The sequence below is a fragment of the Nocardia sp. NBC_00403 genome, from assembly GCF_036046055.1.
Taxonomy (GTDB): Bacteria; Actinomycetota; Actinomycetes; order Mycobacteriales; family Mycobacteriaceae; genus Nocardia.
On sequence record NZ_CP107939.1, the window covers coordinates 4652742 to 4764800 of the forward strand.

Annotated in this window: 104 protein-coding genes and 6 pseudogenes (1 of these 110 cut by a window edge); 46 read left to right on the forward strand and 64 right to left on the reverse strand. The window is 66.1% G+C overall.

Annotation, left to right across the window (positions count from 1 at the left end; genetic code table 11):
* Positions 1–207: 207 nt before the first annotated feature.
* The 3 genes from cysC to OHQ90_RS20605 all read right to left on the reverse strand — a co-directional run bounded on the left by cysC (position 208) and on the right by OHQ90_RS20605 (position 3967).
* Positions 208–2046, reverse strand: a complete 1839-nt coding sequence (cysC, locus tag OHQ90_RS20595) for an adenylyl-sulfate kinase (RefSeq protein WP_328399856.1) — start codon at positions 2044–2046, stop codon at positions 208–210.
* The gene (gene cysD / locus OHQ90_RS20600; protein WP_411999249.1) at positions 2046–2960 is read right to left on the reverse strand and encodes a sulfate adenylyltransferase subunit CysD; all 915 of its coding nucleotides are present in this window, start codon (positions 2958–2960) and stop codon (positions 2046–2048) included. The genes cysC and cysD overlap by 1 nt, the downstream gene beginning before the upstream one ends.
* Positions 2961–3079: 119 nt before the next feature.
* Positions 3080–3967: a helix-turn-helix domain-containing protein gene (locus tag OHQ90_RS20605; protein ID WP_328399858.1), complete on the reverse strand. Its 888-nt coding sequence runs from the start codon at positions 3965–3967 to the stop codon at positions 3080–3082.
* 117 nt (positions 3968–4084) lie between these two features.
* Between OHQ90_RS20605 and OHQ90_RS20610 the strand changes: the two genes are divergently transcribed.
* From OHQ90_RS20610 to OHQ90_RS20620, 3 genes are read left to right on the forward strand one after another with little or no spacing between them, the layout of a single operon-like run.
* Complete coding sequence (locus OHQ90_RS20610; RefSeq protein ID WP_328399860.1) at positions 4085–5248, forward strand: hypothetical protein; 1164 nt, start codon at positions 4085–4087, stop codon at positions 5246–5248.
* Complete coding sequence (locus OHQ90_RS20615; protein ID WP_328399862.1) at positions 5248–6024, forward strand: SDR family oxidoreductase; 777 nt, start codon at positions 5248–5250, stop codon at positions 6022–6024. Before OHQ90_RS20610 ends, OHQ90_RS20615 begins: the two co-directional genes overlap by 1 nt.
* A gap of 34 nt (positions 6025–6058) precedes the next feature.
* Entirely contained in the window at positions 6059–7228 is a 1170-nt protein-coding gene (locus OHQ90_RS20620) for a sulfotransferase family protein (RefSeq protein ID WP_328399864.1), read from the forward strand.
* Positions 7229–7352: 124 nt separating this feature from the next.
* Here the strand turns inward: OHQ90_RS20620 and OHQ90_RS20625 are convergent, their stop codons facing one another.
* Positions 7353–8027: a PaaI family thioesterase gene (locus OHQ90_RS20625; protein ID WP_328399866.1), complete on the reverse strand. Its 675-nt coding sequence runs from the start codon at positions 8025–8027 to the stop codon at positions 7353–7355.
* A 227-nt stretch (positions 8028–8254) separates the two neighbouring features.
* Here OHQ90_RS20625 and OHQ90_RS20630 point away from each other — a divergent pair, with 227 nt between their 5' ends.
* Positions 8255–8905: an HAD family hydrolase gene (locus tag OHQ90_RS20630; RefSeq protein ID WP_328399868.1), complete on the forward strand. Its 651-nt coding sequence runs from the start codon at positions 8255–8257 to the stop codon at positions 8903–8905.
* 35 nt (positions 8906–8940) lie between these two features.
* Here OHQ90_RS20630 and OHQ90_RS20635 read toward each other — a convergent pair whose 3' ends face one another.
* Positions 8941–9534, reverse strand: coding sequence for a TetR family transcriptional regulator (locus OHQ90_RS20635; protein ID WP_328399870.1), 594 nt, complete (start codon positions 9532–9534; stop codon positions 8941–8943).
* 21 nt (positions 9535–9555) lie between these two features.
* Between OHQ90_RS20635 and OHQ90_RS20640 the strand changes: the two genes are divergently transcribed.
* From OHQ90_RS20640 to OHQ90_RS20650, 3 genes and pseudogenes are all read left to right on the forward strand, one after another.
* Positions 9556–9924: a hypothetical protein gene (locus OHQ90_RS20640; protein ID WP_328399872.1), complete on the forward strand. Its 369-nt coding sequence runs from the start codon at positions 9556–9558 to the stop codon at positions 9922–9924.
* A complete protein-coding gene (locus OHQ90_RS20645; RefSeq protein WP_328399874.1) occupies positions 9921–10415 on the forward strand; it encodes a hypothetical protein in 495 nt (164 codons plus the stop codon). The genes OHQ90_RS20640 and OHQ90_RS20645 overlap by 4 nt, the downstream gene beginning before the upstream one ends.
* An 86-nt stretch (positions 10416–10501) precedes the next feature.
* Positions 10502–10803 (forward strand): annotated as a pseudogene (locus tag OHQ90_RS20650) (ABC transporter ATP-binding protein); the annotation flags it as partial.
* A gap of 246 nt (positions 10804–11049) precedes the next feature.
* Here OHQ90_RS20650 and OHQ90_RS20655 read toward each other — a convergent pair.
* Positions 11050–13071, reverse strand: coding sequence for a serine/threonine-protein kinase (locus OHQ90_RS20655; protein WP_328399876.1), 2022 nt, complete (start codon positions 13069–13071; stop codon positions 11050–11052).
* Positions 13072–13758: 687 nt separating this feature from the next.
* Between OHQ90_RS20655 and OHQ90_RS20660 the strand changes: the two genes are divergently transcribed.
* Positions 13759–14229, forward strand: a complete 471-nt coding sequence (locus tag OHQ90_RS20660; protein ID WP_328399878.1) for a tyrosine-type recombinase/integrase — start codon at positions 13759–13761, stop codon at positions 14227–14229.
* A 213-nt stretch (positions 14230–14442) separates the two neighbouring features.
* On the opposite strand, the gene OHQ90_RS20665 is transcribed toward OHQ90_RS20660, so the two are convergent.
* Positions 14443–14829, reverse strand: coding sequence for a winged helix-turn-helix transcriptional regulator (locus OHQ90_RS20665; RefSeq protein WP_328399880.1), 387 nt, complete (start codon positions 14827–14829; stop codon positions 14443–14445).
* Between the two features lie 101 nt (positions 14830–14930).
* On the opposite strand from OHQ90_RS20665, the gene OHQ90_RS20670 reads away from it, so the two are divergent.
* Positions 14931–15779, forward strand: coding sequence for an alpha/beta fold hydrolase (locus tag OHQ90_RS20670; RefSeq protein ID WP_328399882.1), 849 nt, complete (start codon positions 14931–14933; stop codon positions 15777–15779).
* A gap of 245 nt (positions 15780–16024) precedes the next feature.
* Here OHQ90_RS20670 and OHQ90_RS20675 read toward each other — a convergent pair whose 3' ends face one another.
* The 4 genes from OHQ90_RS20675 to OHQ90_RS20690 form a co-directional block, all read right to left on the reverse strand.
* Positions 16025–17383 (reverse strand): IS110 family transposase, encoded by a 1359-nt coding sequence (locus tag OHQ90_RS20675; RefSeq protein ID WP_328399884.1) that lies wholly within the window; start codon positions 17381–17383, stop codon positions 16025–16027.
* Between the two features lie 274 nt (positions 17384–17657).
* Positions 17658–18380 (reverse strand): DUF3558 domain-containing protein, encoded by a 723-nt coding sequence (locus OHQ90_RS20680; protein WP_328399886.1) that lies wholly within the window; start codon positions 18378–18380, stop codon positions 17658–17660.
* Between the two features lie 385 nt (positions 18381–18765).
* Positions 18766–19215 (reverse strand): hypothetical protein, encoded by a 450-nt coding sequence (locus OHQ90_RS20685; protein ID WP_328399888.1) that lies wholly within the window; start codon positions 19213–19215, stop codon positions 18766–18768.
* Positions 19216–19336: 121 nt separating this feature from the next.
* Positions 19337–20188: a transposase gene (locus tag OHQ90_RS20690; RefSeq protein WP_328399890.1), complete on the reverse strand. Its 852-nt coding sequence runs from the start codon at positions 20186–20188 to the stop codon at positions 19337–19339.
* A 130-nt stretch (positions 20189–20318) separates the two neighbouring features.
* Here OHQ90_RS20690 and OHQ90_RS20695 point away from each other — a divergent pair.
* Positions 20319–21455 (forward strand): annotated as a pseudogene (locus OHQ90_RS20695) (IS3 family transposase).
* Positions 21456–21837: 382 nt separating this feature from the next.
* Here the strand turns inward: OHQ90_RS20695 and OHQ90_RS20700 are convergent.
* From OHQ90_RS20700 to OHQ90_RS20715, 4 genes are all read right to left on the reverse strand, one after another.
* Positions 21838–22356 (reverse strand): zinc-binding dehydrogenase, encoded by a 519-nt coding sequence (locus OHQ90_RS20700; protein WP_328399892.1) that lies wholly within the window; start codon positions 22354–22356, stop codon positions 21838–21840.
* Positions 22344–22790 carry an alcohol dehydrogenase catalytic domain-containing protein gene (locus tag OHQ90_RS20705; protein ID WP_328399894.1) on the reverse strand — a complete coding sequence of 149 codons (447 nt, stop codon included), beginning with the start codon at positions 22788–22790 and terminating at the stop codon, positions 22344–22346. Before OHQ90_RS20705 ends, OHQ90_RS20700 begins: the two co-directional genes overlap by 13 nt.
* A gap of 358 nt (positions 22791–23148) precedes the next feature.
* Entirely contained in the window at positions 23149–23568 is a 420-nt protein-coding gene (locus tag OHQ90_RS20710) for a VOC family protein (RefSeq protein WP_328399896.1), read from the reverse strand.
* Positions 23569–23801: 233 nt separating this feature from the next.
* On the reverse strand, positions 23802–24425 hold the full coding sequence (locus OHQ90_RS20715; RefSeq protein WP_328399898.1) for a hypothetical protein: 624 nt from the start codon (positions 24423–24425) through the stop codon (positions 23802–23804).
* Positions 24426–24617: 192 nt separating this feature from the next.
* Between OHQ90_RS20715 and OHQ90_RS20720 the strand changes: the two genes are divergently transcribed.
* A complete protein-coding gene (locus OHQ90_RS20720) occupies positions 24618–24809 on the forward strand; it encodes an alpha/beta fold hydrolase (protein WP_328399900.1) in 192 nt (63 codons plus the stop codon).
* A gap of 19 nt (positions 24810–24828) precedes the next feature.
* Here OHQ90_RS20720 and OHQ90_RS20725 read toward each other — a convergent pair whose 3' ends face one another.
* From OHQ90_RS20725 to OHQ90_RS20740, 4 genes and pseudogenes are all read right to left on the reverse strand, one after another.
* Positions 24829–26154: an RNA polymerase sigma factor gene (locus OHQ90_RS20725; protein WP_328399902.1), complete on the reverse strand. Its 1326-nt coding sequence runs from the start codon at positions 26152–26154 to the stop codon at positions 24829–24831.
* Between the two features lie 15 nt (positions 26155–26169).
* Positions 26170–26526 (reverse strand): YciI family protein, encoded by a 357-nt coding sequence (locus OHQ90_RS20730; protein WP_328399904.1) that lies wholly within the window; start codon positions 26524–26526, stop codon positions 26170–26172.
* A 199-nt stretch (positions 26527–26725) separates the two neighbouring features.
* A pseudogene (locus tag OHQ90_RS20735) lies at positions 26726–27113 on the reverse strand (ABC transporter ATP-binding protein); the annotation flags it as partial.
* 318 nt (positions 27114–27431) lie between these two features.
* Complete coding sequence (locus OHQ90_RS20740) at positions 27432–27881, reverse strand: hypothetical protein (RefSeq protein WP_328399906.1); 450 nt, start codon at positions 27879–27881, stop codon at positions 27432–27434.
* Between the two features lie 202 nt (positions 27882–28083).
* Here OHQ90_RS20740 and OHQ90_RS20745 point away from each other — a divergent pair, with 202 nt between their 5' ends.
* The gene (locus OHQ90_RS20745) at positions 28084–28311 is read left to right on the forward strand and encodes a hypothetical protein (RefSeq protein WP_328399908.1); all 228 of its coding nucleotides are present in this window, start codon (positions 28084–28086) and stop codon (positions 28309–28311) included.
* Positions 28312–28328: 17 nt separating this feature from the next.
* On the opposite strand, the gene OHQ90_RS20750 is transcribed toward OHQ90_RS20745, so the two are convergent.
* The 5 genes and pseudogenes from OHQ90_RS20750 to OHQ90_RS20770 all read right to left on the reverse strand — a co-directional run bounded on the left by OHQ90_RS20750 (position 28329) and on the right by OHQ90_RS20770 (position 32563).
* A complete protein-coding gene (locus tag OHQ90_RS20750) occupies positions 28329–29867 on the reverse strand; it encodes a hypothetical protein (protein ID WP_328399910.1) in 1539 nt (512 codons plus the stop codon).
* Positions 29864–30196: a helix-turn-helix domain-containing protein gene (locus tag OHQ90_RS20755; protein ID WP_328399912.1), complete on the reverse strand. Its 333-nt coding sequence runs from the start codon at positions 30194–30196 to the stop codon at positions 29864–29866. Before OHQ90_RS20755 ends, OHQ90_RS20750 begins: the two co-directional genes overlap by 4 nt.
* On the reverse strand, positions 30193–31011 hold the full coding sequence (locus OHQ90_RS20760; RefSeq protein WP_328399914.1) for a tyrosine-type recombinase/integrase: 819 nt from the start codon (positions 31009–31011) through the stop codon (positions 30193–30195). The genes OHQ90_RS20755 and OHQ90_RS20760 overlap by 4 nt, the downstream gene beginning before the upstream one ends.
* A 437-nt stretch (positions 31012–31448) precedes the next feature.
* Positions 31449–31901 (reverse strand): annotated as a pseudogene (locus tag OHQ90_RS20765) (ATP-binding cassette domain-containing protein); the annotation flags it as partial.
* On the reverse strand, positions 31898–32563 hold the full coding sequence (locus OHQ90_RS20770) for a FadR/GntR family transcriptional regulator (protein ID WP_328412971.1): 666 nt from the start codon (positions 32561–32563) through the stop codon (positions 31898–31900). The gene OHQ90_RS20770 and the pseudogene OHQ90_RS20765, both read right to left, overlap by 4 nt.
* A gap of 247 nt (positions 32564–32810) precedes the next feature.
* Here OHQ90_RS20770 and OHQ90_RS20775 point away from each other — a divergent pair, with 247 nt between their 5' ends.
* Together OHQ90_RS20775 and OHQ90_RS20780 are read left to right on the forward strand one after the other, a co-directional pair.
* On the forward strand, positions 32811–34595 hold the full coding sequence (locus OHQ90_RS20775) for a 2-isopropylmalate synthase (protein WP_328399916.1): 1785 nt from the start codon (positions 32811–32813) through the stop codon (positions 34593–34595).
* 103 nt (positions 34596–34698) lie between these two features.
* On the forward strand, positions 34699–37044 hold the full coding sequence (locus OHQ90_RS20780) for a helix-turn-helix transcriptional regulator (protein ID WP_328399918.1): 2346 nt from the start codon (positions 34699–34701) through the stop codon (positions 37042–37044).
* A gap of 10 nt (positions 37045–37054) precedes the next feature.
* Here OHQ90_RS20780 and OHQ90_RS20785 read toward each other — a convergent pair whose 3' ends face one another.
* The 4 genes from OHQ90_RS20785 to OHQ90_RS20800 all read right to left on the reverse strand — a co-directional run bounded on the left by OHQ90_RS20785 (position 37055) and on the right by OHQ90_RS20800 (position 41319).
* Positions 37055–37576, reverse strand: a complete 522-nt coding sequence (locus OHQ90_RS20785) for a DinB family protein (protein WP_328399920.1) — start codon at positions 37574–37576, stop codon at positions 37055–37057.
* 126 nt (positions 37577–37702) lie between these two features.
* Positions 37703–38554, reverse strand: coding sequence for an alpha/beta fold hydrolase (locus OHQ90_RS20790; RefSeq protein ID WP_328399922.1), 852 nt, complete (start codon positions 38552–38554; stop codon positions 37703–37705).
* Positions 38554–39720, reverse strand: coding sequence for a 3-hydroxy-9,10-secoandrosta-1,3,5(10)-triene-9,17-dione monooxygenase oxygenase subunit (gene hsaA, locus OHQ90_RS20795; protein WP_328399924.1), 1167 nt, complete (start codon positions 39718–39720; stop codon positions 38554–38556). Before hsaA ends, OHQ90_RS20790 begins: the two co-directional genes overlap by 1 nt.
* 117 nt (positions 39721–39837) lie before the next feature.
* Positions 39838–41319 (reverse strand): FAD-dependent oxidoreductase, encoded by a 1482-nt coding sequence (locus OHQ90_RS20800; RefSeq protein ID WP_328412973.1) that lies wholly within the window; start codon positions 41317–41319, stop codon positions 39838–39840.
* 168 nt (positions 41320–41487) lie between these two features.
* Between OHQ90_RS20800 and OHQ90_RS20805 the strand changes: the two genes are divergently transcribed.
* Together OHQ90_RS20805 and OHQ90_RS20810 are read left to right on the forward strand one after the other, a co-directional pair.
* The gene (locus OHQ90_RS20805) at positions 41488–43938 is read left to right on the forward strand and encodes a PEP-utilizing enzyme (protein WP_328399925.1); all 2451 of its coding nucleotides are present in this window, start codon (positions 41488–41490) and stop codon (positions 43936–43938) included.
* Between the two features lie 52 nt (positions 43939–43990).
* Positions 43991–44914 carry a tyrosine-protein phosphatase gene (locus tag OHQ90_RS20810; RefSeq protein WP_328399926.1) on the forward strand — a complete coding sequence of 308 codons (924 nt, stop codon included), beginning with the start codon at positions 43991–43993 and terminating at the stop codon, positions 44912–44914.
* Positions 44915–45352: 438 nt separating this feature from the next.
* Here the strand turns inward: OHQ90_RS20810 and OHQ90_RS20815 are convergent, their stop codons facing one another.
* On the reverse strand, positions 45353–45535 hold the full coding sequence (locus OHQ90_RS20815; RefSeq protein WP_328399927.1) for a hypothetical protein: 183 nt from the start codon (positions 45533–45535) through the stop codon (positions 45353–45355).
* 446 nt (positions 45536–45981) lie between these two features.
* Here OHQ90_RS20815 and OHQ90_RS20820 point away from each other — a divergent pair, with 446 nt between their 5' ends.
* From OHQ90_RS20820 to OHQ90_RS20840, 5 genes are all read left to right on the forward strand, one after another.
* A complete protein-coding gene (locus tag OHQ90_RS20820) occupies positions 45982–46341 on the forward strand; it encodes a hypothetical protein (RefSeq protein WP_328399929.1) in 360 nt (119 codons plus the stop codon).
* 113 nt (positions 46342–46454) lie between these two features.
* The gene (atpB, locus tag OHQ90_RS20825; RefSeq protein ID WP_328412975.1) at positions 46455–47129 is read left to right on the forward strand and encodes a F0F1 ATP synthase subunit A; all 675 of its coding nucleotides are present in this window, start codon (positions 46455–46457) and stop codon (positions 47127–47129) included.
* Between the two features lie 44 nt (positions 47130–47173).
* Positions 47174–47431 (forward strand): F0F1 ATP synthase subunit C, encoded by a 258-nt coding sequence (locus OHQ90_RS20830; protein ID WP_328399931.1) that lies wholly within the window; start codon positions 47174–47176, stop codon positions 47429–47431.
* 6 nt (positions 47432–47437) lie between these two features.
* Complete coding sequence (locus OHQ90_RS20835) at positions 47438–47920, forward strand: F0F1 ATP synthase subunit B (RefSeq protein WP_328399933.1); 483 nt, start codon at positions 47438–47440, stop codon at positions 47918–47920.
* A gap of 15 nt (positions 47921–47935) precedes the next feature.
* The gene (locus OHQ90_RS20840) at positions 47936–48526 is read left to right on the forward strand and encodes a F0F1 ATP synthase subunit B family protein (protein WP_328399935.1); all 591 of its coding nucleotides are present in this window, start codon (positions 47936–47938) and stop codon (positions 48524–48526) included.
* Between the two features lie 336 nt (positions 48527–48862).
* Here the strand turns inward: OHQ90_RS20840 and OHQ90_RS20845 are convergent, their stop codons facing one another.
* Positions 48863–50458 carry an alpha/beta fold hydrolase gene (locus OHQ90_RS20845; RefSeq protein WP_328399937.1) on the reverse strand — a complete coding sequence of 532 codons (1596 nt, stop codon included), beginning with the start codon at positions 50456–50458 and terminating at the stop codon, positions 48863–48865.
* Between the two features lie 118 nt (positions 50459–50576).
* Positions 50577–51989: a xylulokinase gene (gene xylB / locus OHQ90_RS20850; protein ID WP_328399939.1), complete on the reverse strand. Its 1413-nt coding sequence runs from the start codon at positions 51987–51989 to the stop codon at positions 50577–50579.
* 107 nt (positions 51990–52096) lie between these two features.
* Here xylB and OHQ90_RS20855 point away from each other — a divergent pair, with 107 nt between their 5' ends.
* Complete coding sequence (locus OHQ90_RS20855) at positions 52097–52594, forward strand: hypothetical protein (protein ID WP_328399941.1); 498 nt, start codon at positions 52097–52099, stop codon at positions 52592–52594.
* A gap of 51 nt (positions 52595–52645) precedes the next feature.
* On the opposite strand, the gene OHQ90_RS20860 is transcribed toward OHQ90_RS20855, so the two are convergent.
* From OHQ90_RS20860 to OHQ90_RS20880, 5 genes are all read right to left on the reverse strand, one after another.
* The gene (locus OHQ90_RS20860; RefSeq protein ID WP_328399943.1) at positions 52646–53683 is read right to left on the reverse strand and encodes a glycoside hydrolase family 172 protein; all 1038 of its coding nucleotides are present in this window, start codon (positions 53681–53683) and stop codon (positions 52646–52648) included.
* Entirely contained in the window at positions 53680–54123 is a 444-nt protein-coding gene (locus OHQ90_RS20865) for a thioredoxin family protein (RefSeq protein ID WP_442941147.1), read from the reverse strand. Before OHQ90_RS20865 ends, OHQ90_RS20860 begins: the two co-directional genes overlap by 4 nt.
* A gap of 9 nt (positions 54124–54132) precedes the next feature.
* Positions 54133–55656 (reverse strand): FGGY-family carbohydrate kinase, encoded by a 1524-nt coding sequence (locus OHQ90_RS20870; RefSeq protein ID WP_328399945.1) that lies wholly within the window; start codon positions 55654–55656, stop codon positions 54133–54135.
* Between the two features lie 45 nt (positions 55657–55701).
* Positions 55702–57114 (reverse strand): L-fucose/L-arabinose isomerase family protein, encoded by a 1413-nt coding sequence (locus OHQ90_RS20875; RefSeq protein ID WP_328399946.1) that lies wholly within the window; start codon positions 57112–57114, stop codon positions 55702–55704.
* Between the two features lie 84 nt (positions 57115–57198).
* The gene (locus OHQ90_RS20880) at positions 57199–58077 is read right to left on the reverse strand and encodes a glycosyl hydrolase family 32 (protein ID WP_328399948.1); all 879 of its coding nucleotides are present in this window, start codon (positions 58075–58077) and stop codon (positions 57199–57201) included.
* Positions 58078–58738: 661 nt separating this feature from the next.
* On the opposite strand from OHQ90_RS20880, the gene OHQ90_RS20885 reads away from it, so the two are divergent.
* Positions 58739–60142, forward strand: coding sequence for a cellulase family glycosylhydrolase (locus OHQ90_RS20885; RefSeq protein ID WP_328399950.1), 1404 nt, complete (start codon positions 58739–58741; stop codon positions 60140–60142).
* 260 nt (positions 60143–60402) lie between these two features.
* On the opposite strand, the gene OHQ90_RS20890 is transcribed toward OHQ90_RS20885, so the two are convergent.
* The 3 genes from OHQ90_RS20890 to OHQ90_RS20900 are packed head-to-tail and all read right to left on the reverse strand — an operon-like array spanning position 60403 to position 63978.
* Positions 60403–61170, reverse strand: coding sequence for a tyrosine-protein phosphatase (locus tag OHQ90_RS20890; protein ID WP_328399952.1), 768 nt, complete (start codon positions 61168–61170; stop codon positions 60403–60405).
* Positions 61171–61228: 58 nt separating this feature from the next.
* Positions 61229–63406: a pyruvate, phosphate dikinase gene (locus OHQ90_RS20895; RefSeq protein ID WP_328399954.1), complete on the reverse strand. Its 2178-nt coding sequence runs from the start codon at positions 63404–63406 to the stop codon at positions 61229–61231.
* On the reverse strand, positions 63403–63978 hold the full coding sequence (locus tag OHQ90_RS20900) for a hypothetical protein (RefSeq protein ID WP_328399956.1): 576 nt from the start codon (positions 63976–63978) through the stop codon (positions 63403–63405). Before OHQ90_RS20900 ends, OHQ90_RS20895 begins: the two co-directional genes overlap by 4 nt.
* 87 nt (positions 63979–64065) lie before the next feature.
* Here OHQ90_RS20900 and OHQ90_RS20905 point away from each other — a divergent pair, with 87 nt between their 5' ends.
* Together OHQ90_RS20905 and OHQ90_RS20910 are read left to right on the forward strand one after the other, a co-directional pair.
* Complete coding sequence (locus OHQ90_RS20905; RefSeq protein WP_328399958.1) at positions 64066–64434, forward strand: hypothetical protein; 369 nt, start codon at positions 64066–64068, stop codon at positions 64432–64434.
* Positions 64435–64445: 11 nt separating this feature from the next.
* Positions 64446–64580 (forward strand): annotated as a pseudogene (locus OHQ90_RS20910) (HTH domain-containing protein); the annotation flags it as partial.
* A gap of 337 nt (positions 64581–64917) precedes the next feature.
* On the opposite strand, the gene OHQ90_RS20915 reads toward OHQ90_RS20910, so the two are convergent.
* Genes OHQ90_RS20915 through OHQ90_RS20930 form a run of 4 tightly spaced genes read right to left on the reverse strand, consistent with a single transcriptional unit; the run spans position 64918 to position 68986 of the window.
* Positions 64918–65736: an SDR family NAD(P)-dependent oxidoreductase gene (locus tag OHQ90_RS20915; RefSeq protein WP_328399960.1), complete on the reverse strand. Its 819-nt coding sequence runs from the start codon at positions 65734–65736 to the stop codon at positions 64918–64920.
* 13 nt (positions 65737–65749) lie between these two features.
* Entirely contained in the window at positions 65750–66481 is a 732-nt protein-coding gene (locus OHQ90_RS20920) for a glucose 1-dehydrogenase (protein WP_328399962.1), read from the reverse strand.
* A 51-nt stretch (positions 66482–66532) separates the two neighbouring features.
* Positions 66533–68209 carry a 3-oxosteroid 1-dehydrogenase gene (gene kstD / locus OHQ90_RS20925; RefSeq protein WP_328399963.1) on the reverse strand — a complete coding sequence of 559 codons (1677 nt, stop codon included), beginning with the start codon at positions 68207–68209 and terminating at the stop codon, positions 66533–66535.
* Positions 68210–68236: 27 nt separating this feature from the next.
* Complete coding sequence (locus OHQ90_RS20930; RefSeq protein WP_328399964.1) at positions 68237–68986, reverse strand: glucose 1-dehydrogenase; 750 nt, start codon at positions 68984–68986, stop codon at positions 68237–68239.
* A gap of 152 nt (positions 68987–69138) precedes the next feature.
* On the opposite strand from OHQ90_RS20930, the gene OHQ90_RS20935 reads away from it, so the two are divergent.
* The 4 genes from OHQ90_RS20935 to OHQ90_RS20950 all read left to right on the forward strand — a co-directional run bounded on the left by OHQ90_RS20935 (position 69139) and on the right by OHQ90_RS20950 (position 72563).
* The gene (locus tag OHQ90_RS20935) at positions 69139–70266 is read left to right on the forward strand and encodes an LLM class flavin-dependent oxidoreductase (RefSeq protein ID WP_328399965.1); all 1128 of its coding nucleotides are present in this window, start codon (positions 69139–69141) and stop codon (positions 70264–70266) included.
* Between the two features lie 134 nt (positions 70267–70400).
* Positions 70401–71189 carry a glucose 1-dehydrogenase gene (locus tag OHQ90_RS20940; RefSeq protein WP_328399966.1) on the forward strand — a complete coding sequence of 263 codons (789 nt, stop codon included), beginning with the start codon at positions 70401–70403 and terminating at the stop codon, positions 71187–71189.
* A gap of 10 nt (positions 71190–71199) precedes the next feature.
* Complete coding sequence (locus OHQ90_RS20945; RefSeq protein ID WP_328399968.1) at positions 71200–72204, forward strand: alpha/beta hydrolase; 1005 nt, start codon at positions 71200–71202, stop codon at positions 72202–72204.
* Positions 72201–72563, forward strand: coding sequence for a VOC family protein (locus OHQ90_RS20950; RefSeq protein WP_328399970.1), 363 nt, complete (start codon positions 72201–72203; stop codon positions 72561–72563). The genes OHQ90_RS20945 and OHQ90_RS20950 overlap by 4 nt, the downstream gene beginning before the upstream one ends.
* Before the next feature lie 151 nt (positions 72564–72714).
* Here OHQ90_RS20950 and OHQ90_RS20955 read toward each other — a convergent pair whose 3' ends face one another.
* Positions 72715–73311, reverse strand: a complete 597-nt coding sequence (locus tag OHQ90_RS20955; protein WP_328399972.1) for a TetR/AcrR family transcriptional regulator — start codon at positions 73309–73311, stop codon at positions 72715–72717.
* Positions 73312–73415: 104 nt separating this feature from the next.
* Between OHQ90_RS20955 and OHQ90_RS20960 the strand changes: the two genes are divergently transcribed.
* From OHQ90_RS20960 to OHQ90_RS20970, 3 genes are all read left to right on the forward strand, one after another.
* On the forward strand, positions 73416–73817 hold the full coding sequence (locus tag OHQ90_RS20960) for a nuclear transport factor 2 family protein (RefSeq protein ID WP_328399974.1): 402 nt from the start codon (positions 73416–73418) through the stop codon (positions 73815–73817).
* 215 nt (positions 73818–74032) lie between these two features.
* Positions 74033–76126 carry a TRAP transporter permease gene (locus OHQ90_RS20965; protein ID WP_328399976.1) on the forward strand — a complete coding sequence of 698 codons (2094 nt, stop codon included), beginning with the start codon at positions 74033–74035 and terminating at the stop codon, positions 76124–76126.
* Complete coding sequence (locus OHQ90_RS20970; protein WP_328399978.1) at positions 76123–77118, forward strand: TAXI family TRAP transporter solute-binding subunit; 996 nt, start codon at positions 76123–76125, stop codon at positions 77116–77118. The genes OHQ90_RS20965 and OHQ90_RS20970 overlap by 4 nt, the downstream gene beginning before the upstream one ends.
* A gap of 31 nt (positions 77119–77149) precedes the next feature.
* On the opposite strand, the gene OHQ90_RS20975 is transcribed toward OHQ90_RS20970, so the two are convergent.
* A complete protein-coding gene (locus OHQ90_RS20975) occupies positions 77150–77350 on the reverse strand; it encodes a hypothetical protein (RefSeq protein WP_328399980.1) in 201 nt (66 codons plus the stop codon).
* Between the two features lie 49 nt (positions 77351–77399).
* Positions 77400–78269, reverse strand: a complete 870-nt coding sequence (locus OHQ90_RS20980; RefSeq protein WP_328399982.1) for a helix-turn-helix domain-containing protein — start codon at positions 78267–78269, stop codon at positions 77400–77402.
* 103 nt (positions 78270–78372) lie between these two features.
* Between OHQ90_RS20980 and OHQ90_RS20985 the strand changes: the two genes are divergently transcribed.
* Positions 78373–79164, forward strand: a complete 792-nt coding sequence (locus OHQ90_RS20985; RefSeq protein ID WP_328399983.1) for an SDR family oxidoreductase — start codon at positions 78373–78375, stop codon at positions 79162–79164.
* Between the two features lies 1 nt (position 79165).
* On the forward strand, positions 79166–80233 hold the full coding sequence (locus OHQ90_RS20990) for an NAD(P)H-dependent amine dehydrogenase family protein (RefSeq protein ID WP_328399985.1): 1068 nt from the start codon (positions 79166–79168) through the stop codon (positions 80231–80233).
* Between the two features lie 208 nt (positions 80234–80441).
* Here OHQ90_RS20990 and OHQ90_RS20995 read toward each other — a convergent pair whose 3' ends face one another.
* From OHQ90_RS20995 to OHQ90_RS21005, 3 genes are all read right to left on the reverse strand, one after another.
* Complete coding sequence (locus tag OHQ90_RS20995; protein WP_328399987.1) at positions 80442–81491, reverse strand: aminotransferase class V-fold PLP-dependent enzyme; 1050 nt, start codon at positions 81489–81491, stop codon at positions 80442–80444.
* 114 nt (positions 81492–81605) lie between these two features.
* Positions 81606–82019, reverse strand: coding sequence for an SRPBCC family protein (locus OHQ90_RS21000; RefSeq protein WP_328399989.1), 414 nt, complete (start codon positions 82017–82019; stop codon positions 81606–81608).
* 29 nt (positions 82020–82048) lie between these two features.
* Positions 82049–82531, reverse strand: a complete 483-nt coding sequence (locus tag OHQ90_RS21005) for a nuclear transport factor 2 family protein (protein WP_328399990.1) — start codon at positions 82529–82531, stop codon at positions 82049–82051.
* Positions 82532–82784: 253 nt separating this feature from the next.
* On the opposite strand from OHQ90_RS21005, the gene OHQ90_RS21010 reads away from it, so the two are divergent.
* Positions 82785–83081, forward strand: a complete 297-nt coding sequence (locus OHQ90_RS21010) for a three-helix bundle dimerization domain-containing protein (protein ID WP_328399992.1) — start codon at positions 82785–82787, stop codon at positions 83079–83081.
* On the opposite strand, the gene OHQ90_RS21015 is transcribed toward OHQ90_RS21010, so the two are convergent.
* From OHQ90_RS21015 to OHQ90_RS21045, 7 genes are all read right to left on the reverse strand, one after another.
* Entirely contained in the window at positions 83054–84085 is a 1032-nt protein-coding gene (locus OHQ90_RS21015; RefSeq protein ID WP_328399994.1) for a zinc-binding dehydrogenase, read from the reverse strand. The genes OHQ90_RS21010 and OHQ90_RS21015 overlap by 28 nt on opposite strands.
* A gap of 28 nt (positions 84086–84113) precedes the next feature.
* The gene (locus OHQ90_RS21020; protein WP_328399996.1) at positions 84114–85319 is read right to left on the reverse strand and encodes an LLM class flavin-dependent oxidoreductase; all 1206 of its coding nucleotides are present in this window, start codon (positions 85317–85319) and stop codon (positions 84114–84116) included.
* Between the two features lie 34 nt (positions 85320–85353).
* On the reverse strand, positions 85354–86241 hold the full coding sequence (locus OHQ90_RS21025; RefSeq protein ID WP_328399998.1) for a VOC family protein: 888 nt from the start codon (positions 86239–86241) through the stop codon (positions 85354–85356).
* Positions 86242–86254: 13 nt separating this feature from the next.
* Positions 86255–87217: a ferredoxin--NADP reductase gene (locus OHQ90_RS21030; protein WP_328412978.1), complete on the reverse strand. Its 963-nt coding sequence runs from the start codon at positions 87215–87217 to the stop codon at positions 86255–86257.
* A gap of 59 nt (positions 87218–87276) precedes the next feature.
* A complete protein-coding gene (locus OHQ90_RS21035) occupies positions 87277–87504 on the reverse strand; it encodes a hypothetical protein (RefSeq protein WP_328400000.1) in 228 nt (75 codons plus the stop codon).
* Between the two features lie 11 nt (positions 87505–87515).
* Positions 87516–88658, reverse strand: coding sequence for a Rieske 2Fe-2S domain-containing protein (locus OHQ90_RS21040; RefSeq protein ID WP_328400002.1), 1143 nt, complete (start codon positions 88656–88658; stop codon positions 87516–87518).
* Positions 88659–88830: 172 nt separating this feature from the next.
* Positions 88831–89325 carry a flavin reductase family protein gene (locus OHQ90_RS21045; RefSeq protein ID WP_328400004.1) on the reverse strand — a complete coding sequence of 165 codons (495 nt, stop codon included), beginning with the start codon at positions 89323–89325 and terminating at the stop codon, positions 88831–88833.
* Positions 89326–89566: 241 nt separating this feature from the next.
* Between OHQ90_RS21045 and OHQ90_RS21050 the strand changes: the two genes are divergently transcribed.
* Positions 89567–90412 carry an IclR family transcriptional regulator gene (locus OHQ90_RS21050; protein WP_328400006.1) on the forward strand — a complete coding sequence of 282 codons (846 nt, stop codon included), beginning with the start codon at positions 89567–89569 and terminating at the stop codon, positions 90410–90412.
* Between the two features lie 857 nt (positions 90413–91269).
* Here the strand turns inward: OHQ90_RS21050 and OHQ90_RS21055 are convergent.
* The 4 genes from OHQ90_RS21055 to OHQ90_RS21070 form a co-directional block, all read right to left on the reverse strand.
* Positions 91270–92904, reverse strand: a complete 1635-nt coding sequence (locus tag OHQ90_RS21055) for an MFS transporter (RefSeq protein ID WP_328400008.1) — start codon at positions 92902–92904, stop codon at positions 91270–91272.
* A 433-nt stretch (positions 92905–93337) separates the two neighbouring features.
* Positions 93338–94756, reverse strand: coding sequence for an amino acid permease (locus OHQ90_RS21060; RefSeq protein WP_328400010.1), 1419 nt, complete (start codon positions 94754–94756; stop codon positions 93338–93340).
* Positions 94753–96054 (reverse strand): MFS transporter, encoded by a 1302-nt coding sequence (locus OHQ90_RS21065; RefSeq protein ID WP_328400012.1) that lies wholly within the window; start codon positions 96052–96054, stop codon positions 94753–94755. Before OHQ90_RS21065 ends, OHQ90_RS21060 begins: the two co-directional genes overlap by 4 nt.
* Positions 96042–97085: a GNAT family N-acetyltransferase gene (locus OHQ90_RS21070; protein WP_328400014.1), complete on the reverse strand. Its 1044-nt coding sequence runs from the start codon at positions 97083–97085 to the stop codon at positions 96042–96044. The genes OHQ90_RS21065 and OHQ90_RS21070 overlap by 13 nt, the downstream gene beginning before the upstream one ends.
* Before the next feature lie 905 nt (positions 97086–97990).
* On the opposite strand from OHQ90_RS21070, the gene OHQ90_RS21075 reads away from it, so the two are divergent.
* The 3 genes from OHQ90_RS21075 (at position 97991) to OHQ90_RS21085 (ending at position 101077) form a co-directional block, all read left to right on the forward strand.
* Positions 97991–98626, forward strand: a complete 636-nt coding sequence (locus OHQ90_RS21075; protein WP_328400016.1) for a PadR family transcriptional regulator — start codon at positions 97991–97993, stop codon at positions 98624–98626.
* A 73-nt stretch (positions 98627–98699) separates the two neighbouring features.
* A complete protein-coding gene (locus OHQ90_RS21080) occupies positions 98700–99953 on the forward strand; it encodes a bifunctional 3,4-dihydroxy-2-butanone-4-phosphate synthase/GTP cyclohydrolase II (protein ID WP_328400018.1) in 1254 nt (417 codons plus the stop codon).
* Positions 99954–100324: 371 nt separating this feature from the next.
* Positions 100325–101077, forward strand: a complete 753-nt coding sequence (locus OHQ90_RS21085) for an expansin EXLX1 family cellulose-binding protein (protein ID WP_328400020.1) — start codon at positions 100325–100327, stop codon at positions 101075–101077.
* A gap of 19 nt (positions 101078–101096) precedes the next feature.
* Here OHQ90_RS21085 and OHQ90_RS21090 read toward each other — a convergent pair whose 3' ends face one another.
* Both OHQ90_RS21090 and OHQ90_RS21095 read right to left on the reverse strand, forming a co-directional pair.
* A complete protein-coding gene (locus tag OHQ90_RS21090) occupies positions 101097–102788 on the reverse strand; it encodes an FAD-binding dehydrogenase (RefSeq protein ID WP_328400022.1) in 1692 nt (563 codons plus the stop codon).
* Positions 102785–103444: a TetR/AcrR family transcriptional regulator gene (locus OHQ90_RS21095; RefSeq protein WP_328400024.1), complete on the reverse strand. Its 660-nt coding sequence runs from the start codon at positions 103442–103444 to the stop codon at positions 102785–102787. The genes OHQ90_RS21090 and OHQ90_RS21095 overlap by 4 nt, the downstream gene beginning before the upstream one ends.
* A gap of 214 nt (positions 103445–103658) precedes the next feature.
* Between OHQ90_RS21095 and OHQ90_RS21100 the strand changes: the two genes are divergently transcribed.
* The 4 genes and pseudogenes from OHQ90_RS21100 (at position 103659) to OHQ90_RS21115 (ending at position 106736) form a co-directional block, all read left to right on the forward strand.
* The gene (locus OHQ90_RS21100) at positions 103659–104672 is read left to right on the forward strand and encodes a zinc-binding alcohol dehydrogenase family protein (RefSeq protein ID WP_328412979.1); all 1014 of its coding nucleotides are present in this window, start codon (positions 103659–103661) and stop codon (positions 104670–104672) included.
* Positions 104673–104901: 229 nt separating this feature from the next.
* On the forward strand, positions 104902–105564 hold the full coding sequence (locus OHQ90_RS21105; protein ID WP_328400026.1) for a cutinase family protein: 663 nt from the start codon (positions 104902–104904) through the stop codon (positions 105562–105564).
* Between the two features lie 97 nt (positions 105565–105661).
* A pseudogene (locus OHQ90_RS21110) lies at positions 105662–105904 on the forward strand (alcohol dehydrogenase); the annotation flags it as partial.
* A 169-nt stretch (positions 105905–106073) separates the two neighbouring features.
* Positions 106074–106736 carry a cutinase family protein gene (locus tag OHQ90_RS21115; protein ID WP_328400028.1) on the forward strand — a complete coding sequence of 221 codons (663 nt, stop codon included), beginning with the start codon at positions 106074–106076 and terminating at the stop codon, positions 106734–106736.
* Positions 106737–106826: 90 nt separating this feature from the next.
* On the opposite strand, the gene OHQ90_RS21120 is transcribed toward OHQ90_RS21115, so the two are convergent.
* Both OHQ90_RS21120 and OHQ90_RS21125 read right to left on the reverse strand, forming a co-directional pair.
* On the reverse strand, positions 106827–108875 hold the full coding sequence (locus OHQ90_RS21120) for an SDR family oxidoreductase (protein WP_328400030.1): 2049 nt from the start codon (positions 108873–108875) through the stop codon (positions 106827–106829).
* 341 nt (positions 108876–109216) lie between these two features.
* The gene (locus tag OHQ90_RS21125) at positions 109217–110923 is read right to left on the reverse strand and encodes a bifunctional metallophosphatase/5'-nucleotidase (protein ID WP_328400032.1); all 1707 of its coding nucleotides are present in this window, start codon (positions 110921–110923) and stop codon (positions 109217–109219) included.
* A 73-nt stretch (positions 110924–110996) separates the two neighbouring features.
* Here OHQ90_RS21125 and OHQ90_RS21130 point away from each other — a divergent pair, with 73 nt between their 5' ends.
* The 3 genes from OHQ90_RS21130 to OHQ90_RS21140 all read left to right on the forward strand — a co-directional run.
* Positions 110997–111269: a hypothetical protein gene (locus tag OHQ90_RS21130; RefSeq protein WP_328400034.1), complete on the forward strand. Its 273-nt coding sequence runs from the start codon at positions 110997–110999 to the stop codon at positions 111267–111269.
* Positions 111266–111673: a hypothetical protein gene (locus OHQ90_RS21135; protein ID WP_328400036.1), complete on the forward strand. Its 408-nt coding sequence runs from the start codon at positions 111266–111268 to the stop codon at positions 111671–111673. Before OHQ90_RS21130 ends, OHQ90_RS21135 begins: the two co-directional genes overlap by 4 nt.
* 172 nt (positions 111674–111845) lie before the next feature.
* Positions 111846–112059, forward strand: the beginning of a protein-coding gene (locus OHQ90_RS21140) for a GAF and ANTAR domain-containing protein (RefSeq protein WP_328400038.1). Its footprint extends 506 nt past the window's final position; only the first 214 of its 720 coding nucleotides appear in the window; it begins with the start codon at positions 111846–111848; its stop codon lies beyond the right edge, outside the window.

Sequence of the window (112059 nt, forward strand, 5' to 3'; positions counted from 1 at the left end):
GCAGCAGCGCGACCGCCTCGGCGAGGTCGGTGGAGTTGCTCGAGTATCGACGGCCAGCGGGCACTTGCGGGGCGGGTTCGGCTACGAGCGAGGTCATTTCGTCCACGGTTGGCCGTCGCACAACTGCGCATGCCAACCGTCGTACCAGTCCTTGCGGTGGCCGAGGCCGCCGGTAACGGCCTCTCAACGGCACGGGACATACAGCCGTCAGTCCAGACCAGCCAACGTGGCGAGGATGGTGGCGGCCATGGCGGCAGGATCCCCGTCGGCGGGACGCAAGACCAGCTCGGGATCGGTCGGTACGTCATACGGGTCGTCGATTCCGGTGAAGCCGCGGATCTCCCCGGCTCTGGCCTTGGCGTACATCCCCTTGGGGTCGCGGGATTCGCAGATCTCCAGCGGCGTGTCCACGAAGACCTCGACGAAGGCGATGCCCGCCGCTTCATGAGTGGCTCGTGCCCTGTCGCGATCGGCCTGGTAGGGACTGATCAGGGAAACCACCGCCACCACACCGGCTTCGGCGAACAGTCGGGCTACTTCGCCTACGCGGCGGACGTTTTCGACGCGATCCGCCGCGGCGAAACCCAGGTCGGAATTGAGACCGTGACGCAGATTGTCGCCGTCCAGCAGAAAGGCGGGGCGGCCCGCCGCGACCAGCCTGCGTTCGAGTTCCACAGCGACAGTGGACTTTCCGGATCCGGAGAGCCCGGTCAGCCAGACGGTCATGCCCTTGGTCGCACGCTCGTCGCGCCCGACAGCGGTGGAGTGCCAGACCACTCGGGAGGACGGCAGACTCGGTCCGGTGATCATGCCCGCGGCGACGGTGTTGTTGGTGGTTTCGTCGACGAGGATGAAACTGCCGGTGGTGCGGTTACGGCGATAGGGGTCGAACAGCAGCGGCTGCCGGGTGCGCAGCTGAATGCGGCCGATCTCGTTGAGCGACAGCGACTCCGCGGTCTCGTCGCGGTGCAGCGTGTTCACGTCGAGTCGGTAGTCGAGGGTGCGGATCTCGGCGGTGGCGGTGCGGGTGGTGTGCCGGATGGTGTAGGTGGCGCCGGGGGTCAGCTCGGACTCCTCGGTGAACCAGCACACCATGGCGTCGAGATCGCGACCGGCATGCGGCCGGTTGGCCGGGCGGCAGATGAGATCGCCACGCGCGATGTCGATTTCGTCGGTCAGCTGGATGGTGACCGCCTGTGGCGGGAACGCCTCTGTGACCGGGGTGCCGCCCGGCCCCCAGATCGCCGCGACGGTGCTGGTGAATCCCGAAGGCAGCACCGCCACTTCGTCACCGGGCTTGAACACCCCGCCCGCGACGGTGCCCGCGTAGCCGCGAAAGTCCTCGGCGTGCCTGCGGGTCACGTACTGCACCGGGAAACGCGCATCGATCAGATTGCGATCGGAGGCGATGTGCACCTCTTCCAGGTGGTGCAGCAGGGGGGATCCCTCGTACCACGGCATAGCGGTGCTGCGGTGCACGATATTGTCGCCGGTGAGCGCCGACATCGGGATAAAGGTGAGGTCGGCGACGTCGAGTTTGGTCGCGAACTGGGCGAATTCGTCGTGGATCTCTTCATAGCGTTCCTGCGACCAGCCGACCAGATCCATTTTGTTCACGCACAGCACCAGGTGTGGAATGCCGAGCAGGCTGGCGAGGAAGGCGTGCCGCCGCGTCTGCTCGACAATGCCCTTGCGGGCGTCCACCAGGATCAATGCGAGGTCCGCGGTGGAGGCGCCGGTGACCATATTGCGCGTGTACTGGATGTGGCCGGGTGTGTCGGCGATGATGAATTTCCGTCGGGGTGTGGCGAAATAGCGGTGCGCCACATCGATGGTGATGCCTTGTTCCCGCTCGGCGCGCAGGCCGTCGGTGAGCAGTGCCAGATCGGGGTAGTCGTCGCCGCGTTCGCGGCTGGTGCGCTCCACGGCGGCGAGCTGATCGGTGAAGATGGTCTTGGAATCGAAGAGCAGCCGCCCGATCAGGGTGGATTTGCCGTCGTCGACGCTGCCCGCCGTGGCGAGGCGCAACAGGGTTGTCGTCGTCATCAGAAGTAGCCTTCTCGTTTGCGGTCTTCCATGCCTGCCTCGGAAATCCGGTCGTCGGCGCGGGTCGCACCGCGTTCGGTCACCCGGGTCGCCGCGACCTCGACCACCACCTCGTCCGGGGTGGACGCTGTCGATTCCACGCATCCGGTGCAGGTCGCATCGCCGACCGTGCGGAAGCGCACCGTGCTGTCATAGGGCTGCTCGCCCTCGAGGAGTTCGAGGAAGCGGGTGTGTGCCAGCAGCATGCCGTCGCGCTGCACCACCGGGCGGCGGTGGGCGTAGTACAGCGGCGGCAGCTCGATCCGCTCGGCCGCGATGTAGTGCCAGATATCGAGCTCGGTCCAGTTGGACAGCGGGAACACCCGGATGTGCTCGCCGGCGCGATGGCGGCCGTTGTAGAGGTTCCACAGTTCGGGCCGCTGGTTGCGCGGATCCCATTGGCCGTATTCGTCGCGGAAGCTGAACACGCGCTCTTTGGCGCGGGCTTTTTCCTCATCCCGGCGGGCGCCGCCGAATACCGCGTCGAAGGCGTGCTCGCGAATGGCGCGCAGCAGGGTGCCGGTCTGCAGGCGGTTGCGGGAAGCGCGTGGTCCGGTCTCCTCGACCGAGCGGCCCGCGTCGATGTCGTCCTGCACCCGGCCGACCACCAACCGCAGGCCGAGTCGTTGCACCGTGCGATCCCGGAATTCGATCACTTCGTCGAAATTGTGCCCGGTGTCGATATGCATGACAGGAAACGGCAGCGGCGCGGGCCAGAAGGCCTTGGCCGCGAGGTGCAGCATCACCACCGAGTCCTTGCCACCGGAGAACAACAGCACCGGCCGCTCGAACGTCGCCGCGACTTCACGAAAGATGTGTGCCGACTCGGCCTCGAGTGCGTCCAGATGTGGCAGCTCGTAGGAGGACATCCGCATTCGCTCCAGCCGTGCGCGGGTTTCGGACGGACTACGTCCGGCAGCACCTACTTCGGTGCTCGCCGTCGACTTTGCGTACTGGCTCACGCCCCAAAACTAGAACACGTTTCGGTCATTGGTCAATGGGGTGACTCGGGTTTGCGTCCGCCGGACGCGGCGGTCACCGCATCGGCGGCGGCCACGAGAGCGGCTCCGCGGCGGGTGATTTCGGCACCCGTAATGGCGGTGCCCACATACATGGTGAGCACCATGCTCTGGTGGCCGTCGCCGCCGTAGGTCGGTGCGGCGAGCAAGCTCACCGGATGTTCCTTGCGTGGTCGCAGATCGGTGCCGAGATGGACTCGTTCGCCGAGGCTGGTGACCAGCTCGCCGACGAGTTCGCGCACCTCTTCGGGCAGGTCACGGGCAGCGACACCGGCGAGCAAGGAGTACAGGCGGCGACCCGCGCCGGTGAGGCTCTCCACCAGGTAGCCGCGCTCCCTGCACTCCGCGACGACCTGGCGCAGCCGGGCCACATCCTGTTGCAGCGGCACCGTCGACGGCTTGGCCAGCCAAGCGTCGAAGGCTGCGTCGGAGTCCCACAGCACGTACATCAGGCCGACCGGCGGCGCGAACAGGTAGGAGGCGCCGACCTTGACCATGCCGGGCCCGGTGCTCTCCAACACCGTGATCTGCTCGCCGACCACTGCCGATGCGGTGCAGGTCGTGCGGTATTCCGCGGTGAGTTTCTCCAGCTCGACGCGTGCGATGGCGGAGATGGCGAAGCTGTCCTGGGCAACCCGTCCGGCCGCGATCAGCGCGGGTCCGAGGCCGTAGGTGCGGGTGTGTGCGTCGCGCACCAGGTAGCCGCCCGCGCTGAGCTCGGTGAGAATGCCCAGGCAGGTCGGTTTCGCCAGGTCGAGCTCGCGGGCCAGCTCGGAAAGGCCGAAGCGTTTGCCGCGCTGCTCGACAAAGAAATCCAGCACTTGGACCACCCGCTGGGTGGGCGCGGATCTACGGGCAACCATTGACCACTCCTAGAACACGTTCTAATCTTGCTCGTATCGAAATGTACCAGACCGGTACATATTTGGAACACCCAGCAGCGACTGTTCGCCGGTCGCTCGAGACAACCGGGAAGCCACTTGCTCACACAGCCGTTCGCGGACGCCATCGCCGCCGCCGAGCAGATCATCACCGGCGCGCCACACATCCGGACCGAACAGGATCTCGTCGAGGGGTACGACTACCTCGCGGGCAGCATCCGCGCGGCCATCCAGATGGCCTGGGCCTATGAGCGGGACTTTCCGTTCTTTGTTCAGTCCACCGGGCCGTACACGAAAATGGGCCTGGACAACCCGGACACCCTGTACTTCCACTCCTACCTGCGACCCGACGCCGAATATGTGGTGACCGGTAAGCGCGGCAGCACCCGTGACTTGAGCTTCCAGGTGCTCAACGGCGACTACTCGCCGGTCGATGTCCCTGACAGCCTCACCGCATTCGACGACCGCGCGATCGAGGTCGCCGCCGACGGCTCCTACGAGCTGCGCCTCGGCCCCGGTGCGGCGCGCCCCGGCTATGTGCATCTCGCTCCGGACTCCGCCATGCTCGTGATTCGTGAGGTCTACAGCGATTGGGCCACTGAGAAGCCGGGCACCGTCCGTATCCAGCGGGTGGACCGGATCGGCGATGCGCCGCCCCCGCTGACCAAAGACCTGATGACCAAGCGGTACGGCGTCGCGGGAAAGATGCTGCTGTCGCGGCTGAACACCTTCCTGGCCTTCCCGAAGTGGTTCTATCTCAACCTGCCCGTCAATACGATGACCGAGCCGCGCTCCACCCCGGGCGGGCTCACGACGCAGTTCTCCTCGGCGGGCCACTACGAGCTGGACGACGATCAGGTCATGATCATCACGGTGCCGAAATCCGATGCGCCGTATCAGGGCTTCCAGCTCGGCAGCATGTGGTACCTGTCGCTGGACTACATCAACCACCAGACCAGCCTCACCGCAGACCAGGCGCAGCTCGACCCCGACGGCATGATCCGGCTCGTGGTCAGCGAACAGGATCCAGGACTGGCCAACTGGATCGAACGCACCGGGCACGCGCGCGGATATCTGCAGTTCCGCTGGCAGCGGCTGGCGCGAGAAATGAAGCCGGAAGACGGACCGACGGTGGAGGTGGTGTCGCTCGACGAATTACCGCAGCGGCTGCCGTTCTACGAACAGGCGCGGGTGACTCCGGAACAGTGGCGGGCACGGATCGCGGCGCGACAGGTCGCCGTGGCGGAAAGGATGTTGGGCTGATGTTGTTGCAGGACAAGGTCGTTGTGGTCTCGGGTGTCGGTCCCGGCCTCGGCAGGGCGATCGCGGTGCAGAGTGCGCGCGCCGGCGCCGACGTGGTACTCGCCTCGCGCACCGAATCGCGACTGACCAAGGTGGCCAAGGAGATCACCGAACTCGGCAGGCGTGCGGTGGTGGTGCCGACCGATATCAACGACGAGGCCGCCGTGGTCAACCTGGTCGAGACCGCGCACAGCGCGTTCGGCCGGGTCGATACCCTGGTGAACAACGCGTTCGCGATTCCACCGATCACCGATCTCGCGACCGTCGACCTGGACGACGTGCGGGCCGGCTTCGAGACGAATGTGCTTGCCGCACTGCGGCTGACCCGACTGTTCGTGCCGGCGCTCGCCGAGACCAAGGGGTCGGTGGTGATGATCAACTCGGCGGTGCTGCGGCATTCACGACGCACCTTCGGTCCCTACAAGATGGCCAAGGCGAGCCTGCTCGCGCTGGCGCAGAGCCTGGCCACCGAGCTCGGACCGCAGGGTATCCGGGTGAATTCCGTTGCCCCCGGCTATATCTGGGCCGACAACCTGAAGTGGTATTTCAACTATCTCGCCGAGCAGCGGGGGATCACCGCCGAAGAGGTCTACGCCGAAACGGCGAGGACCATCGACCTGCGCAAGCTTCCTGAACCCGATGAGATCGCCGACGCCGTGGTGTTCTTCGCTTCGCAGCTGGCGAGGGCGATCACCGGGGCCTGCCTGGATGTCAACGGCGGCGAGTACCACCACTGACCGGGTGCGGGTGTCCCGCATCAATTCTGAGGAGATGACTGTGATCGGCAGAGACGACGTCGGCACCATCGACGATCTGCACGCCTCGGCGACCAAGGTCGTCGGGCTGGACGACTTCGGCGACGACGGCTACCGCGAAGGACTTCAGGTACTGCTCGAGTCCTACGCCAAGGACGCGGAGCTGACCCCCTTCGGCAACAAGGTGAATCGCGCATTCCTGCGCGGCGCACTGATCGCGCGACTGCTCAGTGAATCCGCGTGGCAGCGGTTTCCCGAGCACGCCGAGGTGGCGATCGAACGGCCCATCTTCGTGACCGGGCTGCCGCGCTCGGGCACTACGGCCGTGCACCGGTTGCTCAACGCCGACCCGGCGCACCAAGGTCTGGAAATGTGGCTGACCGAGATGCCGCAGCCGCGGCCGCCGCGCGAGACGTGGGCGGACAACCCGGTCTACCAGCGGATCGAGGCCGCGTTCGAGAAACATCACGTGGAGCACCCGGAATTCATGGGTGTGCACCATATTTCGGCCGACCAGGTAGAGGAATGCTGGCAGTTGCTGCGGCAGTCGGCGATGTCGGTGTCCTACGAATGCCTGGGCTATCTGCCCGGCTACTCCGAATGGCTGCGCGCACAGGATTGGACCGACGCCTACCGCAGGCACCGGCGCAACCTGCAGCTGATCGGCCTGCCGGATGCCGGCCGCCGATGGGTGTTGAAGAATCCCAGCCATCTGTTCGCGTTGGATGCGATCTTCGCGACGTACCCGGATGCGCTCGTCATCCAGATGCATCGGGATCCGCGCACCATTATCGGATCGGTGTGCAGCCTCAACGAGCAGGCCTCGGCCGGGTGGTCGGACAAGTTCCGCGGACCCGTCGTCGGCGCAACGCAGTTGGACCTGTGGGCCAGGGGAGCGGACCGGTTCCTCGCCGACCGCAAGCACCACGATGCTGCACAGTTCTGCGACGTGTACTACGACGATTTCGTCGCCGACCCGATCGGCACCGTCGGCTCGATCTATCAGCGCTTCGGTCTGTCATTGAGTGCGGAGGCCGAATCGGCGATGGTGGCGCTGCATTCGGAGAGCACATCGGGCGCTGCACGTCCGGCACACCGCTACACGCTGGCGGATTTCGGGCTCACCGCCGATCAGGTCGACGCTCGCTTCGCCGACTATCGCAACGAGCACTTTCCCGGCAGGTAAGCGAATCGTTGGGTCGGATGCTGTCCCGCCCCACCGAGATTCGTGCGACGGGTGTGCCGGGACTCTGGCCACGGCCCGGCACCGCGCACCCATAGCGAGCAGACCGGACCCGTGAGCTATCGACTCACGCCTGCCCGGGTTTGAGCACGATGAACAGGCCGCGTGCCTCGGCGCAGAGCCGGTCGCCGTCGTGCATGGTGGCGCGCACGAAAACCTTGCGACCCTCTTGGCGTTCGGCCCAGGCGCGGACCGTCAATTCGGTGTTGAGCGGGGTGATGGATCGGTAGTCCACGGTGAGGGAGGCGGTTCTGGTCACCGCCCCCGCGTGCACCGCCGCGGCCATGCCGAGCAGATCGTCGAAACCGATGGCTACCTGCCCGCCGTGCGCGGCATTGTTGCCGCCGAGGTGGAAGGTGCGAAAGCTGACGCGGGCGTCGACACCGCTCGCGTCGGCGTGGTCGATCATGAAAGGCGGGAGTGTGATGTTTCCGCGGGCGGGCAGATCGAACCTGGTCCAGACCGGCGTGGACCACTCGTCCACGATGGCCGCGTCCAGCTTGTCGTTGAGTTGCTTGAGGACGCCGATCGTCTCCAACGCCAGCTCGTCGGAGGGGCTGGCCAGCCGCACTCGATCCATCAGGCTGCGCACCTGCTCGATGAATTCGCCGTAGTGCGGTCCGCCTCGAGTAATGTCGGCGTCCTGCTCATCGTGTGCGTTGATCAGCTCGGACATCGGCCGGAACCCGCCCTCGTGATGCTCTTGATCGGGTAGCGAGTCGCCGGCCTGCTGTTCGTTCATGAGAACACGTTATCGGTTGCCGGCGGAATGCTCGCCCGGCGGGGTCGGCGGTGCGGCTATCGTCGGGTGTGACAGTCCCGCCGATTCCGGGGCATGCAATTCGAGTATTTCAGCTCGCCGGTTACGATGCTCCTCCATCAGGTCTTCCGAAGAACCCGAGAAACGTCGGCGGGCGACTATTCTTCGATCGGCACCCACCGGCGCGGCTGGCGAAAGGCTTTGTCCCGATGCGTATTACGGCAGTTGTATTCGATATGGACGGCGTACTGATCGATTCCGAGCCGGTGTGGGAACAGGTGCGCCGCGAGTATGTCGCCGAGAAGGGCGGCCGCTGGCTACCGGATACGCAGCAGCGCTTGATGGGTATGAGCACGGGGGAGTGGTCGGACTATCTCAGTGGCGAACTCGGCGTCGGTGAATCGCCCGAGAAGGTGGCCGACGATGTGATCGAGCGGATGGCGGTCCACTACGACAGGGCGGTGCCGTTGCTACCAGGTGCGGTCGCCGCGGTGCAGCGGATGAGTGAGCAGTGGCCCCTCGGTGTGGCGAGTTCTTCGCCACGCACCCTCATCGACACCGTGCTGGGCCGCACGGGATTGATCGAATTCTTCAACGTCACGTTCTCGACCGAGGAAGTGGATCGGGGCAAGCCCGCACCGGATGTGTATGTAGCCGTTGCGGGTTTTCTGCGTCAGAAGTCGACCGAGTGTGCCGCTGTGGAGGATTCGAGCAACGGATTGCGCGCGGCCCATGCGGCGGGCATGCGGGTGATCGCCGCGCCGCGGCCCGAGTATCCGCCTGCGCCGGATGCGCTCGCATTGGCTGCGCACGTCATCGGCGGGCTCGACGAGCTGACCCCGGAGCTGGTTTCCGGGTAGGGGGCCTGGGTTGCGCCGGTCGTTCCCCGGGTGCGTCAGCGCTGGTATGAGGTCAGCAGCGTGCGAGCCGCGGTGGCGAGGTCGGTGTCGAGCCAGTCGGGCAGCTCGCGGGAATGGGCATGGCGGCGCAGCGCGGCATAGGGGAGATCGACGACGGCGCGGCTGACGGCGTCGATCTCCCGGTCGCCGTCCGCGCCGAGGAGGTCGCGGGCCAGGCGCCGCAGGTGCTCGAACAATGGCGCGTTCATCTGGTCGAGGCGGAGGCGGAACTCCGCGTCGGGTCCGCCGTCGAGCAGGTCGCTCGGGCGCAGGTTGAGCAGAAGCTTTGCGTCGTCGGGCAATTCGCGACCGAACCGAACGGCTGCCACCGCCATCGCTACCCCCGCCTCGACCGGGTCCCGGTTGCCTGCGCCCGCCATGACGCGCTCCTGAAAGCGTGTAAGCGCGCGCAACCACGCCTCGGTGAGGACGCCGTTGCGGTTGCCGAAGCGGTGGTACAGCGTGCCGACGGGCGCGCCGCTCGCCGCGGCGATCGCCGCGACACTGGCCGCGCGGGGACCGTCGGCGAGCACGAGGGTGCGTGCTGCGTCGAGGATCACATCGGTGTCGTGCTTGCGGGGTGGCGCCATCTACTAGTACGTTCCTTCTATATGGAGCGATTGTCCTACATTGATGAGCATGCCAGATCGATCGACGCGAATCGGGATCGGGCCTGGAAAGCGTTGCTGAAAGTCATGTGCAAGGACCCGAACGACCCGTCCAGTGCGCCGAGGGGATTCCAGCTCGACTCGGCCGACGCGCCCACACGGTTGGCGTTGTCGGGCCGGCATTGGTTCTCGCGCTACGCGCTGATCTTCGAACTCGACGAAGAGGGGTCGAGCCGGACTCGGATCCGGGCGCAGTCGTGGGGCGAATTCCCCGGCCTGCACGGCAAGATCTACCGAGCGCTGGTGATCGGGAGCGGCGGTCACCAGGTGGTTGTGCGCCGGTTGCTGCGTCAGATAGCGGCGGCGGCATGATCCCCGGGCTGGTCTGGGGTGCGACCGAGGCCGAGCGTGAGCAACCCTTGCCGTGCGACGAACTGGAATCCGGTGGGGTGCAGGCGGATCGGGCCATCAGCATCGACGCATCACCACAGGTGGTCTACGCCTGGCTGTGTCAGCTGCGCGTTGCGCCCTACAGCTACGACCTGCTCGACCGCTTCGGCCGCCGCAGCCCGCGCCTCCGCGACCCCGAGCTCACCGAGCTCGAAGTGGGGCAACGTTTCATGTCCCAGTTCGATCTGGTGTCCTTCGTCCTCGGCAGGCATATCACGCTGGTTACCGGCAAGATATGCGTCACCTACGCGGTGCGGCCCGAGGGAAGCGGAACCCGCCTCGTGGTTCGGATGCAGTGCGGCGCACCGCGGATCGTCGCGCGAGCGCTGGCACTCGGCGACCTGATCATGATGCGCAAGCAGCTGCTGACGTTGAAGAAACTGGCCGAGGTGGAGCGGCGCGCTCTCGCATGATGTGCGGGTAACCCGGCGGTGCGGAAGCGACTGTCCAGTTCGACAGGTTCAGCACTATGTCAACGCCGGATGTCGCCGATCCGTAGCGCCTCGCTATCGCCCGTACGAGATCCTGCGCGACCCGCCCGCCCTCATCCTCGACGAGGCCACCAGCGCGCTCGACACACGCACCGAGCACGCGATCCAGGACGCCATCGACGCACCCTCGGCAGGCCGCACCACCAAAACCATCGCTCACCGCCTTTCGACCGTCCGCGACGCCGACCAGACCGTCGTCCTCGACCACGGCCGCATAGCCGAGCGGGGCACCCACGACGAACTGCTCGCCCTCGGCGGCCGGTACGCGGGCCGCGTACGACGTGACATGGAGCTGGCCCCGGCGACGTGATTGCCGCTGGGCGCGCGTTGGTCGATCGTCCAGATCTGTTGGTCGACATGGCTTCCCAACGCGCGCAAATGCCGATGAGCGATCCATCGAGTTTCTGGGGTGAGGCGCCAGGATCTCAGGATGTTGCGTAGGGTCGGGGATAGTGGGTGCCGTCGAGGTCGATGAGGACCCAGTTGTGTCGGACACGTTTGCTGTTGCTGCTCGAATTCCTATGGGGCGGAAGAAATTCGAGCACGGGTTGGACCATCAGCGGGCGATAACCGACACCTTGCTGTTGCCGACACCGTAGTCGGCCGCAAAAAGAGCATGAGTTATCGGGTCCACCGCGACACCACCGAGCCCCTTGTACGGAAGGACGTCAGTCACCTTGCGGGTGCCCGTATCGACCACCATGACAGTTTCCGAGGTACCAACATAGAGGCAGTGCTTGACCGGATCGACTGCGATTCTGTCTAACGAAAAATCGACCGCGATGGCGGCGGTGATGGCACGGGTCTCAGCGTTGACGACCGAGACCTTCTTATCGTTGACGACGTATACGGCATGGGCATCACTGTCCACCGCAATAGCCTCCGGTGAGCTTGGGACTCCGAACGTAGCGGTGACGGCTTTGGCGACCCCGTCGATCACTGACACCGAATTGTCGCCTGTGTTGGTGACGTAGGCGATGTGCGTGGATTCATCGACTGCTACCGAGGCTGGATCCTTCCCGACGGGAATAGTCGCGGTGACTGTCCTGGTCGTCAAATCCATCACAGAGACTTTGCCGTCGGCAGAGCGGTCGGTTATGTAGGCAATGCGGGCGGCGGCATCGACTCCGATGCCAAAAAGGTAGCCGGGAACGTGGGCTGTGGCGGTGATCGACCGGCTGGCTGTGTCGACGATCGACACTGTCCCGAAAAAGCTGATGACGTAGGCGGTGTGGGTCAATGTATCGACCGCTACACCGGTCGGCTGCTGCTTGTTGGGGGTAGCGTTGAAATCTTGGCGGAAAGGCGGCGCGATCACGAGGGTGGCGGCGAGTGTCTGGGTCTCGGTATCGATGACCGAGACGGTGTTGCTGTCGTCGTCGTTGACGATATAAGCGGTGTGGGCGGGTCCGTCGATCGCAATTGACCGCGGTTTTCCTCCGACAGCAATAGTCGGGACAGCTGGCACGGTGGTGGTCGGGGCTGGCGTCGACCGGGCGTCGCTGCGTGAACCGGTTGTCCCCAGCACCCCGATGCTTATGGCGGCGGCAAGGACAACTGCTGCCGCGATGCCGAGTGCGAGACCGCGCCGCCTTCTCAGCGTGCCCCCGTAGCTCCCGGTCCTTTTTGATGATGGGGAACTACGCAGCGGCGTCGTGAGCGCCGACTGCGGGTCAACCGTTGCCGAGGCGGGATTGACCTGCGTTTCGGCCGGATGGAAAACGGTAGTGGCCGCGGCAACGGTGGCTGCAGCGAACTCTGCGGCGGTCTGATATCGACTGTCGGGGTCTTTGGCCAAACCCGTGGCGATGACGTGGTCCAGCGTGACGCCGATGTCCGGGCGTAGCAGGCTTGGGCGTGGAGGTGGCTGTGTCAGGTGCGCGGCGATCTGTTGTTCGGCCGAAGTGGCTGGATAGGGGTTTTGCCCGGTCAGACACTGGTACAGCACACACGTCAGCGCATACACATCGGAGCGTGCATCAGCTGTACCGGCGCTGAAACGTTCCGGAGCCATGTAGGCGAAGGTGCCGATCGCTGTACCCGCGGTGGTCATCGTGGTCTCGGCGGCGGCTCGCGCGATCCCGAAATCGATGAGATACACGAAATCGCCTGCGGTGACTAGCAGATTCGACGGCTTCACATCCCGATGGACCAAACCCTTCGCGTGTGCGGCGTCGAGCGCCTCACTTGCTTGGGCGATGATCGAGACCGCCCGGGCCAATGGCATCGGCCCCGACTCCGCCAACACTGCATCGACACCGGCACCCTCGATGAACTGCATACAAATGAACGGCCGACCTTCGATCTCGCCAAAGTCGAAGATCGGCACCACGTGCGGATGGCCCAGGCTCGCAGCTGCGCGCGCCTCACGTTGGAATCGCTGTCTGACCACCGGATCGGCCGCCAGATGTGTGTGCAGGACCTTGACCGCGACTGTTCGGTCGGTCGCACTGTCGTGCGCTCGATACACCTGCCCCATGCCACCCTCGCCGAGCATGGCCTGCAAGGTGTACCGACCGAAGAGCTCCCCCACGACTTTCGGCTCCTCCCAAGTCCGACAACGACTCTCAGGCATCATGTCATAAGACCAACCACCCAGCAGACCATGAACCCATTTCGTCGGGCGAGGTTCGGAACAACATCGGCAGAACTGTCACCGGACCGGGTCTGTCACGGTGCGTTCCACCAGTGCCATCCCCATCGGGCCAACTTCAGTGGGCTCAAGTGCGCGCTATTGCCGCGACCCGCGCGGTCTGGGGGCGTCCGGTACCGCCTAGGACGACGGTTTCTGCCACGGAGTGGAGGCCGGAGCTGTCGAGGGGGCATCGTTATGCATGGGCACTTCACCAGACATCGACGTCACCTTCGCTGGTGACGACCTCGTGTTGCGGCTCTCCTCAGCCGCCTACCTTGCACGGTTCTCCGGAACCTCGCGCACCCACTGCAGCTCGGACCTGCGCCTGTACTTCGCTTGGTGTGTCGAGCGCCACGCCAGCCCGCTGGCGATGAACCGGGCCGAGATCGAACGCTATGTCGGATGGATGCGGGAAGTACGCCGATTCAAGCCCGCCACCGTCGCGCGCCGGACGGCGGTGGTGACCGGCTTCTACCGCACTTGCGTCATCGACGGCGTCCTGGAGCACTCGCCGGCCGAGTACGTACGGCGCCCGCGAGTCCCGAACGAGTCACCCACACTAGGGCTTTCGCACCTGCTCTCAGTTCCGCCCGAGACTCGGCCAATCGGTTCGACTTCGCGCTCGTTGTCATGCTCGGGATGCTCGGCTTACGTATCGCTGAAACCTGCAGCACAGACATCGCCGACGTAGGTGAAGAACACGGCCACCGTGTCCTGCGCGTCGTGGGCAAAGGCTCCAAGATCGTGCTCGTTCCATTGCCACCCGCGGTCGGACGCGGCATCGACCGAGCGATCGCCGACCGGGATATCGGACCGATCCTGCTCAACTCTCGCGGCCGACGGATGGACCGCCACTGCGCCACCCGGCGGCTCCGCGCTCTAGCCAAGGCGTCAGTGGTCCGGCTTCCGCATATGCATCCGCACATGCTGCGCCATACCTTCGTCACGACCATGCTCGACGCTGGTGTCGACCTGCGTGATGTTCAGATCGCCGCTCGCCATGCAGATCCGCGGACCACCATGCGTTACGACCGTGCTCGGACCAATCTCGACCGGCACGCCAACTACATCCTGGCCGCCTACATGGCTTCGGGGACATGACAACTCAACGCACGCTATTGCCGATTATGTGACGGGCTCCGCGCTACTCATTCGAAGGACCCGGGCGAGCTGATCATAGGGTCGCCTGAGGCGCGCTCCGAAGGGCGAGCATGGCGATCCGCACACGGTGAGCTGAACATCGCTGCGAGGCACCCCGCGCTGGTTCTGCGGATTACGTCGGCGTTTGTGCATAACCCGCTGTTCGACATGAGGTCAGGCGTGGTCGGCGGGGTTTGCGGCGGCGTCGATCTCGGCCATGTGCTCCTCCGCCCACGCCCGCAGTGCGGCCAGCGGATTCTCCAGCGAGAGCCCGAGATCGGTGAGGCGATAGTGCACGCGCGGCGGAACAGTGGGTTCGACGCGGCGGGCGACCAGGCCGTCGTGGGACAGGCTTTGCAGAGTCACCGACAGCATCTTCTGCGATACGCCGGGCATCCGACGCTGCAGTTCGGCGAAGCGCACCTCGCCGGGCGCGGCCTCGGCGAGCAGTTTCACCACCATGGACACCCATTTGGTACCGAGCCGATCCAGAAGCCGACGGGTCGGGCAGCCCGGAGCGAACAGATCCCCGCGCTGGCCTGTGCTGGGTCGGGTAGTCACCTGGAGCTCACCACCTGTATCAAAAGTGCCGTCTTGGCAGGCTACCTCAGGTTACCTACGGTCAGCTAGTAACTATCAGTAACCGGCTAGCGGAGGATCGAATGTCTCACGAACTGCCAGATCTCACAGTGCGGATGATGGCAACCAACGGCATCGAAGCGAACGTGGCGATCGCCGGCACCGGACCGGCAGTCCTGCTGCTGCACGGCTTTCCACACACCTGGCAGCTGTGGCGCGAGGTGATGGGCCCACTCGCGCAACACCATCGGGTGATCGCGCCAGACCTGCGCGGCCTCGGCGCCAGCACACGAGCACAGGACGGCTACGACGCGGGCACGCTCGCCACCGACGCCGAGGGGCTGCTCGACGCCCTGGGCGAAACCAGCGCGTCCGTCGTCGCGATCGACGCCGGTGCTCCGCCGGCGTTCCTCTTGGCGATGCGGCGACCCGAACGAGTCGACCGGCTGGTACTCATGGAATCGCTGCTGGGCACGCTGCCCGGCGCCGAAACCTTTCTGGCCGGTGGGCCGCCCTGGTGGTTCGGGTTTCACGCGGTGCCGGGCCTGGCCGAAAAAGTCCTTGCCGGAAACGAATCCGACTACCTCGACTGGTTCCTGGCGACCGGCACCCAGGGCCGCGGCATACCCGCGGCAACCCACGATGCCTTCCTCGCCGCCTACACGGGCGCCGATTCTTTGCGGTGCGCGTTCTCCTACTACCGGGCGATGCCGATCAGCGCTGATCAGATCCGGCAGGCAGTCGATACCGCCCGGCTCACCATGCCGACAATGGCCATCGGATCCCACCCGGTCGGAACCGCACTCGAAAACCAGCTCCGCCCCATCGCCGACACCCTGACCGGGCACCTGATCCAGGACTGTGGCCACATCATCCCCCTCGACCGCCCGGCGACGCTGGTGCCGTTGCTTGTCGACTTTCTCGATTCCTGAGGGGCAGAAGATCTGGTCGTGAGTAACGCGCGCACATCAGCGTAAGTCGTTTTGTGTCAAGCGGTTCGGTCGGTGCCCTTGGCTGTCGTCGTCCCGGCATAGCGGTAATGGGATTGGTTCCCGGCAGCGTGTAATCGGGTTGTGTGACGACAGGTCGGGGCTGCCCATGATGTGCGACGAGATCAGCGTGTGTCTCGATGCCGCGTAGGGCTCGCCCCGACCGACTCGCTCGATGGTTCGCCTGGTCAGGCGGCGTTGGAGATCGTGGCGGTGCTTGTTGTTGTGGTTCCGTGGGTGGCGATGTGTGGGTTCCAGGGTTGGCGGGTGGTGACCACGGCGTGGAGTTGGCGCAGGATCGCCGCGGCGATCACGGCCTGAGCCTGGGTAGGAGTGAGCCGGTTCGTCTCTCGGGTGGTCAGATGCTGATAGCGGGCGGCATAGACCGGGTTGGCGCGTTGGGTGCCCCACACGCCTCGCCAGGCAGCTAGCCGCAGTCCGGGGCGACCCGCCCCGGTGAGCCGGGCGCGGCCGGTGAAGGTACCGGATTTCTTCTCCCGGGGCGCAAGACCAGCGTGTTTGACTACCGCTCGGGCGGTGGGAAACCGTGTGGGGTCGCCGGTTTCGGCCAAGATCGCTGCGGCACCGACGGCGGACAACCCGACGATCGAGGTGACCAGATCGGTGAGCCGAAGCTCGTCGAGCACGCCGGTCATTCGGGCCTCTGTATCGGCCAGGCGCCGTTTGCTTTCGGCCCAGTCTTCGAGCAACAGGTGCACCCGTTCCAGGGCTCCGCGGCGGTGGGCGAGCACCCCGGCCGGATCGTCCAGTGCCGCAAAAAGTTTTCCGGTGATCCGAAAGCACGGCCGCTTCGCGCCGCCACGGGTAACCTCGCCGCGGACGAGGCGTTCGAGCCGGCCTCGGCCCAACCGGCGAGTGCGGGCGAAATCGCCGCCGTCACGGCCGCAGATCGTTCGCAGTGCTGCCATCCAGGTCCGTGACTTGAAGGGCTGCTGGGCAGCCTCGAGCGCAGCCGGCCACACGCATTCGAGAAGGGCTCGGATCTGCTGGATCTGTGCGACCATCTCGACCAGCAGTTGTTCGCGGCGGGCACCCAGATGCCGCAGCCGACTCCAGGTTTCATCGACAGGCTCGGGTGCATAACAGCGCAGTTGCGCCGTCAATCGCGCGATCAACACCGCGTCTTTCTCGTCGGTTTTGTCCGTGGTGAGGTCCTCGGCGCGGCGTGACCAGGCGGTCATCGCTGGCTGCACGCAGACGAACAACATGTTCCGATCGGTGGCCAGCTGTCCCAGCACCCGCCACCGATGCCCGGTCGGCTCACACGCCACCGTCGCCCCGGCAAATCCTGCCGCCGCAGCTCGGGCCGCGGCCCAGTCCAAAGCGGCGCCCATGTCCCAGGCTCGGCAGCGGAACGTCTTGCGGGCTAGCACTTTCGAGTCGTGGTCACACACGACGACCATCTGCTTACGATCGGCCAGATCGATCCCGACGATCGCATTCGTGGTCGGGACCAGCCTCCGCAACCGAGCCAGCCGCGCGTTGCGGTTGCGATCACCCCTGGACACACCGCTACCGTTACTCATGGAACGTCCTCCTGCTCTTGCGATGGGACACCAAGCCCGACAAGCGCATCAGGAGGACGTTCCCCACGTCCGCGAAATCGACGCACTAAACGTCTTTCTATGCCGCGTGGCGCGCGTTCGCGGACGTCCGCACCTGCCGATGAGCGGTCGAATCGGCCCTTTGATCCCTGGGTTCACGCAGCAGAACTGGCACTGGCAGGGGCGTGGGTCGGTGTGTCCGAGAATAGGCTTCGGGCAAAGATGAGCAGGACCATTGCACCCGAGCGTTAGTGCGTCAGGGTATGTGGTTGACCAGGGAGTTGGCGATGCGCTGGGCATCGTCGCAGGAGTTGAATCCGTCGGTGCCGCCCTGAGGGTTCCAGATTCGTGACGCCAAGAGCAAAATGTCACCACCGAAAGACGCTGGTACCGCGATGTAGCACCCGAGCTTGTGAGTGTCTTGCGCCGCACGGAATTGCTGAGATTTACGGCCGGCCACCGTGACCGAACTGAAGTCGACGTACTTACCGGTCTGGCGCAGCTCACCTACCGGCATGCCGTAGGCCGTGACGTAGAACTCGAGCGCGTTGTCGGCGGTCTTCCATTTGCAGGACTTCTCGGTGGGGAAGCCGGGATTCGAGATCGGTTGCTCGCTGGCGACGTTCAAGCCCGCACTCGCGAGCGCGGAATCGGGAGTGTCACAAGGGTTCCAGCTGCCGGCGGGCCGATCCGTGTCGGTGCCCGGCGCCGCCGTCGTGGACTCGGACGCGACGGTCGTCGCCGGGGCTGGAACCGATGTCGGCGCCGGCGAGGTAGCCGGCTCCGGCTCCTCGTCGGCAGGTGATGTGGTGTCGGTCGTGGGCGCGACGGTTCCGGGGGCGGGGGCTGTGCCCCGAGCGGATGTGGAAACGGTGCTCGATGCCGAAGGGGCGGCATCGGAGGCGCCCTCGCCACCGCACGCCGTGAGAGCCACCGCGAGGGTGGCCGCCGCGGTCGCGAGCAGAACAGATCGGGTCATATTTCCTCCGCACTAGAGGCCGCCCAACTGGCGGCCGCTTCCAGATCATCTGAGCGCGTGAAGATTTCATTACAACCGCGAACTATGGTGGAACTCACAGGACGAATCCGAAGGGGGACATCTTCGTGAACACCGACATGCGAGAGCGTGGCCGGGTGGTGCCGACCGCTCAGCCGCGACTCTGACGCGGCGAAGGTCGCTTCGAAGGTTGAGCGTCCGCTAGTGCACTGACCATGTTGCCCGGCGGGGCATCTTCGCCTGCCGGGCAACATCCTGTCATGCCGCATGGCGCGCGTTCGTTCTGACCACCCCTGCCGGTGCTGATCGGTTGGCTGATAACGCATCCGGCGCGGCGACCGAACGCTCACAACTGCCGATGAGCGTGCTATCCAGCGTGGTCGAAGGTGACCTGGGTCCGGTACGGGTGAGCGCTGCTGACATGAGTTGTCGCCGGGTGGTGGGCAATCAGTGCCAGAAACGTTTCGGTCTGCTCGGGATGCGGACACCATCGGCTGCCGTTTCCGAGGCTGTGGGATGTCGCCGTTGTTGGGTAGTGCAGGGTGAGTGAGAGTTGGCGGATGCTGTCGTCGTCTCCGGACCCGGTGATCACCTGGCGTGTGATGTCGTAGACGAATTCTTGCTGTTCGCTACCGTAGGTGCCCCACTGGAAAAACAGCATGTCGCCGTCGTTGTCGATGTCGACATCTGTCACGCGGTGATGGGCATAGAACATGGTCATCGAGCCGATCGCGGTGGCGGCGTCGAGGTTGTCGAGGGTGCGGCCGTTGCTGCCCAGGTATCGAAGGAAGGCATTTTCGAGATCGAGGGCTCGCACCCGCGCTATTGTGCCGGACCGGAGTCGGAGGCGAGTCGTCTGTATACGTCCGCGGTCTCGGACGGACATCCGCAAATGCCGCGGAGCAGGCGGTCGGCGAACGTCCTCTTCTGGCACCCCTCTATGTCAAGAGGACGGTTGTTTGGGGCGTAGTCTCGCTGGTGGCGGGTTCGGGAAGTGACTTGTCCGAAGTGTCGATCGTTGGGGTTGAGTCGGCCGCGCTGGATGTCAGAGACGCCCCCGAATGTCCTCCCGGGCTCGCCCCTGAGCGTTGGTGGGCGTCGCGGAGGAGTTGTTTGCAGACCACGTCGGATAGGTGTCGTCCGAGGCAGCGTAGTGCTTCCATCGGTGTTTTCCCGGCGGCGAGTTTGCGCCGGTAGTAGGCGCGGCCCGGTGTGTCGTTGCGTAATTGCACGATGGCCATGATGTGCAGGACCCGGTTGATTCGCCGGTTCCCGGTGCGGGACAAGCGATGTCGTTGGTGGTCGCCGCTGGAGGCATCGATGGGGGCGGTGCCGTTCCAGGAGGCGGACCGGCCAGCGTTGGGGAACCGGTGGATGTCGCCGATGTCGCCGAGCAGTCGTGCCGCTCCCGAAGGGCCGATGCCGTAGAGGTTCATCGCGCTGGTGCCGGTTTCGGCGAGTAGTTCGGTGAGCTGTTTGTCCGCGGTTTTGATTTTCTTGTCCAGCGTAGCGACTTCGGTGATCAGCTCGGATGCGAGCTGGCGGCGGGTCTTGCCGACCAGGTCGCGTGGCCGCACTCCGGCGAGCAGAGCGCGGGCCTGTCTGGCCGACAGGAATTGTTTGGCGCCACCGGGAATCAGCTCCAGCAGCAGCCGGTGCAGGCGGCTGACCGTGCTGGTGCGGGCGATGGGCGAGTTCGTCGCGGCGATCGGCCAGCATGCGCAACGCCACCAGGTGATCGTCGGGTCGCACTCGCAGCAGATCCGAAGTATGCAGGGCCACAAGGGCAATCGAGTGCGTATCGGTGGTGTCGGTCTTACGGCCTTGACCGGTGGAGAATGACTGGAGCCCTTTGAGCAGGTCCAGCGGTTGTGAGAGTTCTGATGCACCAGAATGGGTGCAGGAGGACGAGATCACGACATGGCGCGACGACGACACACCCCCGAGCAGATCATCCGCAAGCTGCGCGAGGGCGAGAAGCTGATCGGCGAGAAATTCTCGATCGAGGAAGTGTGCAAGCACCTCGAGATTTCCGAGGCTTCCTGGCATCGCTGGCAAGCCCAGTACGGCGGCATGAAATCCGACGACGCGAAACGGCTCAAGGAGCTGGAGCGCGAGAACGCGCGGTTGAAGAAGATGGTCGCCGAGCAGGCCCTCGATATCGACATGCTCAAGGAAGTGAACCGGGGAAACTACTGAGCCCGGACCGCCGTCGCAGGGCCGTGGTGGTTCTGCAGCAGCGGTTTCGGGTTTCGCAACGCCGCGCCTGCCGAGTGGTGGGGCAGTCGCGGTCGGTGCAACGTCGGCCGCCGACGGTCGCCGAGGCCGAACGGACGTTGAGGTGGCGGCTGCGCGCGATCTCCCGGCGTCATCCGCGGTGGGGCTGGCGGAAGGCACACGCGTTGTGCCGCGGCGAAGGTCTGGTCACCAACCATAAACGCACCCAACGACTCTGGCGTGAGGAGGGATTGAAGCGACCGAGTCGAGTGCGTAAGAAACGCCGCATCGGGCCGGGGCGGAATCAGCGGTTGAAGGCGTCGTTCCCGGATCAGATGTGGGCCCTGGATTTCCAGGTCGATGTCACTGTCGACGGCCGACAAGTCCGGTTCCTCAACATTATCGACGAGTTCACACGGGAAGCCTTGGCCACCAGGGCATTCCGGTCGTGTACCGCCGATCAGCTGGTCGGTGTGCTCCACGAGATCATCGTGGCCACCGGGGGTGAAGCCGACGCACATTCGCATGGACAACGGCACCGAGATGACCGCACACGCGATGCGGGATTGGTGCCGGTTCACCGGGGTCGATGCCTCGTTCATCGATCCGGGATCGCCGTGGCAGAACGGTGTCTGCGAGTCGTTCAATGGGCGTTTCCGCGACGAATTCCTGTCCTGCGAGGTGTTTCATTCCCTGACCGAGGTGCGGGTCCTTGCCGAGGACTGGCGCATCGAGTACAACAGTTACCGGCCACACGGATCGCTGGGTTTCCTTACCCCGCAAGCATTCCGTGAGCAATGGGTACCGACCGAGTTCGAGCAGCAACTACAACTCGCATAGCCGGTTGACCTGCCATCGGGGCCCAGTCACGGTGGACACGGTCTGCTCGCAGTGCTCGCGTGTCGACGGCCACCCGAACGTGCGCTCGATCGTCCACAACTGCCGCCGACCGGACCCGCGAGCGTCTATCGCTGGTGATCTACGGGGGCCGTCTTCGATGGCGACAGCGAACGCGTCATAAGCGGTGAGGGCACAATGTTCGAGTGGAGCGATCACTTCCTACCGTGATCTGCTCGCGCGACACGCAGAACACTGCCGACAGCGCAATATCCGACATAGTCCGGACAACCTGTAATGCCGCCTACCGCGCTGAGCGAAGCGGCCACGTCGTGGTAGCTGGCGGGCCAGACCGGTTGCGGCTCAGAACATCTGGTGGTGCCGATCAGCGGATCTCGACCACCACTTTGCCGAGGGCGCGTCCCGTACCGACGTGGGCCAGCGCGTTCGCGGTCTCGTCGAGGGGGAAACTGCGGTCGATGTGGATACCGATCCGTCCCGCGGCACACGACTCCGCGAGGGGTGTGAAGTGCGCGGGCCCTTCCTTCACCGCGAGGACCCCGAGCCCGCGGCCGGTCACTATTCCGGCGACCACGCCGACTGTCGTCAACCGCAGCAACGCGCGTGTGGTGCCGCCGACGCAGCGGTACCGGCCGCCACGCGCGACCGACCTGCGATAGGCGAAGACCGACCGGTGGGCGACGAGGTCGAGCACCCGGTCGTACGGTCCGGTTCGGGTGAAGTCCTCAGCGCGATAGTCGATGACCTCGTCAGCGCCGAGCGTGCGCATGAACGCCAGTTTGGCGGCGTTGTCCACCCCGGTCACATGCGCCCCGGCACTCTTGGCCAACTGGATCGCAAACGCTCCGGACCCGCCGCCCGCTCCGTTGATCAACACCGACATACCGGCTGCGATGCCGGCCGTGCCCTGCAGTGCGATCGCCCCGCCTGTGGCAGCGTCGACGCCTCGGCGAAGCTCAGCGACACCGGTTTGTGGGCCAGCGCCGATTCAGGAACCACGGCATATTCCGCGAATCCACCCTTGAGCATGAGATTGTCGCCGTAGACCTCGTCACCCGGTGCGAACAGTGTGACCTCGGAGCCGACGACTTCGACCCGTCCGGCGATATCGGATCCGAGAACCGGGCGCCTGGGTGCCCGGAGCCCGCCGATTCGCGAATACAGCGGCGTCCCCCGCAGTGTCTCCCAGTCGGAGAGGTTGATCGACGTCGCGTACACCTGGACGAGCACCTGTTTCGGCCCTGGGGGAGGCGCTGGGACCTCCGCGATCGACAGCACCTCGGGGCCGCCGTAGCGGTCGTACACGACGGCCCTCATGCGATTCCAGCACCGAGGATCGAGCGACAGCCTGACACATGACAAACTCTAGTCGGCGGGCCGCCCCGCGACCGGCGAACTGTGCGTCGGCATTCGGCGCGACTCGCCGAACCCTCTCCCGCAAACCAGCAACGTCCTGTATTACCGCGTGACGCGCGGGTCCGACAGGCCACGCGAAACCCCCCAAAGATTAACGGGCCGAGACTATCTCGACATCCACCAACGCACTGAAATGCCGAATACCGTGTGCTTTTACCCCTCGCTCCGCCGCCCCGGGGACAAGCAGCCAGATGTTGCCCGGCCCCGGTGCAGCCTTGCGTTCAGTCGTCGTCGTTCAACGCAACTACTCGGTGCTTGATCAGTGCTGCTGGGCCGTGATGTTAAACATCCAGCTGATTCCGAACTTGTCCACGAGCGAGCCCGCCTCGTCGCCCCACACCTGCTCTTCGAGTGGCAGCGTTACGGTGCCGCCGACCGAAAGCTTCTCGAAGTAGCCGCGGAGTTCGTCGTCGCCACCGACGAAGACCGCAACGTTGTTACCTGGCTGATAAGGCGGGTGGCCAGGCCGGTCGTCCGGGAAGTCCCATCCCATCAGCGTGTAGCCCGCCTGCGTGTCAAGCTGGGCGTGCATGACGTTGTCAGCGTTGGGCGATTCCGGTGAGCCAAAGTCCGCGACCGTTCCGACCTCCAACTCGCCGCCGAAGACCTCCCGATAGAACTCCATCGCTCGCCGCGCGTTGCCGTTGAACACGATGCATGGGTTGACTCCAGAACTCACTTGACGCTCCTTCGTGACGTGACCGATCGGGCTGTCCGACGGTCGTCAAGTCAGCCTTTCAAGTAATCACGACACCTCCTGTCGTGATTACTTGTAGAACCTGGGTACCGCTGCTGCGCCAGCGTGGAACGCACTCTTCTGCCGCTGGGCGCGCGTTCGCGAACGTCCGCAACTGCCGATGTCCGTTCGGGTTGCGAGCTGCTACTCGACGTGTGATCGAGCAGGTTGCGCGCTCAGTATTCCCAGGGATCGAGGCCCGCCTCATATCCGGCCGCCTCGTCCTTGTCGTGCAGGAAGCGCGGGTCCGGGTCGTCCTCGAGCCCGGCGTCGCTGAGCGGCCACCGCGGCCACTCGTTGCGCAGGAGCTTGAGTAAGAACTCGGCCATACCGCACGGGTACACCGTCCACTCGAGGTCCAGATGCGTGTACACCGCGACCGGCCATCGGTCCGGGTCCGGATCCGCTGTGATCCAGCACAGGGTGTCGGCCGCGGCTGTGCCGCCCCAGATGAGCAGGTCCTCCAGTCGATACCGGCCCTGGTCGGGCGGAGCCCACTGGTTCACCTCCGCGTTCGTGAGCGCGGCCTCCGAGAGCCCGGAGAGTGTGAACATCTGAGGCTCAGTCGAAGAGACCGCGGGGGTGTGGATATAGATCATCCCCTCGATCCCGCCGCGGCCGAAGGCCGCGACGAAAGCCCGGTAGTCGGTCGGCAGAGAGGTGCCGTAGACCGCCTGCGCCGCACTCCAGTCGATATCGTCCCCGCAGGTCGGCCCAATGCACGACAAGACTTCCGCGAGGGCCGCTATGGCGGCGGGCTGATCCGGACTCACGCTCGAGTACCCCTCGGGTTGAGGCATCCTTGCCCGTGTAGTGCCATTGGTCATCCTTCCGATTGTCGGCGAATGCTACGACATATCGATGGACGCGAAACGTCGGAACCTTCCCGCGCCTGAAGACTCTCCAGTCCACCTCGGAGCCTGCCACCGCCGGGCCGCTGGCCCCCCTGTAACAGCAGCCGACGTCACTCGATCAGCCCCGATTAGACGACAATGCCACTGGGCGCGCTGAGCCTCGAACACACCATCGCGCTCTACCGCGCGATCCCGAACTCCGAGTTGGCGGTTTTGCCTGGTGCTTCGCACCTGTTGGTTGTCGAGAAGCCCGGTGAGGTCTACCGCTCGGTCGGCGCATTCCTCACCTCCGAGGCGCCGCGGACCTGGCAGCCGATCCGCCGAGCGTGACCTGAGCCGACCCGCCGCACTAGTTCGGTTCGGCATCGGGCGCTTCGCCCGATGCCCGTTCGCACTCCGCCACTCGGTCGCGCAGGAACGCCCGCTCGGCATCATTGTCGGTCAGCGTTGCGGCGCGGGCGAACTCGGCGCGGGCCTCGTGGTGGCGGCCGAGGTGCACGAGCAGGTCGCCCCGGACGGCGGGCAGCAGGTGGTAGCTGTCGAGCACACCGGCTGCGACCAGTGCGTCGACGAGTTCGAGTCCAGCGGCGGGGCCGTGCACCTTGCTCACTGCCACGGCCCGATTCAGTTCGACGATGGGGGATGGGAATCGTTCGGCGAGAACCGCATACAGGCCTGCGATGCGTCGCCAGTCGGTCTGCTCGGCGCTGGGCGCCATAGCGTGGACCGCGGCGATGGCCGCCTGCAGAGTGTAGCGGCCCGGCGGCAGGCCGCGGTTCCTATCGATTGCGTGGGCGCGGGCGAGGGCGGCGAAGCCGCGGCGGATCAGCAGCTGGTCCCAGCGGGATCGTTCCTGATCTGCCAGGAGGACAAGGGTTTTCGCCGGACCGACGCGAGCCCGCGAGCGTGAGGCCTGCAGCTCCAGCAGCGCGAGCAGACCGTGCGCTTCCGCCTCTTCCGGCATCAGCGTGGCGAGCATTCGTGCCAACCGCAGCGCGTCTTCGCACAGCTCGACGCGCAGCCAATCCTCGCCCGCGGTCGCCGAGTACCCCTCGTTGAAGATCAGATAGATGACCTCGAGCACGGAGTCGAGGCGGGCGGCCAGCTCGGCGCCGTGCGGTACCGCATACGGAACGCGGCGTGCGGTGATCGTCCGCTTGGCGCGCACGATGCGTTGGGCGACAGTCGATTCCGGGACCACAAACGCCCGCGCGATTTCCTCGGTGGTCAGGCCGCCGACCAAGCGCAGCGTCAAGGCGACGCGCGCCTGCGACGACAGCACCGGATGGCAGGCGGTGAAGATCATCCGCAGCAGATCGTCCTCGATCGCCGGGTCCGGATCCAGCGCCACCGACAGTCCCGGCTGCTCCTGCTGCTCGGTCGCGAGTTCGCGACCGAGCAGCAGGAGCTTGCGCGCGAAAGTCTGATTGCGCCGGACCAGATCGATCGCCCGATGCTTCGCGGTGAGCATGAGCCAGCCGCCCGGATTCGGCGGCACCCCGTCGCGTGGCCACTGCTCCAACGCGGCGACCAGCGCGTCCTGGGCCAGCTCTTCGGCGGTGTTGATATCGCCGACAATGCGCGTCAGGCCCGCGACGAGGCGCGGCCACTCCATCCGCCACACCGCCTCGACGGCGCGACCCGGGTGCTGTTCGGACGGCTGCTCACGACTCATCGGCGTCGAATCCGATCAGGCGGGCTCGTCGAGCTGTCGAATTTCGACATCGACCTCCCAGTTCGGCCCGTGGGCCTCCAGGAAGCGCGACGACCACTCCACCGCTTCCGCCTTCGACTTGGTCTGCAGCAGGAAGTATCCGCCGACAACCTCTTTGGACTCGGTGAACGGTCCGTCGAGCACGGTGAGCTTGCCGCCGGACAGCGAGATCCGCGTCGCCTCGGCGATCGGGTGCAGCCCCGCGGTGTCCAGCAGCACCCCCGCCTTGGTCATGTCCTCGACCACCTTGCCGATGGCTTCCATCATCGCGTCGTCCGGCACCTCCGCGGGGGCGGTGGACCTATCGAGGCGGATCAGCATCATGTATCGCATAGCGGCATCCTTTGCTCGTCGTCGTCAGGATCGTTCGATCCTCACTCCACTGCATCGAACGGCCACGGCCGGAATCGACATCGCCCGGGGAACTCTTCTGCGAATTTGTCGCTGTGCTGCCCTGGGCGCAGGACCGATCCTGCCACTCACGGCGGCGCTGGGGCGTGCGGTCGGCGACTTCGGCGCAGGTTGCCGACCGTCAGCGGCTGGGCTCGGCGTCGGTCGGCGCGGCCCACGGGCCGGTGTGGTGGGCGGCGCGCGCGGTCCAGCGGCCGTGGTCGTAGGTGACCCGGACGGGGTGGTCGAAGGCGGCGGTGACGTTGTCGGTGGTGACCGTGTCGATGGCGGGGCCGCTGGCGACGGTGCGGCCGTCCGCGATGAGCAGTGCGTGGGTGGTGGTGCTCGGAAGTTCCTCGAGGTGGTGGGTGACCAGCACCGAGGCGACCTCGGGATGCGTGTCGCCGAGGGTGTCGATGGTTTCCAGCAATTGTTCGCGGGGCCGCCACGTCCAAGCCGGTGGACGGCTCGTCGAACAGCAGCGAGCGCGGTTTCGCGATGAGGGCGCGGGCGATGAGGGTGCGGCCGCGTGGCTAGGCAGGTGGATTCTGGCGTGGGACCGGCAGATCAACCACCTCAGCGGAGGCCGGGGCGTCTATGCCTGTGACCCCCAACGGCCACAGCTACGAACTCTTCACCACCGTGCCCTGAAGGGGTCGCCGACTGGTGGGCTCGCGTAATCAACTGTCGCGGCTTGTCGAGGGTTGAATACGCGATCTCACCAGTCAGGAACCCCAGGTCGACGCGAGTGCCGTGGGCAATGCTGGCCGCCAGCCCGACCAAGCGCTCCTCGCCGCCTCCGACGTAGCCGAGATTTTCCAGGCGGCCCAGGGCGGCCCAATTCCGCTCTAGTATCCCGAGCGCCTCTTGCGCTCCTGCTCGCGTTGCTTGTCGTCCTGGTCGCTCTGCTCGCGCTGCTTGCGCTGCTTCTCTTGCTCATCGCTACGCTCACGTTCGCGGCGTTGTGCGCGCTCGGAGATGGTCTCGCCGCTGGCATTCCACAAGAGCAAGGTTGCGCCCGCCCCGCAGTCCCGAGTGAATGTCACGGTGTCGGCGGGGGCGATCGGAAACTCGGGTTCGTGCAGTATCCGCAAATCGCTACACAGGGCGATCATGGTCGCGGTGGCGGCTTCGGCAGCGGTATTGGTGCAGGTGACTTCGAGGCGCGATGCGATCGGCACCGGAACACAGTTCACCTTGTCCCAAGGTGCGGCGTGCGCCAACGGCGCCGCGAGCATTGTTCCCGCTGCCGCGGCGACGGCAACCAATCCTGCGTGTACCGACCGACGAATTCGCAAGGGGAACCTCCAGGGTGTGTGTCCGCCGAGCGACGTTTCCACTCAGCCCGCACGGTCATCCTGTCAGCTCGGGCCGGTGCTGACATGCCCCGAATTCCCACCGACGAATAGTCGGACATACCAGGCACCACGCTCCTGTCACGGTGCAATACCGATAAACCGGTGGTGATCCTTGCCGGTATGCCCATTCGCGTGGATTCTGTTGCCAGAGGCTCTCGGCGAGGAGGTGGATCCACGCGGCGAGCACCTCGCGACCCTCGATGGTAACGGTGTCGATCTTGATGTGGGCGGCCTGCACCGTGGCGCGGCCGGGCAGTTCGGTGAAGGTCAGCAGGTGAATCGCGGCGCGCTCGAATTGGGAATCGGCTGCGGCAGATCCTGTTTCGAGCAGCGGGCGCAGCTCGTCGGCGCTGTAGGGGTTCCGGACTGACTGGTGAGAGCGCGTATTCAGCTGTCGCGGGTTGTCGACGGTCTCCAGCCAGCGGGCGACCGGAATCTGGGGGCCGTGACGTAGCGGCTCCAGGTGGTCGCTGCTTCGGCAGCGAGTTTGGTAGTGGTGACGGGATGGAAGCCGAGGGCGTCGGCGACGACCGGGGCTGGCATCTGCTGGACGTGCTGGCGCATGGCGGAGGTTCGGGCCGCGACGTTGGCGATGCCGAGGGCTCTGAGCAACCCACCGAGTGTGTCCGGGTGCATGGGTTGTCCGGCTCGCCGGCCTGGGAACAGCCACCGCGAGTCGCGGTTGGTGGCGGTGTTCATGTTGGTGCGGTTGTCGATCCAGGCCAGGAGTAGGTCGGCGGCGGGTTGCGGAATTGGTGACGGGGGTTCGCCGAGGCGGAGCGGCACTTGCTCGCCGTCGCAGATGACGTCATCGATGGTGGGCCGGGCGATGCGGCTGAGGGGCTGGGCGTAGAGCAGGACGATGATGGCGGCCGCGCGTGAACGAAGAGGCTGGTCATCGTGGGTCAGCGTCTGCCCGATCAGTGCGATGCGGTCTTCGGGTGACATCGGCGAGCACTTGCAGGATTCGAATGTCGGCAGGCGGAGACGGCGCAGGAGTTTGCTTTCCATGCACCAGAGCAGAAAGCAGCGCAGTGCTCGCCGCCGGTGTGTGGTGTTCTCGGCGTGCCAGAGATCGATCTCGGCTTGGCCGCAGGTGTCGAGGGTGATTCCCTGGGCGGCAAGCCATTCCAGGAAATGGGTTGCTTGCCGGACCTGGTCGTCGGCGAAGCTGCGGCTGGCTTGAGTGACCGGTTTCCGTTCGGCTGCGCCGCGGAGCCGGGGTAGGACCTGCCAGGTGGCGTAGCGGCGGATGATCTGAGTGTGGTCGGCGTCGTCGATCGGTGTCAGGTGGTTGAGCAGCCAGCGTTCGAACCCGCAGACCTGCTTGTCGATCATCGGTAGGACACCGCAGGCCATAAGCAGTTCCCGAAGGTGGGCGGCTGCTCGCCAGGGCTCGGCGGTGTGGAACGCGGCATGGGTCAGCTCGATGTTCCCGCGGCCGAGGTCGCGCAGCAGGTCCGCAGGGGTCCTGCTCTGACCTTTGCATGGGTAGAGCCACTTCAGCCCGGACAGCGGGTTGTTCATCGCGAGCATGTGCTCGGCGAACCGAACAAGCTCGGGCCGGACTCTGCCGGTGCCGTCATCGAGGAGTTCTGCAAGCCTGTCGGAGAAGGTGCAGCGGGAACACAGGCGGCGGGCATGGAGCTTGTCTTCGCGATGACAACGCGCGCATCGGTAACCGGTGCTGAATCCGGCGCAGTCGGTGCAGATCGGCTCCCGTGAGTCCGGTGCGACGCCGGGCAGGATCCGTTCTTCGTCGCATCCGGGGCAACGACCTCGGATCTTGAGGGCCCGGTCGTGGCAGGTGCGGCAGACATGGCCGTCGGGCCAGCCGGCCGCGAAGCATCCGAACCGGCCGCAACGGGCGCAGGTCTTCTTGTGCCAGCGCTCGAACTGCTCGACTGTCCGGTAGGCCGGACTCACTCCTCCCCGAGGATGCGCTCGGGCCGGGGCCGCAACTTGGCGACCACCGGCGCCTGCCCGGTGGCCTCAGTTCCGGTCCGGCGGACTCCGGCGTTCTCGGCGGAGGTGACAACGAGGTCGGTCGGGGTGCAGGCGAGAATGTCGCAGAGCGCCGAGAGCACCTGTAGCGAGAGCCCTTCCGGGGTGCCGGAGACCAGACGGTGGACCTGGGAGGCGGACAGATCGATGCCGCGCTCGCGCAGCAGCGGGACCAGCTCGGTCGCGGTGAAAACGCCTTGGCTTGCCATGATCTCGCGCAGACGCCAGGTGTAGCCGATGGATCGTTTCATGCCTGTTTGCCTTTCTGGGAGTGCAGAGCCGCCACGACGGTGGCATCGAGTCGTCGCCGCAACGTGCGGGTGCGGAAGTCCGACGACACGCAGGTGTAGAGGGCGGTCGTGGAGGCGTGCTCGTGGCCGACCTGTTCCTGGACGAACCGAGGATCCCAGCCGTCCTCGATCAAATGGGTGACATAGAACCGTCGCAGAGAATGGAAGTCCAGCCCATCGTCGAGGCCGAGCGCCTGCCGGTAGGCGACGAACCGCGAGTTCAGGCGTTGGCAGCCGATCCGAAGACCGCGTTCGGACGGCCAGGCCGCCGGATTGCCATCGGCGCCGAACAGAGGCCGGATCTCGGTGAACCATTCGTCGAGGACCTCGACTGTCCAGCCCCAGACGGTCAGCACTCCGCGCCGCTTCGGCGGCGAACCCTTCTTGGCCTTCCCGAACCGGACCTGGCAGCGACCGAACGACCCGAACTCCGGCCCGTGCGGGTTCGTCCCGAAGTCGGCGGCATCCAGCATCCGAGTCTCGTTGCGGCGCAGACCGAATGCGTACGCCGTTTTGAACAGGGTGGCGTCGCGGAACGCGGGCAGCCAGCCCTTGCGCCCGAACGATCGGATCCGGGCAACTTCGTCATCGCAGTGAGTGAAGAAGGCTTGCAGTTCCGATTTGGTGAACGCCCGTTTCGCCGGGTCGGACTCGCCTTCTTGGACGTGTGTGGCGGTGTTCCATTCGTGCACCACCTGGATCGGGTGCGTGCCGAATCGGCCTTCGCAGGTGGCCGGCCACTCATAGAGCGGATCGGTGACGAAGTGGCAGAACACCCGGACCGCCTCGGAGTAGGAGCGGATCGTCGAGCGCTTCGCCCGGCAAGGCTCCGGCGCGAGGCCGCTGCGCCGCGATCCACGAGATTTGTCAGGCCCTCCGTTGTCGCGGCACCTCCTGTGCCTCGGCGCCTGTATCGGCACGGCGATTTGGACAACGCATCGGCAGCCGCGCTCTACGAGGTAGCCCGTCGGTTTCGGGCCAGTCCCGACAAGCGCCACGATGTGCGCGACCGTGGGTTTCGGCTGCTGTGCGACTACCTTGTGCAGCATCCAGGGCAGACGTGGCAAGAGCGTTGGGAGGCTAGCGAACTCGGCACCCGCGCCGTGTTGTTGACCGAGCTCGTCGAGAACAGGACCCTTTGTGACCGACCTTGAACAACGCCGCCAACGACAGATCCACCTGTAAGTGATGTCGTAGATGACCTGTAGAACCAGCCGCGTTCGCCCTGGGACAGGGTGGGCCAGGTGTCGTCGGCTTTGCCTTTGAGACCGACGGTGTCGATCATGGCGTCGGCACGGCGCAGTTCGTCAGCGGTCGGGGTCCAGCGCATCGGAGTATTGATGGTTGCGGTGATACCGGTCAGTACAACCTGACGGATCGTCAGCGGATACTGCAGTGGGTGGCGCGGATTGACGTGACCGATGGCATGGCGCAGGCGCGCCAGTTCGACCCGGCCGAGTTGCTCCCCGAACACGCGGACGGTGCCGGTGGTCGGGAAGGTGACCGCGCCGCAGAAACCGAGCAGGGTGCTCTTGCCCGCGCCGTTCGGGCCGAGCAGGGCCCAGTGCTCGCCCGCGCGCACGGTGAGCGAGATGCCGTCGATGATTTGTTTGCCCTCGCGGCGGAATGTCACGTCTGCCAGTTCGAGCACGGGTGTGCGGGTCACGTGAACGCTTCCTTCAATGTCGATAGGTGGGAGCGGCTGAATTCCGCTGCGGCCGTGGGGTTTCGGTGTGCGATCGCATCGGTGAGCCGAATGTGGGCGTCGTGGTCGGCCGGTTCGGAGGGAACCGGGCGGATCTTCAGCATGTCGATCATCGCCATGCGCAGCCGGGGCAGGAAGGTATCGAAAAGCTGGGTGAGCACGTCATTGTGTGCGGCGAGGATCACGGTGCGGTGGAAGGCCATATCGGCGTCCACATGCTCGGGGATCGGCTCGCCGCGGGTCTCCCGCGCGGCGAGCGCACGCCGGATCGCGCGCAGATCGGCGGGGGTGCGGCGTTGCGCGGCCAGCGCGGCGGCCTCGGCCTCGATGGCGATGCGGGCCTCGATCACCGAGACGATGGTGGCGCGGCGCAGTACGACGTCCCAGTCCTCGGTGACATCGAGTGCCGTGACGAAGACGCCCGCGCCTTGGCGGCTGTCGAGTAACCCCTTGCCCGCGAGCTCTCGGATGGCCTCACGAAGTGTCGACCGGCCGACGCCGAGTTGGGCGGCGAGGGTGGTTTCCCCGGGTAGCCGGTGACCGAGCGGCCATTCGCCGTCGCGGATGCGCGCCAGCAACAGTTCGGCGGCCTGAGCCGCCAACGGATGACGTCGCACCTGCATAGCGGCCGGATGATCGGGGGTCCGACGCTGCGGCGCACCCGGATCTCCGTCCGCCCGTGTGCTTCGAGGAACCATCGCAACCTCTCTACTTGTCTGAGGAGTTGTGTATAGTCTAGCCATCATGACGCGCACCATGCTTCTCCTTAGCCGCCACGGCGGGGCCTGAACGACCGGCCCCCCGCCGTGGGGCTTTGTCGTGGCCGGTCACTCCTTTTGTGATGGCCGACGGCCAGGAAGCAGACCCGACATGAGTATCCGCGTTTTCCCCACCATTGCGACACCAGCCGGTGACGTGCCCGCCACCGCCCCGGTGTGGAATCGGCAGCGGCATTCCCAGATGCCGTCGCACCGCTATCGCACGGTCTACGATCGCGTGGATGTGCCATTCACGCACCGTGATTGGCCGAATGCGCGACTCGCCCATGCGCCACTGTGGGTGCCTGTCGACCTGCGCGACGGCAACCAGGCCCTGGCCGAACCGATGGATCCGGCCCGCAAGCGGCGCTTCTTCGAACTGATGGTCGCGATGGGCTACAAGGAGATCGAGGTCGGCTATCCCTCCGCATCGCAGACCGATTTCGACTTCGTCCGGTTGATCGCGGATACCGATATCGCACCGGCGGATGTCGCGATCGTCGTATTCACCCCCGCCCGAAGAGATCTGATCGAGCGCACCGTCGAATCGGTTCGCGGCATCCGCAACGATGTGGTCGTTCATATGTACACCGCAACCGCGCCGACCTGGCGAAACATGGTGTTGGGCAAGGACCGTGACGAACTGCGGGAGTTGATCCTGGCAGGCGGACGCGACGTGCTCGCGTTCGCGGGCGACATGCCGAATGTGCGCTTCCAGTTCTCGCCCGAGGTGTTCAACCTGACCGAACCCGACTTCGTGCTCGATATCTGTGACCGCATGACGGCGCTGTGGGAGGCGACCCCACAGCGGCCGGTGGTCCTGAATCTGCCTGCGACAGTGGAGGTTGCGACTCCCAACGTGTATGCCGACCAGATCGAGTACATGCACCGGAATCTGGCGCGGCGCGAGGGCGTCATCCTTTCGGTGCACCCGCACAACGACCGCGGCACCGGAATCGCCTGCGCCGAACTGGCCTTGCTGGCCGGCGCGCAACGCGTCGAAGGCTGCGTCTTCGGCAACGGCGAGCGCACCGGCAATGTCGACATCGCCACGCTGGCGTTGAATCTGCACGCCCAGGGGGTGGATCCGATGATCGACTTCTCCGATATCGATGAGATTCGGCGCACGGTCGAGTACTGCACCCGGATGTCCGTCCATGAACGGCATCCGTACGTGGGTGATCTCGTGCACACTGCGTTCTCCGGCACGCATCAGGACGCGATCAAGAAGGGGATGGCCGAGCATCGCGCGCGGGCGAACGCCGCCGGCATCCCGGAGCGGGAACTCGAGTGGCAGGTCCCTTATCTGCCCATCGATCCGGCCGACATCGGCCGCAGCTACGACGCCGTGATCCGGGTCAATTCGCAATCCGGCAAGGGCGGCATCGCCTACCTGCTGCTCACCGAATACGGCTTGGATCTGCCCCGTCGTCTGCAGATCGACTTCGCGAGACAGGTGCAGGCGCACACCGACGACACCGGCCGGGAAGTCACCGCCGCCGAACTCTATGACCTGTTCGAGGCGAGCTACCTCGACGCGATAGACCCGAGTCCGGTAGGCCTGAAGCAGTGGCGTACCCGCGGCGACGGTCCCGACACGAGCACCGAGTTCATCCTGACCGCCGGCGATGTCACCCACCGGACCGAACATCGCGGCACCGGCCCGGTCGAGGCTCTCACGGAGGCGCTTGCCCGCATCGGACATCGGGTCGAGGTGCTGAACCTGACCCAGCAGTCCATCGGGTCCGGTAATGACGGCACGGCCATCACCTACCTCGAGTACCGCGCCGACGGCGGAACCGAATGGTCCTGCGGAAGAAGCGCTTCCGTGCTCGAGGCGACCTTTGCGGCCGTTGTCCGCGCTGTCAACATCCTCGAGCGGGGGCGCATGAAGTAGCGGTCGAGGGGCGGGGAAGGCTGTCTCGACCCCGTCCGCTACCACCGAGTCCACGAGCGCACGCCCCGCAGGCTCGTCGCGAGTATGCGACATCTTGGGCAAAATGCCCGATATCGGCGGCGCTCGTGCGAAGGTATCCAGCGTGGTGCGGCACGTGTCAGGGAACCTCCCCGCTGAGGTGACGAGCTTCGTCGGTCGGGGCGCGGAGGTTGCCGCGGCCAGGAAGCTGCTGGCCAGCACGCGGCTGCTCACGCTGACCGGGCCGGGCGGGGTGGGCAAGACGCGGCTGAGCAGGCGGGTCGGGGAGGCAGTGCGGCGCGCGTTCCCGGACGGGGTGTGGCTGGTCGAGGTGGCGCACGTCAACGACGGGGAACTGGTGGCATTCAGCGTCGCGCAGGCGCTCGGGTTGCGCGATGACACAAGGGTGCCGCTGGCCGGGTTGACGGAGTTCCTGGCCGACAAGAGCCTGCTGCTGATTCTCGACAATTGTGAGCACCTCATCGATGCGTGCGCGGCGCTGGTCGATCGGCTGATTCCGGCCACAGCCGAGGTGCGAATTCTCGCGACGAGCAGAGAGCCGCTCGGTGTCTCCGGGGAACAGGTGATGCCGGTGGCTCCGCTGCCGGTGCCTGACCTGGACGAAGACTCCGATATGGCTGTCGAGGCCGGCTCCGTCGACAGCGAGGCGTTGCGGTTGCTCATCGAACGGGCCACGGCGGCCAATCCGGACTTCCGGGTGACCGACGCCAATCGCGGCGCGCTCGCGGCGATCTGTCGTCGGTTGGAGGGGATCCCGCTCGCCCTGGAGCTGGCAGCGCTGCGTTTGCGAATGTTCACGCCCGACCAGGTGCTCGCGCGGCTCGACGATGCGATGCGCTTGCTCACCACTGGGCTGCGCACCGCGCCGGAACGGCAGCAAACCCTGGAAGCCGCGATTCGGTGGAGCTACGACCTGTGCACAACCGATGAGCAGCGCCTGTGGGAGCAACTCTCGGTGTTCGCCGGTGGCTTCGACCTGGAGGCCGCCGAGTCGGTGTGCCTGGTCGATCCGCAGGACGCGCTGCTGGATGCACTCACCGGATTGGTGGAGAAGTCGGTGCTCAGCCACCGGCACGACAGCGATGGCACCGGCCGGTACACCATGCTCGAGCCGCTGCGGCAATTCGCGCTGGCCCGGCTGAGGGCGCACGGTGACGAGCGCACCGTCCGGATCAGGCACTGCGACTACTACTATCGGGTCGCTCGACGCGGACGCACCGATTACTGGGGCAGCCAGGACGTTATCTGGTTCCGTGACGTGACCCGCGAACACGCCAATATGCGTGCGGCACTGCAATTCTCGTTGGCCGACCGGGACGGCGCGCATCGCGGGCTGCAGATCGCCACCGAACTGCGACCGTTCTGGGAGCACTACCGGTTCCTGCTCGAGGGCTATCGCTGGCTGCGTGACGCGCTGGACAAGGACCTGGAACACACCACCGATCGGGCTCGAGCACTGGCGGCGGCGTCGGTCATCGCCGCCATGCTCTCGGACACCGCCGAGGCGAGGCGGTTCGTCGACGAATGCGTCGAGATCGGCACGGAATTGGATGCGGTCGAGGTGCTGGTGGAGGCCACGCTGCTCTCGGCGCTGCTGGCGTTCACCGATGCCGATCCGCGCCGTGCTCTCGACATCGCGGAATCGGCCGCGGATCGGGCCCGCGAATGCGCGCATCATGGTGCGGAGATGGAAAGTCTCGCGTTCGCCTATGTCTGCGCGCTGGTGCTCGAAGATGCCCGCGCCGGTGCCATCGCGGAGCGCTTTCTCGCCGAGACCGCCGAGCACGGTTCGCACCTGCTCGGGGGCCTCGGGTACTGGGCGGTGGGGACGGATCAATGGCGTAAAGGCAACCAGGACAAGGCGATCGGTGCGCTGCGCCGTGCGGTCGAGCTGTTCCGGCTCTTCGACCGATGCGTATGGACCGCATCGGGCTTCGACGGACTGGCCTGGGTCGCCGCCGCCGACGGTGATCGGATCCGCGCGGCCAGGCTGATGGGCGCGGCGTCGACGGTGCGGTACGGCAGTACCCAGCGGCTCGCACATGCGATGACCCAGGCGGTCGGGGACAAGGTCCAGCAGCAAGTGCGTGTCGCGATGGGGGACAAGGAGTTCCGCACCGCCTTCGATGCGGGCGCCGCGCTCGGGCTGGACGAAGCCATCGACTACGCGTTGGGCACCGAGACCAAACCGGCCGCCGCGCCGGCGAAGGCCGTTGCCGCCGATGTGCTCACCCGACGGGAGCGGGATGTGGCGCAATTGATCGCCGCAGGTTATAGCAACAAGGGCATCGCGAGCGAGCTCGTTATCTCGATCCGCACCGCCGAGAGCCACGTCGACCATATTCTCACCAAGCTCGGGTTCACCTCCCGAACGCAGATCGCGGGCTGGGTCAGTCAGAATCCGAAGTGAATCGGCGCGGTCAGTCGCCGGTGACGCCGTCGATGCGCTCGCGCAGGAAGTCGGCGTGGCCGTTGTGGCGGGCGTATTCCTCGATCATGTGCACGTAGACCCAGCGCAGGCTGTACTCGGCCGGGCGCCGGGGATGGATGAACGTGTGATCGAGCGGCAGGTCGGCGACGGCGGCATCGGCCAGTTCGACTTCACGGCGGTAAGCCGCGAAATCGGCGGCGGCGTCGGCCTCGAGGATGTCGTCGAAGTCGCCGTCGGGATTGTCCGTGCTGCAGTAGAGGTAGTCCAGCGCTTCGCCACCCGCGCCGGCGCGGAACCATCCGCGTTCCACCTCGCTCATGTGCCGGACCAGGCCGAGCAACGACAGCGAGGACGGTGCGACACATCGCTGTTTGAGCTGCTCGGGATTGAGTCCCGCGCACTTGAGCAGCAGCGTCCGACGATGGAAATCGAGCCACGCCCGCAGCATCGGACGCTCATCGGCGATAAGTGGCGTCTTGCTTCGATCGATGTCAGGAGCGGTCCACGTCACCGGCCGACTGTAACCCGAAACCGTCGGACACAGCTTGCGAATAAACGGCCGAAGCCGCGGCGCCGATGGTGTTCACCGCGGCGCCGCGGCATCGGTATGGCGGCTGTCGTCGCTGGTGACGGCTGCCTACAGACCCGCATTCAGGAAGTCGACGACCGCGCGCTCGAACGCATTTTTCCGCTCGATCTGGACCCAGTGCCCGCACCGGCCGAACAGCCGCAGGTCGGCGTTGGGCAGCTGCCGGGACGGCAGCAGCGCACCCTCGACCGGGGTGACCCGGTCGTCGCGGCCCCACAGCATCAGCACCTCGTGCCGCAAGTTCCGCAGCCGTGCCCACAGCGGCAGCGGTTCGGCGAACGCGGGGTTCGCGAAGGTGATGTAGGCGTCTCTGATGGCCGCGATCGCGGCGGGAGCCGAGGCCGCGACGAGCCGGTCGTCGACGAGTTCGTCGGTGAGCACCGCCTCGTCGAACACCATGGTGCGTAGCCAGCTCAACACCCGCTCGCGGGTGGGATCCGCGGTGAAGTCCAGCAGTCGCCGAATCCCCTCGGACGGCTCGGGGCCGAGCACATTGACCCCGACGCCGCCGGGGGCCATCAGGACGACGCGCTCGACGCGATCGGGATGCTCGAGCGCTATCAGGGTGGCTACCGCACCGCCCATGGAATTGCCGAGCAGATGCACCCGAGGCAACTCCAGCTGATCCAGCAGTCCGATCACCGCATCGGCGGAAATGCGCAGATAGTTCCGCTCGTACACCTCCGGTCGCTCGCTGGCGCCGAAGCCGGGCTGATCCAGGATCAGGCAGCGGAAGTGCTCGGCGAGGACGGGCAGGTTGCCGCCGAAGTTCGCCCACCCGGACACGCCGGGTCCAGAGCCGTGCAACAGCACCAGCGGCGGACCCGAACCAGCCTCGTGGTAGCGGAGTTTCAGCCCGTCGACGGTGATGTGGCGACTGGTCGCCTCGGCGCTGAGCATCACACCATCCGATCTTCGACCGGCAGCCCGAACTCGCCGCGGCCGAACATTGCCAAAGCGCGCTCCACATCGTTGATCACGTGCACGCTGCCCGCATGGGCGTCACGCCAATGCCGTTCGATCGTATTGGGTTTGCGAATCGAATGGCCGCCGGAATTATCGAACAGCAGCTCGATCGCCGCGATTGCGCGTTCGGTGCCGCGCACCTGGTCGCGACGGGTACGCAGGCGGACCTCGTCCGGAATCTCCTCGCCCGCTTCGGCATAGCGCAATTGCTCGGAGATATTGCGCTCCATCTGCAGAATCGCGGCGTCGATCTCGGAGCCGGCGCGGGCGACCCGCACATGCGCGAAACCGTCTTCGGCGACCTTCTGCCCGCCGTAGGACAGCCGCACCCGCTCCCGCATCATCTCGATGTGCGCCTGGTAGGCGCCCTGTGCGGCGCCGATGATCGGCGCGGTGATCGTGTTGGAGAACACCCCGGCGAACGGAATCTTGTACAGCGCAGCGGGATTGGCATCTTGACCGGGTCCGCGCAGCTGGGACTGCTCGGTGGCGCTGTAGGCGCGGTGGTGCGGCACGAACGCCTTCTCGATCACGATGTCGTTGCTGCCGGTGCCGGACAGGCCGACCACATGCCACACATCGTCGATCAGGTAGTCCGCGCGCGGCACCAGAATCGTCAAATAGTCACGGGGATTGCCGTTCTCGTCCGGCGCGAGCGCGCCGAGGAAGGCCCATTGCGCGTGGTCGCATCCGGAGGAGAAGCTCCACCGGCCGCTGACCTCGTAGCCGCCCTCGACGGGAGTGAGCCGCCCGGTCGGGGCATAGGACGACGAGATCAGGGTGTCGGAATCGGCGCCCCACACCTCTTCCTGCGCCTGCAACGGGAACAGCGCGAGCTGCCACGGATGCACGCCGAGCACCGAGGAGACCCACCCGGTGGACGGGCACGCGGAGGCGATCGCACGAATGACCTCGTAGAACGCGACGGGCGAGACCTCGTCGCCGCCGAACCGCGATGGCTGCAGCATCCGGAACACCCCGGCCTCGGTCAGCTCACTGATGCTCGCCACGGGAACGCGCCGCTGGGCGTCGGTGTCCGCGGCTCGCTCCCGGATCGCCGGAAGCAGATCCCGGACCCGATCGAGCACCTTATTGGTCATGACGGGTGTCCTCCTGTGGTTCTGGGCTGCGGCGCGAAAAGCGCCATGCTCTGACGCTATGTGCGTCCGGGGCGGTGCAACGGCGACAGTCCCGGTGATCGGAACCGTGTCGGCCGGTCAGATGTTCGCGGCGGCAGCCGTCCCGGCTTTGCGGCCGAAGAAGGTGCCGTCGCCGAGGGAGGTACCGCTGATGTAGCCCTCGCCGTGCAGTCCGGAGCTCGCGCGGCCCGCGGCGAACAGGCCGGGGATGGGTGCGCCGTCGATATCGAGCACCTGGCCGTCGATGGTGGTGTGCAGGCCGCCGAGGGTGAACACGGAGGCGCCCGTGCCGCGGCGGTTGCCCGATTCCGACGGTGGGCGCACGCCGGCTTTGACCTTGATCGCGGCCAGCGGCGCGGTGAGTGGACGCAGCCAGCGTTCGGACTTGTGGAAATCGGGATCTGCGCCGCGTGCGGCGAAGTCGTTGTATCGCTGGATCTGGGCGGCCAGCGCGCCCGGTGCCAGGCCTAGTAGCTCGTCCAGCTCGGCCGCCGATTCGGCGACATGGGTCGGACGAACGCCCCAGCGTTCCCGCTCCGGTACCTCGTCGTAGCCCTGCTCGTCGAGCACCACCCACACCTTCATGTCCTGCCGGAACAGTGCCGCCTGGCCGATGCGACCGGGATAGGTGTCTTCGTTGATGAACCGGCTGCCGTGCTCGTTGACGATCATGCCGCGCGCGGCGAAGGCGGGAACGAGTGAGATGCCGACCTGCCCGGCCGCCATGTGCCGAACCACAGCGCCCGCGGCCTGCGCCAGCCGGATGCCGCTGCCGTCGTCGGTGCCCGCGCTGACCTTGGTGTGCCCGAGCAAGCGCGGCGCGTTGGCGGCGAGCATGCCGTCGTTGTCGACGAAACCACCTGTGGTCAGCACGCATCCGCGCCGAGCCCGGATGGTGAGCTCTTTGCCGTAGCGGCGCGCGACCGCACCGACGACGCCGCCGTCCGCGCCGATAATCAGATTGGTCACGTAGGTGTCGTATTGCGCTGTCGCGCCTGCGGATTCGGCTGCGTCGACGAGGGTGTCCATCAGCAGCCTGCCACCGAAGTCGTTGGCCGTCGGCCGGTGGCCACGCGGTGCCGGGGTCGCAATCTCGGTGAACGGCCAACTGTTCTCGCCGAGCCACATCAGCCCGTCGTCGGTGGGCGGCACCCACGCGGGCGAATCCCACAGACTCGGCTTGAACGGCACGCCACGATCGACCAGCCAGTGGAAGTGCGCCACGCTGTGCTCGCAGTAGTGCGCGATCTTCTGCTCGTCCGCGCCCGGTCCGAGCGCGGCAAGCAGGAAGGCCGCCATCTGCTCGGGGCTGTCGTCGAATCCACAGGCCTGCTGGATCGGGGTGCCGCCGCCGAGGTAGATCTCACCACCGGACATGGCCGACGCCCCGCCCGCACCACCCGCCCGGTCGAGCACCAGCACATCAGCGCCGGTGTGCGCCGCCTCGAACGCGGCTGCCGCACCGGCACAGCCGTAGCCGACGACCAGCACGTCGGTCTCGATGTCGTAGTGGCTCACCTCGGCGGCGGCGCGCGGCGCCACCGAATTCCGGACCGTCATGGGACCGACATTTCCGGCCGCAGGGTGGGCGACGGTATCGGCCATCTCGGTAGCCGACTCGGTCCTCCCGGTCAGTGGGACTGAATCCGGTCCTCCGACGGCGCACTGGTGATGGTGTGTGAACGGCGTCACGTTGTGTATCCCGACGCCGACGAGGAGAGGATATCGATGCGGGTCCTGGTCACCGGAATCACCGAGCCGAGCGGTCGCGCGGTGGCGCGCATGCTGTTGGCCGCCGGGCACGAAGTGGTCGGCCTGGACCGCCGGTGGCATCGCCACGTCGATCCCCGGGTGCAGTTCATCGCGGGTGATCCTGCCGATGCCGGAGTCTGCGCCCGAGCGGTCGACGGATGTGCCGGCATTGTGCATCTGGCCGACTCCGGGGTGCCCGAGATCGCTGCCGCAGCACGCAAAGCTGATGCGCGCGTGGTGATTCCGGTGGTCGCGGGTGCGCGTTCGGCGCGGATGTCGGAGCATGAGGTGGCGACCATCCTGCGGACATCGGGTGCCGACGGGCTGCTGATACGCACCGCGCCGGTGGCCGGTCGCCGGATCGGCCACGAGACCCGAAGGGCACTCGAGCCGATTCTCGGCTCGCGATCCGACGACGGATTCCAAGTGCTGCACAGCGACGACCTGGATCGGTTCCTGGTCGTCGCCGCCACCACCCTGCCCAACCGCGAGCGGGTCGAGGGTCTGGAGATCGTCGAGCTCGCCGCCTCCGGTGTCGTCACGAAAGACGAGGTGCGCGGCATGATGCGCGCGGCGGGCGTGCGCTACTCCGCGTGGGTGCCGGGCTGGTCGGCCCGTCGGCAGCTGCTCGATCCGACTGTGGCACAGGAACAGTGGGGATTCCGCTGCGGCTGGACGGCTCGCGAGGTCATGGCCGACCTGGTGCGCGGAATGGTCGGCCGCAAGCCCGACGGCGGTGGATTCCGCACCCGGCGCGGGGCGATTCCCCTGCCGTCACACGTCATTCCGTCGCGTGCCGCGACCTCGGACAACCATCGGCTGGCGAATGTCGCACCCGAGGGTCTCGAGGGCGAGTTCGACGATCGGGTCGACGAGCGCTACCCGGTGCACACCGCGACCAACACCTCCGAAGCGCTACCCGGCCCGATGACCCCGCTGACGATCGACCTGCACGCGGGCGCGATCCGTCTCGCCAACGAGGCCATGGGCACCATGATCGCCCTCGATGGAATCGCCTTGGAGCACTGGACGAGTCGCGTCACCACCGTGCTCGGTCATCATGTCTACATCAACGCCTCGATCGGTGTGCTCGCCGCCGAGAATATGCCGGGCTGGGACGAGGAGAGCATCCGCCGCGACGCCTACGGCAATATCCCCGCCGAGATCGCCCTGCAGCCGCACGGCAAGCCGCCGATGCCCACCGGCTTCGCGAGCACCGTGGCGACCTTGCGGGCAACCTCCCGTGTCCTGACCACCGCGACCCACTTCCGGAAATCCGCGGAAGTGATCAATGCGGCTTCGCACGCGGAGGCGTTGAGTGCCGACGAGATTCGCGAACTGACCGACGAGCAACTGCATGTGCGCGCTTTGCTGTGGCGTGACCGGCTGCATCAAGCCTGGCAGGCCGCCTCGATCGGGGTGATGATGACCGGCGCCGCCACTGCCGTGCATGCCCGAGGCAAGGACGCGGGCGAGGTGCCCATCGATCTGAACCGCCTGGAGTCGGCGAAGCCCATGCTCGCGGTCGAACGGCTCGCGCAGCTGTGCCGTGACGATGCCGACCTCTACGAGGCGGCCCGAGCCGGGGACATCGCGGTGGCACGGGCGAATTCGCCTGCTTTCGCCGCCGCTCTCGATGCGGAACTCGCGAAGATCGGGCACCGCGGTCCCGGTGAATGCGAGCTGATCAACCCGACCTTCGGTGACCGGCCTGCCCTGCTGGTGAGTGCGGCGGCGCGAGCGGCGCAATTGCCTGCGCCCAAACGCGAGCCCGTCGATGCTGCACCGAGCCGCACTGCGAAGATGGCGGCGGGTGCCACCGTCGCGCGGGAACGCGCCCGCGACGGTGTTGTGCGGATCACCCACTGCTTGCGACTGGCGGTGCGCGAGCGCGCGGCCCGCCTCGTCCGCGCCGGGCGACTGCGCGAGACCGACGACGCCTGCTACCTGACGCTGGACGAAATCTTCTGCCCCCCGTTCGATGTCGCCGAGAAGGTCGCGCGCAGGCGCGCCGAACGCATCAGACTGCAGGGCTTGCGCATGCCGGATGTCATTGCCGGACACTGGGAACCGGCCGCGGACGCCGGTGCGCTCGGCACCGACGAGAGCCTGACCGGTATCGGGGTGTGCGCGGGTGTGGTGGAGGGCCGGGTGAAACTGGTGCTGTCGCTGGACGACGACATCGAACCCGGCGACATCCTGGTGGCCTCGGTAACCGACACCGGGCATACCGCGATGTTCGCCTACGCCGCCGCGGTGATCACCGATATCGGCGGCTCGGCCTCGCATGCCGCGATTGTGGCCCGCGAATTCGGCATCCCGTGCGTGGTGGACACCAAGACCGCCACCACCAGCCTGTCCGACGGTCAGCTTGTCCGTGTCGATGGCGCCGCAGGCACCGTGACGCTGCTCGCGTCCGCGCAGTAGAGCTTGGGCCGGAACCATTCTCGCCGGCTCATTGTGGAAAGGAACACCCCTCGTGACACTCTCGCGCGCCTTACGCGGTGCCCTGGTGGCAACGGCCGCCACGTTGGTCGGCATTTTCCCGGCCACCGCGGTCCCGGTGCTGTCGGCTCCGGCCGCAGCGGCCCCGATGCTGCAGTCGCCCGGCCAGCACGACCGCTCGCTCGGCCTCCCGCACGCGCCCAATGCCAGGGACATCGGCGGCTACCCGGCCAAGGGTGGCGGCAAGCTGCGCTCCGGTGTCGTCTTCCGCACCGATGCACTGGCCAAACTGGATGACGGCGAGCAGCAGAAACTGGTGTCGCTGAAGATCGGTCAGGTGATCGACTTCCGCAGCCCCGTCGAGGCCGGCCGCGATCCCGACCACCTGCCTGCATCGATTCGCCGCACCGAGCAGCCCGTCTACGATCCGGCCAACGACTTCTTCGTCATGGTGTCGCGGCTGATCCAGGCCGGACCGGCGGCACAGCAGGAAGCGCTCGGTGACGGCAAGGGCGCCGAAATCATGCGGACCTACTACCGCTGGTTCGTCACGAACCCGAGCGCGCGGGCTCAGTTCGCCGCGGCTTTCAAGGACATCGCCACCGCGCCGGGCGGGGTGCTCTATCACTGCACCGCGGGCAAGGATCGCACCGGCTGGATGACCGCGATCCTGATGAGCGCACTCGATGTCCCGAAGGGGCAGATCTACAACGACTTCCTGGAGTCCAACGACAATCTGGCCGCGGGCAACAAGGCGCTGCTGGATGCGCTGGTAGCACAGGGGCTGGTCACCGATCGCTCGTTGTGGGAGCCCATTGTCGGCGTGCAGCGCGACTTCCTGGACGCGGCGTTCGATGAGGTGCGGCAGTCCTACGGCTCGTTCGAGAGCTTCCTCAGCGACGGGCTCGGTGCCGACGAGGCGACTGTCGCGGCGCTGAAGGCCAAGCTGTTGAGCTAGCCGCACTGGGGCTGTGCTGCGCAGACACCGCAGTCTCAGCTCTGGCACGGCAGGAGATGTCGGTGTCGGGCCACCTGGTCCGGCACCGGCATCTCCTGTCTGCCGGTTTTGAATGTCTGTGCAATACCTGGCGGGACCGCCACATCGTTGCGAGCCCACCGCACAGCGAACGAAGTTATTGTCTCCCCAGGCCCTGGAGCCGTACGTCGATCAGGGCCAGCCCTTCGTGGTAGACATCCCGATCGAGCGATTTCTGGTACTCGGACAAATCGGGAACAATCGCCACTGCTCCTCTTCTGCGTTCGGGTTGCGATCAAGCCATGCTTCATGGATCTCGCTGTAGGCGTGTCCGACGAAGCCAGGGCGACCTGGATCGCGTCCCGCCCGTAGCTCGGTCAGTATCCGCTCCACGGTTACTCGCGCCGATTCTTGATTGTTCTACTGCCAATCCTTCGGCAGGTCGCGATGTTCCATGTTGGCGATGTCGACCGTGTCGGTGCCGGTCGCGGCGATCCAGTCCGGGGCGATTGTCGGCTTGGGCCCAGGTTCGTGACTCCCGTCGCGCAGCAGCCGTGGCGCGCGCCGGGTGTGCTCGGTCACTCGAACTCGAGAGACCGGCATCGAGCGTGACCCTACCTGGCGGACCACGCTTCCAAATACTCTGCTGTCGAACAGATTTGAATCGTCTTTGACATTTCCTTTAACTGCTCTTGGTGTCTGTCGAGATACTCCTCGGTGATCTCCGCTACTGCGCGACTCGGCGAAACCGGGTACAGCCCAACGTATTTGAACATCGGTTGATAGTGACTTTAACAACCCTTGATATATGAAGGGTTGTGAGGCGTGGTCTGCGATGGCTTGGATGCAGCCAAAATCGTTGCTGGACTGGACATATAGCACTGATCAAGATCAAATCTGTTGTCCGAACCGGTAAATCGATTCGAGTAAGATCAAAAACCTTGCCCCGCAGCCGTGTTGCCCGTGTGTATGCTATCGATTCATCACGACTCACTACGAGGTGGGACGATGGCCAGGGCGGTGTCGAATTGGATCTGAATACACTCCGAATGCGCCGCGCGACCATTGTCGCAGCCCTCATCGGCGCGCTCACGATGTCCGCCGCCGGCCCCCTCGATCGATTGTTGTTGGGTCTGTTCGTCTGCGCCGGAATGGGTTTGGGTTGGCTGAATGCTCATCTCACCCGAACGGCCGTCAATCGGGTTGCAGATTCGGAGTCGCCGAAGAAGCAGCGACTGCTGGTCTCCTCGGCAGTCCGATTGTTCGGCATCACAGCCGTTTCGATCGCCGTCGCTTTCCTGGCACGACCTAGTGGTATCGGAATCTTCTTCGGCATCGCCATTTTTCAAGTAATTCTGGTCCTCTGTACCGTCGTGCCCGAACTGAAGGGGATTCGCCAGCTGTCATGACGATCCAACCTGCTTCGATTGCTCACCCGGTGCGGCAAGTCCTTGCCGAGGGCGACGCTCCATCGGATTCGAAAATCAAGGTCGGCGAACACGCGGTCTCACATCTGTGGGGCATGGCCTTCGACGTCGACACCATAGTGTCGACGAGCGTCGCCGCGATCATTGTTCTCGCGCTGGCGTTCTACCTGCGGATCAAGCTGACTTCCGGTGTGCCCAATGGCGTACAGCTGTTCTTCGAGACCGTGACCGTCCAGATGCGCAACCAGGTGGAGAGCGCGATCGGTATGAAGGTCGCGCCGTTCGCGCTGCCGTTGGCGGTCACGCTGTTCGTCTTCATCCTGCTGTCGAACTGGCTGTCGGTACTACCGGTGCAATACGGCGCGGGCGAATTCATCGCACCGCCCGCCTCGGACGTCAATTACGTCTACGCGCTGGCGTTGTTCGTGTTTATCTTCTACCAAGGGGCCGGGGTCGTGCGGCGCGGCCCGTTCGGGCACGTCAAGCAGTTGCTCAAGGGGCACACAGGTTGGGGCCCAATGGTTTTCATCAACATCATCGAGGAGGTCGCCAAACCTCTCTCACTGTCGCTGCGATTGTTCGGAAATATGTTCGCAGGCGGCGTGATGATCTCGGTGATCACGCTGTTCCCATTCTGGATCAGCTGGGGACCGAATGCCGTGTGGAAGCTGTTCGACCTCTTCGTCGGACTCATCCAGGCATTTATCTTCTCGCTGCTGACCGTCCTTTACTTCAGCCAGTCGATGTCGCTGGAGAACGAACACCACTGATCGGCGCCGCCGATCGAGCACTGGGCTAGAGAACAGGAAGTGAAATGGCAGACGCAACAACGGCAGCCATCATTCAGGGCGCGCTTATCGGTGGCGGCATCATCATGGGTGGCGGTGCCATCGGTGCGGGTATCGGTGACGGGCTCGCGGGTGCCGCGTTGATCAATGGGGTTGCGCGGCAGCCGGAGGCCGAGAGCAGGTTGCGCGGCAACTTCTTCCTGACGGTGGGTCTGGTCGAAGCGGCGTACTTCATCAATCTGGCGTTCATGGCGCTGTTCGTCTTCGCGACTCCCGGTAAGTAAAAGAGCATGGCTCCACGAACGGATGTGGTTGCCGACGGCAATTTCCTTATCCCCAACGGGACCTTCCTCGTCGAGTTGTTGATCTTCATAATCGTGCTCGGTGTCATGTGGATGTTCGTGGTTCCGCCGATCAGGGCGGTGCTCACCGAACGTGAAGCCAGAGTCGCCCAAACCGCGTCGGACGAGAAAGAGGCCAAGGAGCTGTTCGCTGACGCCGAGGCTCGATACAAGTCGGCGATCGCCGAAGCGCGCAGTGAAGTCGTCGAGATCAGAAATCGGGCCCGCGCCGAGGGCCGGGCCATTCTCGAGCAACTGCGGGGTGAAGCACAGCAGGAGGCTGACCGGATTGTCGAGGAGGCCGCGACGGAACTACAGGCGCAGGCGGACCGGGTCGCCTCGGAACTGCGCGAAACTGTCGAACCGCTTGCTGAGACATTGGCCGACCGAGTGCTCGGCGTCGTTGACCGAACAAGCGCAGGTAACAGGTAGGACGGGCGAGTAGTCATGATCGTCACCAGCGGTATCCTCGCCGACGGGACCGTCGCATCGGGCCCCTATCACATCACGATCCAGTGGCCGGTATTCATCAGCCAGCTCTGCGCCTTCGGCTGCATCGTGTTCGTCATCGTGAAATGGGTGCTGCCACCGGTCAAGTCGATGATGGTCAAGTCGCAGGGCACCATTCAGAAACAGATCGACCAGAGCGAACAGACGGCGGTGCGGCTCGCCGAGGCCAAGATGGCCTACGCCAACGCGCTGGCGGAGGCACAGATCGAGCTGGACCAGCTCCGCGAAGACGCACGCGTCGACGCCGAACGAATCGTCGCTCATATGCGGAGAATCGCCGACAGCGAGGTCACCAGGGTCCGCAAGCAGGGCAACGACCAGATCGAGCAGATGCGCACTCAGCTGATCCGCGACCTGACCACCGATCTGTCCGCGACGGTCCTGGAACGCACCGAAGAACGGGTGCGCCTGCAGCTCAATTCGACGCACGTGGTGTCGGACAGCATCGAGATCTTCCTGGAGGACCTCGAGGCCATGGCAAATGGGTCGCCACCGGTCCGCCGTAGCCCGCAATCCTGGGCGCACTGAGCGATCGGCCTCCGATCACCCGGCGGCACCTACCCGATTCAGGTGTCCGGTCGCGGAATACCGCCGCGTCGGGCGCCGACTCGGTAGCGGCAATCCGGCAGGCCGCCGTCCCCTTGACGGCGGCACACGAGCGGATCTGCGCTGTAGCCGATCATCGCCGGTGACGCCGTGCTGCTGTCACCGCCGCCGGATCGGTGACAGGTTCACCCAGCGCGATCAGCGCGTGCCCTGCCGAGATGAGGAGGCAGGAAGGACCACGCCCTCCGCCGGCCGATAGTCATTGCTCCTCGGACGAACCGGACGCGGGGTATCCCGACGTATGCCGCGCTCTGCGGACTATGCGACTTTCAATGCGGCGTAGACGGCGATGAGCAGGCCGGCGACGATCGCCGCACCGGCGACCAGACCGACCATCGATACGGCGAGCCAGCCGATGCCTAGGAGAACGGCCGCCAGGGCCCAGGTGAGGGTCGGTGCGAAACGAGACATCAGGCCGAAGGATTGCGTGGGGGTGACAAGGTCGGTTTCGCCAGGGATCTGTCCGGTTCGGACGAAGGCCGCGACTCCGGGAAGCCGGGCTGCCACCAGGGCCGCACCGTGGCCGCCCTTGATGTAGCGCACCTGGCGGGCGCCGGGCGGTACGGCATCGAATCCGGTGAACCCGCCGACTCCGACGTCGCGCATGCCCACACCGCGCAGGGCGCTGCACAGCCAGCCGACCGGCTTGTCCTGGCTCGCACAGACATTGACGAAAGACTGGACCTGACCGCTGTCCGCGCAGCGGACCCAGTCGAATTCGCGCGGCAGGACGCTGCCCGCGAGTAGGACGTGCTGGAATCGAAGTGCGGGTATTTGGTTCAGCGATTGGCCGAACAGGTAGGTGCCGTTGCTGTGGCCGACGAAATGGAACGGCTTGCCGGGGTGACGCGCTAAATAGAAGCTGTATTGGTCGGCGAACCAGCGCAAGCTGCGGCGGCGAGTGAGCGGGAGCGCGAAGTCGTATGCCGACACTCGCCCGTACGACGGTGTCACCACCAGCATGTCGCTTTCGCCGGTGGTGAGCTGGGTCTCCAGATCGGCGGGCCATTCACCGTTGCCGGACCGGATGCCGTGCAGCGCGAACACGATCGACGTCTTTGCCGCCTCGTCGGCGGGCACCGAACTCGGCGAGGTCGGCTCGACGGATTCGGTGATGGCCCAGCGCAGCATGTCGTAGCGCTGCCCGGGATAGTCCTCACGGACGTTGTCGGTGGCAATGATGTCGGCATGGGTGGCCAGCGGCAATGCCCGCTGCACGCCGGTCGGGAGCGCCTCGAGATCGCGGCTGTCCTCGGAGCGGACGGCGGCGTCGTTGCGTCCGCGCACCTGCACCACCATCGGCGCTTTGCCGGCGAGTGCGGCGACTTCGCGGATCCATTGGATGCGCAGGTTGGTGATGAACGGCGAGCCGGTGATCAGTTCGATCGCCGTGAACATGCGCAGCAGCGGTGCGAACAGTTTCAGCGGCCACCGCCGCCACCACGGCTGCCGATTGATATCGAGACCGCGATTCGGCGCGGCGAGCAGCACAATGCGCGTGACCGCCTGTGCCCACCGCAGGCTGGAACCGTCGAGCCCGCACAGCGCCTGCAGATAGGCGTAGCGCAGCATGACGCCGCCCATGCTGTGCCCGATGAGAACTATTTCCGGCGCACGGCGTGGTCCCGTCCAATACGCATCGATGCGATCGGCCAGATCTCGGCAGCGACCGGCCATACTGCCGCGCGTGAATCGTCGTACCGGGTCCGGGAACTGCCAGTAGATCGTCTCGTCCAGGCCGTATCCCGGCTCGGATCGCAGCCGAGCGAAAAGGTCGTTTACCGAACCGGGCTTTTCGGTGAGTCCTGGTACATAGACGATCAGTCGACTGGCGTGGCCTGCGGGGGATGTCATGTCGAACCCACATTCTCGCAACTGTCCGGGTCTGTCATTATGTGCAATTCGGCACCGTTTGCCGGATTATCGGCCGTATCGGAAGAATTGTTTCGCAAGCTCTCGTCGCGCGAATGGCTCACCGGCGGTATACGGCTTCTCGGGCTCGCTGATACTTCGCACGGATAAGGGCCCCGGCCGCGCCGCCGTCGTCGGGTGCGGCAATCTCGGCGATAGTGCGCGCCGGCCAGCGCGGGACGTGCGCCGTGCCGCTGAGCGCCCAGGCCGCCTGACGGGCGGCGCCGAGTGCGACGTACTCGGTGGGTTCGGGAACCGTGATCGCGACGCCGAAGATCTGGGCGGCGATCTCGGCGACGAGGGCGGAGCGAGCGGCCCCGCCGATGAGCAGGACGCGCCGGACCGGGACACCGGAGGCGCGGAGGTGGTCGAGCGCTTCGGCCATATTGCAGAGCATTCCCTCGAAGGCCGCGCGGGCGATCGTGCTCGGTCGCATGGAATGCGGTCGGAGTCCGTGCAGGCTGCCTGCGGCGTGTGGGAGGTTCGGTGTGCGTTCGCCGGACAGGTAGGGCAGCAGTACAACGCCGTCGGCTCCCTGCGGCGCCTGTCGGGCAAGTCTCTCCAGTTCGGTGCGGTCGACACCGAGCATTTCGGCGGCGGACCGGAGGACCAGGGCGGCGTTGAGCGTGCACACCAGCGGGAGGAAAGCTCCGGTGGCGTCGGCGAATCCGGCGATCGCGCCGGTGGCATCGGCACTGGGACGGCTTGAACGGGTGTAGACGGTGCCGCTGGTGCCGAGGGAGACGACGATGTCGCCTTCCTCGATACCCAATCCGAGTGCCGCGCCCGCGTTGTCGCCGGTGCCCGCTGCGATCAGCGCACCGGCGGGCGTGCGCCCGACGGCCTCGGCGGCCCCTGCGACGCGCGGAAGTTCTGGTGTCCGGCCTCGGAAGGCGAGGGCGAGAAGGTCGTTGCGATAGCGCTGTGCCGCAGGCGACCAGTAGCCGGTGCCGGAGGCGTCTCCTCGATCGGTGGTCGGCTCGTTCCCGGGCGCGGTCGGCGCGCCGCGTAGCCGCCAGGTCAGATAGTCGTGCGGAAGCATGATCCGGTGCGTCCGGTCGGCCAGATCCGGCTCGTGATCGGCCATCCAGCGCAGCTTCGCGACGGTGAACGCGGCGAGCGGCACACTGCCGACGGCGTCGGCCCATGCCTGCGGTCCGCCGAGTTCGGCGACCAGGTCTTCGGCCGCGGTCGCGGAGCGGATATCGTTCCACAGCAGCGCATCCCGTATCGGCAGCCCATCGGAATCCAGCGCGACGAGACCGTGCTGTTGACCGGCGACGGCAATGGCGTCGACGTCATCGATGAGGCCGTCTCCGGCCGCGCACAATGCCTTCCACCAGGATTCGGCAGCCACTTCCGTGCCCGCCGGGTGCGGTGCGTGCGCTTGCGCAAGTATCTCGCCGGTGTCTGCGTCGCAGACAACGACCTTGCATGATTGGGTGGAGCTGTCCACCCCCGCGACCTTGGCCATTCGGAATACTCTGCACCCGATCTGCCGTCGCTCGGTGGATTTCGGGCATCCGGTTTCCGCGGGTCCAGTCGGGCTGCCGATATCGGGCATGAGGCAGACTGTCGCGAGTGAGCGACGACCCGGACCCACACGCCGACGTGCACGTCCGCACCGGCGACGGGACCACGGTGCCGCAGCTGACGGACCCACTGCTCGACGACCTGCTCAGTGCCCCGTCCGATCCGGAATGTCCCTTCATCGTCGTCAGCCGCGGCGAGAACGACTACATCCAGACGCGGTTGCTGCCCGACGGCGTCTACGAGCTCGAACACCGCGCGGGCGCGCCGGACGAGCTCTGCCATCTGTACACCCCCGACGCCGCCCTGGTTCGCGATGTCATGTGGGCCTGGATCGACGGCAACCCCTGGTGGCGCGATGGCGTCGCGTGGTTCCCCGTCGACCCCGCGATCGCGGAACTCGAGACCACCCGGCGTGAGCTGGAGAGTCTGCTCGATGGTTTCGGTGTCCTCGACGACATCCAATCCAGCATGGATCAGGCGCTCGCGCGAGCAGACGAGCTGCTGGCGATGGACATTCCCGATCTGTCGATCGACGACGTCGAATAGCAATCCGGCCGGAGCCGCCGCTCGAGTACACCGGCCCTCGGGTCGAGGTCTCTACTGCTTCGATGCTCGAGTGGTTCGAGGGCTCTGGTACCACAGGGCAGTGCTGGCAATACGCGCGTTCGTGAGCGGGAGATAGGTCTTGTCGTCGCGCCAGCCGAGTGCCTGCAGAGTGACGCGCAGGTCGCGGTGGAAGCAGATCGGGTCGCGCACGTGCCAGCGGTACATGCCGAACTGCTGGTCTGGTTGGTAGATCTCGTTCGGAGGTAGGACTTGGTGCAGACCGAGGTAGGGCGTGGAGTAGGTGCGGTAGCCGCCGTCTAGATCGAAATTCCAGGCGCCGCCGAAGTAGTCCTCGGTGCCGGTGCCGCAGAGGGTCGGGTGGGTGGTGTCTCCATCGAGGTAGAACTTGAGTTCGCCTTCGCCCCACCAGCCGGGCGCGCCGGGCTGGATGGCGAGGTAGGTGCCGACGTAACGGCCGGGTCCCGGCACGGTGTCGAGGATCGGGTGGACGGCCGGGTCGCCGAGCGGATTACTGTGTCGCCATTGGGCATTCAGGTAGCCCGCGGAGTCCGGGACGTCTTCCTCGGAGTAGGTGGCCTGGTAGTACAACGGCACCGAGCGATCGCTGCCGTTGTGCAGCGTGATGCGGGCGCTCTCGCGAAAGGGCATGGGCCAGAAGCTGTTCAGTCCGCCCGCCGGCGCGACGACCACCATCTCCGAACTCACCAGTGCCAGCTCGTCCCAGCCATTGCAGAAGAAGTCGCCCAGCGGCAGTTCGATCGCGGGCTCCGGTGCGTTGTCCCAGTAGATGCGCAGGATCAATTGTCGAAGCACGGTGCGCGCGGTGGTCAGCCACAGGTGTCGAAACACACCGGGGCCGGAAACCTCGGCGAGCGTGGCGGTTTCGTCCATCGCGAGCTCGATCGAAGGTGAAATCTTCCAGCCGGGGCCGAGCAGCCGGGCGGCGGCGGCTCCGGTGCCCTCGACCGCGCGAGCGCCCGCCCCGGGTGCTCCGGTCGGATTCTCCGCACTGATCGAGCGGGTGCGTGCGGCATCGAGCCGCCAGAGCTCGGACCCCGGCGCGGTCACAGACCCGGCCAGCCGTATCGGGCGGGCCCGGCCGGGTGGCCTGCCATTCGCTCGGCGGTGGCAGCGGGACTCGCCGCGTGGGCGGCGGCCCGGAACTGATCCATATCCAGCCATCGGATCTGTTGCACCACCTCTTCGAGCACGTCCGAAGTCAGGAAGCCGGCCTGCGAGGACACCAGCAGCCCTTCGCGAAATCCCATCAGCGTGGGGAAGCGGTCGACGTTCGCCGAGGCGGTCAGCGCTTGCTCGGACTCGGTGTCGACCTTGCCGTGCACGATTTCGGGATGCAGGTCGGAAGAGGCCTCGTAGACCGGCGCGAATTGGCGGCACGGCCCGCACCAGCCTGCCCACCAGTCGACAAGCACAATGGGATGGCCTGCGACGGTGCTCTGGAAATTGTGTTGGGTCAGCGTCAGTGTCGGCATGGTGTCCTCGCGCATGCGGTGGTGCTACGAGTGGCGGACGGCACGGTGTTGCTCGTCCGCGAGAAAGTGTGCGATGTCCACGGTGGATTCATACATCTCGCGGTAGCGCCGGTAGTAGGACGTGTAGGTCGTGTGGCGGTCCGGATCGGGTTCGACCACGCCGATCACGGGATTCCACGCGGAGGTGTCGATGCCCGAGGCCTCCGCCGCGAGCAGCGCATCGCCGAGCGCGGCGCCGACCGTATCGGCCGGGAGTTGTTGTGGAAGACCGGTCACGTCCGCGACGATCTGCGTCCAGAGCCCGCCCTTGGTGCCGCCTCCGACGGCGACCAAACGCCGCGCCTGCCCGCCCGCCTCGGCCATCGCCTCCAGGTTGTGCCGTACGCCGTAGGCGATGCCTTCCATGGCCGCCCGGTACAGCTCGGCGCGGCCGTGCCCGAGGGTGAGGCCGGCGATGACGCCCCTGGCGTCCGGATCGAACAACGGCGTGCGTTCACCCGCGAAGTAGGGCAGCACGAGCAGGCCACGACTGCCCGCGGGCACCTCGGCGGCCGCGGTGACCAGGTCGGCGAAATCACCGCCGAGCAGTCGGCGCAACCAGTCGGTCACCGCGCCCGAGGTCGCCATGCCGGCGGCGAGAGTGTAAGTGCCAGGCCAGGTTCCGCAGGTGCACCACAAGCCTGGGTGCGGGTGCGGGTCGGTGAGCGCCTGCACCAGGAACATGGTGGTGCCGTACATGATCATGGCATCGCCGGGGCCCCGGACACCGACGCTGGCGGCTTCGGCCCAGGCGTCGATGGTGCCGGTGGTGACGGGTAAACCTGCGGGCAGGCCGGTGGTGGCCGCCGCGGCGGTGGACACCCGGCCGACGATCTCGGTGGGCCAGGCGAGTTCCGGCAGCGTCAGGCCCGGTGCGACCACCTCGGCCCAATCGGCCGCCCACTCGCGTTTGCCCAGGTCGTACATCGGAACGCATTGGCTGGCGGATTGGTGATCGAGCACATATCGGCCGGTAAGCCGATGCACGAGAAAAGAACTCGCCATAAGCAGCATGCCGGTGCGGCTCGCAATGTCGGGTTCGTGCCTGGCCAGCCAGCGCAGCTTCGGGCCGACGGCTTGACTCGTCAGCGGTGCGCCCGCCCGCTCCAGCACCGCCTGCACACCGAATTCAGTGTTCAGTTCCGCGATTTCGGCGGTTGCCCTGGTGTCGACGCCATAGAGAATGGCCGGTCGCAGTGGACGTCCGTCGGCATCGGCCGGCAGCAGGCACGGCCCGATCCCGCTGACCGCCAGCGCATCGAGAAGGTGCACGCCGGTCCGGCTGCCCGGGGGACTGTCGCTGCCGAAGACGCGATGGGCGATGTCCATCAGCTCGCGGGTGATGGCGACGAAGTCGGCCCACCAAACGGCCTCGGCATCGTGCTCGAACCAACCCGGGCGCGGCGACGAAACATCGTGTGCCCGTTCGGCTCTGGCTATCACCGTGCCATCACGTTGCACCAGTACCCCTTTGGAGCTGGAAGTCCCGATATCGATCCCCAGATACATGCGCTACCGCCTCTCGTGGGGGAGTACCCGCGGGTCCACGGCTGCTCAGCGGGTGAACTCGTCGAGAGTGATATCGAGGAGTGTGCAGGCAGCGCGGACCGTGGCGCGATGATCGCCGGGAATGGCATGAATGTGGTTGGCGCCGAAGCGGGAAAGGAAATCCTCGGCCTTTGCGTCCAAGCGGGCGAACGCATGTGGCCATTCCCAGGTGGACTGCTTCATGAGGGCCTCGTTGGTGGCGTCGTCGTAGTTCTCGAACTCGCCGAGCATCAACTGCATTCGATAGTCGCCGTTGTTGCGCGTGAGGCGGGCGAGGGTCATTCGACCGGGCGCGGCGAGGTGGTGCACCGAAGCCCCGCCCGCAGGGAAGAAGAACACCTCGGGGTACAGGTGCACCTTGGCCAGGTTCTCGGCCGGGTCGTCGCTGCGAGCGGCGAACCAGGTGGCGTGCTGACCGGAATTGCACAGATCCCAGATATCGCGGTCGGCGTGGTAGTGCCGCACATCGGCGAAAAGTACCGGACCCGCGGCTATCTGCTTGAGCAATTGCATGGTCAGCGCGCCGTCCATATCGGCCTCGGTGGCACAGACGTGCGGCTGTTTGGGGCCGTTCCAGTCGTATGGGTCATTGAGAAATGCCTCGGTGATATCCATGGTGGCGAAGTACTGGGTGAGTTCGGGTTGTCCCTTGATCCCCGAAAAGTCCAGCCGCCATTCGTCGATCAGCTCGCGCACGGCGAGATACGAGCGGATCTGGCGCTCCAGCAGTTCCGGCGTCAGCTTCACTCCGTCGTAGTGCACGCCTGCGGTGTGGCGCTCCAGCCATTCGCGCGCGGCCTTCGCCTCACCCGCGTCGGCGAGTTCCGCGCGTCGCACGATCTCCCACTGATCGATCTCCTCGACGTCGATGCCGAACAGTCGCTGCCACTGATCGGTATTGGCCACCGCGGTGTTCATCCCCATCGGCCGCCCGCCGAAGCGCCCGAAGGTCGCCCCGCGCAGGCTGGACACCGCGGCCGCAGCGGTGGCCTGCACGCCGATCGCCTCGATCAGCGTCGGGTCGGTCGGATCACCCCACAGTCGGGTGTGTGCGCGACCGATCTGGTCCAAGGCCCCGCCCGCGGCCAGCATGCCGACCATCCCCGGCTGGACCGGGTCGATATTGGACAACAGCAGCAGCGGGCCCGAGGTGGCGCCCGCGGCCAACATGGTGAAATGCGGGAACGCCCAGACCGCGTAGTGCAGCACCGTCAGGTCCACCCCGGCGGAGCCCACCTCGCGCGCCACCGACCCGGCGAGCGCATTGGTGCTGATTGTTTCGGAACCCCGGATGACCTCGTGCCCGGCCGTGGTGAGCTCGGATACGAGCCGGTCCTCGGCCGCCGAGATGAACTCGGCGATGCCCCCGTGCACATAGGGCCGACCGTCGGAAATGCTGATTACCCCGATACGCGCCATTCAGATCGCCTCCATATCCGCAGGCCCGCCCAGATCGGATTATCCATGCTCGAGGGTCGCGGAGTGGGCATCTCGCCATGGTCGTTATCTCGGCACGTCGCTGATCACGCGTGGGCTCGGGAACGTGACCGGCGCGAGGTGCACGCCACCCTGTGCCCACCCGGCGCTGGTGATCCACCAGCGGCCGTCGTCGGCGACGAGTTCGGCGGCGTGGGCCGCGACGTGGCCGACCTTGTCGCCGATACGGAAGCGGAAGGGATTGTCGCTGCGGAACACGTCGGTGCCGACATACTGCGGGCGCGGGCCGATGAACAGATACCACGAGCCACCATGCGGCACCACGAACGGAGATTCGGTGTTGCCCGCCTCGGTGCCACTGGTGGGGTCGGTGTAGGCGATATGGCGCGCACTCCAATGCAGGAGGTCGCCGCTGGTGCGGTAGGCGACCACGTGATGGCCGCCGGCGGGCGTACTCGTCGCGCAGTAGTACATGATCCACTTCTCGCCGACCCGCAGCACCATCGGATCGCGGGCGTCGTAGCCGTCGCGAAAGAGCGGACCACCAGGGTTGCGGGTCCAGTGGAACAGGTCGGTCGAGGTGGCCAGGTTCATCGCGGCCGCCGTGCGATCGGCGCCGCCGGCGGCATAGAACATGAGATACCCGCCGCGCACCGCGACGACATACGGCGCCCACAGATGTGTTTCGCCGTACTTCGGATCGACGGTCAGCGCGGGTCGGTGTTTGGTCCAGGGCCCGTGCAACGCGGGCGCGGTGGCGTGGGCGAACTCGACTTCGTGCCAGGGATCCGCAGGTTCCGGGTGGGTGATGCCGAACAGGTGCCAACGTCCTGCGCCGTCACGAACCACGGTGTGGTCGTTGATGTACCACGTCTCCGGCTCTCCGACGCCGGGGTCGTACACCCTCGCGAACACGCCCGCCTTCACCACTTCGCCTGTCGCCATAGACATCATGATGCCGTCGAACGCTCTCGGCGCGGCCCGGTCTGGAAATTTGCCGTCCGCGAGTCAGGGATTGGGAGTGTCTGATTGACGGCTCTGGTGCACTTCCGGTGGCGTATTGGTGTCGGTGACGGCACGATGCGTCGGTGCGTGAGGTGAATATTGCTGTCGGGGTGCCGTTTTCGGGCTTTTCACCGCTGGTTGTCGAGGGTGCGGTGGATGAGGGCGAGCGGAATCCGGTGCCGGCACGAACGCCGAATGTCGCGGCCGGCGGCGCGGTTGTCCCGCCGAGCCGCAGCGGGTTCCACCGGACATGGTCGACTGGTTACGAGAACTGGTCGAGGCATGCGACCTCGTCGGTGTGCAGCGGAGTGTCGTGATCGAATCCGGTCAGCGATATATAGCATTTCCGCATCAGCGCCGTGGTCTCGACCATCGTGTTATTCGGATTGATCCATTGCACCAGGACCAGGGCATGCCCGCGGGTAACAGCCGGTCCGACCGCACTAGATGTACCTGGACATACAGGAAGGACGGTTCGACTCCAGGCACCGACATCTTGCGGATCGGCCGGTAAGGGCCGCCGCGTATCGGAGCGTTACTCGCTTTAGTCGTCAGCGCCGTAGAAGTGCCGTCGGCGCATACTTGTCGAAAGGTTTGCGCGATGACCATTATGTCCTCGACCGCACGGTGTCTCGGGTTGGTCATGTTGCTGCTGGGACTGACCACACCGGCCGCAGCGACACCGACGGCTCCGGAACTGGGGCACTCGGGTCGCTGGCTTACCGACGAACTGGGCCGGGTGGTCACCTTGCACGGCGTGAATATGGTCTACAAGTACCCGCCGTACTTCCCCGCAGCGGGAGGTTTCGGCGAGAACGACGCCCAGTTCTTGGCGGAGAACGGTTTCAACGCGGTGCGGCTGGGTTTCGCATGGAACGCGGTCGAGCCGCAGCCCGGCGTTTACGACGACAACTACATCGCGCAGATCAAGCAGACCCAGCAGTTGCTGGCCCGGTACAACATCTACAGCCTTGTCGATTCCCATCAGGACGCGTTCAACGAATCGGTGGGCGCGAGTTGGAGCGGGTTCCCCGACTGGGCGACGGTCACCGACGGGTTCCCATTGCAGCCCGACCCCGGCTTTCCGCTGGTCTACCTGACGAGCCCCGCCCAAAATCAAACGTGGGCGAACTTCTGGCATGACCACGCTGCGCCCGATGGCGTCGGACTGCAGGAACACTATGCGGCCATGTGGGCACATGTCGCGCAACACTTCGCAGACGAGCCGTACGTGCTGGGCTACGACCTGATCAATGAGCCGTGGCCCGGTTGGGAATACCCGACCTGCATTCCGCATGGCTGCCCCCAGTTCGAGCGCGGTGCGCTCGCGACGTTCGAAGCAAAAGTGATGAACGCGATCCGCCGAGTCGACCCGAAACACCTGCTGTTCTACGAGCCGTCCATGACCAACGACTTCGGTACGCCGGACTGGGTGCCGAATCCCACCGGCGATCCGAACGCGGGGTTGAGCTTTCACGACTATTGCTTCGGCCAGATCGACACCTGCGTGAGCAACGGATTGGACCGTGCCGACGCCGACGGCGTTGTCGGGCTGGTGACCGAGTTCGGCGCGACCAAGGATTGGGCGAAGCTGACTCGTCTCGCCGATACATTCGACGACAACATGGCTTCTTGGCTGTTGTGGTCCCAACCGCAGGATCAGACACGTGATCATGCCCAGGAGCCACCGACCGGTCCCAACCTGATGGACCCGGCGATTGTCCGGCCATATCCACGTGCAATCGCAGGCACCCCGCTGCAGTGGCACTACGACAGCGCGACTGGGACGTTCACCATCCGATACAGCGCCCGCCGCGCAGATTCCGGTCAACCGTTCCCCCGTGAAACCCACACCGAGGTATATCTGCCGCAGAGCAACTACCCCGACGGCTACCAGGTCGAAATCCAGGGCGCCGACGTCGTGTCGGTACCTGATGCCCGGCTACTTCAACTCACCACCAGCCCCGGACAGGACACTGTGACCGTGACGGTGACGCGACGGTGACCGGCACCGAGGGCACCTGAGGTTCTCACCGACAGCGTTCGCCACGACGTCGAGTGTCTGCGCTGCCGGCCATTCGCCGCCACCGCGAACCCGAGACAACAGTTTCCGCCGACGTCAGCGTGTCGAAATAACTACTGCTCGGTTGTTTCCGAGATGACGAACGAGAACGAACACGTCCGTCGGCAGGCGGACCTGTGGGATCTGTCGGCGGACTCCTACGCCGCCTGGCACGCCTTGAACAGCGCGGACACCGGCCGTCATCAGGGCGACTCGACGAGCACCGCCCGCAGCCGGGCCAGCTCCGCTTCGGTGAAACCGTTGGCGTGCAGCCACTCCGCGGCGCTGCCGTGGGTGGCGTGCAGGTCCTGCAGGAATCGGATGATCACCTCTGGGTCGACGGCGAGGATGCCGGTGCGCACCGGAGGCAGGCCGTGATAGGAGGGCAGGGTGTCGAGACGTTGGCGAATGCGCTCGAGGCGTTCACCGGTGAGCGCGTAGTCGGTGGCGATGGCCTCGGCGGGGACGCCCACCGCGTCGAGCAGGACAGCGGCGAGCACGCCGGTGCGGTCTTTGCCTGCGGCGCAATGGAAGACGACGGAATGCTGGTCTGCGTCGGCGATCAGCCGAGCGGCCGCGACGACGGATTCGATACTGCCTGCGAGGAGTTCGCGATAGAGCGCGACGAGGTCGTACTCGTGACCGTCCGGGACGAGATCGGTCGGGGTCGCGCTGGTCTGGGCCTGTTTGCGCACCGGGAGATTGACCAGGCGCACCGCAGCGCCCGCGAGCAGGCCGTACCCTTCCCGTTCGATCTCGTCGGGTAGTCGTAGGTCGATCAGCGTGCGTAGCCCGACCGGACCGATCAATCTCCCGAGGTCGTCCTCGGTGAGATGCTGTGGCGTGCTGGAGCGGAACACGACGCCGAACCGTGTGGTGCCACCGCCGGCCACCGGAAGCCCGCCGAGATCGCGGACATTGTCGATCTCGGCGAATTCCACCCATCGCCGTTGTGCGCTGTCGGTATACATCGAATCCTCGCTAATGCGCTCGGCCCGCGTCGGGCTCGTTGAGTCGGCCCCGCGTCGGCTAATGGGCGCGGCCCGCCGCGGCCTCATCGGCACGGCTGAGTCCGCACAGGCCGATCAGGTCTTCGTGCAGCTCGAACCACACAGTGTGATAGCTGTCCATAATCGGCCTTGCGACCCACGAGTGGTCGCCGCCGGTGATCCGCTCGACGGCCAGCTCGAGGCGATCGACGTAGTGCACAAGGCGGGGTGCGGTGGCCCCGATCCGTCCGACCAGGGGAGCGACGCGTTGGTGCATGGTGACGAGCCGGTCCAATACCGCTGCGTCATAAGCAGTGTCGGTGTGGTCGTTCACCGTGCTCACGTCCTTCATCTGCCAGGCGGTAATGACCTCTTTCAGCTCGGCATTGAACTCGCAGAATTCATCGTAGGCAGCGGCGATGACATTCTGGTCCACATCGGCCCGCTCTTGTTCGAGGAGCCCGGTGAGATGTTCGCGACCTTCGGGGGTCAGGCGCGCGCCGACGGGTGTGTTCGCACAGAGCCCGCGTGCCACGAAATCCGCACTGCGCGAGGCGGCTTCGGATTCGATGAGGCCGAGGCTGGAGGCGATGGCCGCCGGCTTCACCCGGCCTTTGATCCCGATCAGACGCAGCAGACCGAGTTCCGAGACATGCCCGGTGTCAACGGAATGCGTTGTCACCATGTTTGTTTCATCGGTAGCGGAGGCTTCGCCGGACAGGAATGCCGGCAGCTGATCCGGCTCGACACCGGCCCGCTCGGCAAGGCGCGCAACATCCGCGAATACCGAGTCGTCGACCGGCTTGCCGGTGACCTGCCCCGGCCAGACGGTTCCGGCCCCGCCGTCGACGGTAACGACCCGTCCGACGAGCGCGTCGACAACGCCTGGGCCGCAACCGACTACGCACGGACGGCCGAGTTCCCGGCTGACCAGGGCAGCATGGGAGGTGGCGCCGCCGAGCTCGGTGACGATAGCCAGCGCGGCGATCATGCCGTGCAGGTCGTCCGGGCTGGTGGTGGGGCGGACCAGAATGACGTGCTCGCCCGCAGCGGACCGTGCCTCGGCGTCGTCGGGATCGGTCACCACGACACCGGATGCGAGCCCCGGACAGGCGGACTCGCCGGTGGCCAGTGGCCGCAGCCCGGCATTGTCGCTGGAGGCGGGGCGCAGAACGGTGCGCAACTGCTCGGCGGTGACTCGGCGCAACGATTCCGCGGGTTCGATCAGCCCCTCGTCGGCCATGGCGACAGCGGCGCGAACCGCCGCGCGCGCAGAGCGTTTCGCGGGCCGCGACTGCAGCAGCCAGAGCCTGCCGGATTCGACGGTGAACTCGATGTCCTGGATATCGCGACCGTCGCGCTCCAGCAGTTCGGCTGCCGCGATGAGCTGAGTGTGCACCTCGGGCAGCGTGCTCGCCAGCTCGTCGAGCGGTCGCGGGGTGGTACGGCCGGAGACGACGTCTTCGCCCTGCCCGCCGATCAGCCACTCACCGAAGACCGGTCGCTCGCCGGTGTTCGGGTTTCTGCTGAACAGCACTCCGGTCCCGGAGAGCGCATCGAGATTGCCGAACACCATGGCCTGCACGGTGACCGCGGTCCCGAGCTCGTCGGATACCCCGCGGGTGCGCCGATAGGTCTTGGCGCGCGCGGAATCCCAGGAACGGAATACCGCGGTGATCGCGCCGCGCAGCTGCTCCCACGGGTCCTGCGGTACCACGCCGTTCGGGTCACCGAGCACGATCTCGCGGTACTGGGCGAGGAAGCGGCGGTGCGTGTCGCTCGCGTACCCGGGGTTTCGTGTCTCCGCGGTCAGCGCCTGCTCGACCTCGGCGTTCATGCCGAGATTCAGCACCGTGTCCATCATCCCCGGCATGCTCACCGCGGCGCCGGAGCGTACCGACACCAATAGCGGGCGCTCGGTGGAGCCGAACTCTCGACCCGTGCCGCGTTCCAGTGCCGCGATTCCGGCGCGTACGCCCGCCCAGATCTGCGCGTCGAGCACGCCGCTCACCGAGAATTCGGCCCACGCATCGGTGGTGAGCGCGAAGGCGGGCGGCACCGGAAGCTTGAGCGCCCGCATGTGATTCACGCTCCACGCCTTCCCTCCGATCCGCTCCCGCGACAAGGTACAGGCGCCGTCGAGTTCGGCGACCGATGGTGCGATGCTCGCCAAAGTGGCGAGTTCCGGTCGCTCCACAGGCTCCACTCCGGTCGTCATGTCTCACTCCTTCGGGTCAGCACGTTCTCGGCAGCCACTGCACGTTCGGCAGGCGGCTCAGGGCAGCCATCGGCCCGCGGGCACAATCCCGGCGGCCGATCGCCCTGCGAATGGCGCGGCTCCCTGCGGTGCGCGACACAATCGCGGGGCGGCGCGAATTCAGCCTGCCCGCTCGGGCACCAACGGCGTACCGAACGTCCCGGTGAGCAAGACGTATGCGGGCCGACCTCGGTGGCCGCCGAGGTCGGCCAGGCGTAGGGGTCGGTGATGTCGCGCAGTTGTTCGAGGGCGCGACGCAGTTGGCCCATGGTGCCGGAGCCGAGATGGGCGGCCCACTCTGATTCGGCCTCGGCGGCGACACGGTTGGCCAGGATGGTGGCCTCGGTGCCGCGCCGCGTGAGGCGGACCAGGCGGGCGCGGCCGTCGGCGGGGGTCGGAGACGCGTTGCATGTAGTCGGCGCGTTCGAGCTGGTCGACCAGGAAGCCGGTGCCGAAACTGGTCGGCGAAGGCGTGGTCCGACCTGATCGAAGGCGACACCCAGGCGGCGAATGCGGTACGAGGTTACGGGCACCTTTGCGGCGCGATCGTCGCCGCCCGAGGATTTCAGCCCGGCACCGCGGCCGACCACATCGCCGAAGCGCGGCGGCTAGCGCCACTTATGCTCGGCGAATCCGATCTGTACGGAACGCTGTTCGGGTCCGCCGATGTCGGTATCCATTCCTGTGCGGTCGCGCTCGAATCCGGCGACCCCGGCAGAGCGGCCCACGAAGGGGCGGCCCTGCGGCTCCCGGTCGGGATAGCCGGACCACGCGCCGGTCACCACTGGCAGGACGTTGGCCGCGCCTGGCTGCTGATCGGGCAGCCGGACAAAGCTCTGGATTCGCTCATCTCGGCGCGCCGTGTGGCACCCCAGCAGACGCGCCTACATCCGTCGGTGTGCGAAACCTTGCACGTCATCGCGGCAACTCAGCGACGACAGACAGACACCTTGGTCGGGTTCGCATCGTGGGTCGGGGCCAGCCTGTAGGCCGATCGGTCGTGACCGTGACCGCCGCTCGCCTACTCCAGTTGTTCTCGCTGTTGCAGGCCCGCCGCGAATGGACCAGGCCGGAACTCGCCGACCGATCGGGCATCACTGTGCGCACTGTGCGCCGCGACATCGAGCGCAGACGGTGCGCGACCTCGTGCGCAAGCTCCTGTGCGCGGCGGGGAAGTCGCGTAGTCGGTATGTGTGCACCGCTGGTGCCGAACTACCTGCGCGGCCACGCCTGCAATGCTCTGACCTGCAATGATGTGGTGCAAGACAGGTAGTCCGCTACTCAGGGAAACAGGAACGCCGAAGCGCAGAATCGGGTTCTGGGGAGTCAATGGCGACTTCCGAGGACAACGGAGTTCTCATGCATATCGGTATCCACCAGCCGAGTTTCCGGAGAAGGGACGGCACTATGGTCGACATCTGCTGCGGGGTGCCGGTCGCTGATCGCACCGGCACCGCCGCGCACCATGGACGTTACGAGACTTCCTTCTTCATCTGAGCGGTCAGGATGCGCTGGTAGCCGGAGCCGAAAATCCTTGGCAACAAGTCGATTACGCGAGCATCGGCACCGATGAGGATCTTTGCCTTGTCCTTGCGGATGCCGCGCAGGATGGTGGTCGCCGCGGATTCGGGAGTCGTTTTCGCCAGCTTGTCGAAGTTCGCGGCCAGCGCATCGCGGTCGCGGTCGCCACCCGCTCGAGCCTTCCAGGCGATTTCGGTCTTGATCATGCCGGGGTGGACACTGCTCACACTTACCGGGTAGCCGGCGATCTTCATTTCCTGGCGCAGCGCGTCGGTGAAGCCGCGAATACCGAACTTTGTGGCGTTGTATGCGCCTTGACTGGGGCAGGCGGCGAGGCCGAACATACTGGAGACATTGGCGATGTGGCCGTCACCGGAGGCGATGACCTGCGGCAGAAAGGCTTTGGTGCCGTACATCACGCCCCAGAAGTTGATATTGACGATCCACTCGAAGTCTTCCCAGCTCAGCTCCTCGACATTAGCGGTGAGCGAGACTCCCGCATTGTTGACCACCAGGTTGGCCGGGCCGAAGTCCGCCTGCACCTCGTCGGCGTGCTGATAGACCGCGGCGCGGTCGGTCACGTCGAGCTGGTAGGCGCGGGCCTTGGCGCCCGCCTGCTCGCACAGCGTGGCAGTCTCGGTGACATTGGCCAGATTTCGGCCGGACAACGCCAGCTTCGCGCCCTGGCGAGCCAGTTCCACCGCCAGTGCCCGCCCGATGCCGGCGCCCGCGCCGGTGATGACGGCGACCTTGTCCTGAAAGTTCTTCACAGGGGTGTGTCCTTCATTTGGTGGTGTAGCCGCCGTCGGCGACGAATTCGGACCCGGTGCAGTAACTTGCCTCGTCGGAGATCAGGAACAGCACCAGACTGGCCAGCTCGTCGGGCGCGGCGGCACGCGACAGCGGCAGGTCGTGCACCATCGAGTTGGAGCGCTCGGAGGTGGCGGTCATTTCGGTGGCGACAACGCCGGGATGCACAGAATTGACCCGGATTCCGTCGACGCCGAACTCCTGCGCCGCGGCCTTGGTCATACCGCGCACCGCCCACTTGGAGGCCACGTAGCCCAGGATATTGCTGAAGGCGATGATGCCGCCGATCGAGGAGATATTGACGATCGAGCCGCCGCCGGCCCGGCGCATCGACGGCACAACGGCTTTCATGCCGAGGAACACTCCGACCTGGTTCACGTCGATCACGCGGCGGTAGTCGGCCTCGGCGAGCTTCTCGATGGGGTCGACGTGCACGATGCCCGCGTTATTGACGAGTCCGGAGACCGGGCCGAAGGCGCGTTCGGCCTCGGCGACGACGGCGTGCCACGCGGCTTCGTCGGTAACGTCCAGCGGAACGAACAGCGCCCGGTCGCCCAGCTCGGCGGCGACCGCCTTGCCCTCCTCGACCAGGACATCCGCGACCACGACAGCCGCGCCCTCGGCGACGAGGCGTCGGGCGAACGCTGCGCCCATGCCACGCGCGCCACCGGACACGATCACGGTCTTGCCATTCACTCTGTCCATGTCATGCTCCTGTTCGGCCGAATCGGCGGGATAGTTCGAACATCGGTGGCATCAGGGGTGCTTCGGTGCGGTGTCGGCAAGATGGTTGGCGGCGATGTAGCCGAACACCATGGCCGGGCCGATCGTCGCGCCGGCACCGGCGTAGCTGTTACCCATCACGGCGGCCGAATTGTTGCCTGCTGCATACAGTCCCGCGACTGGGGCACCGTCGCCGCGCAGCACTCGGGAGTGCTCGTCGGTGACGAGCCCGCCCTTGGTGCCCAAGTCGCCGGGGACCATTTCGACCGCGTAGAACGGGCCCTGGTCGATCGGGGCCAGACACGGGTTGGGCTTGACGGTGGGGTCACCGTAGTACCGGTCGTAGGCGGATTCGCCGCGCTGGAAGTCCGCGTCGCGACCGGCGCGCGCAAAACCGTTGAACCGGTTGACGGTCGCGGTCAGCGTGTCGGCGGGCACGCCGATCTTGTCCGCGAGTTCGGCGAGGGTGTCGGCCTTCTTGATGATCCCGGAGTCGTAATACTTCTGCGGGATGGCCTGCTTCGGGAAGGTGCCGAGGAACAAGTACCTGTCGCGGAAGCGCTGGTCCATGATGAAGTGTGCGGGGACATGGCCGATGCCCTTCGCATGCTGCTCGTACATCGTGTGCACCACGTCGACATAGCTGGCCGATTCGTTGGTGAAGCGTTCGCCCGCGTCGTTGACCATGATGGCACCGGGCTGGGAACGCTCGGCCAAACAGAAGAAGGGCGGACCGTCCGGGTTGCGGACCGAAGGTCCCCACCAGGCATCGTCCATCAAATCCAGTGCACCACCGACACTTTCACCGGCGCGAATGCCCTCGCCGACATTCTCGGTGGCGCCGACCGTCCACTCGGTGCTCACGGGTCCGCTGAAGAACTGCTGCCGCATCTCCAGGTTGTGCTCGAAGCCGCCCGCGGCGAGCACGACACCGCGCCGGGCCCGAATGGTGATCGGGGCACCGTCACGCTCGGCGCGCACACCGACCACAACGTCGTCCTCGGTAATCAGGTCGGTCAGCGGTGTATTCAGCCATACCGGTACGTTCGCGTCGCGCAGCGCCAGCCAGAGCCGGGCAACCAGAGCCTTGCCGAGACTCAGCGGCAGCCGTCCACGCAGCTTGTTCAGCACCGCTTGCGCGCCGACTTTCATAGCGGTGCGCTTGCCCTTCCAGGTCCGCGCGATCATGTTGAGGTCGTGGAAGTCGCTGACGGTGAATGCGATTCCCTTGGGGCCGGACATGGTCGGCCGGTTGATCTTGTCCAGATCCTCGCCGAGCAGCCGGCCGTCGATGATCGCCGGTTCGATGCTGCGGCCCTGCGCGAGTCCACCGGGTAACTCCGGGTGGTAGTCGGAGTAGCCGCGGTCGTAGACGAATTCGAGATGGCGGGTGCGCGCGCCGAGGTAGGTCATCATGCGCGGACCGTTGTCCAGGAACGCGTCCTGCTTCTCCTGCGGAACCCGGTCACCGACAACGGATTTCAAGTAGACCCGGGCCAGGTCCGGGCTGTCGGGGACACCCTCGTGGACCAGCACCGGATTGTTGGGAATCCAGACGCCGCCGCCCGAGCGCGCGGTGGAACCGCCGAAGCTGCCGCTCTTTTCGATCAGCACCACCGACAGCCCGCGATACGCGGCGGTCAATGCGGCGGTCATGCCCGCGGCTCCCGAACCAACAACTACGACGTCGTACTCGTGTTCCTCGGACATCGCCACCTCCTTGTCGTTCACGCTTGATCAGTAGCCCGCGCCGGTGAGCATGCCGCCGTCGACGACGATCTCGGTGCCGGTGCAGTAGCTCGCGCCGTCCGACGCCAGGTAGACCGCCGCCTCCGAGACCTCGCCGGGTTGGCCCCAGCGCGAGATCGGCAGTCCGGCAAAGAATTTGCTGCCGTCGACGCCCGAGCCTGCGGCGGCCGTCATCGGTGTGGCGATGCCGCCGGGGTGAATCGAGTTGACCCGGATCCCGTGCTTGCCGAGTTCGCGTGCGGCCGACTTGGTCAGGCCGCGGATCGCGAATTTGCTGGCGCTGTAGGCGGAGAGATTCGCTGCGCCGATAAATCCCTCGACCGAGGAGATATTCACGATCGAGCCGCCGCCCGCTTCGGTCAGCGCCGCCGTTGCCGTCTTGATGCCCAGCCATGCACCGGTGACATTCACGGTCATGATGGTGGTGAAATCGGCAAGGCTCATCTCGGCGATCGACTGGAATCGCAGGATTCCGGCATTGTTGACCAGCACGTCGAGCCTGCCGTACTCCGTGCGAGCCGCGGCCACCGCGGCGGCCCAGTCCGCCTCGCTCGTCACATCGTGATGCACGTAGTGGCAGTCGGCGCCGATCTCGGCTCGCAGCTGCTTGCCCTCCGCGTCGAGCACATCACCGAACACCACCCGCGCACCCTCGGCGACGAAGCGGCGGACGTGCTCGGCGCCCATTCCGCGTGCGCCTCCGGTGATCAGTGCGACCTTGCCATCGAGTCGGCCCACTTGGCCCATCCTTTCTCCCGCGTTATCTCCGAACGCTAGGGGCGCGACAGCGGCGGGAGCCCGCGCAGTCCCATCCACCGAGACATGCACCTGACCTCCACGAGAGCATCGGAAATATTTCTACTAGGCATATTGAGAAGTGGAGGCAATGCATGAAGTTCTCGATGATCTTCGAGGCACAAATGACCAACCCGTCCGCCGATCACGAACGGCAGGTGTTGCGCGACTGCGTAGAGCAGGCGGTGCTGGCCGAAGAGATGGGTTTCGACACCGTCTGGGCGGTCGAGCATCACGGGCTGAAGTGGTACGCCCATATGAGCGCACCGGAGATCTTCCTGACCTGGGTGGCCGCGCGCACCGAACGGATCCGCATCGGCCACGGCGTGGTGTGCATGCCGTTCAACTTCAACCACCCTGTGCGGGCGGCCGAGCGTGCGGCCATGCTCGACGTGCTGTCCAACGGGCGAGTGAACCTGGGCGCGGGTCGCGGCGCAACCCCGCAAGAGACCTCCATGTGTGGCGTCGACCCCGATCGCACCTACCAGGAGGTGGAGGAGTCACTGCGGATCATCGGCAAGGCCTGGCAGGATCCCGAGGGCGAATTCGAGTGGCACGGTGATCTGCTCGATATCGACCCGCACCCGATGCTGCCGCGTCCGGTCCAGCTGCCGCATCCACCGCTGTTCATGGCGTGCACCAAGAAGGACACGCTCAAGCTGGCCGCCGACTACGGAATCGGCGCGCTGGTCCTCGGTTTCGCGGGCGTGGAGGAGATCGCCGAACTGCGCCGCACCTATGATGCGGCCATCGCGGCACGCACCGGGGAGAAGTTCGTCTCGACCGTCGTCAACGACCATTTCGCGGCGCTGTGCCCGACCATCGTGCTCGACGATCGGGAGAAGGCCCAGCAGATCGGTGCGCGCGGTCAGCGTTTCTTCGCCCAGTCCATCAAGCACTGGTACGGCGCGGGCCCGGTCCCGGACGAGGCTGTCGATCCCACTGTCGACGAGGTGGCCAAGATCAAGCAGGCCGCCGACGATCACGTCGCCTACCTGCACGAGGCCAAGATTCCGGTGAAGACGGGTGCCACCTCGGTGTTCAATGCCGAGCACGCCTACGGCAGCCCCGAGGACGCGATCGCCTACGTCGAGCGGCTGCAGGAGGCGGGCGCCGACGAAATCCTCTGCCTGATCCAGATGGGCACCGTGCCCCAGGAAGCGTGCCTGGAGACCATCCGGCACTGGGGCGAAAAGGTCATCCCGCACTTCCGTAAGGACTAGTCACCCCGCGCACAGCTGCTCGCCGGCTGTGGGCTCAGGAACCCGGCCGCCGCCCGACATGGCAGGCGGATGCGCCGAAGCCTTCCTTCCGGCACAGGCCGGGATCCAACAAGTGCATGAGCAAGGAGCTGAATATGACCGATCTGACCGGCAAGGTCGTCCTGATCACCGGCGCTGCCCGGGGCCAGGGCGCCGAAGAAGCCCGGCTCGTTGCCGCGTCCGGCGGCCGCGTCGTGCTCACCGACGTGCTGGAACCCGAGGGCAAAGAGGTTGCCGAATCCATCGGCGCCGCCGCACGTTTCGTTCGTCACGATGTGAGCAGCGCGTCCGGGTGGACTGCCGCCGTCGAGACCGCGGTGCGCGAGTTCGGGCGGCTGGACGTGCTGGTGAACAACGCGGCAATCTACACCGCGAAACCGCTCACCGACACCACTGCCGAGGAGCTGGAACGGATTCTGCGCATCAACCTCATCGGATCGTTCCTCGGCATCCAGGCGGTAATCGAGCCGATGGGGGCCGTGGGCGGTGGCTCGATCATCAACATCTCGTCACAGGCCGGATTACAGGGCCTGATGGGGCATTCCGCGTATGGCGCATCGAAATGGGGATTGCGTGGTCTGACCAAGACGGCCGCACTAGAACTCGGGCCGCTCGGCATCCGTGTGAACTCGGTGCACCCGGGGCCGATCGCGACACCGATGATCGGGCATCTCGGCTTGAGCACCGGGCCCGGCAGCTTTCCGTCACTGCCGCTCGGCCGCGTCGGTTTGCCGAGTGAAGTGGCCGAACTGGTGGCGTTCCTCGCCTCCGACGCGTCGGCCTTCATCACCGGAGCCGAGCTGGCCATCGATGGCGGATTGTCTGCGGGACAGTTCATTCCGCCGGGCTCGATGCCTGCTGTCGGCGCCGCGGGCGAGGCGTGAGGATCGGGCGATGCCGCTGAAACCCGAAGCGCAGGTGATCGTCGACCTGGCCACTGCGTCGTTTCCCCGGTTGGGCACCGAAATCCAGGACGCCACCGAGGCGCGCCGCATTCTTGCGGCGCGCCCGGCGGCCGCCGCCGAACCGATTCCGGTCGGGCAGGTCGAGGAGCGTCTGGTGCCAGGGCCGGTCGGCGCGCCGGAGCTGCGGGTGCGCATCTATCGTCCCGCGGATTCGTCCCTCGACGCGCAGTCGTCGGCCACTGATGCGGAATCGGACCTGACCGGCACAACTGCGCTGCTGCCTGTCATTGTCTTCTTCCACGGTGGCGGGTTTGTGATCTGCGGCCTCGACAGTCACGACCAGTTGTGCCGGTCCATGGCCAACGGTGTCGGCGCGATCGTGGTGTCGGTCGACTATCGGCAGGCGCCCGAGCACCGGTTCCCGGCGGCTGCGGAGGATGCCTACGCGGCACTGAACTGGGTCGCCGAACATGCCGGGACGATGGGCGGCGACCCGGCCAGGGTCGCGGTGGCCGGTGACAGCTGCGGCGGAAACCTCGCTGCTGCCACCACATTGATGGCCCGCGATCGCAACGGTCCCGCCGTCACCTTTCAACTCCTTGTCTATCCGATGCTCGACCCGGCCCGAAACACGATGTCCTATCGGGATAATGCGCACGGATACTTCGTCACCGACGATCATTTGCGGTGGTACTGGGAGCAATACCTGGGAACCGACGGCGATGCCGACCACCCCTACGCGTCGCCACTACGTGCCTCCGACATGTCCGGACTGCCGCCCGCGCACATCGTCACCGCAGAATTCGATCCGCTGCGGGACGAGGGCGAGGAATACGGAGTCCGACTCCAGGAGGCTGGCGTGCACGCCGACGTGATCCGCTACGACGGCCAGTTCCATGGCTTCTTCAGCATGGCCGATAGCCTGTCCGACGCGAAAGAAGCTGCCACCGTGGCCTTTTCCGCACTCCGCCGAGCCCTGGAAGCACACCGATGACAGTAGAACGCCTCGGCACGATCTTTCCCGCCGATAATCTGACCGCCGCGATCGACCTGCTCACCGCCGTGTTCGGCACCAAGGCCACCTTTGTCGACAGCGACCGCTGGGCGCAGTTCGACATCGGCCCGGCCCGAGTCATGCTCGCGGGCACCGACCGCGAAGGCGACACTCCGTCCTTGGCGGCCAAGGTCGACGACCTGGATGCCACCCTTGCCCGGCTGCGCGCCGCCGGGTTCGCCGCTGCCGACCCGGTCACCGGACCCCACGAACGCCGCACCTCGGTCCGCCCGACGCCCGATTCCCCATGGGCGATCGTCCTCTACGAGCCCCTATCCGCCGCCCAGCACACGCCGTAACGACCTCCCGTGGTGGTCGGTGAGTGGCACATCGCTGCGGCGTTCCCCGAGCGGACCTCGCGATGGTGTGCCAATCGCCGGCATGGCAGCTCGAGTGCAGGCCGCGGTCACCCGCCGGGCGAGGGTGGACCGGTGCAGGCAGGCGAAGCGGTCATGGCTTCGACGGGGTGGTGCGAAGACCGTTGAGGAAGAGGTCCAGGAGGCGGTCTGCACGCTCCGCCGGGTTCGGTGTGTCCTGGGCCGCCCAGGCGATCGCGCCGATCATGCGCAGTACGTCGTAGTTCTGGGCGGATGGGGCGATGGTTTCTGCCTGCTTGGCCCGATCCAGCAGGGCTGACCCGACGGCGAATGTGTCTGCATGCCAAGCGGATACCAGCTCGGCACCACCATCGATCGCGGAATTCATGATGGCGGCGGAGAGGCCACGGAAGGTGAGTGCGTGGTCGATCGCGGCGCGCAGCCAAGTGGTCAGGGCTGCGACGGTGTCCGGCTCCGCCGTCAGGCGGTGGCCGAGCTGGGCGAGCTCGGCGACGCGTTCGCCGAGCACGGCTTCGATGAGGTCGAGGCGGGTGGGGAAGTGACGGTAGAGGGTTCCGCTCGCGACGCCTGCGCAGCGGGCGATGTCGTCGAGGGAGGCGTCGACACCGTGTTCGGCGAAGGCGATTCGAGCCTGGTCGAGCAGTCGTTCGTAGTTTCGCCGCGCATCGGCGCGCCTCGGCCGTGCTGTGCCGGACGGTGTTTCGCGCATTCCTGACCTCGCCCTCTTGCTAACCGGGGACATAGTCCGCTACTGTGCCAAATATCTGGACTATGCCTCATGTTATGGCACGAGTGGGGCGGCAGGAGGTCGTCATGACGCTGTCGGCGGCGGACAGAATCGAGATCACCGATTTGATCGCGCGGCACGGTCACCTCATGGATGCCGGGGCACTCGATCGAATGGATGAGCTCTTCACGGACGGAATCATCTATGAGTTGAGCGATTTCGGTCTCGGCGAACTGCACGGGATTCCAGCCTTGCGCGACGCCGCGATCACCCTCGGCGCAGGGAATCCGGTGGGGCATCACATCACCAACATCATCATCGGCGACGCAGACGGTGATTCGGTGCGGGTGCAATCCAAGGGCATCGGCATCCACGCGGACGGAACCTGTCGCAGCGTCGTATACGACGACGTGGTCGTCCGTGCGGCCGTCGGCTGGCGAATCTCGTATCGGAAGGTGAGCGCGCGGCGGGCAGCGCTCGGGGCCTGAGCGACATCACGCCACGGTCGGAGGACTGCACCGACACAACATCGTCGGCGATACATCACTCCAGCGCATATTCGGCCGAGGGAATTCTCCGGTATTGCTGGGGAGCCGGCCTCGCCACCGACTCTGCAGCACACAATCTGGCGGCGAGCCGTGATTTGCCGACTCCGGATTTCATTAACCGCATACTGACGGCCGTGCGTTGATAGTGTCGCGCCATGTCGGAGAGGCGGGGCGCTGAACTAGGTGCGGCGCTGCCGAAAGATAGCGGTGGGGGCGTCGCCGACGAAGCGCGCGGCGATCGGCGACTCCGGGATACGGATCCGGTCGGCGATCAGCCACCCAAGATCGAGGTCGACGATGAAGAGCGCCCGGCACGGGTACTGACCGGCCTGCCCGAACAGTTGGTGGCGACAGTCGCGTTCGCGGTGGCGATCCTGGTGCTGTGGCAGGTGTTTCGGCCGTTGCCGCAGGGCAGCCAGTACTACCTGGTGGTATTCCTGAGCGGGACGCTGCCGTTGGTGTTCATCGCCTATCGGTCCGGAGTGCGCAGGCTGGATCGGGGCGGGGGGCCGCGGGCTCTCGACTGGATATTGGCCGCCGTGACTCTGGTGGTGTGTCTGTATCCGTTGTTGCCGATGACGATCGGGTCGGGTGGCGGCGGGTACGACGCCTTCCTCGATCGACAGGGACAGTTCGATCCGGTCGATGTCGGGATGGGCTCGGTGCTGCTCGTCCTGGTGCTGGAGGCCTGCAGGCGCACGACCGGATGGGTGCTGCCGGTGGTGTGCCTGGTGTTCGTGGGCTATGGCTACTACGGTGGATTCCTCCCACAGCACTGGACAATTGCGCACGCGGGGTTGGATTTCGGGCAGATCATCGACGCGTTGTACAACTCCGGCAGCGGGTTCTACGGCACGCCGTTGGATGTCGCGGCCACCTACATCGTGCTGTTCACCCTCTACGGCACGGTGCTCGAATTCTCCGGCGCCGCACAGTTCTTCGTCGACCTGTCGGTAGCCGCATTTCGCCGCTCGGGCGGCGCGGCCGGCCGGACCGCTGTCGCGTCGGGTTTCCTGCTCGGCACGGTTTCGGGCTCCGGCACCGCGACGGCGGTGACCGTCGGTGCGGTCACCTGGCCGATTCTGCGGCGGGCGGGCTATCCGCCGGAACAGGCCGGCGGCATGCTGGCCGCGGCCGGCGTTGGTGCGATCCTCTCGCCGCCCACGCTCGGTGTCGCCGCGTTCATCGTCGCCGAATATCTCGACGTCTCCTATGTGACGGTGCTCGGCTGGGCGATGATCCCGACGGTGCTGTACTACCTGGGAATTCTGCTCGCCGTCGAGATCGACGCGCGCAGATTGGGTACCAGACCGGTGGAGATCGGCGGCGCGTCCGGGTGGCGGTTGCTCGCGCGATTCGGCTACCACTTCCTGTCCTTGATCGCGATCGTGGTGCTGCTGCTGATCGGGGTGAGCGCGACCCGAGCCGTCGTCTACGCCACCGCGCTGGCTTTCGTGCTCGCATTCCTCGATTCGCGCACCCGCGCGCGGGCGAGTTCACCACGCAAGGTGTTCCAGGCCCTCGGCAGTGGAGTGCGCTCGGCGCTGCCGGTGGTGGCGGTGTGCACGTCGGCCGGTGTCATCACGGCGATGACCACGAAGACCGGGCTCGGCGCACAGTTGGCGTCCCTGCTGGTACGTGCGGCGCGGACGGTCTCGGACAACCACACGGTGGTGCTGGCATGCACGGTCGTGCTCGCGGCCATCGCGCTGGCCGTACTGGGCCTGGCGGTGCCGGTGACGGCGTCGTTCATCATCGGCTGGGCGATCATCGGGCCTGCGCTGCTCGCACTGGAAGTGCCCGCCCCGGCCGCCGCGATGTTCGTCTTCTACTACTCGGTGCTCTCCGAGGTGACGCCGCCGACCGCGCTTGCGGCGGTGGGCGCGGCGGCGATCACCGGTGCGCGCACCGTCCCGACCATGTGGCAGGCGCTGAAATATGCGTTGCCCGCGTTCCTGGTGCCGATCGTGTTCGTGCTCAGCGGTCCCGGTGAATATCTGCTCGGTCGCGGGCCGGTGCTCGGCGTGCTGTGGACGACGGCGGCCGCCTGCGTCGGTGTCGCGGCGTTGGCGGCCGCGACCGGCGGCTGGATTCTGGGAGTCGGTCCCGCGCGACCGCTTGCGCGGGTGTTCGCCGCGGTGGGCGGGCTGGCGCTGTTGTACCTGGAGCCCGGCGCGCTCGTCGTCGGGGTGGCCGCGCTGAGTGTGGCGGTCGGGATCACTCTGGTCTCTCGAAGGAGGACGACATGAGAAGAGTCGCAATAGCTTTCGCCGTCCCGGTGGTGGCGGCCGGCGTGCTCGCCGGATGCGGTGGACGGCGCGACGCGCCACAGACCGATGCGGGTGGTGCGGTCACCTGTGAGGTGAAGCAGGAGACTCGCGTCGGGATCGCGACCGGCAACGCGACCGGCGTCTACTTCGCGCTGGGCAATGCCTACGCCGAACAGATTTCGCAGGCCACCGGCGGCAAGGTGAAGGCGACTGCCGCGGAGACCGGTGCGTCGGTGCAGAACATCCAGCAGTTGGTCGCAGGCACCTATCAGGTGGCGTTCTCGCTGGCCGACACCGCAGCCGATGCAGTGCTCGGCGCCGCGAGTTTCGAAGGGAAACGGCAACCTGTACAGGCGCTTTCGCGGCTGTATCCCAACTACACGCAGGTGATCGTCCGCACCGGGGCAGGCATCGGCTCGCTCGCCGACCTCCGCGGCAAGCGGGTCTCCACCGGATCGCCCAAGTCCGGCACCGAGGTGATCGCTCAACGGGTGCTGCAGGCCGCCGGGCTCAACCCCGACAGCGACATCTCGGCTCAGCGCCTCGACCTCACCAAGACGGTGGACGGTATGAAAGACGGCTCGATCGATGCCATGTTCTTCTCCGGCGGCCTGCCGACCCCCGGTATCACCGACCTGTTCACCTCGGCCAAGGACAAGGTGCGCTTGCTCGACATCGCCGATCTCGCGGGCAGCATGCGCACCGCCAACCCCGTCTACGAAGAGGGCGTCATTCCGGCCGCCACCTATGGTCTGCCCGCGGACGTGAAAACCATCGTCGTCCCGAATGTTCTTCTGGTCCGCAACGACCTCGACGCGGATCTCGCCTGCGTTCTCACCAAAACCCTGTTCGACCGCAAAACCCAACTGGAACAGGCCAACTCGGCCGCCAAGGGCATCAATCGCGATGCCGCACCACTGACCGCTCCCGTCACCCTGCACCGAGGCGCCGCCGAAGCGCTGACCCACTGACCCGCGGGCGATCGGCTGGAATCGGCGGTCGCTACCGCTCTTTCGGCAGCTGCGCACTCGCGGCCCGGTGGCCTCGCCAGTCCTTCAGTTCGCGGATGCCGATGAATATCGGGAAGACGGCGAGCGTAATCATCGCCGCACCGACCAATGCGCCGATGGTCGGGCGGACGAAGCGCTGATCCCCACAACCACAGTTGACAGCGCACCGCGCCCACGGTTGGCCATGCGGCAACTACGCCCATCGTATGCACGGGTCAGCAGCTCAGGGCCCCGCCTCGTCGCTACCGGGAGGTCATGACGGCCGTCAGCGAGCGGGCGGCGTCGAGGGTCGCGCAGATGTACTCGTCGCGTTCGAGCTTGGTGGTCGCCGCGCGTAGCGGGCCGAGTTGAACTTCGTAGGCTGCGCTGCCCACGGTGTCGAAGACCGGGGCGGCCAGGTAGCTCAGGGGCAGCGTGGTGTCGGCATCGAGCTCGTGTTTGCTGTAGGGGCGGGAGGTGAGGGCAGCCAGCTGGCGGAGTATGCGGGTGCGCAGCTGTGGCTGCAGCAGTTCGGGTCCCATCGCGCCGAGGAGATCGGCGAGCAGGTCGACCATGCCCGCATCATCGGCGAGGGGACGGAAGACGGCGACACCCCGCTCGCGGACCAGGGCGAGCAAGGTGCTTGCGGTGCGGCGCTCGGCATCGGGTGCGGCGGCGAGCCAGGTGTTCTGTTCGGCGGCCGCGCGCCACGGCATCACGCTGGCGCCCGCTGGGAATTGCAGTGGGATGCGGTGTCCGACAGGGATTCCGGGGACCACTCGGTCGGGGCCGTGCCGGACGTCGAGGACGGTGAGGCGGTCGGGTTCGATGCGGCTGAGGGTGGCGCCGGATCCGGTGCGCACGGTGAGGGCGGTAAGGATTTCGCCGACGCCATGGGGGAGTGTGGAGCTGCCGAGACCGGTCAGTGCGGGGCCGATGGCGTAGCCGCGGTTCGGGTCGCGCACCACCCAGCCCGCCGAATCCAGTTCGGCCAGAATCGCGGTCGCGGTGGCACGGGCGATATCGAGGCGGTCGGCGATGCCCGCGACGCTCATCGGGTCGGGTGCGGCCGCGAGCAGTGACACGACCTCGACGACCCGGCGGGTCGGTGGCGACGGTGACCGGTCGGGCATGGGCGTACCTCTTGTTCGGCGCGGCGGAACGACTTACGATGTCGAATATTAGTACATGAATGTGTCGAATATTCGACACCTGCTGCGAGGGATGGAGTGCTGGATGATTCTGGATCGATTCCGAATCGACGGGCAGGTCGCCGTTGTCACAGGTGCGGGCCGCGGCTTGGGCGCGGCGATCGCCGTTGCCTTCGCCGAGGCCGGGGCCGATGTCGTCATCGCCGCACGCACCAAGAGTCAGTTGGACGAGGTGGCCGAGAGGGTGGCTGCGGCTGGACGACAGGCGCATGTGGTACCCGCCGATCTGAGCGATATCGAGGCGACGGCGGGGCTCGCCGCTGCCGCGGTGGATCGGTTCGGGCGGCTGGACATCGTGGTCAACAATGTGGGTGGCGCGTTGCCGTGCACGCTGTTGGACACGACACCCGAGGCGCTGGTCGAGGCCTTCAATTTCAATGTCACCAACGCTCACGCGTTGGTACGGGCCGCGGTGCCGCGAATCCTCGAAACCGCCGGTGGCGGTTCGATTCTCAACATCACCTCGACGATGGGCCGGCTGCCGGGCCGGGCGTTCGCCGCCTATGGCACGGCCAAAGCGGCACTCGCGCACTACACCAGGCTGGCCGCGCTCGATCTGAATCCGCGCATTCGGGTGAATGCCATCGCGCCCGGTTCGATCCTGACCTCGGCGCTGGAAATCGTCGCGGGCAACGAGGCCATGCGCGCCGAGCTGGAATCGAAGACGCCGCTGCACACCATCGGCGATCCCGAGGACATCGCGGCCGCCGCGCTGTATCTGGTCTCGCCCGCGGGCAAGTACGTCACCGGCAAGATCCTCGAACCCGATGGCGGCCTGATCTCGCCGAACCTCGACCTCCCGATTCCGGATCTGTGACATGACGTATTCCGTAGTGCAGTGGGGTACAGGCAATGTCGGCAAGCACGCGCTCGCCGGCATTATCGCCAACCCAGATCTCGAATTGACAGGCGTGTGGGTTTCGGGGACGTCGAAAGACGGAAAAGACGCGGGAACCCTTGCCGGGCTCGATCATTCGGTGGGCGTGGCCGCCACGACGGATGTCGAGGCGATCCTCGCCGCCACACCCGACTGCGTCGTCTACTGCTCCATGACCGACAACCGCCTGTTCGATGCGGTGCAGGATTTGCAGCGGCTCTTGCGTGCGGGCATCAACGTGGTCGCCTGCGCGCCGGTGTTCTTCCAGTACCCGTACGGCGTGCTGCCCGATGAATTGTTGAAGCCGGTGCAAGATGCTGCGGCCGAGGGCAATTCGTCACTGTGGGTGAACGGCATCGACCCCGGCTTCGCCAATGACCTACTGCCGCTCGCGCTCGCGGGCACCTGTCTGCGTATCGATCAACTGCGGTGCCTGGAAATCGTCGACTATGCCAGTTACGACAACCGTGAGGTGATGTTCGACATCATGGGCTTCGGCAAGCCCCTCGACGACATCCCGTTGTTGTTGCAGCCTGGAGTCCTCTCGCTCGCCTGGGGCGGCACGGTGCGTCAGCTCGCCGCGGGAATCGGGGTCACCCTTGACTCCGTCACCGAGACCTATGACCGAATCCCCGCACCGGAAGCGTTCGACATCGCCACCGGCCACATCGCCGAAGGAACCGCTGCCGCATTGCGTTTCGAGGTCCGCGGCATGGTCGGCGACCAGCCCGTCACCGTCCTCGAACACGTCACCCGCCTACGCCCCGACCTGCGCCCCGACTGGCCGCAACCAGCACATCCGGAAGGCTCCTACCGCGTCGAAATCACCGGTGACCCGAGCTACGCGATGGACCTCGTCACCTCGAGCCCGCACGGCGACCACAACCACGCCACCCTCTTGGCCACCGCCATGCGCATCGTCAACGCAGTCCCCGCCGTTGTCCGAGCACCCCCGGGCATCCTCACGGCCCTCGACCTCCCGCTGATAACCGCCCCCGCCGCCCACTGACATCGGCTGTCCGCTCCTGCATTCGGCGTGCGAGTGGCACTTCATCGAGGCCGAACGTGCGGTTCACTTCCCGCGCCGAGTGCCACTCGTCGCACTGCGATGCCTACGGCGCCTGGACCGGTATGTCCGAAGAGTTGGCGCGCAATGGTGGACGCACGCATCCGAATCGGGGTGGCCGCGCGGTGCGACCGCGGTCCGCGGTAGCGGGCTATCTCTTGGGGAGGGCGTCGAGGGTGCGGTCGACGTCAGCGGTGCTGTTGTAGAGGTGGAAGGCGAAGCGGAGGCTGCCACCGCGGACCGAGGCGATGATGTCGGCTTGTTCGAGGTCTGCTGCCGCATCGCCTGCGCCGGGCACCGAAACGATGGCCGAGGGGCCGGGGACGGGCTCGTAGCCGAGTTCGATGAGACCTGTTCGGAAGCGGTCGGCAAGGTCGAGATTGTGGGTCCCGATCTTGTCCACCGTCAGTTCCTCGATCAGCTCGATGCCCGCCGATGCGGCGATCGCGCCGAGCCAGTCCGGTGTCGCGTCGAAGCGCCTGGTTGTGGTGGCGAGTGCGATCGGGTCGTACAACTCGGCCCACGCGTCCGCCGCGGCATACCAGCTCGGACCGACGGGGCGTATGTCGGCCGCCGTCTCCGGTGCTGCGGCGAAGAACGCGATGCTGCGGGCACCGATCAGCCATTTGAATGCCGCGCACACCCAGTAGTCCGCGTCGGCGAAACGCAGCGGAAGCCAACTTGCGGCCTGGGTGGCGTCCACCAGCAGGCGGGCGTTGTGTGCCTGGGTGGCTGCGTGCAGTATCGACAGGTCGACGATCCGGCCGTCCTTCGACTGGACCACGCTGACCGCTACCAACGCGGTCTCCGGTCGCACTTCCTCGGCCAGCCGCTCCAGCGGCACGAAGCGCACCGACAGGTCACCGCGGTGCACGAAAGGCATGGACACGGAGGAGAATTCGCCCTCGGCCAGCAAGACCTCCGAGCCTGGTGGGAGTGCCACAGCAATCGGTGCGATGAGCCCCGCAACACCACTGCCGAACGCGATGTCGGCAACCGTCGCGCCCTCCAGCAGTCGCGCGAACGCGGCCCGCAACTCGGGGACGACAGTGTCGTGCACCATCGGACCGCCACGCCCTGCCGCCCACCGGGTATTGGCATCTCGAACGGCGGCCAATGCTCTTGCGGACGGTAAACCATAGGAGGCGGTGTTGAGGTAGGTGGTTTCAGGGCTGAACTCATCAGACGCCAGCGAAGTCATATGCGCAGCATCCGCCCGTATCCGGCCCGCGTCCAGCGCCAGCGGTCCGATAGTGGACCGATTTCGCGGGCCTTGCGGTGCGGTGAGTCGGCGGGGCAGTGCGGAGGCGTCGGATCAGGATGGATGTCGTTGTTCCAGCGTCGCTTTCATGACCTGACCGCCGCGCTCGACCCGGAGGCGCACCTGTTCGGCGGCGTCGTGGGGCAACACATCGGTGGTCCAGACGAGTCGGGTGGTGTCATCGGGCTCGGCGAAGACCTGGAACGAGGCGTGGTGGTGGGTGAGAGGCAGGCGGAAGCCGTCGATCGCCGAGTAGGCGAGCCTGCGGGTGTAGTCGTCGATGGTGACGATCAGCTCGCGAATGACACCGCCGCCGGGCATGGTCAGTAATCGGGTGTCGCCTTCGATGCGGGTGTCGAGCACGTATTCGGGGAGCAGGCGTTCGTGCACGGCGCCTACGTCACGAACCGCCGCCCACACCTCGCCCGGGCTGACCTCGATGAGAATTTCCTGCGTGATGGTGGCCATAGCGGGTCCACCGTACCGGGTCGGGCGGGCTACTTCGGGGTCGGCGTTGCCCACATGTTCGACAACAGTTGGTAGCTGGGGGTGTCGGAGAGGGCTTGCATCGATTCGTAGATGCGTTGGTAGCCGGTGGCCGCGATACGCCATCGGCCGTCGGGATCGAGGCGGTAGCTGTCGGTGTAGTAGCCGGCGCCGCGGATCAGGACGCCGTATTCGGTGGCGATCACGGTGTCCTCGAAAGCCCATGAGCCCGTGGCTGTCTCATCGGTGACGGTGATTTCGGGGTGATTGGCGATATGGGTGGTGACCACTGCGGGACCGAGATTCTCACGCATGAAGGCGGTGACGGCGTCGCGGCCGTCCAGGGTGAGCGGCTCGCCGAGGGCATGGGTGCCGTAGCGGCCCGCGACGTCGACGGTGAGTGTGTCGGCGAACTCGTCCCATCGTTTGAGATCCAGCGTCCGAAAGTAGCGATACTTCAGCTGGCGGATTGCTTCGATGGCGGCGAGATCCATTGGTCCAGCCTGGCACGAGCGCGGTGCCGAGACAATAACCTGTTCTATATTTTCACGTGCGGCAGCCCCGCTGATGCTCGAGGCCATCCGGGTGGTCGAACCCGGAGGGCCCCGCGAAAGCTCGATTCACAGACAGAGTTCTGGCAGAGGTGTCCGATCGAGGCGGATCGGGTATTCGAGTGCTTGACGTGGTCGTCGGTACGCACGACTGCGTCCGCAGTATTGTGCGTTCCGACATGACCAGGAGTCCGCCATGACTGAAGGTCCTGCTGCCCCAGCTCCGCCTCCCGAGCCTTCGATCGACCAAGAGGTTGCGTTGCAAACCGCCGCGCACCGGTTGGCCAGGGAATTCGATGGCGTCGGTGACGACGCCATCAACCAGTGCCTGCGCTCGGCCTACAGACACGTCGCAGGCCACGCCACCGTCGACAACTTTCTGCCCCTGCTTGCCGAGCGCTACACCCGCGAGTGGCTGCACGCCATGACCGACGAGGTCTCCTCGGCCCGGCCGAGGCCTGTCGTTCAGAGATCCGGGCGGACCAGGATCTGAATGTGGTCGTCCGGGTGGCGCAGCGCCTCGATAGCGCCTGCCACTCCGGACAGGCCGACCTGGTCGGTGATGAGCGAGGATGCGTCCACGGTGCCGTCGGCGATGCGGCCGAGCGTCTTCGCGTACTCCTCGTGCGGGTAGACCATGCACATCTGTAGTGAGATGTCCTTGTAGATGCCGACGATCGGGCGGATGACGTCGTCGGTCATCACCGCGCCGACCTGCAGGATGGTCGTTTGGCGTGGCGCTTTGTACAGCAGCTCGTTGAGCAGGCCCGGCACCGCCGCGCACACCCAGATGTGCAGCAGCTGGCCGGGCGCGGCCGCTTCGCGCCACACCTCGATCGGGTCCTCGACGGCGGGATCGACCACGCGATGCGCGCCGAGCCGCAATGCGGTGTCGCGGCGCAGCTTCGACGGATCGGACGCGATGATCGGTGCGACACCGCGTTCGGCGAGCGCCGCGACGGCACCCAAACCGACCGGACCGCAACCGATGACGATGCCGGTGCCGTCGGGCCCGATGCCGGTGCGCGCGACATTGCCGAAGCCGACCGCCAGCGGCTCGGTCAGTGCCGCGACATGCGGCGGCACATGATCGGGAATCGGTTCCAGAGCCATGGCCTGCAACACCATTCGTTCCCCGTAGCCGCCGGGGAAGTCATTGGAGAAGCCGACACCGTGGATCTGACCGATGTGGTCGATGGCCCACGGCAGCGCGACCACCAGCTGTCCCTCGATGTGCGGGGTGTCCGGTCCGGCCGAGATGACCCGGGCGGCGATCTCGTGGCCCATCACGACGTCGCGCGAGGGGTCGAACTCGAATGTGGGCACGCCGCTGTCGCGGGAGGCCTGCAGGAACTCGTCGGTGTAGTCGAGTGCTTGTTTGTCGGAACCGCAGATGCCGCACGCCACCGTCTCGACGAGGACCTGCCCCGGGCCCGGGACAGGCTCGGGGACCTCGTCGACCACAAGACTGCGGCCCCGCATTACTACTGCGCGCATCGGTGTGTTCCTGGTGTCGAGGTGGTGTTCACTTCGCTTCCTCCGTGCCGAGTGCCGCGGCCAATGCCTGTCCGTGCTTGTCGAAAGCGCTCTGAATGCCGGCGGTGAGGCCGCCGATCATGCGCTCACTGTTGGCATGCGCCCATTCCAGCGAGGCGACCCGGTTCCGATTGGCCCGTGTGAAGTGTGGAATCACCTGCTCGGCAAACAGCCGCGCCGAGCGTTGCGTGGCATCCCAATCGGCGACATTCAGGCCGAGCAGCAGGAAGGTGCCGAAGCCGCCGGACTGTTCGGCGAGCTTCTCGATGGTGGCGATGGCATCGTCGGGGGTACCGATGGTGGCGCGCCCGAAGGCCGGGAACCCCTCTCCGGTCCACTGCTCGACGGCGGCGCGGGCCGAGGAGTTCCACGGCGCCGTCATGCCGCTGAGCTTCTCGATGTAGTCGACGAGATGTCCAACACCCCACTCGGCCTCGCGCATCGCCTGTTCCCTGGTCTCGGCGATATGCATCGGCGCGACCAGACGCCATCGCGAGCGATCGAGCACGTGGCTGTTATCGGCCATGGTCTTCTCGTAGACCTTCCAATTGGGCAGCAGCGCGTCGTAACCGCTGGGATCGGAGGCGGCCAGCGAGAGCAGCCCGGCGCCGTGCCGACCGGCCAGCACCGCGCCTGACGGCGAAATGGTCGAGGCGACAGCCATTTCCAGGCCATCCTGCTGGTAGGGCAGCAGTTGCAGGCGCGCTTCGTTCAGGTGATACCAGTCGCTCTCGGCGGTCACCGTCTCCCCGCGCAGCAGGCGCACCAGCACATCCATGGATTCGTGCATCATGTCGCGCTGGCGTACCGGATCGATACCCATCATGGCGGCGTCGGTGGCCAGTTGGCCGGGGCCGACACCCATCATGGTCCGGCCCATGGTCAGGTGATCGAGCAAGCAGAGCCGGTCGGCGAGCATCATCGGCTGGTGGTAGGGCAGCGAATTCACGCCGGTGCCGAGGCGAATGCGCTGGGTGCGTTGCGCGGCCGCGGCAAGAAAGACCTCGGGTGCGGCGATGATTTCCAGTCCGGCCGAATGGTGTTCGCCGATCCAGGCCTCGCTGTAGCCGAGTTGATCGGCCAGCTCCACCAAGGCGAGATCGCGGTGGATCTGTAGGGTCGGGTTGCCGGTGAGCGGGTGGTAGGGGGCGATGAAGAATCCGAACCTGGCGGGGCCGAACTGGTTGTCGCTCAATTCAATTGTCCTTACCTGGTGGGGACCCGGAACCTCAGCTCCGGTCCCAGTCGTGACCCCAGTAGCTGTCCGCGGTCATTTCTTCTGCGGTGTAGGTGGTTTCGTCCACCAGCACGCCTTCGGTGCCGAACTCGAGATCCCAGCCGCCCGGAGTTCGGACGTAGAAAGAGATCATCTTGTCGTTGGTGTGCCTGCCGAGCGTCGAGGACAGGTGGTAGCCGGCCTTGTTGACACGGTCGAGGGCGCGTCCGACATCATCGAGGCGGTCCACCTCGACCATGATGTGAACCAGACCGGAGCCTTCCTTGCCGCCGGACGGGATCAGGGCCAGGCTGTGATGGCGCTGGTTGACGCCGAGGAAGCGGATGCGCACCGGCCCGTACTCCGGTGGCGTCGGCAGGCGGAACGCGCCGCGGGGCAGGAAGCCGAGTACGTCGGTGTAGAAACGGAAAGCGACATCCAGGTCGGGGACCGGCAGCACCGCGTGACCGAGGCCGAGGCCCTCGGTGACGAACCGGTTGCCGTGCTTGCCGACGACGGGACTGTGGTCCAGGACGGGGCCGTGGAACACCTCGACGGTGGTGCCGGACGGATCGACGAAGCTGATGGCCTCTTCGACACTGCGTGCGTCCGCTTCCGCCACCGTCAGCGTGCGCACCGCGATGCCGGCCTTCTCCACGGCTTCCCGCGTTGTGGCCAGCGCACGGTGGTCACGGACCTCCCAGCCGATGGCGAGCACCTTGTCGGTGTCACCGGGCACCAGCACCAGGCGCGCGACGTGCTCGTCCATGCGCAGATAGATCGCGTCGGGGTCGGGACCCGATCCCTCGGCGAAGCCGATCACGTCGAAGGCGAAGGTGCGCCAGGCATCCGGGTCGGCGACCGCGACCTTCACGTATCCGAGCGAGCTGATGGCAGTCATGGGGTCGTTCTCCTCATTCATAGGTGATCCGGACCGAGTCGGTGACCGGCACCGCCTGGCAGGCCAGCACGTAGCCCTCGGCCAGGTCTTGTTGTTCCAGTACGTCGTTGCGTAGCAGCTTCACTTCACCGTCGACGACCCGGCACACACAGGCGCTGCAGGCGCCCTCGCGGCAGGAGTAGGGGGCTGCCACACCACGCGAGAGCAGCACGTCGAGCAGCACGCTGCTGCGCGGCCATGCGAATTCGGTTGTTTCGCCGTCGAACTCGACCTCGACGGTGGCGCAGTCCGCGGTATCGGGCACCTCGATCGGAGCCTGCGCGAAGGGATCGCCCGACAGCGAGACGAACTTCTCGACGTGCACCCGGTCCCGGTCGACGCCGAGATCGCGGGCCGCGGCGAGCACCGCGTCCATGAAAGCGCCCGGGCCGCACACGAAGATCTCCCGGTCCGACCACGGCGCGATGAGGTCGGACAGGTAGCGCGCCGCAGGCAAGCCCTGCACCGACTCCAGCCAGTGCAGCACCACAAGGCGCTGCGGATAGGCGGCGGTGAGCGCGCGCAGTTCATCGGCGAAGATCACCGACTCCTCGTCACGATTGGCATAGATCAGCGTGCAGCGCCCATTGCCCTGTGCCAGTGCGGATTTCAGGATGGACAGCACAGGGGTTATGCCGCTGCCCGCCGCGAAGAGCAACAGATCGGCGTCCAGCGATTCGGGGGTGAATACGCCCGCAGGAGGCAGACTGTCGATGCTCATGCCCGCTGTGACGTTGTCGCACAACCAGTTCGACCCGTAACCGTCGACGGTTCTCTTGACAGTGACCTTCAGCGGCCCGTCCTCGTGCGGCGCGCTGGACAGCGAATACGAGCGAGCCACCGAGCCCGTTCGGTCACTGGGGATCCGCAAGGTCAGGAACTGGCCGGGTCGGTAGGGCAGCGGCACCCCGGATTCGGCGACCAGCTCCAGCGACATCGCATCGCGCGTCTCCGCGACGACCCTGACCACGCGCAATGCCACCGCGACACCGGGATTCACAGCAGGTCCCGATCTCGGGTGCTCAGGCCGACGGCGCCCGCAGTGACGGCGTTCTCGATGCACGCACGCAGCGCGGTGCAGCCACGGACCGGGCCGCCGCCGTTGTCATCGAGTTCCGTGCAATGCCTCGCGGCAGCCGCGCTCCACTGCACGCTGGTGTGCGCGGGGCTGAATTTGACTACCTGGACCCGGATTCCACAGGTCTGGCAGGTGACGGAGTCCATGGCCGTGCCGTTCAGACGCCGCGCTTGGCGGCCAGGTTCTCGGCGACCTCCGCCTCCCACGCGGAAACCGCGCGGGTGGTGTCGACCTCGAACTCGAAGCGATCGGTCATCTTGTCCTCGACCTCGGCGGCGTCCCGGTAGAACTGCTCATACCAGCGCCGCAGCTGGTAAACCGGCCCGTCCTCCTCGCACAACAGCGGATTGTCGATGCGGGTCTTGCGCTTCCAGATCGCGACATCCTGTTCGAAGCCGCGACCGAGCCCGTTCGCGAAACGCACCGCCATCGCGTCGGCCTCTTCCGGCGAGAGACCGGGCCGCTTCTTGACGATCGCGCCGTATTGCAGCACGAACTTGGTGGGCGAGACCGGGTAGTGGCAGTTGATGAGCACCGATTCGACGGTCTGGCCGTTGGACTCGTTGACCAGATTGTCGATCATGTAGGACGGCCCGTAGTAGTGCGCCTCGGATTGCAGCATGTTCTTGCCACCCGCCTCTTTGGCGATCTCGCCCTGCACATCCTCGCGGCCGATCGAGGTCATGTACTGACTGGCGATGTGGCCTTCGAAGACGTTCTTGAAGTAGGTGGGGAAGGCGAAGTGCACGTAGAAGAAGTGCGCCATGTCGACCACGTTGTCGATCACCTCGCGGCAGTTCGCGCCGTCGATGACGATCTCGTTCCAGGTCCAGTCGCTCCACTCGTCGCTGAACGCACCGTCGATGCGGGGGATGGTGACGTCCTCGGGCGGCGGGTTGCCCTCGGGGTCGTTCCACACGAATAGCTGCTTGTTCTGCTCGAGGGTCACCCAGGACTTGGTGCGGGCCAGCGGCGGCACCCGGCGGCCGTAAGGAATTGCGGCGCATCGCCCGTTGCCCTTCCAGCGCCAGTCGTGGAACGGACACGCGAGGGTGTCGCCCTTGATGGTGCCGTCGCCGAGGTTGCCGCCCATGTGCCTGCAGTATGCGTCGAGCACGCTGAGGGTGCCGTCGGTAGCCGCGAAGACCACGAGTTCGGTGCCGAACGCGGTGATGGTGTGTGGCTTTCCGTCGCGGAAGCGATCGGCGATGCCGAGGCAGTGCCAGCCGCGCGCGTAACGGGCGGGTGGTGCTCCGGTATCGATCACGCGCACCTGGTCGTCGGTGTTCGCGAGGCTCATGATGTCGGTTCCTCCACGGTCGTCGTTGTTTCGATAGTTCGGCGGGTCGGCCGTCGCCGAAAGGCGTGGTCCCACTGATCGGGAGCTTCGGCCCGAGACTGTCCCGCGGCGCTCAGACACTGGTAAGCGGCTGATCGAGTCGGTTTGCGTCGCATTCGCTCGGTCCGGTGCGCTATGGACCGACCGCCTCCGCGGTGCTCATCAGGCGCTCGAATCCGGAGCGATAGAACAGCAGCGGACCCGCGTCGCGGCCCTCGCCGAGCTCGGTCACGTTGCCGATGACGATCGTGTGGTCACCGCCGTCCAGTTCGCCGGCCAGCGTGCAATCGATCCAGGCGATGGTGCCTGCCAGCAGGGGCGAGCCGTTGGGCGACGGGCTCCACTCGAGACCGGCGAATTTGTCGGGTCCGCTGCGGCCGAGCTGCTTGCAGAGGTCCTGCTGGTCGGCGGCGAGGACATTGACGCAGAACCGTTCGGCGGCGCGGATCCGCGGCCAGGTGGTCGAGGAGCGGGCGGGGAACAATGCCACCGCGGGCGGATCCAGCGACAGTGCGGAGAAGGACTGGCAGGCGAACCCGATCGGTTCGTCGCCGTCGAGTGCGGTGATCGCGGTGACTCCGGTGCAGAACCGGCCGAGGACGGCCTTGAAGTCTAGGGCGACGGCCATGGTGCTCCTAGTTTCGACTAGAAATATTCCGTTTCGTCATGAAGGTAAGCGGCCGCCTCGTATGCCTGTCAATAACCGATTCCGGCTACCGAGAAGATCCGTAGCGATCTACGTAGTTTCCGGGATTCCCTCTCGCCATCGCGGCGGCAATGTGATTGGGGACACAAGTTGGTGTGCCGAAAACGCACATGCCTAATCGAAATACTTCTAAGCTGTATGAGCTACACAATGGAGGTGAGCCATGACGGTCGAGGTGATGACCCACCCCGAGTCCGAAGAGCTGTGGTCGGGAGCGGGCCCCACGACAGCGCGGACCAACAATCAACCGCCGGTCTCGATGATCGAGCGAATGACCCTGATCCTAGACGCTTTCGACGGTTCGACGCCGGTCCTGACGCTGCTCGGGCTGGCCGAGCGCACCGGACTGCCCCGCTCGACCGTGCATCGCATCCTGGATCAGATGATTCGGCTGCGCTGGCTGGCGCACGCCCCCGGCGGCTACCGGCTCGGGCTGCGGCCGTTCGAACTCGGCGGACTCGCCGCCGACCACAACGAGATTCGTGACGTGGTGAGCCCCCTGCTGCATGATCTCGCGCAGCGCACCGGCATGGTCGGGCACCTCGGTGTGCTCGACGGCCGCGAGGTGCTCTACCTGGACAAGGCCGGTGGGCGCAGTACCGCGGGCATCCCGACTCGTCTCGGCGGCCGGATGCCCGCGCACAGCACCGGCCTCGGCAAGGCCCTGCTCGCGACGCTGGAACCGAGCATTGTGGAAGCGTCCTTCCGCGACCGCCTGCCTCAGCTGACCCCACGCACCATCTGCGACAGAGCGGAATTGCACCGCGAACTGACCCGCATCAGGCACCGCCAAGGCGTCGCCGTCGACAACGAGGAGTCCGTCACCGGCATCGCCTGCGTCGCGGTCCCCATCCGCGGCCGCGGCGCCGCCGTCGGCGCACTGTCCCTGTCGGGCCAGATCGGCGCCGACCGCCCCGCCCTCGACACCGCCCGCCTGGCGCGGGTCCTTGTCGAGGTTTCCCACGAAGCCGCCCGCGCCCTCTTCCCACGCCACGCCCGCTGGCGCTGAGCACACCTGCCGGATCGACCCACCCGGCCGACCCCACGAAACCCGCCCCAGAACACCGGCGCCGCGCTATCGACGGTAGTGAAATGGTTGCTCTGCCTTCGGGCGGAACCACCATTTCACTACCGCCGTTGCCGACAGTGCCTGGAAGGCAACCACAGCCAGTCTTCACGCTGGAAGTTGTTGCCTGTCTGCACAGGCTGCGGAAGAGGAAGTCGGGTACGGCACACGACGTGCCCAGCACTGCTCGGAACACCGCTGGGAGGTGCGTTTGCTTGTCGATCCGGGGCACGTTACCCAGCTTCGGCTCACCAATTCATGGTGCTGTCCTTGTGAGCTCGCTTATCGAACCGAGGCACGCCACCCAGCTTCGGCTCGCCGGTACACAGAGCGGTATGGCTCGACGTCCGCACCGGGGCGCCCCATCTAGGATCTCCGGAGCAGTTCACGGCGATGTTCTGGGAGGGCGGGCTCGACCTTTCGAACCCCAGGGTGTGCTGTCCAGTTTCGGCTGCCCTCCAAGGGTTTCGCCGGGGCAGTGCTGGGCACGTCAGGTGGGGTACCCGGCTTTCTCTTCCGCAGCTTTGTGAGGCAGGCACACGGCTTCCGGCGTGCGGGCTGGCTGTGATGGCGTTCTCGGACCTTCCTGACCCCAGTATCCGATCGGTCACTACCCGGTCTCGATAGCCGCCACACTCGTGTCGATCAATACCCCGTGTGGTCCAGGAGCCCGCCGGACCCACCACCCCGTGCGACAACCGAACACCCCGTGGCAGTACCACACAGGGTGTTGGGTGGGGTGGGTAGGGAGATGGCGGGCTGCCGAGGGGCGGCTGCCATCTCCCTGTTTCCGGCGGGGATCAGTAGGCGGTGCCGCCGGTGGCGGGGGTGCGGCCGTGGCGCATGACCAGGGCGATGATCAAGGCAATTGCCGATGCTCCCGCGGCGAACCAGAAGCCCATTTCGTAGCCGTGGTCGGCGAAGACCTGGGGGATGACACTGCCCTGTGGGGGTTGGCCCGCGACGCTGACCTGGGCGGTAATGGGGCTGGCGTTGAGGTAGGCGGTGACGATGGCCAGGCCGATGGCCACGCCCATGGATTGCATGACGCCGAGCATGCCGAGGCTGATGCCCTGTTGTTCCTGAGGGACGGCTTCGACCATCAGGATGGGCATGGAGGCGTAGTAGAAGCCGAAGCCGATGCCGAATGCCGCACTTACCCAGAGGAATACGACCCAGGTGTGGGGGAGGACCGCGTAGCAGACGCCCGCGCTCGCGAACAGGACGAGGGAGAAGACCAAGGGGATGCGGGCGCCGATCTTGCGGGCCAGTGCGCCTGCGGCGGCGCCGCAGATCATGGCGAGCACGGCTTGCAGCAGGGCGATGCGGACCGCGAATTCGAGGAGGGTGAAACCGTTTCCGTAGCTGTAGCCGGGGTCGAGGGCGACCTGAACTGCGGCGGCGGGCATGGGCTGGCCGGTTTGCTGCTGGATCTGGGCGAGGGTCGCCTGCTGGACGCCTGCCGCGACAGTGTCGGAGTTCGGGGTCTGTGTCATGTAGCCGAGCGCGTAGGACTGGACGCCGATGAGGAACGAGGCGAACAGCGCACCGCCGAGTACCAGCGTGACTCGGGGATGGAACAGCAATTTCATATCCATGATCGGGCGGGCGACATTGAGCTCGACCACCACGAACACCACCAGCAGCGCAATGCCGCCGAACAACCAGGCCAGCGTCAGCGGCTTGCTCCATCCCCAATCCTGACCCTTGTCGAGGTAGATCAGGGTGAGTCCGGCGCCCGCCGAGAGCAGGACGGCGCCGAGCACATCGATGCGCTCCTTGACCCGCAGCTTGGACTCGGGCACGACCAACCACACCAGTGGAAGCACCAGCAGGGTGAATCCGGCGAGCACCCAGAAGATGGCACGCCAGCTGTAGTTGTCGACGAGATAGCCGCCGAGCAACGGTCCGCCGATCGCGGAGAAGCCGAGGCCGGTGGCGGTGACACCCAAGCCGAGCGGTACATACTTGCGCGGCATCAGATCTCGGATCAGGCCATACGCGATCACCGCGGTGGCGATGGCGGTGGCCTGCAGGCCGCGCCCGATGAGGAAGATCGCCCAGCTGTCGGTGACGGCGTCCAGTACGCAGCCGAGCATGAAGAGCATGCCGCAGACCAGGAACATCCGCTTCTTACCCCAGACATCGCTCATCTTGCCGATGAGTGGGGAGGCAGCAGCGCCGATGAGGCCGAAGACGATGATGGCCCAGTTGATGTTCGCGCCGACGCTGGGGAAGGTGGGCGCGATCTTCTGCAACGCGGCCGCAACGATGGTGTATTGCATCGGCGCGACCTCGGTGAACAGCACGATGACCGCGAGGACAGTGAAAATCCTGGCACGCGACGCGCCGTCGAGTCTGCCGGTGTCGGCATCGGATTCGATTATGCTGCCTGGACTTTCGGCAGTGGTCGGATCTTTGGGAATGGTGGACATGGCCACGCTCCGGTGTTCGGGAACTACGTTCGGGTGCGCAGGAATTGCGTGTTGTGAAACCTGTCACAAGGTTGGGGAATCCGGACCTGGCGAATCCCACTCAACGAGATGTTTCACCCGTTAGGACACTCGGTTCGCAGCGAACTCGCCGCATCCGAGTGTCCATAACGTGCTGGATACCGGTGGGTCCTGCCGGTGCGCCCGTCGTTGGGGGATAGTGGATGCCGATTGCTATCGGTCATCAGCGGATGTGGCTCGCCTGTCAGTGGTGTCTCGGCGTTGCGCCGACCGCCGCCGCGACTACGCATGCAAGCAAACAGCTGCGTGACGCGAAGGGCTGACTTAGTTGATGCGTTTGTCGAAGAGGTGGTTCTTCGCCGACTCGAGGATCCGGATTTGCTGGGTTCGCTGATCCGGACAGAATGATGACGCTTCAGTCCGAGACTGCATCGAAATCGACTAGTGCGGTGTCGGGACGGCGCGCTGCCGGATGCACCTTCTGATGCACGACTCCGGCAATCACGGCGGCAACCGTGACAACTATCGTGAGCATGAGCGGCGTCCATGATGTGGATGAGAACGCCATTGCGCCGATGATAATCAGCAGTATCGCCGTCACCGAATACGACAGGTAAGGGTAACCCCACATCCTCACCGGCAGAGCGGCATTCTCCGAGGCGGATTTCCTGCGGCGCCCGACGATCTGGGTCGCGCAGATGCACAGGTAGACAACAATCGCCACCGCGCCGGAGGAGCTGAGCAGGAACGTGAATACCGCTCCGGTCGGCAGGAAATAGTTTGCGATGACAGCGAGGAATCCGGCACTGGACGCACCGAGGACCGCGTTGACCGGGACACCGCGTCCGGTTACCCGCGTGAGTACACCCGGCCCCTCGCCACGCTGAGACAACGAGAACAACATCCGAGACGACGAGTAGATCCCCGAGTTCAAGCATGACAGCACGGCGGTGAGCACGACCAGATTCATGATGGTTTGCGCGCCGGGAATGTGCAGTGTGTTCAATACCGCCGTGTACGGACTCTTGGTGATCTCAGCGGTATTCCAGGGCATCAACGTAACAACGACTGCGATCGAGCCCACGTAGAAGACGAAGATTCGCCACCCGACGCTGCGCATGCTGCGACGCACCGCGTCGACCGGATCCTTGGCTTCACCGGCAGCGATCGTCACCAGCTCCGTTCCGAAGTACGAGAAGAATACCGTCAACGCTGCGGGCAGGAGCGGAGCCATCCCAGCGGGGAACAAGCCTCCGTTGTCGACCCAATTCGAGGCACCCGGGGAGTCCACGTGTGGCAGTAAGCCGCTGACGGCGGCGACGCCGATAGACATGAATGCGACAATCGCGGCGACTTTGATCATGGCGAACCAGAACTCGAATCGGGCAAATGAGGTGACCTCCGCCAAGTTGACGCCCGTCAGAACGGCCATGAATCCCAGCGCCCATAACCACGTCGGAACTCCAGGTACGAGCTGACCAGCGATCGCGGCCCCGGCGATCGCCTCGAATGCGACCGTGACACACCAGTGATACGAGTACAACCAGCCCACCGCAAGTCCGGCCCACGAACCCAGTTCCCGCGAAGCGTATGTCGAAAACGATCCGGATTCCGGACTGGCTGTCGCCAGTTCGGCGAGCATCCGCATCACCAGGATGACGACCAGGCCCGTGCCCAGATAGACGAACACGATGCCTGGCCCGGCCGACGAGATCACCTTGCCACTACCGACGAACAATCCGGCACCGATGACTCCGCCGATTCCGATCATCGTGAGCTGCCGAGTATTGATGGTGTGCTCGAGTGGCCGAGACGTACGTGACGAAGTTGTCACAGGGACCTTCTTTCGACGAGTGACGTGGTCGACCGATCCGAGGACGCCCCAGGGGAGGGGCCATGCCGGACAGGAAGCATGGGAGTGTTTCGGTGACGACGCAGCCCGACAGCCCAGATGGCCGGGGTGGATACCCCGAGAAGTGCCGCAGCGACCAGAAATGCCGGGCGGGGATCGTTTTCGGCAAGTTGCGTGAGCAACCCCGCGAGGACCGCCCCCAGCGGAGTGGTGGCCAGCACAACCCACCGCACCGCGCTGGTCACCCGGCCGAGGAGTGCACGCGGGACTATCTGCTGTCGCAGTGTCCGGACCACAATGCTGGCCAGTACATCGGACCAGACCAACACGAGATTGCTCGCCGCAAGCCACCAGACAGTGGGCGCCAGGCCCACCGACGCCAGCGCGACACCGGTAACCAGGGTGGCCGCGACGCACAACGGAACCGGATGGAACCGAGCGATGAGTGCGGGAGCCGTCGCCGCGCCGAGCACGCCACCGAGTCCGCCGCCCGCCACAACCAAGCCGACCAGCCACGGCGCGGCGCTCAAATAGTCGCGAGCGAAGAACACCACGAGCGTCGCGGCACCGAGACACAGATTTGCGACGACGGCCAGGACCGCAAGCGACACCAGGATCGAGGTGGCCGCGAGATAGCGCAGACCATTACGGAATTCGGCCCCGAACTGACGCCACGGCGCCCAGCCGTGGGGGTCGGACATCCGGGTCGCGCGGCGGGAGGCCCCCCACAGCGTCGCAAGTGACACCACGAACGTGCCCGCGTTCACCAGTAGCGCAGCGCCCAATCCGACACTGACAGCGAGCAACCCGACAGCCATCGGTCCGAGCAGAATCGACGATTGGCTCGCGGATTCGAGAAAAGAGTTGGCACGCACAAGTTCTCGATCTCGACAGAGGTCGCGGACCGCGACCGCCAGCGCAGTCTCGAAGAACACTCCGGCAACGCCCGAAATAAACGCAAGCGTAAGAATGACCCCGACCGAGTCGCTCCCGCTGACCGAAAGTCCGAACAGCGTCGCGAAGATGGCCACCCGCACTATGTCGGCGGCAATGAGAACATGCCAGGGATTGGCGCGATCGATCAACGGGCCAGCGGGCAGCCCCGCGACCAGGTAGCCGACCGCACGGGGCACCGAGGCCAGCGCCGCTGCCGCCGGGTTGTGCGTCAGTTCCAACACCAACAGCGGGATCGCCAGAATAGCCAGCCCATCGCCGAGCAGTGAAACCGCTTGACCCGCAACGAATAGTCGGGTTCCGCCGACTCGAATCAGAGCGACCATGTGTGGCCGACCAGCTGCTCCAGCCTGCAACCGAAGGAGATCTTCTCCTGCCATTGCAGCGTTCCGTAATTGAGGCTCGTTATCCCACGCCGCAACGCGGCCTCGACCTCGCCGTAGAACACCAGCAGAAAGTAGGCGCCGCGAGCCTCGGGCAGCTGCCCGGACCAAAGCCCTCGCAACGTGTCACCATGGCGCAGCCCCAATGTGAAGCCAACCATCTGGTCGCCACGCCGGAGAGTGGTCAGTGCCCGGTCCGCTGGTGGATAGTTGCGGACAATTCGGTCTATGGTCGCCAGCTGGGCGTCCCGGTCATCGGCCGAATGATGGTATTTGCGAAGCAATCCCATCCGTAGCTCCAGAACTTCCTCGCGAACCTCGCTCAGGTCCTCCTCACCGAGGGTCATTCCGGTCTCGTCCAACCAGCGCAGCAACCGACGCAGTCCCGCGCGCCGCCCGCCCCCCAGTTGCGTCAGATATTCCTCCATGCTGCCGAATGTCACCGGCATGACGCAGGTCGGGTACAGCTGTACCGGCCGTGCACCGAACTCTTCCAAGGCGCGCTGCAGGATCTTTTGCCGCTCAGGAACATAGAGGAACGACACCGACCGAGCACCCTGCTGCCCAGCCCAGGTGTCCATGGCCCGCAGGGTTCCGGCCAGCAGATCCGGGTCGGTCGCACCAGGCCCCGCGGGCACGCAGGTGTAGCCGGGCAGCAATGCCAACACGGCGGGATAAAGCGACTCCCTGTCGGGCGCCTTGGACAGGAGTACAGGGCGCGGCTCCAGCGATGGGATATCTCCACGCAGGACAGCCGCGATGTCGTAGCGCGGCTCTTCCGGTGGGGTTTTCAATAGCCGGGTGTGCAGCCCGATCTGCGGCTGACCATCCACATGGGCGACCAGCCAGCGCGGTTCGCCGGGCAACAGCGGAGCCATCGCCTCCAGCCACTGCGGCGATACCTCGAAATCCGCAGTCGAGGCCGCCAGCGAATCCCATTCCGGGGGGCGGATTTCGGACGTTGTCAGTGTCACCTGCATTACTCACCACAGATTCTGATGGACAGGCAGGAGCTGACTTTCGCCGACCTGCCGTTATCTAACGTGCCGCTAACTGGTGACACTTTATCAACCGTGCCGTCATATCATGGCGGAATCGGCGAGTCCGCTTCGGCATCCGTGAGCGTCGCCGGATCGGCAGGCCACCAGGTCGGTGGCGCCGAGAATGATCGGGCCGTTGGGGAACTACTCCGCTACCTATCGGAATATGTGACGCCGACCGAGAACCGGGTCATCACCTCGCTGACGTTCAACCGGGGGAGCAGCGATTGCACTAGTGTCGATAGCCATTTTTCGACTCATCGGGCCGACTGCGACACATCGCTCGAACAGCCTGAGTAGGTCGTCGGCATCCGTGCCGGCGGTGAACCGGGCGGGCCAGTAGGACAGCGCGTTTGTCCCGAATCGCAGCGCACGGATCCGCTCCTGGTTCGGTGCCAGCAGTGGATCGACCCAACGACGCGGCACCGCCGTCTTCATGATCATCGGATCACCACCGGTGAACAGCACATCGGTGACCTCCGGATGCCGCTGCAAATAGGCGACCATGGTGGCAGGCGCCGAGAGCGCCTGTCGGGTTTCGGAGCCGACGAACTGGGCCCAGCGGAAGCAGTGGCCGCAGTACGCATGACGGGGATGAGAATATGTAAATCGCCTCGAGGAGCTCGACGATGCGCCACCGCAGCGTCTCCAAGTACTGATGCGATCTCGCAGGTGGGTCTCGAGGCTCAACGCGCCCATCTCCGCAGAGGCCCACGCCCTGCATCGGTGAGTTGGACTCGCCGAGTGCGAGGACGGCGGAACTGCACATTGAGTGGGGCGAATTCGCTGCGGAATAGTGTCCTAACACCCGAAATATGCCTAAGAGATATAGTCCTACCGTGACCGATGCCAAGCCTGCCTCCGCAGAGGCCGGGATTCCCGATCTGCCCACGACCAGCTGGGCCGTGCTCGGAATGCTCTCGCACGCCGACGAACTCTCCGGTTACGACCTGAAGAAATGGGCCGATTGGAGCCTGCAATTCTTCTACTGGAGCCCGTCGTTCAGCCAGATCTACGCCGAGCTCAAGCGGCTGGAGAAATATGGCTACGCCACCTCGCGCACCGTCCTGCAGGACGACGGCGTGCGCGGCAAGCGGATGTACGCGATCACCGACGCCGGCCGCGCGGCGGCGGCGCAGTGGGTGAATCACGCGCCGGTGGAGGCACCCGTGCTCAAGCACAGCGTGATGCTGCGGGCCTGGCTCGGCCATCTCGCCGAACCCGAGCGGCTGCGCGGCATCCTGACCGAGCACATCGGCTACGCCGAGAAGATGCGCAAGCTGGCCGAGGTCGATGCCGAGGGCGCCGACGAGAACCCCGACTGGGCCTACCCGGGCGCTGTGCTGCGGTGGTGTGTCCGCCACTACGAGGCCGAGCGCGATTTCGCGCAGAAGCTCCTCGCCGATGTCGACAAGCTCGCCGCCGGGCAACCGCAGAAGCGGGCTCCGAAAGCCAAGGGCAAACGCGCATCCTGAGCTGTCCACTCAGCGGGACTGCCGCTTCCTATGACTAGCAGATATATATCTACTAGTCATATAGGAGGTGGTCATGGGTACCGAATTCGTGCGGCAGCGGTCGTTGGACACGATCGAGGCGGCGCTCGCCGCGCTCGCGGCGGGCAGCATGGTCGTGGTCGTCGATGACGAAAACCGGGAGAACGAAGGCGATTTGGTGCTCGCTGCCGAATTGGCGACGCCGGAGACCATCGCCTTCATGGTGCGCCACACCAGCGGTGTGCTGTGTGCGCCACTGGCGGGTGCGGACCTCGATCGGCTCCGACTGCCACCGATGACAGCGGTCAACGAGGATCCCAAGGGCACTGCGTATACCGTGTCGGTCGATGCGTCTTCCGGTGTGACAACGGGCATTTCGGCCGCCGATCGGGCTCGCACCGTGCGGCTGCTCGCCGATCCACGCACCGGTTATGACGAGCTGACCAGGCCGGGGCACGTGTTCCCGCTGCGCGCGCACCCCGACGGTGTGCTCGGCCGTGCCGGCCACACCGAGGCTGCCGTCGATCTGACCAGGCTCGCGGGGCTGCGACCCGCCGGTGTGATCGCCGAAATCGTGCTCGACGACGGATCGATGGCGCGGCTGCCCGACCTGCTCGACTTCGCCGCTGCGCACGGTCTGCCGATCATTTCTATTGCCGATCTGATCGACTACCGCCGCCGCGTCGAGTGCGCACTCACCAGGGTTGTGGAGACCCGGCTGCCTACCAGATTCGGTGAGTTCCGGGTGCTCGGCTATCGCGACGACCTCACCGGAACCGAAACCCTCGCCTTGGTCTTCGGCGAGCCGCGCCGCGATTCGGCACTGGTGCGGTTGCATTCGGAGTGCCTCACCGGCGACGCACTCGGCTCACTGCGCTGTGACTGCGGCGATCAGCTCGATGCCGCGATGCGTGCGGTCGCGGCGGAGGGCAGCGGTGTGGTCGTGTACCTGCGCGGCCAAGAGGGGCGCGGCATCGGTCTGCTGAACAAGTTGCGTGCCTACGAATTACAGGATCGTGGCGCCGATACCGTCGAGGCCAACCTTGCGCTCGGGTTGCCGGTGGATGCCCGCCGGTATGCGGCGGGTGCACAGGTACTCGCCGATCTCGGCATCCGATCGGTACGGCTGCTGAGCAACAACCCGGCCAAGGCGGCCGGATTGGTGGAGCACGGCATCACTGTGGTGCGGCGACTGCCGCTCCAGTCGACCCCGACCGAACACAACATTCGCTACCTGCGCGCCAAACGGGACCGGATGGACCACCAGCTCTCCGAGGTGGATACGGTGCCGGAACGGGCTACTTCGTAAACGGTGGTGCTCCGGATCTTTTCCGGCTCGCACCGCTGTCGCCGAGGTGAATGCTGGCTATTTGCGGCAAGGTTGCCGCGTTGTGGGTGTTTCCCTGCGAAGATTTTCGTTCGAGACCTGTGTTGCCGTTTCAACTGCTTTCCTGATGCGGTCAGGATGGACAGTCCGCGAGTTGGGTGAGCCGGAAGCCGGGGACAGCGGTGCACCGATTACCGATCAAGCAAGCACACTTCCGCTCGGGTTGGCTGTGGTCGACCCTCGGGGCGATGGTGGCGGCTGCCGGGGTGGTCGTCTGGGTGACACGGCCCGTACCCGCGTGGTGCGACACCACGCACACCGTCAGCGAAGACCTTACGACGGCACGAATACCGATGGCTACCAGTAGTTCCGGTTTCGCAGCGCGGCACACACAGTACCCACCCGATCCCGGTGTGTCCGGCGAGGCGCGATACTACGAGTTCGGTCAGGGCGTGGCCTGTTCTTTTCCGGCCCTGCCTTTGGACGGCTTCTACGTCGGGGTGTCCACGCAGGAGTACGGCAACGCCGACCTGTGCGGCGCCTACCTCGATGTGCACGGCCCGCGCGGCGATGTCCGCGCGCTCATCGCCGACCGCTGCCCCGGATGCGCTCCGGGACAACTGGATCTGAGCGCCGCCGCCTTCGAGCAGATCGCCGAGCAGTCCGATGGCGTCGCTCAGGTCGGCTACACGGTCGTCCGTGACCCGGATCCCGCGCCCGAACTGTTCTACGAGGTGAAACCGGACTCCTCGGCGCAGTGGCTGGCCATCCTGGTGAGCGGATCGGGAAATCCCATCCAGCGCGTCGCGATCCGGCCGACCACCGGCGGTGGCTGGCAGGAACTCAACCGCGGGAGGGACAACTACTGGACGATCTCGGGTGCCGGACCGGGACCGTTCTCGGCTCGGGTTGTCGATGTATACGGGCACCAGGTGGAGGTGTCGGGGATCTCGCTGGAGCCTGGGCAGCGGTTCACCGGTATACGGCTGTATTCGGTCGCGTCGGTGGCGGCGCCGCCGACGGCTTCGGCTCCGATCGCAGCAGCACCGGCACCGAGCACCTGGGCCGTGCAGACGTCGGGCCGGGCCTCGGGCTGTCGGCCCTGACGGGCGGAAACGGTTGCGGTCAGGCGAGTTTCGTGGCCAACGCACGACCGGCAGCCCGGCCGGAGAAGATGCAACCACCGAGGAAGGTGCCCTCGAGCGCGTTGTAGCCGTGTACGCCGCCACCGCCGAACCCGGCGACCTCGCCCGCGGCGTAGAGCCCGGGCAGGACGGTGCCGTCCTCGCGCATCACCTGCGAGTCGAGGTTGGTCTGCAGGCCGCCGAGCGTCTTACGAGTGAGGATATTCAGCCGCACCGCGATCAACGGTCCGTGCGCGGGATCGAGGATACGGTGCGGCTTGGCCACCCGGCCCGCCTTGTCCCCAAAGTATTGGCGCGCGTTGGTGATCGCCATCAGCTGTGCGTCCTTGGAGTACTTGTTGGCCAGTTCGCGGTCGCGGGCGACGATCTGGCGTTCCAGCTCGTCGTGGTCCAGGTGCGGGCCGCGCGCGATCTTGTTCATGCCGTCGACCAATTCGCGCAGCGTGTCGGCGACCACGAAATCGACACCGTGCTGCTTGAACGCCTCGACGGGTCCGGGTGCGCCCTTGGCCACCCGGCTCTTGAGCGTGAGTTTGAGGTCCTTGCCGGTGATGTCCGGGTTCTGTTCGGAACCCGAGAGCGCGAACTCTTTCTCGATGATCGACTGGGTGAGCACGAACCAGGAGTAGTCGTGGCCGGTGGCCAGAATCTCCTTCATCGTGGAGTTGGTGTCGAAACCCGGGAAACATGGTGCGGGCAAACGCTTTCCATTGGCGTCGAACCACAGTGACGAGGGGCCGGGAATGATCCGGATGGCGTGGTCGGGCCAGATCGGGTCCCAGTTGACGATGCCCTCGGTGTAGTGCCACATGCGGTCACGGTTGACGATCGCGCCGCCCGCGGACTCGGTGATGCCGAGCATCCGGCCGTCGACGTGGGCGGGCACGCCGGAGATGAGGGTCTCGGGGCAGGGTCCGAGCCGGTCGGTCGGCCAGTTGCGGCGGATCAGTTCGTGATTGTGGCCGATGCCCCCGGAGGTCACGATTACCGCGTTCGCACGGAACTCGAAGTCGCCGACCACGTTTCGTGACGAGGCTTTGCCGCGCTCCAGATCGGTGTCCTCCAGCACGCTGCCGCGCACACCGACAACAGAGCCGTCCTCGACGATCAGCTCATCGACCTGATGGCGGAAACTGAAGCCGACCAGGCCGCGGCGCTCGCCGTCGAGCACCGGTTCCTGGAACACCCGCACCACCTCCGGGCCGGTGCCCCAGGTCAGGTGGAAGCGGGGCACCGAATTGCCGTGACCGTCGGCGAAGGCCCCGCCGCGTTCGGCCCAGCCGACCAGCGGTGTCACGCGTAAACCCAAGTCACGCAGATAATCCCGCTTCTCGGTGGCGGCGAATCGGACGTACGCCTGCGCCCACCGGCGGGCCCAGTGGTCCTCGGCGTCGCGGTCGAAGCCCGCCGAGCCGAGCCAGTCTTGCAGGGCCAGCTCGTAGGAGTCCTTGATGCCGAGGCGTCGCTGCTCCGGGCTGTCGACGAAGAACAGTCCACCGAGCGACCAGAACGCCTGCCCGCCGAGGTTGTTGCGGTTCTCCTGGTCCAGGACATGCACCGTGCGGCCCGCCTTGACCAGCTCGTGGGTTGCCACGAGCCCGGCAAGGCCCGCGCCGACGACGATGACGTCTGCCTCTTGCGCGAATTCGGGACTGCGGTTGGCCATGTTCATCCTTCGGTTGCGGTGCTGGGTTCGGTCGTTGTGCTGTAGGCCAGTACGACGTGGCACAGGAGTTCGGTGCGTCGGCGGCGCACCCGATGACTGCGTGGTTCCATCAGGACCTGCACGGTAGTGCCGTCGTGCACGGCGACGAGGGCTTGCCCGAGTGCGGCCGGGTCGGGGACGGTGCGCCCGACGCGGGCCAGTGCGGCGACGATGGTCGGCATCAGCGCCGCGACGATCGCTTCCTCGCGGGCGGCCATCGCCTGTCGCAGCGCCGGGGTGCGCAGTGCGTGGGTGGTGAACTCGGCGGTGATGCGGTACCAGGCCTCGTCGATCGGCACCGCACGATCGAGGCGTTCGACCGCCGCGCGCAGGTCGGTCACGCCCTCGACCGAGAATTCGTCGAGAGTGGCCCGGACACCGCCGAGCATGGCCGCGGACCGCTGCTCCCACATCGCGAGAAACAGCTCGTCGAGCGAGGAGAAATTGGAGTAGAACGCGCCTCGGGTGAATCCCGCGCGGTCACACACGCGCTCGACAGTGGAACGGCCGAAGCCGTCCTCGGCGAAGACTTCGTAGGCGGCTGTGAGCAGGCGGTTCTTGGTTTCGATTCGGCGGCGGGTGACCCGTTTCGCTGGGTTCGCCGCAGCTGTGGGCGATGCCAAGGCGAACCTCCCTTTTGCTGGACCGGCTGCTGGATCTTGGATACATCAATGTATCCGATACAGAGATGTATCAGAAGCGAGTGCCGCGAATTCGGGAAATCGAATGGGTAGGGTCGAACTCAGACCGTTGTCTCGGCGCGTGCCGGGACCCATACGACCTTCCTGCAGACAGCGAGGAGTGATCGATATGAGCGAGGTTTCAGGCGCCGCGTCGATGATCGGCTGGCGGGTGCGGCGGCCGGGACCTATCGATGGCGGTCCGTTGGACCGCGTTCGCGCGCCCGTGCCGCAACCCAGGTCAGGTGAGCTGTTGGTGCGGGTGCTGGCATGCGGAGTCTGCCGGACCGACCTGCATGTGGCCGAGGGAGATCTGCCGGTGCATCGGCCGGGCGTGGTGCCCGGGCACGAAATCGTCGGGGAGGTAGTGGCGCTGAGCCCGGGCGTTCGTCAGGGCGGCGAGGATGCCTTCGCGGTCGGCGATCGAGTAGGGATCGCGTGGCTGCGGCATACCTGCGGGGTGTGTCGGTACTGTCTACGCGGCGCTGAGAATCTATGCCCGCAGTCGGAGTACACGGGGTGGGATGTGGACGGAGGATACGCCCAGTTCGCTACGGTCCCAGCGGCATACGCGTTGCGACTGCCCGCCGGCTACTCCGACATCGACACCGCCCCGCTGTTGTGTGCCGGAATTATCGGATATCGCGCGCTGCAGCGGGCCGCGCTGCCGCCGGGCGGTCGGCTGGGGATCTATGGCTTCGGTGGCAGTGCGCATATCGCCGCCCAGGTGGCGCTGGCGCGTGGTGCGCAGGTGCACGTGATGACTCGGGACCAGGCCGCCCGCGAGCTGGCGAGGGATCTGGGCGCCGCGTCGGTGCAGGGTGCCGCGGATCGGCCTCCGGTCCAACTGGATTCGGCGATTCTGTTCGCGCCGGTCGGAGATCTGGTGCTGCCCGCGCTGGCGGCGCTCGATCGCGGCGGCGTGCTCGCCGTCGCGGGCATCCATCTGAGCGACATCCCGGTCCTGAACTATCAGCGGCATCTGTTTCAGGAGCGGGAAATTCGGTCGGTGACCGCCAACACCCGCGCCGACGCTCGTGAATTCCTGGCGTTGGCAGGCAGACACCGTATACACCTGACCGCGCGGGGCTACTCCCTCGATACCGCCGACCGCGCGCTCGCCGATCTAGCACACGGACGTTTCACCGGCGCAGCGGTTCTTGTCCCTTGAGTGGGCGCAGCCGGCGAACCAGGTCAGTGCGTGGCGTACTGCCGCGCCGAGCGTCGGCGCCGCCGCAGATCAGGAGGTCGGGGCAGCGGGCGGATGACCCACGGCCGCTCGCGTTCGGTTGCTCGACGGCTCCTCGTAGCCTTCCTACAATGAGGATGTGTAGCCGAAGAATTGTCACTGACAATCGTCAGAATCTCGGCTTCTCACAATGGCGTGAGAGGCGATCGCGATGGTCAACCGGAAGGTATCTCTGTTCGACAAGGGGCGGGCGACCCGGGCATTCGCGGTGCTACTGCTCGCGGCCGGAATCACGGCGACGACAAACCTGGGATTGCACGCATGGGCCGAATCCTGCGCGGATGTCGATGTGGTGGTTGCCAGGGGCACCCAGGAATCGGGGTACCTCGGCTCGATGGTCGGTGATCCGCTGTATGACACACTCCGGCAAGCACTTCCGGTGAGCGCCAGTCGGTACCGCGTGAACTACACCGCGGACCTGCTCGACCCGGCATCGCTCAGCCGCGGTACCCAGGACCTGACCGAGCACGTCATCCAGCAGTCGGTGAACTGCCCGGATCAGCGGTTCATCCTGGTCGGCTACTCGCAGGGCGCGGTCGTCGTGCACGGTGTCCTCGGCACCGGCATCGTGACCACGCTGCCCGGCATCCACTCGCTGCCCGGCGATCCGGAACGGAAGGTGGCGGCGGTGCTGCTGTTCGGCGATCCGCTCCGAGCCATCGGCGGGAGTGTCCCCGGCCAATTCGCCGAGCGAAACGCGGATTATTGCGCAGGCGGTGATCCGGTGTGTGGCGGCGGAATCGACCCGACCCAGCACTCGAACTACGGCTGGGCGATGTGGCCGGCCGCCTGGTTCGCGGCGAGCCGGGTCTAGAACCACCGGGAAATCCGCGCGGCGGGACTTGGCAAGGCAGTCATAGATCCACAACGGTCGCGCCGGCATCGCCGCGGCAGCGATGATCAGCTGTGTGCTCGCCATCGCGGGTATCCGCTCTCAGCGGCATCCCGGCGCCGAACCATCAGCGGCACCTGTTCCAGGAGCGGGAAATTCGCTCGGCGACCGCCGATACCCGCGTCGAGGCACGTGAATTCCTAGTGCCGGCAGGCGAACACCGCATATACCGGACCGCGCGGGGGTACTCCCCGGATACGGCGGACCGCGCCCTCCCGCGGATCTCGCGCACGGGCGTTTCACTGGCGCAGCGGTTCTCGTCACTCCAGCGAGACCACCGAGGACACGATTGTGCGGTAACTCGGTATCGCTCGGGTCCCGTTGCTCGACGGCAACTCCGGTCGTCCCTACTATCGCGTATATAGCCGAGCAATTGTCACTGACAATCGTCAGAATCTCGGCTTCTCACAACGGCGTGAGAGGTGATCACGATGGTCAACCGGAAGGTTTCTCTGTTCGAAAAGCGGCGTGCGGCGCGGGTATTCGCGGTGCTATTGCTCGTGGTCGGAGTCACAGCGACGACGAATCTAGGAATGCATGCATCGGCGGATGACTGTGCTGAGGTGGAGGTGATCGTTGCCAGGGGCACCCACGAGCCAGGGTTCCTCGGTTCGGTCATCGGCGATCCACTGTATGACACACTCCTGCAAACACTTCCGGTGAGTGTGGACGCGTACCGCGTGAATTACCCTGCGGATCTGCTCGATCCGGCATCGCTCAGCCGCGGTACCCAGGACCTGACCGACCGCGTTATCCAGCAGTCCGCCTGGTGCCCGGATCAGCGGTTCATCCTGGTCGGCTACTCGCAGGGCGCGGCTGTCGTGCACGGTGTCCTCGGCACCGGCATCGTGACCACGCTGCCCGGCATCTACCCGCTGCCCGGCGATCTGCAGTGGAAGGTGGCGGCGGTGCTGCTGTTCGGTGATCCGCTCCGGCTCATCGGGTGGAGCGTCCCCGGTCATTTCGGTTGGCGCACCGCGGATTATTGCGCAGGCGGTGATCCGGTGTGTGGCGGCGGAATCGACCCGACCCAGCACTCGAACTACGGCTGGGCGATGTGGCCGGCCGCCTGGTTCGCGGCGAGCCGGGTCTAGAACCACCGGGAAATCCGCGCGGCGGGACCGACTGGAGTCGGCCCCGCCGCCGGTGTGTTCGGGGACCCGTGCGTCCCCGAGCGGTAGGCGCTACCAGTGCAGGCCGGGGACCACCCTGGCCACCCGCGCGGCGGGGCTCGGCACCGCCATCAGCGGGAGCAGCACCGGTGCGAGGGCGAGCAGCGCGCTGCGCTTGGGCGCCGGCACCGACTGGCGTTCGTCGGAGTCGGCGATCGGCACGGCCGGGACCGTTGCGGGAACGCCCTGTGCCGCATGGGATTCGCCGAACATCCGGAAGCCCTGGTGCATGATGGTGCGTTTGACCGTCGGCATCAGCAATTCGACGGCCTGGGCGAAGGTACCGACGGGGGTGTCGATGCGGTCGGGCCGGTCGGTCAGCGCCCGCACGACGATGGTCGCGGCCTGGTCCGGGTCGGGGACCGGGAGGGAGCGGTAGAGGTCGGTGGGCGCGATCATCGCGGTGCGGACCAATGGCATCCGTACCGAGGTGAAAGTGATTCCCGCGTCCTGATTTTCGACTGCAGCGATCTCGCTGAAATTGTCGAGGGCCGATTTGCTCGCCACATACGCGGCGAAGCGCGGCACCTTGGTCTGCACGGCGATCGAGGAGATATTGACGATGTGTCCGAAGCGTCGTGCCCGCATCGAGGGAAGCAGGGCGAGGATGAGCCGGACCGCGCCGAAGTAGTTGACCGCCATGGTCCGCTCGAAATCGTGCATGCGATCGGTGGAATTGAGCACCGAGCGGCGGATCGACCGACCCGCGTTGTTCACCAGGTAGTCGACGTGACCGTGGTCAGCGAGCAGGCTGGTGACCAGCGCGTCGACGGCGTCGGCATCGGTGATGTCGCATGGATAGGCATGGGCCGCACCGCCTTCGGCGCGAATGGCGGCGGCGGCCGCGAGCAGGTCGTCACGGCCGCGGGCGACCATGAGTACGGTCGCGCCGCGTTTGGCCACGGCATGCGCGGTGGCGAGACCGATGCCCGACGATGCGCCGGTGATCAGGACGGTTCGCCCGGTGAACGGGTCACCGTTGTCGGTGGCATGATCGCGGTTCGGGTCGAGGTTTTCACGCCAGTAGGCCCAGAGCCGCTCGGCGTAGCTGTCGAAGGACGGCACCGACAAGTCGGTGCCGCGCAGCTGGGCGCGGGTGGAGTCGGAGATGAACTCGGCGGAGAAGGACGTGTGTGGCGCGACGGCGGCCGGAATTCCCATCTGCTCCAACAGGAAATCGCGCACGGTGGGAACGCCGGGGATATGCGCGAGGCCGTTGAGCGCGAGCCCACTGCCGGGCACCGTGCCGATCCCGGTCGGTGCGCCCGCGGCTGTCGCCAGTGCGGCGTAGATCTCGCCGAAGGGCTGCGGTTCGGGATTGACGAGGTGGAAGGTGCGTCCGTCCAGGCCGTTTCGGCGCACCAGCTCGACCATGGCGGCCGCGACATAGTCGACAGGCACGATGTTCGTCGCGCCGAGATCGGGCAGCGGCACGGGCAGATCGGTGGGCAGGGCACCCAGCTTGGCGATGGCGGGGAAGAAATAGTACGGCCCGTCGATCTTGTCCATCTCGCCGGTGCGGGAATCACCGACCACGATGGCGGGTCGATACACGCGCCAGCGCACGCCGCTCGATTCGCGCACGAGCTGCTCGGCGGCGAACTTGGTGCGGTGATACGGCGAGGTCAGGCGCTGGCCGAGGTCGAAGTCCTCCTCGAAGAACTTGCCCTTGTGATCGCCCGCGACGGCCACCGAGGAGACGTGGTGCAGCACCGCGCCCAGCTCGCGGGCCAGCGTGAGCACGGAGTGGGTGCCCGCGACATTGGCGGCGTGTGCGGTGTCCTCGTCGGCGGTCATGTCGTAAACAGCGCCGAGGTGGATGATGTGATCGGCCTGCGGCGCGTCCTTGTCGAGTCCGAGCCTATGCGCGGTGAGATCTCCGACCAGCGCGAAGACACGCTCTCCGCCGTGCCAGTTTTCGGCCAGCTCGGTGAATTTCGCCAGCGATCCGGCGCGCACCAGCACGTGCACAATGGCGTCGGAATCCGCGTCCAGGAGTCCCTGCACGACCCGGCGCCCCAGAAAACCGGTACCGCCCGTCACGATGTAGGTAATAGCCATCGCAATCTCCTGCTTCTTGTTCGAACCATGTTGTCGGACAACGCTCATCCGGCATGCAGCAGTGAATGCGGACATCTGGTGATGTCGGCCCCCGAGCGATAGCGGTCGGGCCGAAGTAGGTGACACCTTCCTCCTACTGGTGAGTAACTTTAGTTCGGTCAGCGCGGCCGGGGCAAGCCACCAGGCCCTGTCTGGGCTGTGGGTTTGGTCACCGTATGTGCAGGTCAAAGGGTATGTGTTACACAGAATTTCAGTTACCTGAAGTAATGACTGGTCGTCTGTCCAGATTGTCTGCTGGTGTGTGATCACCCGCACACGGGCGATTGCCGGTGCGTTGCGAGCTAACGCTTTTCGGCACGGCCGGCGGGTACTTGCAGCGGTGGGCGGCCCATCGCATACGCCTCGAAGGCATCGAGGTCGATAGGTCCGACCGTCTTGTCGAGACCCTCGGTGAAGACGGTGAAGCCGTCGCCGCCCGCGGCGAGGAAGCTGTTGGTGGTGATCCGATAGCTGGCGACCGGATTGAGGGGCAGGCCCGCGATGCGGATGCTGTCGGCGACCACCCGGGTGCCTTTCGGGGCGGAGGCGACATAGGTGTAGGTGAGTCCGGCGGGCGACAACACGGTGGGCTTGCCCGGGTTGTCCCACTGCTGTTCCAGTAGACGCAGTACCTGGCTGCCGGTGAGGGTGACGGTGACGACCTGGTTGCCGAACGGTTGGACGGTGTAGATATCGCCGTAGGTGATCTCGCCGGATTTCAGATCGGCGCGCACGCCGCCGGGGTTCATGAAGGCCGCCACCGCGGCGGCGGGCGCGGACGAGGTGGCCGCCAGCATGGAGTCGGCGATGACATCGCCGAGTGGCGATTCGCCGGAGGCCGCCGGTTCGTGTGCGAGCGTCTGCGCCGTTGTGCCGACCACCCGGGCCGCCCGGGGTGCGGCCTGGCCGGTATAGAAAGCGACCAGGTCGGCGGTGGCCGAGTCCGGGGTGACCTCGCGGGTGACCACCCGATTCACCGCCGAAGCCCGCACCTTATCGGTGCCGAATGTCAGGGTGATGTCGGTGATCAGCCTGCCGTAGGAGGCGGCCTGGGTGATCACCTTGCCCTCGATCGTGCACACATATGGTTGATGGGTGTGCCCGGTGACCAGCGCCCGCACCGCGGGGTCGGTGCGGGTGGCGAGCGCGGTGACCTCGGGGGTGATGTTCGCGCAGCCGTTGTAGTCGACCGCCGCGTCGGGGCCTGCCTTCTGGACGCCGCCATCGTGCAGCAGCGCCACAATGGTTTCGGCGCCCGCCGCCTTCATCTCGGGCACGTAGGCGTTGATCGCGTCGATCTCGTCGCCGAACGTGAAGCCTCGAATGCCTTCGGGGAAAACAATATTCGCGGTGTCGGGGGTGACGGTGCCGACAACGCCGATCCGGTGGCCGCCGACTTCCAGCATGGTCCACGGGCGCAGCGCCGCCGGCAGTCTGCCCTGGGCGTCGGTGACGTTCGCGGCCAGGTACGGGAACTTCGCCCCGATGAACGGCGCGCTGGGCGAACAGCCGTCCGGTGCACAGCCGCCCTGCTGGATACGCGCCAATTCGATGACACCATTGTCGAATTCGTGATTTCCCACCGCCGACGCGGCCAGTCCGGCGGAGTTCAGAAAAGAAATCGTCGGCTCGTCGTGGAACAGCCCGGACATCAGCGGACTCGCGCCGATATTGTCACCCGCCGCGACCACGGCACTGGCCGGATAGGCCTTCTTCAGCCGCGCCAAATGCGTGGCGAGGTACGCGGCCCCGCCGGCTTCATATCCGGCGATCTTTCCGCTCGAACCACTCGGCGGCTGGAGGTTGCCGTGCAGATCGTTCAGTCCGAACAGGTGCACCTCGTCGGGCTGCGCGGCTCGCAGGTCGTCGGTGGAGATCAAAGGAATCACGCCGGACACGGTGGCAGCGGTCGGACCGCTGTTCTGCTGCGACCCGGTGCCGCAGCTCGCGACCAGTGTGACGCTCACGAACCCGGCCATGACCACGGCGATGCGACGGTGCGCTCTCATGACCGAGACTTTCCCATGTCGCAGCCCGGTATGCACCCGGTCTCGGCAAGCCATATCCGAGTACACTTCCGATATGGCGAGAGAGCGTAAGACTCGGAAGGTGACGGTCACAGTCCCCGAGGAAATCGCCGTGACCCTGGACAAATGGCGTGAGGGCGGGCGGATCGAATCGGTTTCGCAGTTCGTCGCCGAGTCGGTCCGGCAGCGCATGGACCGCGCACAATCTGTTGCCACCATCGAACGCGTCTACGGTGGCAAGCCGCCGCTGGAGATGATCAATCACGGACGCGCACTATTGGGCTTACCGCCCCTGACCGAGGATGAGTACGCGGCCGGCGCCGCGTGAACCCGCCGACCCTGACCGGCGTCGTCCTCGATCTCGGCGCGGTCCTCGGCTGGTGCCGACGGGATCCCTATCCGCACGCGATCGCTTGGGCCACAGCAGGATCCGGCAATACGATCGTCGTTCCTGCCGCGGTGCTCACTGCGGCGAGGGCGCTGGTGCCCGCCGATCAGCTGGATATTCTCGCGGCGCTGCTCGGCATGCCGCACACTGTGGTGCCGGTGCTCGACGTCGGCATCGCCGCCGACATCGGCGGCTTGCTGACCGGGCATGCCGACGCCGACGCGCTCGTCTCGGCGGCGCACGCGGTGCACGAAGCCATCTCCCGAAATTGGTCGGTGCTGACCGATCGCGCGCCGGTGCTGCGGCGGTTGCACGCCGAGGTGCAGGCCGACACCATTCCGTAGGCGGACCTACGTCTTGCCCCTCGGTTCGCGGGCCCTTCGGCCCTGGTGTGGAGAGTTGGCGTTTCGTATTCTTGCGATGCGTCGGGGGGTCCATTGTCGGAAGCGTGACGAATACCAGAAGAAGGAACCGTCGAATTCGCAATGGGGGCAATGGTCGTGAGTAGTTCGTAGGATGAGTGTGGCGCAGTTCGATCACCTGACCGATGACTTCCTGTCGGCGCTGTCGATCGGCGGTGGCGGGATCTCCGCGCTGGCCGATGCGTGCGTGCGGGTGTTGCCGGTGCGCCGCGCTGCGATCCTGATGCGGGAACGCGATGCGGGGCTGCAACCCTGGTGTGTGAGTGATGGTGTCGCCGTCCTCGTCGAGACGGTGCAGACCACCCTCG

Excerpts from the sequence above, each read along its gene's own strand:
- OHQ90_RS21100 (WP_328412979.1), top strand. The coding sequence starts at position 103,659 with ATGATCGGCTGGCGGGTGCGGCGGCCGGGACCTATCGATGGCGGTCCG.
- OHQ90_RS21065 (WP_328400012.1), bottom strand. The coding sequence starts at position 96,054 with ATGGTCGCTCTGATTCGAGTCGGCGGAACCCGACTATTCGTTGCGGGT.
- OHQ90_RS21010 (WP_328399992.1), top strand. The coding sequence starts at position 82,785 with ATGACTGAAGGTCCTGCTGCCCCAGCTCCGCCTCCCGAGCCTTCGATC.
- OHQ90_RS21085 (WP_328400020.1), top strand. The coding sequence starts at position 100,325 with ATGGCTACCAGTAGTTCCGGTTTCGCAGCGCGGCACACACAGTACCCA.
- OHQ90_RS21035 (WP_328400000.1), bottom strand. The coding sequence starts at position 87,504 with ATGGACTCCGTCACCTGCCAGACCTGTGGAATCCGGGTCCAGGTAGTC.
- kstD (WP_328399963.1), bottom strand. The coding sequence starts at position 68,209 with ATGTCCGAGGAACACGAGTACGACGTCGTAGTTGTTGGTTCGGGAGCC.
- OHQ90_RS20950 (WP_328399970.1), top strand. The coding sequence starts at position 72,201 with ATGACAGTAGAACGCCTCGGCACGATCTTTCCCGCCGATAATCTGACC.
- OHQ90_RS20815 (WP_328399927.1), bottom strand. The coding sequence starts at position 45,535 with ATGCCGGTCTCTCGAGTTCGAGTGACCGAGCACACCCGGCGCGCGCCA.
- OHQ90_RS20890 (WP_328399952.1), bottom strand. The coding sequence starts at position 61,170 with ATGTATACCGACAGCGCACAACGGCGATGGGTGGAATTCGCCGAGATC.
- OHQ90_RS20885 (WP_328399950.1), top strand. The coding sequence starts at position 58,739 with ATGACCATTATGTCCTCGACCGCACGGTGTCTCGGGTTGGTCATGTTG.
- OHQ90_RS21120 (WP_328400030.1), bottom strand. The coding sequence starts at position 108,875 with ATGGCTATTACCTACATCGTGACGGGCGGTACCGGTTTTCTGGGGCGC.
- OHQ90_RS20935 (WP_328399965.1), top strand. The coding sequence starts at position 69,139 with ATGAAGTTCTCGATGATCTTCGAGGCACAAATGACCAACCCGTCCGCC.
- OHQ90_RS21015 (WP_328399994.1), bottom strand. The coding sequence starts at position 84,085 with ATGCGCGCAGTAGTAATGCGGGGCCGCAGTCTTGTGGTCGACGAGGTC.
- OHQ90_RS20755 (WP_328399912.1), bottom strand. The coding sequence starts at position 30,196 with ATGAAACGATCCATCGGCTACACCTGGCGTCTGCGCGAGATCATGGCA.
- OHQ90_RS20875 (WP_328399946.1), bottom strand. The coding sequence starts at position 57,114 with ATGGCGCGTATCGGGGTAATCAGCATTTCCGACGGTCGGCCCTATGTG.
- OHQ90_RS20640 (WP_328399872.1), top strand. The coding sequence starts at position 9,556 with ATGGAGCGATTGTCCTACATTGATGAGCATGCCAGATCGATCGACGCG.
- OHQ90_RS20790 (WP_328399922.1), bottom strand. The coding sequence starts at position 38,554 with ATGCTCAGCGCCGAGGCGACCAGTCGCCACATCACCGTCGACGGGCTG.
- OHQ90_RS20960 (WP_328399974.1), top strand. The coding sequence starts at position 73,416 with ATGACGCTGTCGGCGGCGGACAGAATCGAGATCACCGATTTGATCGCG.
- OHQ90_RS20730 (WP_328399904.1), bottom strand. The coding sequence starts at position 26,526 with ATGCGATACATGATGCTGATCCGCCTCGATAGGTCCACCGCCCCCGCG.
- OHQ90_RS20820 (WP_328399929.1), top strand. The coding sequence starts at position 45,982 with ATGCGCCGCGCGACCATTGTCGCAGCCCTCATCGGCGCGCTCACGATG.
- OHQ90_RS20715 (WP_328399898.1), bottom strand. The coding sequence starts at position 24,425 with ATGCCTCAACCCGAGGGGTACTCGAGCGTGAGTCCGGATCAGCCCGCC.
- OHQ90_RS20845 (WP_328399937.1), bottom strand. The coding sequence starts at position 50,458 with ATGACATCCCCCGCAGGCCACGCCAGTCGACTGATCGTCTATGTACCA.
- OHQ90_RS20775 (WP_328399916.1), top strand. The coding sequence starts at position 32,811 with ATGAGTATCCGCGTTTTCCCCACCATTGCGACACCAGCCGGTGACGTG.
- OHQ90_RS21055 (WP_328400008.1), bottom strand. The coding sequence starts at position 92,904 with ATGTCCACCATTCCCAAAGATCCGACCACTGCCGAAAGTCCAGGCAGC.
- OHQ90_RS20615 (WP_328399862.1), top strand. The coding sequence starts at position 5,248 with ATGTTGTTGCAGGACAAGGTCGTTGTGGTCTCGGGTGTCGGTCCCGGC.
- OHQ90_RS20830 (WP_328399931.1), top strand. The coding sequence starts at position 47,174 with ATGGCAGACGCAACAACGGCAGCCATCATTCAGGGCGCGCTTATCGGT.
- cysD (WP_411999249.1), bottom strand. The coding sequence starts at position 2,960 with ATGCGGATGTCCTCCTACGAGCTGCCACATCTGGACGCACTCGAGGCC.
- OHQ90_RS21115 (WP_328400028.1), top strand. The coding sequence starts at position 106,074 with ATGGTCAACCGGAAGGTTTCTCTGTTCGAAAAGCGGCGTGCGGCGCGG.
- OHQ90_RS20720 (WP_328399900.1), top strand. The coding sequence starts at position 24,618 with ATGCCACTGGGCGCGCTGAGCCTCGAACACACCATCGCGCTCTACCGC.
- OHQ90_RS20865 (WP_442941147.1), bottom strand. The coding sequence starts at position 54,123 with ATGCGCGAGGACACCATGCCGACACTGACGCTGACCCAACACAATTTC.
- OHQ90_RS21040 (WP_328400002.1), bottom strand. The coding sequence starts at position 88,658 with ATGAGCCTCGCGAACACCGACGACCAGGTGCGCGTGATCGATACCGGA.
- OHQ90_RS20680 (WP_328399886.1), bottom strand. The coding sequence starts at position 18,380 with ATGACCCGATCTGTTCTGCTCGCGACCGCGGCGGCCACCCTCGCGGTG.
- OHQ90_RS21080 (WP_328400018.1), top strand. The coding sequence starts at position 98,700 with ATGGGTACCGAATTCGTGCGGCAGCGGTCGTTGGACACGATCGAGGCG.
- OHQ90_RS20905 (WP_328399958.1), top strand. The coding sequence starts at position 64,066 with ATGCTCGGCGAATCCGATCTGTACGGAACGCTGTTCGGGTCCGCCGAT.
- OHQ90_RS21105 (WP_328400026.1), top strand. The coding sequence starts at position 104,902 with ATGGTCAACCGGAAGGTATCTCTGTTCGACAAGGGGCGGGCGACCCGG.
- atpB (WP_328412975.1), top strand. The coding sequence starts at position 46,455 with ATGGCCTTCGACGTCGACACCATAGTGTCGACGAGCGTCGCCGCGATC.
- OHQ90_RS20965 (WP_328399976.1), top strand. The coding sequence starts at position 74,033 with ATGTCGGAGAGGCGGGGCGCTGAACTAGGTGCGGCGCTGCCGAAAGAT.
- OHQ90_RS20990 (WP_328399985.1), top strand. The coding sequence starts at position 79,166 with ATGACGTATTCCGTAGTGCAGTGGGGTACAGGCAATGTCGGCAAGCAC.
- OHQ90_RS21125 (WP_328400032.1), bottom strand. The coding sequence starts at position 110,923 with ATGAGAGCGCACCGTCGCATCGCCGTGGTCATGGCCGGGTTCGTGAGC.
- OHQ90_RS20705 (WP_328399894.1), bottom strand. The coding sequence starts at position 22,790 with ATGAGGGCCGTCGTGTACGACCGCTACGGCGGCCCCGAGGTGCTGTCG.
- OHQ90_RS20940 (WP_328399966.1), top strand. The coding sequence starts at position 70,401 with ATGACCGATCTGACCGGCAAGGTCGTCCTGATCACCGGCGCTGCCCGG.
- OHQ90_RS21130 (WP_328400034.1), top strand. The coding sequence starts at position 110,997 with ATGGCGAGAGAGCGTAAGACTCGGAAGGTGACGGTCACAGTCCCCGAG.
- OHQ90_RS20835 (WP_328399933.1), top strand. The coding sequence starts at position 47,438 with ATGGCTCCACGAACGGATGTGGTTGCCGACGGCAATTTCCTTATCCCC.
- cysC (WP_328399856.1), bottom strand. The coding sequence starts at position 2,046 with ATGACGACGACAACCCTGTTGCGCCTCGCCACGGCGGGCAGCGTCGAC.
- OHQ90_RS21005 (WP_328399990.1), bottom strand. The coding sequence starts at position 82,531 with ATGGATCTCGCCGCCATCGAAGCAATCCGCCAGCTGAAGTATCGCTAC.
- OHQ90_RS21050 (WP_328400006.1), top strand. The coding sequence starts at position 89,567 with ATGACGGTCGAGGTGATGACCCACCCCGAGTCCGAAGAGCTGTGGTCG.
- OHQ90_RS20805 (WP_328399925.1), top strand. The coding sequence starts at position 41,488 with ATGCGGGTCCTGGTCACCGGAATCACCGAGCCGAGCGGTCGCGCGGTG.
- OHQ90_RS20645 (WP_328399874.1), top strand. The coding sequence starts at position 9,921 with ATGATCCCCGGGCTGGTCTGGGGTGCGACCGAGGCCGAGCGTGAGCAA.
- OHQ90_RS20670 (WP_328399882.1), top strand. The coding sequence starts at position 14,931 with ATGTCTCACGAACTGCCAGATCTCACAGTGCGGATGATGGCAACCAAC.
- OHQ90_RS20920 (WP_328399962.1), bottom strand. The coding sequence starts at position 66,481 with ATGGACAGAGTGAATGGCAAGACCGTGATCGTGTCCGGTGGCGCGCGT.
- OHQ90_RS20970 (WP_328399978.1), top strand. The coding sequence starts at position 76,123 with ATGAGAAGAGTCGCAATAGCTTTCGCCGTCCCGGTGGTGGCGGCCGGC.
- OHQ90_RS20840 (WP_328399935.1), top strand. The coding sequence starts at position 47,936 with ATGATCGTCACCAGCGGTATCCTCGCCGACGGGACCGTCGCATCGGGC.
- OHQ90_RS20630 (WP_328399868.1), top strand. The coding sequence starts at position 8,255 with ATGCGTATTACGGCAGTTGTATTCGATATGGACGGCGTACTGATCGAT.
- OHQ90_RS20800 (WP_328412973.1), bottom strand. The coding sequence starts at position 41,319 with ATGACGGTCCGGAATTCGGTGGCGCCGCGCGCCGCCGCCGAGGTGAGC.
- OHQ90_RS21030 (WP_328412978.1), bottom strand. The coding sequence starts at position 87,217 with ATGTCGCTGGAGCTGGTCGCCGAATCCGGGGTGCCGCTGCCCTACCGA.
- OHQ90_RS20985 (WP_328399983.1), top strand. The coding sequence starts at position 78,373 with ATGATTCTGGATCGATTCCGAATCGACGGGCAGGTCGCCGTTGTCACA.
- OHQ90_RS21090 (WP_328400022.1), bottom strand. The coding sequence starts at position 102,788 with ATGAACATGGCCAACCGCAGTCCCGAATTCGCGCAAGAGGCAGACGTC.
- OHQ90_RS21000 (WP_328399989.1), bottom strand. The coding sequence starts at position 82,019 with ATGGCCACCATCACGCAGGAAATTCTCATCGAGGTCAGCCCGGGCGAG.
- OHQ90_RS21025 (WP_328399998.1), bottom strand. The coding sequence starts at position 86,241 with ATGACTGCCATCAGCTCGCTCGGATACGTGAAGGTCGCGGTCGCCGAC.
- OHQ90_RS20870 (WP_328399945.1), bottom strand. The coding sequence starts at position 55,656 with ATGTATCTGGGGATCGATATCGGGACTTCCAGCTCCAAAGGGGTACTG.
- OHQ90_RS20675 (WP_328399884.1), bottom strand. The coding sequence starts at position 17,383 with ATGAGTAACGGTAGCGGTGTGTCCAGGGGTGATCGCAACCGCAACGCG.
- OHQ90_RS20660 (WP_328399878.1), top strand. The coding sequence starts at position 13,759 with ATGCTCGGGATGCTCGGCTTACGTATCGCTGAAACCTGCAGCACAGAC.
- OHQ90_RS20880 (WP_328399948.1), bottom strand. The coding sequence starts at position 58,077 with ATGGCGACAGGCGAAGTGGTGAAGGCGGGCGTGTTCGCGAGGGTGTAC.
- OHQ90_RS20620 (WP_328399864.1), top strand. The coding sequence starts at position 6,059 with ATGACTGTGATCGGCAGAGACGACGTCGGCACCATCGACGATCTGCAC.
- OHQ90_RS20770 (WP_328412971.1), bottom strand. The coding sequence starts at position 32,563 with ATGCAGGTGCGACGTCATCCGTTGGCGGCTCAGGCCGCCGAACTGTTG.
- xylB (WP_328399939.1), bottom strand. The coding sequence starts at position 51,989 with ATGGCCAAGGTCGCGGGGGTGGACAGCTCCACCCAATCATGCAAGGTC.
- OHQ90_RS20955 (WP_328399972.1), bottom strand. The coding sequence starts at position 73,311 with ATGCGCGAAACACCGTCCGGCACAGCACGGCCGAGGCGCGCCGATGCG.
- OHQ90_RS20635 (WP_328399870.1), bottom strand. The coding sequence starts at position 9,534 with ATGGCGCCACCCCGCAAGCACGACACCGATGTGATCCTCGACGCAGCA.
- OHQ90_RS20655 (WP_328399876.1), bottom strand. The coding sequence starts at position 13,071 with ATGATGCCTGAGAGTCGTTGTCGGACTTGGGAGGAGCCGAAAGTCGTG.
- OHQ90_RS20980 (WP_328399982.1), bottom strand. The coding sequence starts at position 78,269 with ATGCCCGACCGGTCACCGTCGCCACCGACCCGCCGGGTCGTCGAGGTC.
- OHQ90_RS20995 (WP_328399987.1), bottom strand. The coding sequence starts at position 81,491 with ATGACTTCGCTGGCGTCTGATGAGTTCAGCCCTGAAACCACCTACCTC.
- OHQ90_RS21045 (WP_328400004.1), bottom strand. The coding sequence starts at position 89,325 with ATGGCCGTCGCCCTAGACTTCAAGGCCGTCCTCGGCCGGTTCTGCACC.
- OHQ90_RS20725 (WP_328399902.1), bottom strand. The coding sequence starts at position 26,154 with ATGAGTCGTGAGCAGCCGTCCGAACAGCACCCGGGTCGCGCCGTCGAG.
- hsaA (WP_328399924.1), bottom strand. The coding sequence starts at position 39,720 with ATGACCAATAAGGTGCTCGATCGGGTCCGGGATCTGCTTCCGGCGATC.
- OHQ90_RS20625 (WP_328399866.1), bottom strand. The coding sequence starts at position 8,027 with ATGAACGAACAGCAGGCCGGCGACTCGCTACCCGATCAAGAGCATCAC.
- OHQ90_RS20895 (WP_328399954.1), bottom strand. The coding sequence starts at position 63,406 with ATGACGACCGGAGTGGAGCCTGTGGAGCGACCGGAACTCGCCACTTTG.
- OHQ90_RS20945 (WP_328399968.1), top strand. The coding sequence starts at position 71,200 with ATGCCGCTGAAACCCGAAGCGCAGGTGATCGTCGACCTGGCCACTGCG.
- OHQ90_RS20700 (WP_328399892.1), bottom strand. The coding sequence starts at position 22,356 with ATGTCGGTGTTGATCAACGGAGCGGGCGGCGGGTCCGGAGCGTTTGCG.
- OHQ90_RS20605 (WP_328399858.1), bottom strand. The coding sequence starts at position 3,967 with ATGGTTGCCCGTAGATCCGCGCCCACCCAGCGGGTGGTCCAAGTGCTG.
- OHQ90_RS20780 (WP_328399918.1), top strand. The coding sequence starts at position 34,699 with ATGCCCGATATCGGCGGCGCTCGTGCGAAGGTATCCAGCGTGGTGCGG.